The organism is Amphritea sp. HPY (genome assembly GCF_050870985.1).
In the GTDB taxonomy this organism is placed as follows: Bacteria; Pseudomonadota; Gammaproteobacteria; order Pseudomonadales; family Balneatricaceae; genus Amphritea.
Genome location: NZ_CP194015.1, coordinates 171672 through 287014 on the forward strand (window position 1 = coordinate 171672; position 115343 = coordinate 287014).

The window sequence follows — 115343 nt, forward strand, 5'->3', positions numbered from 1 at the left end:
CCAGATCATATAGCTCTGCCGCCAGACTGGAAGCGATAGCCGCGTGTGTTGGATCGGGTGCCTGTGATAGTTCATAGGCTGATCCGGCGGTGTCTAATCCGGCAATCTGTTCCAGCCCCAACTCTTTAATGTGAGTATCACACTGGGCCAGCGCCTGGGGGTGGGATGAGATGGTTTTCAATTGTTCGATGCTGCTGCCTTTGAGGCCCAGCAGGCAATGATTTACCGGCTCGAAATGCTCCCCGATGATATGTAGCTGGGTTTTCGGCATCAGGCGGTAGATCTCTTCAACCCGGCCTGCGGTTGAATTTTCCAGCGGAATCATCGCCAGTCTGGCTTCACCACGTTCGACCATAAACATCGCATCGACAAAAGATTCACAGGCAAATGCCTCCATTTCAGGGTAAACCTGACGGCAGGACAGGTGTGAATAGGCGCCTTCGAGGCCCTGGTATGCGATGATGTTCGGTGATGTGGACATGATCTTTCCGGTTACACAGTGATGATTTTGAGGGCTGATTATGTCACAGTTTTTTGGTGAGTGAGTGAGGCGTATGAATTTTTCCGTTAAGATTGCGACACAATTTCAGTATAGAGCAGAGAAATGACGCCGGAACGCACAGCTAAACTTATCCAGACCCTGAACCAACGCCAGCCAGATCTGGCCCTGATTACCGATCAGGTCCATAAACCCCGCAATATTGCTGCGCTGGTACGAACCTGTGATGCGGTGGGTATTCCCCGTATTCATACGGTGACGCCTAAGGAGGGCTACCAGTTTAACGGCACTACAAGAGGCAGCGATCGCTGGGTAAAGACCCTGAATCATGCCTGTTGTGGCGATGCCGTTGCCAGGGTTAAGTCAGAGGGTATGAAAGTGTATGCCGCGCACTTCTCAGAGCGCGCTATTGATTACCGGGATGTCGACTATACCACCCCTTGTGCGATCCTGATGGGGGCGGAAAAGGATGGCGTGAGTGATGCTGCCGCTGATCTGGCGGATGAGCATATTCTGATTCCGATGATGGGTATGGTGGGTTCGCTGAACGTATCTACCGCCGCCGGTATTATTCTGGTGGAGGCTCAGAACCAACGCTTAAAAGCGGGAATGTATGAGCAGTCGCGGCTCAATTCGCAGGAATATACTGATACTCTGTTTGAGTGGGGCTTTCCTGATCTGGTGAGTTTTTGTCGCAACAAGGGGCTGGAATATCCGTTGTTGAATGATGCACTGGAACTGGTTGATGCGCCGGCCTGGTATCAGGCGGTCAGGGATGGTAGCGCGGCAAAAAGAATCTGGTAGTCTGATCTACAGAGCTGCAACAGACCTGCTACAAAACTACAGCGGAGCTGAATCGTGAAGTCCCAGCGAATATTTCCTGTTATCGTTTTGATCACTGTGATCTCACTGCTGTTAACCCTGCAGGTGGGGAAGTATGCCCGTGACTGGTCCCTGAGCCAGCTGAAAGAACAGGGCGAGGATCGTCTGCTCGACATTATCAGCCAGGTGCGGTCTGAGCTGGCTGAATATAAGTATCTGCCATTCCTTATTTCGCAAAATCGTGATGTCGCTTCTCTGTTACTTGATCCGAGGCCGGATAAGATCGCGGCAGTCAGTCTTTATCTGGAGCAAACTAACCTTGTTGCCGGAACCACTGCGCTGTTTGTACTCGATGCGGCCGGGCAGGCTAAGGCATTCAGTCACTGGCGCGACCAGCAGGACTTCTATCTGGAATCACACATCGGAGCCCCTTATTTTGAACAGGCGCGTCAGGGGCTGCAGGGGCTGTTTGTCGCGCTGCCCGACCGGGATTCAGTCGGTTCATTCTACTTATCCGCGCCGATCTATAATCGAAATCGTCTGTCTGGCGTAGCGACAGTGCGTATCAATCTGGATCTGTTGCAACCGGCTCTGGCGCAAAGTGGTCAATATATTTTCAGCCAGGATAATACCGTGTTACTGGCCAGTGAACCCCGTTGGGCGTTGCAATCCTTCGATCAGGTGGTTATTGGTACTGCACAGCAGGAGTTGAATGATGGCTCGGTGATCAGCTTGAATCAGCTGGATGACGGCATTACAGTGATGATGCAGAGCGTGTCGCTTGATGATCTGGGGTGGCAGGTTACGGTGATTAACGATCTTTCTGAAGTGAATCGGATCGGGCGCAACGCCAGGATCTCGACGCTGGCAGCCTGTATCGCTTTATCACTGTTGTTTCTGTTTCTCAGGGAGCGTCAGTTGAAGAACCAGTCCAGAGAGGAGACCCGTCTGGCGTTGGAACGTAACGAGGCGCAGCAGCGTAATATTATCAACACCGCCCATGTCGGTATGATCACTCTGGATTGTAATGGCGATATTCTGTTTATCAATCCGATGGCGATGCAACAGTTTGGCGTATCGATGCCAAGGGTGCTGGGAATTAATATCTCTGCGCTGATCGCAGCCGAAGTTTATGACGGGATATTGAAGAAGGTAATGGGGCGCTTGGGCAGTAAAGGTTTTGCCCCTGTTACAGCACTGGAAACTGTTGGCGCACGCTCAGATAAAACTGAATTTCCGATGCTTTTCTCGATAAAGCAGATGAGCCGTATGCCTGAACCTGTCTACCTGGTAACGGTGATCGATATCACTCCGCGCAAACGCCTGGAAAAAGCCTTGCAGCTGGCCAATGATCAGCTGGAGAATAAAGTGCAGCAGCGGACTCTGGCGCTGAAAGAGGCTCAGGATGAGCTGGTGCAGGCGGAGAAGATGGCGGCGTTGGGCCGTATGTCTACGGCGGTGGTGCATGAATTAAACCAGCCGTTGACTGCACTGCGAACCTATATATCGATCTGTCGGCAGTTAATTATCCGGCAGGATACCGCACAGCTGGACAGCAACCTGCAGCTGATCAATGATCTCACAGATCGAATGGCGGTGATCACCCAGCAGTTGAAGACCTTTGCTTATAAGAAACCAGCCCATCTGGCGCCGGTAGATCCTCTGCAATCACTGGAGCAGGTTATTGCGTTATTCCGTGGCCGGTTACAGGAATACGATATTCAGCTGCAGTTTGACCGGCCGCAGCAGGGAGCTGCGGTCAGGGCTGACTCGGCAAGGCTGGAACAGATTTTTGTTAACCTGATCAGCAACGCCTGTGATGCGTTGGCGGGGGATGAAAAACCGCATTTGTACATCGCTGCAGAGGTTAGTGGGGAGCAGTTGAAGATAACGCTAAAGGACAATGGTGCCGGTATTACCAAGGAAGATCAGCAGCACCTGTTTGAGCCTTTCTTTACCACTAAGAATATAGGTGAGGGGTTGGGCCTGGGTTTATCGATAGTGCGATCAATTTTGCAGGATCTGAATGGCGATATCAGTGTCGTCAGCCGTCCGGGAGAGACCTGCTTTACTGTTATATTGCCGTTATACACTGAATCTGGAGAGATAACCTGATGAGAGGAACTGTGCTGCTGGTGGACGATGATCCGATGATTCGCCAGTCAACCGAACAGTGGCTGAAGATGGCGAACTTCGAGGTCATTGTCTGCGATCGGGCCGAAGCCGCACTTAGCTATCTGGATGAACAGTTTGCCGGGGTACTGGTCAGTGATGTAAAGATGCCGGGTATGGATGGTCTGGAGCTGATGAGCCGGGCCCGGCAACAGATTGCTGAGTTGCCGGTAATCCTGATTACCGGGCATGGCGATGTGGATATGGCGATCGGTGCGATGCGAGATGGCGCCTACGACTTTATCGAAAAACCCTTTAACCCGGAACGGCTGGTCGAGACTATCAGCCGGGCCTGTGAAAAACGTCAGCTGACGCTGGAAAACTATCGTCTGCAACAGAATCTGGCATCCCGGACCGGCATCGACAGTAAGATCATCGGTATCTCGCCTTCAATACAGAAGCTGCGTCGTGACTTGCTGAAATGTGCGGCCCTCAATACGAATGTCATTATTTATGGTGAGACCGGAACCGGTAAGGAACTGGTTGCGCAGTGCTTACATGAATTTAGTGCCCGGGCCGAGTGCAATTTTGTGCCGATTAACTGTGGCGCTATCCCTGAATCGCTGATTGAAAGCGAGTTGTTCGGGCATGAGGCTGGCGCATTTACCGGTGCGATCAAAAAAAGAATCGGTAAATTTGAATACGCCGATGGCGGTACGCTGCTGTTGGATGAAATTGAAAGTATGCCGGCGCAACTGCAGGTGAAAATTTTACGTAGCCTGCAGGAAGGTGTTATCGAACCTCTTGGATCAAACCGTCAGGTTCCTGTTGATCTGAGAATTGTCGCGGCCTCAAAAGTAGATCTGGCAGTAGAAGATAATTTCCGCCAGGATCTTTATTACCGGCTAAATGTTTCCAGCCTTTATCTGCCGCCGTTACGGGAAAGACAAGAGGATATTCCATTACTGTTTGAACACTATGCCCGCCAGGCGGCCGCTCAGCACGAGAAGTCCTTGCGGCGTATTACCGATCAGGATATTCGTAACCTGCAACAATTCCAGTGGCCCGGTAATGTCAGGGAACTTAAAAATATCGCAGTGCGTTATGCGTTGGACGGTAGCTTGCCGGTTGCCGATATTCTGTTTCCCCAGGCTAATACCTATAACCCGGATCTGTCATCCGATCTGCAATCCGATACCAGCTTATCTCTGTCGGCACAGGTTGCCAATTTCGAGTACAAAGTGATCTGCCAAGCGTTACGCAAGCATCGCGGGAGTATGAAGGCGGTGATGGATATGCTGGATCTGCCACGCCGTACCTTGAATCAGAAGATGGTCAAGTATGATATTAACCGGACTGATTTTATGGATGGAGAGGACACTTAAGAGAAGGGCGAATGGAGGCAGACTGAGATGAGCAAAAAATTGCTGATAGCTTTTATTGTCCTGTTTTCATCGATCCATACCGTTAAAATCCAGGGTATGTATTGGGTTGGTTGGTTGTTTTTTAACCTGCGGTGAGCGTTAAGATCTGAAAAGACACAGGAATGAGCAGTTTTTTGCTTATTGTTTTAGTCGGGAATCGGCTGATTCTTGCTTATGAGTGATGGCTGGCTTCTATTTATTTTTAAATTTTGTATTAATATTCAATGAGTTAAGTGTTTTGTTCAATGTTGGTATTACCTTTGCTTTATAGGATGTAGTTAAAAAAAAAGTAAAAACAAAAAGCATCAGAGAAGGTAACAATATGACTAGCAGTAAGCGTACTCTCACAAAAGGTTCCGTTTTTAAAAGTCTTACAATCAAGAGTCTTGGTATTGCTGTGGCGCTAAGCAGTGCTATTGGTACTGCCGGGTTGGCGCAGGCTGATGAAAAACGCTCCTATATCCTGGCAACGGCATCCACGGGTGGCACTTATTATCCGGTTGGTGTTGCACTGGCTACGCTGACTAAAGTGAAGCTGGAGCCAAAATATAAGATGTCACTGTCAGCGATAAACTCTGCCGGGTCAGGTGAGAACGTCAAAATGTTGGGTGAGAATGAAGCCCAGTTTGCGATTCTACAAGGGCTTTATGGTGCCTGGGCTTGGAACGGGGAGGGAGCTCTGAAGGCTTCCGGTGCGCAGAAGCATCTGCGTTCAGTATCTATGTTGTGGCAAAATGTAGAGCAGTTTGCGGTGAAATCTGAGTATGTCAAAACCGGTACTGTTGCTGACCTGAAAGGGATGGCGGGTGATAAGTTCTCCATCGGTAAGAAAAACTCCGGTACGGAAGGTTCTGGTCGCCAGGTACTGGGCGGTTTAGGTATTGATGCTGATGGCTTTGATCTGGCTTATATGGGATACGGCCCGAGTGCTGATGCCCTGCAAAACGGTACTATTAATGGAATGAACATCCCTTCCGGAGTGCCAACTTCTGCAGTGACCCGTGCCTATGCTGCACTGGGCAGTGATATGACGGTGCTGGATTTTACCGATGAACAGATAGCAAAGGCGAACGGTAAGTATCAGCTGTGGACCCGCTATACTATTCCGGCGAATACTTACCCAGGTCAGACAAAAGAGATCAATACAATGGCGCAGCCAAACTTCCTGGCGGTGCGTGATGATCTGTCAGAAGAAGATGTTTATCTGCTGACCAAAACTATCTATGAAAACCTGTCCTTCCTGAACGGTATCCATAAAGCGACTAAAGCGATGGCTCTGGAAAAGGCGATTGCCGGTCTGCCGGTACCGTTGCATCCTGGAGCAGCTCGCTTCTACAAAGAAGCTGGCCTGAATATTCCTGCGCACCTGATCGCGGCTAAATAATACCCGGCTCCTCCCCCCGAGGAGCCTGCGGGCTCCTCATCTATTGACCTCGATCTTTAATTCGCCACCACTGTTATTACTGGGATGCTGTTATGAGTACTACTTCGGTTAATGCCGATCAGGATACGGCAGAAAAATTAAAAAGCCTGGAGCTGTCTCAGCGCCCGGAAAAATCATTAGCCGGGCGCTTTATCTACTGGCTTGGCGTCGCCTTTGCCCTGGTGCATATCTACTTTAATACTCTGGGTACGCTGCCTGAACTATGGGTATCGGCGATTCACTTTGGTGGTTTCGCGCTGATCTGCTCACTGATGGTGCCTATGTGCCGCTGTCAAACGGCCGCAGGCAGGCAGTTAACCTTGCTACTGGATGTTTTGATCGGCATTGCAGCAGTATTTTGCGCCCTGTATCTGATCGGATTTGAGGACGCGTTGTATGAGCGTGGCGTTAAATTTGTTCAATTGGACTGGGTGTTTGCACTCTGTGCGATCTTTATTGCACTGGAGATGGCACGTCGCACTACTGGCTGGTTCATTCCGGTGATGATCATAACTGCTTTGACCTATGTCTTCTGGTGGGGCCAGTACCTCGATGGCGTGTTTGGTTTTCCGGGGCTGAGTCTTGAGACGGTACTGTTCCGTAGTTATTTTTCGCCTGAGGGAATGTTCGGCTCGATCGCCCGTATCTCCTGGACCTTTGTCTTCATGTTTATCCTGTTCGGTGCCTTCCTGGTGAAATCCGGTGCGGGTGATTTTATTATTGAGCTGTCCCGTTGCGCGGCCGGTCGTTTTGTTGGTGGCCCTGGCTTTGTCGCGGTGCTTGGCTCGGGTTTGATGGGGTCGGTATCGGGTTCATCCGTCGCCAATACCGTGTCTACCGGTGTCATTACTATTCCATTGATGCGCAAGGCGGGGTTCCCGGCTAAATTCGCCGCGGGTGTGGAAGCGGCAGCCTCTACCGGTGGTCAGCTGATGCCTCCGGTGATGGGAGCAGGTGCCTTTATCATGGCCTCTTATACCCAGATACCTTACGTCGATATTATCGCTATTGCTGCGCTACCTGCGTTGCTGTATTTCTTGTCTGTTGGTTTCTTCGTCCGTGTCGAAGCGATGCGTAGTCATGCGCATACGGTGGAACTGGATTCCCGTTCAATCGGTGAAGTATTTAAAGATGGCTGGCATTATCTGTTGCCAATAGTGGTGTTAGTAGCGTTGCTGATTTATGGCTTTACACCGACCTATGCTGCCGGTTTATCGATAATCTCAGTCGTCGTTGCCTCATGGTTGTCGAAACACCCGATGGGGCTGCGTGATATCTTCGATTCTCTGGCACAGGGGTCAAAGAATATGGCAACCACGGCAATGCTACTGGTCGCAGTCGGACTGGTCGTGAATGTGGTGGCGATGACCGGTATTGGTAATACCTTCTCTCTGATGGTGACGGACTGGGCCGGCGGCAGTCTGCTTATAACCTTGCTGCTGATCGCGCTGGCGTCGTTGATTCTGGGTATGGGTTTGCCTGTAACCGCTTCGTATATTGTCCTGGCAACTCTGTCTGCCCCAGCGCTGTATAGCCTTATCGCTGAAATACAGTTGGTAGGTATGATGGTTGCCGGTACCTTGCCTGAGGCGGCGCAAACTATCTTCCTGTTGGTTGATGCAGAAAAAGCTGCTCTGTTAGCTGCACCTATGACTGAAGTTGATGCGCAACAATTGCTGGCATTGGTACCTGGCGACTTTAAACACCAGTTGCTAGAAATGGCGATTAGTTCTGAAGTCTTAGCCATGACGCTGTTGTCTGCGCATATGATTATCTTCTGGTTGTCTCAGGACAGTAATGTCACACCGCCAGTTTGCCTGACGGCATTTGCCGCGGCCGCTATTGCCAAAACGCCGCCGATGGCTACGGGGTTTATGGCCTGGAAGGTCGCAAAAGGCTTGTATATCGTGCCGGTCCTATTCGCGTATACCAACTTTATTGGCGGTACCACCACGGAAGTCCTTTCAGTATTCTTCTTCTCACTGTTTGGTATCTATGGGCTGGTGGGCTTTATGGAAGGCTATCTGGAGAGCAAGCTGAACCTGGTACTCAGGCTGCTTTCTGGCATCGCCGGGATGTTGATGTTGTGGCCGCATAATGAGTTGCTGATCAGTTTTGCCGGATTAGCAGTGTTTGTCGTTATCTTTGCTTATAGCCGGAAGAATCTGAAAGCTGAGTCCGCTGGCGAACTGGTGCATAGCTGATAAATCGAAGCAAAGGTCTTTCGCTCCGATAGCTGGCGCAAAACCATAGCGACACCTATTAAGCCGGAACTGTGATCAGTTCCGGCTTTTTTATACCCATTTAGCGTATTAATCCGGGCATCGCTACTGTGAAAGTCGTCGCTAAAAAAATAAGCTGATGTAAAGGTTTGTATTTCAGCGATAACTCTAGTGGTCTAGTGGATAGCTCTACTGTCTATACAATCACTTTTCACTGTATTATATGGACGGGTGCCCAGTTAAACAGGTACCTTTAATACCGGAGGGGGGACTGGTTAGACTGCCATACAGGCAAAGGATTTAATCAGCTCGCTGAACCTGATGTTTAACCCAAGGTTTCGGCAGGAAATATGAAGGATAAAAGGACGTGGGCAATACCCGCCCGTATCGGAGCAGTTTTCAGTACAGCAGTCGCTACGACTGCAATTTTTGCAAGTACACTTCAGGCCGCAGACACTGCGCTCTGTTATTCTCAATTTGATGATTCCCTTTATAGTCAGGCGGTCGAGTCGTGTCGTGCCGATGCAGAGCTTGGTGACGCTAAAGCCGCTTTTTTGCTGGCGACCATCTATTATCAGGGGCTGGAAGGTGACGTCGATGATCAGCGAGGGCTATTCTGGGATCAGGTTGCCGCAGAAAAAGGTCATCCCCAGGCTGCATATCGACTGGCTCTGGCTTATCGCTTAGGTCAGGGCGTACGACAAGATTCGCAACAGGCATTCCGCTGGTATATGCAGGCCGCCCAGGGCGGTCATTCCGGCGCGCAGCGCAACCTTGGTGCGATGTACGAATCCGGGCAGGCTACGATGAAGGACCTTCAGCGCGCTCATTCCTGGTACAAGAAAGCTGCTTTTGCGGGCGATGCTGAAGCTCAGCTACGGCTTGGCACTATTTGGCTGGAAGGTCGAGGCGTCAGCGCAGACAAGGCTAAAGCACAGCACTGGATTCGCAAATCTGCCCAAAGCGGTAATCATAATGCGCAGCTGGCCCTGGGAGTTATGCTGGCGGATGTTGATCCGCAAGATAGCGCAATCTGGTATCGAAAATCAGCAGATCAGGGCAACTTGCTGGCGATGCAGAACCTGGCGTTGATCTATTTTACCGGTCAGGGTGTTGCTATTGATCTGCAAAAAGCTTTGCTACTGGCGCAGCAGGCGGTTGCTCAGGGTAATCAGCAGGCCAAACCACTGTTACAACAGATTCAACTGCAGCTGGGACAACAGAAAGTTGCTGATTTACGTGCGGAAAAAGCAAAGGTTGCTGCTTTGATCAACTCGCAACAGATTAGTCAGACCAACAGCGTATCCACAGAAATCAGGGCTGCCGCCATTGCTTCAGGACCTGCTTCTCCGTCAATATTAGCATTACCCGCCCCTGCAGCTGGCCCGTCAATTACCGGTCCTGTCATTGCTCAGCCGTTAACTGTCAAAACTTCTAAAGCTGCCGAATCGTTGTCTGGGATACTCCCCGATGGCTGGATTTTGGATCAGCCTGAAAGTCGTTATGTGATTCAGCTGGCTAATGGCGATGAAGAAGTGGGAATTCAGCGTTTTATCAGAAATAAAAACGTTCCGGTCGGGGCACGCTATTACCGTACGCAGAGGGATGCCGGGCTGTTTTATGTTCTGATTTATGGGGAGTACGGTAGTGTAAAAGAAGCAAGGGAAGCGTTGCTTGAGTTGCCGACAGCGGTACGCAAGAATCACTGGATCAGAAATATTAGCACCTTGCAGGAAAACTATCGCAAGCCGAAGACTTAAACTGATCGATATCTATTCATTGGTTTTAGTCGCTTTAATGACGTGAATTCTTGAGAAATCAGGTAGGTTATGGTCTTTTTAGCGGTATTGGGGAACTGGAAACTGTTCCCTTTAACTATTTTAATCACTTAGCTTGCTTGGAGAAGGTTTTACAGATGGTCCGATTTTTCCGGGTTCACACCCTGCTCGTTTTCCTTCAGGCGGTTGTCATCCTGCCGACTGCTATGGCGAGTGAGAGCATTGAGCAGTGCCGGAAATTGTATGCCGGATCAGATACCCAGAGCACATATGCAACTTGTTTTCCTATAGCCGATTCCGGTAATGGTGAAGCGAGCTTTATCCTTTCAAATCTGTATACCCAGGGCCTCGGAACTGCAGCCCCCGATCTGAAACAGGCTATGACCTGGCTTAATCGATCAGCAGATCAGAACTATGGTCCGGCCTGTTATAACCTGGCGGTGCTCTATGAACGGGGTGACGTGGTCGAGCAGAGCTATGTGATCGCTTTTAACTGGTTTAAGAAGGGAGCAGAGCTGGGCCATATTCCCAGTCAGCTGAAAACAGGACTGCAGTCGCTGAAAGGGATCGGCACTCAATCAGACTATAGTCAGGCGCTGTACTGGCTTGATAAGGCGGCCAGTGGCGGCAGTGCAAATGCTCAGGTAACTTTGGCGATTTTATTGAGCGTGTCGGATCATGATAAAGGGATTTATTGGTATAAGCAGGCTGCGCAGCAAGATAACTCTTATGCTCATTATCAGCTCGCGGATATATATACCTACGGCAAATTGAGACAGCCTGTTAATTTGCAGCAAGCGCAGCACCATGCTGCAGCCAGTATCCGACTGGGACGACTCAGTAGCCAGCCGTTACTTGATACGATCAAAGCACGCATAGCGGCTTCCGGAAAACCGTTCACGCGCAACAACAGTGTCACAGAAGAAGCTGCAAGACAGCCAACTACAGAGCAAAACCCTGTGGCTGAAACTTCTGCCGAAAACAGCCCTGATCTGGCAGAGAGCAGCCTTGAGCTGGCAGAGAACAGTCCTGAGCTGGTAACAAGCAGCCCTGAGCAAAATATTCCTGCACCTGTTTCAGAGCTAACTGCTACGTGGGCAAATCCTGCATCTAAGAACGATATCGCACTGGATGCTGAATCCCAGGCTGAGTCTGTTCAGGATGTTGTCGTCCCAGGTGTCATTGCTAAAAATACTGAAGCTGAGCAGAGAGATTCGGCAGAAAATCCGATAAATCAACAGTCTATGTTGAAAGACCGGAACTGGTTAATGGCTCAGCCAAAACAGATGTTTATATTGCAGCTGGTGCAACTGAGCCGGGAAGAGTCGGTGTTGTCTTATCTGAAAAAACATAATCTTGAAGGCCGGGCAAATTATTATCGGGCGCATACCAATGCCGGGGTCGTGTACGTTGTATTGTACGGTGAACATTTTGCCAGCCTGCCGTTAGCTAAGCGGGCAGCAGCAGAACAACTGAGATTACCGGCAGCTATTCAGCGCGGTATCTGGTATCGACAGTACAATGTACTGCAAAAAACTTATAAAGCACCTTAGTTGGAGACAAGGATGTTAACCACAAAAAAATCAGGCGTGATCAGCTGTATCGTTGGAAGTGGGCTTTTTATGCTGAGTTGCAGTGTATTGGCTGCCGGGGCAAAGGATAGCTGTATTGAACAGTTTGCTCAGACGTCATATGACGCCGCTTTTACCAGCTGCTCAGCTATTGCTGCAAAAGACCCGGATGCGGCTTTTATCATGGCGCGTCTCTATTTGATGGGAAGCGCGGGCAAGCCGGATCTTGGCAAATCAGTTGAATGGTTGCAGCGGGCCACTGACCTTGGTCATGCTGAAGCTGCGTATAACCTTGGTATTGCATACCAGTATGGGCAAAGTGTAAATAAGGATCTGACGCGCGCACGCGATGCTTACCAGCGAGCTATCGCAGGAAATAATGCAAAAGCGATGCGTAATCTGGCGTTGATGTATGAAATCGGTAACGGTGTTAAGCAGGATGCCGCAAGCGCATTTCAGCTATATCTGCAGTCGGCGGGTCTGGGGTTAAGTGACAGCCAGCTTAAAACTGCGGTTATGCTATTGCAGGGAACAGGGGTAGTTGCTGATCCGGTACAGGGGCGTTACTGGTTGGAAAAGGCTGCCGAGAGCGGTGATGCTGACGCGCAGCTGCAACTGGCTATGTTACTGGCTGAAATTGATTTTATGGCCAGTTTGGGCTGGTACGAGAAGTCCGCCGAACAGGATAATCCTTACGCCATGCATAACCTTGCTCTGATCTATTTTCAAGGTGAGTATCTGCCTCAGGATACCGAGCTGGCGCTGGCGTATGCCCGAAGCAGTGTCCGGCTTGGTCATCGCCCCAGTGACGATATTGTTCAGGCCATTGTTATGGAACAGAAGGCTGCCGGACAGAGCCTTGCTGCACACACGCCTGCTGCACAGTCTGCTGCTAACAATACGGCTAAGTGGCAGGGGGATGAAACCGTCGCCCGCCTGCCTGATGGCTGGATCATGGAGCAGGCAGCGGAGCGCTATGTTATCCAGCTGAATAATGGACAGCATGAGAATGGCATTCAGAAATATATTCACAAGCATGATCTGTCCGGACCGGTACATTATTATCGAACCCGCAGGATCGCCGGTATCTTCTATGTGCTTGTCTATGGTGAATATGACACGGTAAGAGCGGCAAAGCAGGCGCTGCAAGAATTACCGCCAGCGGTACAGAAAGATCACTGGATTCGCTCGGTGGCTAAACTGCAGGACGTGTACCGCCAACCATAAGTTGCATGTGTAAAGTGGGTAAAGGAATACCCGGTAAAGTTTATAGGACAAAAGGATTTGACCATGATTAAAAAGATACCCCGAAGTAAAGCTGCGATCAGCCTGGTGCTGTTGTTATCCAGTGGCTGGGTTGTGGCGGAGCAGAGCGTTGCTTGTAAAGAACTGTTCAACCAGACTGAATACTCAGCGGCACTGACCCGTTGTCAGAAGTCTGCAGAAGAGGGCGACAGGGAAGCTGCATTCTCTCTGGCCCGGTTTTATGCGATACCTGATTCAGAACGTTATGATCTGCAGCAGACTTTTAACTGGTTGCAGCAGGCCACCGGTCTGGGCCACCCCGAGGCCGCCTACAATCTTGCCGTGGCGTATCAGCATGGCGATGGTACGGCACGACATTTACCGCTGGCGGTGACCGCTTACCGGCAGGCGATTGAATTTAATAACCCTAAAGCGATGCGTAATCTGGCCATGATGTATGAGTCAGGCAGTGGAGTTGAGCGGGATTTTGCCAAGGCTTTTGAGCTGTTTGAGCGATCTGCTCGGCTGGGGCGGAGCGATAGTCAGTTCAAGGTCGCCTCGATGTTGTTGCGGGGCAAGGGGGTCGACAAAGATCCGGTAGCGACCCGCTACTGGTTGGATCAGGCCGCGGGCAATAATGATGCGAATGCTCAGCTGATGCTGGCTATACTGCTGGCGGATTCAGACTTTGACAAAAGTCTGCACTGGTATAAGGAATCGGCGCAACAGGATAATGTTTATGCCCTGCATAACCTGGCGCTGATCTACTTTAGCGGCGAAAAAGTTGAGCGGGACCTGTTACTGGCGCTGGCCTATGCGGATAAAAGCATTGCGCTTGGAAATGATAAAAGTCGTAAGCTTTATATGGCTATCGCCAGTGAGGTCGCTCCGGCGGCAGGCTATGGCGCAACTACAACAACTTCCCCTACGCCTGAAAATAGCAAGCAAAGCCTGGATGCAGCTTACCGTGATCCCGATTGGCTGGCTGGAAAACAGGGTGCTAAGTACGTCGCCCAGCTGATTCTGTTGAGTACCAAAGGTAGCCTTAAACGCTTTGTAGAGCAGCATCAATTAGCAGGCCGGATTAATTATCTGCACCGTAAGGATGGCCCTCTGGATCGTTATGCCGTACTTTATGCGGCGGATTCAAGTGATAAAAATGAGCTAAAGCAAACGCTGCAGCAGTTATTGCCTGAGAATCTGGTCGAAAATGCCTGGATCCGCAGTTACGCTTCCTTGCAACAAGCCTATAAAGCGCGTTAAGCGAAAATCCAGCGACTCTCTGCCAAGATTCTGGTAAAAATGCCTGACCCTGGGGTTCTGTGGCTCTGCGGTTAGCGATCCTTAAAACAAGTTTATTAATGAGCGTAAAGTGAAAATCCTGTTACTCTCCGCGTATGATGCCGCCAGCCATGCCTATTGGCGAAAAGGTCTGGTCGCGCACTTTCCTGATCATGACTGGACCGTGCTGACCCTGCCCGCTCGTTACTTCTCCTGGAGGGTGCGAGGGAATAGTCTGAGCTGGGCTTTTGGCGAAGCAGAAACGCTGCAGCAGGACTATGACCTGGTGATCGCCACCTCTATGACCGATTTGTCAGCATTGCGCGGATTTGTACCATCGCTGGGGCAGATTCCGACCCTGGTATATGTTCATGAAAACCAGTTCGCCTATCCCGAATCAGGTCGTGAATACGGCAGTGTCGAACCGAAGATATTAAATATTTATACCGCGCTGGCAGCTGATCATCTCTGCTTTAACACCGAATATAATCGTCAGAGTTTTCTCGATGGCTGCCGCAAGTTATTAAAAAAGCTACCGGATCAGGTGCCGCCCGGGCTAACAGCGTCGATAGCTGATAAATCATCGGTGGTGCCGGTTCCCCTGCCAGAACACCTGTTTTTATCGGGTGAACTGAAGGCTGGGCCATTGCAGCTGGTCTGGAATCATCGCTGGGAGTTCGATAAGGGACCTGAACTTTTATTGAAAGCAACTGAGCAACTGATCACTGCCGGGATAGACTTTAAACTGCATGTAGTCGGCCAGCAGTTCCGTCAGGTCCCGGCTGCTTTTGCCCAACTGAAAACGGTACTGGGTGATCGGGCCGGGAGCTGGGGATTCATGGAGTCTGTCGCAGACTATCGCAGGCTGCTACAGCAATCTGATGTAGTGATATCCACAGCGCTACACGACTTTCAGGGGATCGCGGTACTCGAGGGCGTTGCCGCCGGATGTATTCCTGTAGTACCTGACCGGCTTGCTTATACCGAGCTGTTTCCAGCAGATTGTCGCTATCGCAGTGGTGATGGTGAGACTGAAAGCCTGGTCGCAATGCTAACCCGATTGGCGCAGATCAAGGCTGCAGGTAGCTTGCCCTGTGCACCATCAGTAAAACAATTGGGTTGGCAGAGTCTGGGTAAGGACTATGCTGAGCTTATCAGGAGGTTAACCGGACAACCAGCAGGCTAGTCCGTTTTCAGGCTGCTTGTGTTAGCCGGCTTCCTGGCGTGAGACAACTTCAATCCTGAAACAGCGAAATTGGAGAGCAGCGCCAAATGCATGTTCAAAGCTAACCCTGATATAAGGCGTCATCGGTTCACCGTTTCGCAGAGTGCCGCGTTCTTCATATTTGAAGCTAAGATCGTACAGCGCATTCTGATGGTTAAAACCCTGCAGGCCGATCCCTTCGCAGTCATGGAACCTGAGAGTAACCAGGTAGGGGTGCTGCAAGGCGCATAACTCTAACTTCAGCTCCAGTACCGGCCCGATCCAGGTATCATCTTCAGGGCGGACGTCGCCCCGCCAGATGTTGAGGTTATGTACTTCAGCATCATGGAAATTGGGCCATTCGCCCAGTTCCAGGATCAACTGACTGTTTGCAATATCGGTCACCGGATTAAAGGGCTGCATAATTAGGCCTGTATGGATTACCTATCTCATCGGTGTTATCCACCAATATAGTTCAGTGGCACCGCAGTGCCATCGACAATCTTGCGCATAATAAACGCCGATTTCACGCCGGTTACGCCACGAATGCGGGTGATCTTCCCCAGCAGAATATCGTGATGCAGTGATCATGCTCCTATCAGCCACCGCAACTTTAGCCCCCGATATAGTTCAGTGGCACCGCAGTGCTATCGACTATTTTACGCATGATAAAGGCGGATTTGACGCCGGTTACGCCACGAATGCGGGTGATCTTCCCCAGCAGAATATCGTGATACCTGTCCATGTCGGGCACCGCGACCTTAAGCTGGTAATCGGCATCATGGCCGGTGATCAGATAGCACTCCATCACCTCCGGAAAGGTGTTGATGGCACTTTCGAACTCTTCAAACCGCTCCGGTATGTGTTTGTCCATGCTGATATGTAAAATGGCGATCAGGTTAAGATCAACCGCCCGTTCATCAATCCGAACCACCCGATCTCGGATAACCCCGGACTCTTCCAGATGTTTTACCCTTCTTGAGCAGGGGGCTGCAGTCAGTCCGACCTTCTCTGCAAGATCCTGATTTGAAAGGCTGCCATCGCCCTGCAATTCGCGCAATATTTTAAGGTCAAATCGGTCCAGAGGCGGGTTTGATTTCATGTTTTGTTATCTCGGCGCAATTTTTTGATACGGTTAATTGTATTTTGTTTGATAATATTGCGCAATTGCTTGTAAATTGTTTGATTGAGATAGGTAATTGCGCAGCAAACTCATTAAAATTTGTTCTATTGATTGCTGCAGCAAGAAATATGTTGCCGAGAGCTTAAAAGCATACCGTTACCAGCGGATGTGGGAGACAACACTACCAGTGTCTATCCGGTTCAGAGCACCAGCTTACCGAGCTGAGGAGTGTGTACCACAAGTATACTGAAAGACAGATTTGGCCCCGCGGTTTGACTCAGTCAGGCAGCGGGGTTTCAGTTTCAACTGAGAATTGTTAAAAGCCAGATTAAATTAAACCCAGAATAATAACTGCCCGTGGCAGCTATCCGATCAGGACAATATTATGTTCGACCATCGTAAATACAGTGCATTCCAACCTATCCGTTTAACCGACCGCAGCTGGCCGGATAAAACGATCACTCAGGCGCCGGACTGGTGCAGTGTTGATCTTCGGGATGGTAACCAGGCACTGGTAAATCCGATGAGTGTTGAACAGAAAACACGCCTGTTTGAGCTACTGGTAAAGTTGGGTTTTAAAGAGATTGAAGTAGGTTTTCCTTCCGCTTCAAAACCGGATTTTGATTTTGTTCGTAAGCTGGTTGAGGAAAACCGTATACCTGACGATGTCAGTATTCAGGTACTGACCCAGGCGCGGGAAGAGTTGATCAAACGCACCTATGAAGCGATGGCTGGTGTAAAGAAGGCCATTATCCATGTTTATAACTCAACCTCTACAGTGCAGCGGGAACAGGTATTTGGCCAGTCCCGTGAAGGTATTAAAGCTATTGCAATACAGGGCGCGCAATGGGTTCAGCAATATGCAGAGCAACACCCGGATACCGAGTGGACCTTCCAGTACTCTCCGGAGAGCTTCACCGGTACTGAACTGGATTATGCTGTTGAGGTGTGTGATGCGGTTATTGCCGAATGGCAGCCGGAAAAAGGCCGTCAGGTAATCATTAACCTGCCATCCACCGTCGAGATGTCGACGCCGAATGTATTTGCCGATCAGGTTGAATATTTTTGCCGTCATCTGGCGCAACGCAAAGATGTCCGTATCAGCCTGCATACCCATAATGACCGGGGCTGCGCAGTTGCCGCAACAGAGTTGGGCGTGATGGCTGGTGCCGATCGTGTTGAAGGAACCCTGATGGGTAATGGCGAGCGTACCGGTAATATGGATGTGATTACCATGGGTATGAACCTGTACTCGCAGGGTGTTGATCCCAAGCTGGATTTTTCCAATATTATGGAAATAATCGAAGTGGTTGAAAGTTGCACTGAAATTCCGGTTTCGGTTCGTCATCCATGGGCGGGAGAGTTGGTGTACACCGCTTTTTCCGGCAGTCATCAGGATGCTATCCGTAAGTCAGTTAACTATCATACCGAGCATAAGAAACCTCACTGGGATGTTGCTTACCTGCCGATCGATCCCCGCGATATAGGTCGTGAGTACGAAGCAGTAGTGCGGATTAACAGTCAGAGTGGTAAGGGCGGTGTTGCGCTGGTACTGGAGCGTGATTACGGTATTGAGTTGCCGAAATGGATGCATTTTCCGCTGAGTAAAGTGGTGCAAGGCGCGGCTGAAAAGAGCGGTGTTGAGGTCTCGCCGGTGAATATTAAAAAGCTATACGATGAGCACTTCGTGCAGGTGGCACAGTCCTGGCAGTTGCAGGATTATGATCTGCACACAGAAGCTCACAAGGTCAGTGCTCAATTCAGTATTGGTAACCATAAGGTGCGGGGGGAAGGTGCCGGTGCCCTGGAAGCATTGTGTGCCGCTTTGACGGCGCAGTATGGCTGTCAGCTCGAAGTGATTCAGTTTGAACAGACGGCGATCAGTGGCGGTACCGATGCCAATGCCCAGGCCTGTATCGCGGTTCAGGTTGATGGTGTCGAGCATTGCGCGGTAGCAATCGCTGAAGACACCTCTGCTGCAGCGTTGCAGGCGATGCTGACCGCGTTCAGCCGCAGCGGTTGTGAAGCCGTGAAAGTCGCCTGACGATTATTGCTTACATAACAAGTACAAAAAACCGGAGCTTAGCTCCGGTTTTTTTATTCTTATTATCAGACTATTCTTTTGAACTTTTCGGCGATTTAGGGCCTCTGCCAACGCGCTTCTTTGGCTTGGCTTTTTTAGCCGCTTCCTTTTTAGCCGCGGCTTTCTTAACCGCCTTCTTGCTGCCTTTGGCTTTTACCTTCGGCTTTTTCGGTTTAGCTTTCTTCTGATCGCTCGGTTCCGGCTTCTGTGCGCCTAGTCCTGGGTAGGTCGCCCGTTCCAGTTTGGTGCCGATGAAGCGTTCGATACGACCAAGGCTTGGCCAGTCCATGCTGTCGACCAGTGACCAGACAGTGCCTTTGGCGCCGTCGCGGCCGGAACGTCCGGCACGGTGAACGTAGCTGTCGGCTTTCATTGGCAGGTGCAGGTTAACCACATGGGTAAGGTCCGGCAGGTCTAGGCCACGGCCAACGACATCGGTGGCGACCAGGATCTTGAAACGACCGCGGCGCATCTCTTTAATACGCTGGTTCCGTTCACTCTGACGCAGGTCTCCGTGCAGACCATAGCACTGCAGGCCTGTACTGCGGATAAGCGACACCCACTGATCCACCTGTTTACGACTGTTAACGAAAATCAGCGCCTGATTGATCTCACGGGACTGCAGCAGTGCCTTGAGCAGAAACTGTTTATGTTGCTCATTATCGACCTGATACACCGATTGCTGAATATTCTCAGGGATATGGCGCGGTTGCTCGACCGCGATGCACTGGGAATCTTCATTCAGCAGGTCGGTAGCAAAGCGCTGGATTTTTTCACCCTCAAGGGTGGCGGAGAACATCAGGGTCTGGCGTTTTTCGGGCAGGACATCGGCAATTTGATTAATATCGTCGATAAAGCCCAGATCCAGCATGCGGTCAGCTTCATCGATAATCAGCATATCGACAACCGACAGGTCCAGCCACTCAAGTGCATTCAGTTCCAGCAGGCGGCCTGGCGTTGCTATCAGAATATCGATCGGTTCTGCCAGCATGCCTTTCTGCATCCCGAATGGCACGCCGCCGAGAATCAGGCAGCTGTTGATCCGGCTCTGCGCCGTTTGCTGCTGTATTACCTGATAAGTCTGCTTAGCCAGTTCGCGGGTCGGGCTGATAATCAGGATCTGCGGCGCACTGCTGCTGTCGACTTCAGAATCCAGTACATGCTGTAGCGCAGGCAGGACAAATGCCAGGGTTTTACCGGTACCGGTAGGGGCCGATGCAAGCAGGTCATAACCGTCCATAATGGTCGGGATTGCCTGCTGCTGAATCGGTCTTGGTGTCAGAAAATCGTTTTCTGCAAGGGCTCCGAGGATCTCTAAATCAAGATCCAGATCGAGAAATGACATTATTACTTTAGTCTCTGAAGAGTATTTGTCCGCAAGCATACTATATTTTGTTCTATGAGGGTTCAGGATCCTGTGAATTAAGTCCAGTGTAAGCTCTCTTAATTGTGCAAAAGCAGGGCTTTTAAGAGAGGTGTAAGAGTTGTTCGAAGGTTGCTTTATTTAGTGGCCGAAAAAGCCTATTATGCCGCGCTTATGCAGGGTATTTTTGTCAGAGTCAGCCCTGCCTGATAATTTGAAAAGTTGTATTGAAAGAGAGCTGTCTTTTGTCTGAGTTTATTGCCGGTCAACGCTGGATCAGTAACACCGAGTCCAGCCTGGGGCTGGGTATTGTGGTAGAGGTGGCAAACCGCCGTGTCGTGATTAGTTATCCTGCCGTAGAGGAGGAGCGTACTTATGCGACTGATAACGCGCCTCTGAGCCGGGTTATCTATCCTGTCGGTGAGAAAGTGAGCTCCGCCCTGGGTATGAAAATTACCATCGAGGAAGCGGAAGAGCTGGATGGTTGCATGGTCTATCACGGTTCCGACCGGGATGGCGATATGTTCAGTTTTGAAGAGATCGATCTGGATAGCTCGGTACATTTCAGTAAACCCCATGACCGCTTGTTTGCCGGTCAGGTGGAGAAGAACTCCCGCTTTAACCTGCGGGTTCAGAGCCTGAAGCATCAGTTCAACCATTTTCAGTCAGAAAGCTATGGCCTGATCGGTGGCCGGGTACAACTGCTGCCGCACCAGCTTTATATCGCCCACCAGGTTTCCCGTCGTTTTGCGCCAAGGGTTTTGCTGGCCGACGAAGTTGGCCTGGGTAAAACTATTGAAGCGGGTCTGATCCTGCATCAGCAACTGGTCAGCGGTAAGGCAAACCGGGTATTGATCGTCGTGCCGGATAGCCTGGTACATCAGTGGCTGATCGAGATGCTGCGACGCTTTAATCTGCGTTTTTCCATTCTGGATGAGTTGCGTTGTCAGGCACTGGAACTATCGAACGATGGTATCAACCCGTTTGAAAGCGCTCAGTTAGTGCTGTGTAATCTGTCGTTCCTGAAATCCAGCCCGGATCGCCTGATCCAGGCTCTGGATGCCGGTTGGGACACGCTGGTAGTGGATGAAGCCCACCACCTGAGCTGGTCTGAAGAACAGTCCAGCCCTGAATATCTCTGTATCGAAGCCCTGGCCCGGGAAGTCAAAGGCCTGTTGCTGCTGACCGCAACACCGGAGCAGCTGGGGGTGAACAGCCATTTTGCCCGTCTGCGCCTGCTTGATCCGGATCGTTACTACGATCTGGAGAAGTTCCGTGAAGAGGAAACCAGTTATCAGCCGGTCAGTAAGCTGGTCGAGCAGCTGTTAGCTGAAGATGCTAAAGAACAGCTGCAGGATGCCCCGGAAGTATTTCAACAGCTAACCACTTACCTTGGTGCTGAAACCGTTGCCCAGCTGCAGGAAGAACTGGCCAATGACACTCTTGAACATGCGCTGGACGATGCGGTAAACAGCTTGCTTGATCATCATGGTACTGGTCGGGTGTTGTTCCGTAACACCCGTGACGGTGTTGCCGGTTTCCCGCAGCGTATCCTGCATAGCTATGCGCTGCCGGAGCCTGATCTGTATCTGGAAAGCGAGAAAGACCTGATGGCGGAGGCTGAGCTGGATCAGCTGCTGCATCCTGAACTGATTCTGGCGGATCGCTGGTTGGAAGCCGACCCCCGGGTTGAGTGGCTGGTGGACTGGCTGAAACAAAATCGTGATCAGAAAGCACTGGTAATCTGTGCCTATGCCGAAACCGCTAAATCCCTGGAAGAACATCTGCGTCTGTATGAAGGTATCCGCTCCTCGGTATTCCATGAGGGGATGTCACTGGTTAATCGTGACCGGGCTGCAGCGTATTTTGCCGATGAAGACGAGAGTGCACAGGTACTTATCTGTTCTGAAATTGGCAGTGAAGGCCGCAACTTCCAGTTCGCCAGCAACCTGGTGCTGTTTGACCTGCCGTTAAATCCAGATCTGCTGGAACAGCGGATCGGTCGCCTGGACCGTATCGGTCAGCGTAACGATGTACAGATCCATGTACCTTACTATGAGTTCGGCGCTCAGGCGCTGTTGCTGGACTGGTATCATGAAGGCCTGAACTGTTTCGAGCGGGCGTGTCCGGCAGGTCAGGTGTTATTCGATCAGTTCCTGGATCGTCTGATCCCGGCGCTGTATAGCGAGCTGGATGAGGCTGAGCAGGAGTTACTGATCAGCGATACACGTGCTGCGACGGATACCTTACTGGCTGATCTGCAGCAGGGGCGTGATCGTCTGCTGGAATTGAATTCCTGTAATACAGTTAAAGCAGCGGATATTGTCGAAAGCGTTGAACAGACCACCGCCAGCAATGAACTGAGCCGGTATATGGAGCGCTTGTTTGACCAGTTCGGTGTTGAACAGCAGCACCACAGCAGTAACTGCATTATTCTGACCCCCGGTGAGCATATGCACTGTGAGAGCTTTCCCGGCCTGCCGGAAGATGGTGTCACGGCGACCTATAACCGGAATATCGCCCTGAGCCGTGAGGATATGCAGTTCCTTAGCTGGGAGCATCCGATCGTCAGTGGTGCGCTGGACATGGTGATCGACAGCGAATTTGGTAATACTGCGCTCTGCTCGATCAAACTGCCGCCTTTGAAACCGGGTACTTTGCTGCTGGAGGCGATCTTTACCGTGCACTGTACTGCACCAAAGCAGATGCAGATACAGCGCTACCTGCCGCAGACCCTGACCCGGGTGGTGGTGGATACTAACAATGCTGATCTCAGTGGCATTCTCACCGAGAAGCATATTAATAACCTGGCGGAACGGGTTGGCAAGCGCCAGGCCGTTGAGATTGTTAAGCATACCCGTGCTGAAGTGACCAAAATGGTCGATTTTGCCGAGACCATAGCCGACAAACAGGCGCCGGACATTATTGATGCGGCCAACGCCAAGGTTGAAGAATTGCTGGGGGCTGAGGAGTCACGGCTGGTTGCGCTGGCGGCGGTCAATCCGAATATCCGTGAAGATGAGATCGCATTCGTTAGCGAAACCAAAGCAGCGGTGCTGGATCATCTGGCCGCGGCGCAACTGAAACTGGATGCGGTACGGGTCATTATTGCGACCTGAGGAGTCTGCGAACAGGTTTCGTGCACCTCTGAAAGCCCACCTTCTTTAAAGAGAGGGGGGCGCGAAAGCAACCTTCTGCCTGGTCTGGCTGTTTGGAAAGGGTTTGCCCTTCCACTGCTTAGCCTTTTGCGCATCAGGTTGCTTTGCGTACCGCAGAGAAAGCACTGGGCTTATTCTCAGGCGACCTGATCTGCTATCATCACCTTTCTTTTATTTACCGGAGCATTCCGTTGGCACAAGCTGAGCAATTTAAAGATCTGGGGTTAGATTCCCGCCTGTTTAAAGCAATTGAACATATGGGCATTGAAACCCCGACTGATATTCAGGCCCAGGCAATACCGGTGGCGCTGAATGGCAAAGATCTGATCGCTTCTTCCAAGACCGGCTCCGGTAAAACCCTGGCTTTTCTGCTGCCTGCTATGCAGCGGCTGATGAAAAGCCGGGCGCTGAGCAAACGTGATCCCCGGGCGGTGATTCTTGCCCCGACACGGGAGCTGGCGAAACAGGTGTATGCCCAGTTGCGAGCCCTGACTGCCGGTACTCAGTTCAAGGCTGTGTTGGTGCTGGGTGGCGAGAATTTTAATGATCAGGCCAAAGATCTGAGTAAAGACCCCCATCTGGTGGTTGCGACACCGGGTCGTCTGGCGAATCATCTGGATGAGCGGACACTGGTATTGAAAGGTCTGGAGCTGCTGATTATGGATGAGGCGGACCGGATGCTGGATCTGGGTTTCGCAAAGCAACTGAATCAGATCAATGAAGCGGCGGATCACCGTCTGCGCCAGACCCTGATGTTCTCGGCTACCCTGGATCATGCCGAAGTCGACGAGATGGCGATGAAGCTGCTGAAAGCGCCGAAACGTATCGCTGTCGGGGCGGCCAACGAAGAACATAAAGATATCAGTCAGCGTTTCTACCTGTGTGATCACCTCGATCATAAACAGGCGTTGCTGGAGCGCTTGCTGGAAACAGAAAGCTACCAACAGGCGATAATTTTTACCGCAACCCGTTCCGATACTGATCGCCTGGCTAAGGTTTTCATCGACAAAGGTTTACAGACCGCCGCGCTGAGCGGTGAGATGAGTCAGGCCGAACGGAACCGGATTATGGATAGCTTCAGTCGGGGGCAACAGCAGGTGCTGATCACCACCGATGTCGCATCGCGAGGACTGGACCTGTTGCAGGTATCACTGGTGGTTAACTTCGATATGCCGAAACAGGCGGAAGAATATGTGCACCGTATCGGTCGCACCGGTCGTGCCGGCGCCAAAGGTGTTGCCGCATCACTGATTGGCCCTAAAGACTGGGATTCTTTTAAGCGGGTTGAACGTTTCCTGCAGCAGCAGATCAGCTTTCTGACCCTGGAAGGCCTGACAGGTAAATTCAAAGGCGTTAAGCCAAAGCCTAAAGCGGTGGCGAAGAAACCGGCTGCTAAGGGGGCTAAAGCTGCTCCGAAGCGGGTGGTTAAGGCACCTCAGGACCGTAAGAACCGCCGCCAGGCCAATCGCCAGATCGTATCTGACGATGGTATGGCACCACTGAAGAAGAAGTAGCGCCCGTTCGATCAGCATTGATCATTTGAACTGCCTGTTATTCAGCCTGCAACTCAGTTTGTACGGGTGAATAACAGACAAACCGGTTTCTGCCGCTTTCCTTCGCTTCATAGACTGCACTGTCGGCCTGATGCAGCAGTTCCTCAGCATTACTGGTGCCCTGTGCGCTGGATGAAATGCCCATGCTGGCGGTAACATAATCTGCCGTTTCTGAGTATTTGTGCTCAATTTTATTTCCGGCCAGTGCTGTCAGGATCTTATCTGAGATATTCTTCGCGCCCTCTAAATCGGTATTGGGCAGTAAAATCACAAATTCTTCGCCCCCGAAGCGGGCCAGCATATCGGCAGGTCGGTGTAACTGATCACTGACGATCCGGCTGAAAGTTTTAAGGCATTCATCGCCTTGCTGGTGACCGTAGTTATCGTTATAAGGCTTGAAATGATCGATATCGAGGAATATAAGCGACAGTTCTGACTGCTCTCGCTGACGAATTCTCCAGGCTCGCTCGAGAGATTCGTCCAGCCCGCGCCGGTTAACCACTTCGGTCAGTGGGTCGATCTGGGTGAGTTTAAGCAGCTGCAGGTTAACTTCGTCCAGGTCAGCTTTCATCTGCGCAATCCGTGACATGGCACGAATCTTAGCGCTGAGCACCGTACTGTTAACCGGTTTGTTAAGGTAGTCATCGCCACCGGCATCGATACCTTCAGCCAGGTGCTGGTCATCATTCTGGCCGGTGAGAAATATAATCGGTACCCATTGCGGATGTTTTTTCCGGATCAGCCGGGTCAGCTCAAAGCCGTCCATCTCCGGCATCTCCACATCCATCAGGATCAGATCGATAGAATCATTGTCCAATATGGCCAGTGCTTCGCTGGCCCCCGACGCGGTGACCGGTGTGTATCCTTCATGCCTGATTATGGCGCTGACCATCTCACGGATCAGCCGGGTATCATCGACGACTAAAATTCGCATATTAAAACCTGATGATTACAGTTGTTTTTTAGCCCCTTTTACGAGGCGTTAATTAATAATAGGGCTGAAGTTGTGTCTGGCAATCAGCAGATTCATCAAAGTGGGAGGTCGTTTGATCCAGGGTTGAAGGCGGCGGACATAGTTTCTTCACAAATTGGCATATCTGACACTGTGAAACAGATTAATTGCACTATGCTTGTTCTGGATAGTGTCTTCTTTCAATCGGGCTGTATTTCAGGAGATCGCTAAGACAAACAATGGATATCTGTAAGGATAAAGGATGTTTGGATTACAGAACGCCTTATTTTTTCGGGTGGCCCGGCTACGGGCTTTATTGCCCTGCTTGCTTATACTGGTTTGTTTTCTTTCAGTAGCGACTGTTGAAGCAGATAGCATTGTAAAGCATCAGTTTCATGAGTCGCTGGACCTTACCGAACAGGAGCAAGCCTGGCTTATTCAGCATCCAGTACTGAAATTAGGTATCGACCGCAACTTCGACCCATATGAATGGATCGATGAGAACGGTCTCTATACTGGTATCGCAGCGGATTATATAGGCCTTCTGGAGCAGCGACTTGGGGTTAGTATTGAACCGGTGAGTACTAAGAGCACATGGTCAGACGTGCTCAAGTCAGCCCGTAACGGTGAATTTGACCTGATGTCCTGTCTGGTTAAAACCGACGAGCGTGAAGCCTTCCTGCTGTTTAGTGAGCCGTATCTGTCCAGTGTGGCTGTGATCATCAGTGAACAGGCTAAAGGCTATATTGGCAACCTGAAGCGACTGGAGGGCAAGACAGTTGTTATCCATAAAGGTCACTATACCAATGAACTGCTGAAGCGGGATTATCCGGCAATCAACATTATAAATACTTCCTCTATTGAAGAAGCTTTATGGATGGTAGCGCAAGGCAATGCGGAGGCCTTTGTCGGCGATGCAACAGCAGCAAGCCATACAATGAAGCAGCAGGGCATCCTCAATCTTAGTTTCTCAGGCCACACCGATTATCAGAGTGATTTCAGAATAGCGGTGAATAAAGAAAACCCGCTGCTGGCTTCAATTATCGACAAAACGCTGGCGAGTATCTCTCAGCAGGAACGGGATCATATTTATGATCATTGGCGGGGATTGGAAATGCCGTCAGGTATTCAACCCGCTGAATTGGTAAAATATGTGTTAGCAGTTGTGTCGCTGATGCTGGTATTTGTCTACTGGAACTATCGGCTGAGGCGATCTGAACAGGCTCATCGGCTCAGTGAAAAAAAGTTTCGTAATTTGGTAGAGACGACCGACGGAATGGTCTGGGAAGCGGATGCTGAAACACTGTGCTTTATCTCTGTGAGTGACAACGCTGAGCGGTTGTTTGGCTATACCCCGCATGAGTGGCAACAACCTGGTTTCTGGTCGCAGCATATCCATCCTGAAGACCGTGAATGGGCTGTCGCTCTTTTCTGTGATGAAAGCCAACAGCTGAGGGATCATGTATTTGAGTACCGCTTTATCAATAAGCAGGGAGCTACAGTATGGCTGCGGGATATGGTAAATGTTGTGTTGCAAGATGGAAAGCCGCGCTGGCTAAGAGGCTTGATCCTCGATATTACCGATCAGAAAATGGCTGAACTGTTAGTCAGGGAGAGTGAGTTTCGCTTTCGTGAACTGATTGAGAGCCTGCCGGCGATTGCGGTGCAGGGCTACGACGAAGAGCGTCGTGTGATCTACTGGAACGATGCCAGTACCGCGCTCTATGGTTACAGTAGTATGGAAGCGATTGGGCGGAAGCTCGAAGACCTGATAATACCCCCTGAATTAAAAGATCAGGTAATTGAAGCTCATCGTAGCTGGCTTGAACAGGGATTAGCTATTCCTGCTTCTGAGCTGGAATTGTTGCATAAAACGGGCTCTCGAATACCGGTCTTCTCCAGCCATGTGATGTTGCAAGCCGGGCAGGGGCAGCGTGAGATGTACTGCATCGATATCAGTCTGGCTGAACAGAAGCGGGCGCATCAGGAACTGGCGCACATGGCGCACTTTGATCCACTGACACAGCTTCCGAACCGGCGTACTTTTTATGATCGGCTGGGGCAGCAGATGAAGAAATCATCCCGCGCACGACAAAAAGTAGCCGTCATGCTGATGGACCTTGATCACTTTAAAGAGGTCAACGACAGCCTTGGCCATGACCATGGCGACCTGCTGCTTAAGCAAGCGGCCAGACGTTTACAAAGTTGTATCAGGGATACGGATACCGTCGCGCGATTGGGTGGTGATGAGTTTACGATTATTCTCGGGGAGCTGGATGATTTTAAGGTGGTAGAGCGGGTCGCCCAGCAGATTCTGACGTTAATGAGCGAGCCTTTTAACCTGAACCAGAATCAAGTCTATGTTTCTGCAAGTATCGGCATTACTTTATATCCGGATGACGCCGGGAGTATCGATTTATTGCTGAAAAACGCCGATCAGGCGATGTACGCGGCTAAATCCAGAGGTAGAAATGGATTTCATTACTTTACCCGTGAGATGGAGGGGCAGGCTCAGCAGCGCAGGTTGCTGGTGAATGATCTGCGTAACGCCTTGTCTCTGCAACAATTTGAACTGTTTTACCAACCGATAATTGATCTTAACAGCGGCCGGTTGCATAAAGCCGAAGCGTTGATTCGCTGGCATCATCCGGTGCAGGGGATGGTTCCGCCGATGGACTTTATTCCGGTAGCAGAAGACACCGGAATGATTGTCGATATCGGTAACTGGGTATTCAGTGAGGCGATACAACAGGTTGCCAATTGGCAGCAGCAGGGCATTGATATTCAGGTCAGTATTAATACTTCCCCCGTTCAGTTCCGCTCTGAGACTTGTGATCAGGGGCTATGGTTTGCCCAGCTGGCGGCACTGAACCTTGAAGGCTCATCGGTGACCATTGAAATTACCGAAGGGCTGTTAATGGAAGCCAGTAAGAAGGTGAGTCATAAACTGCTTGGCTTCAGGGATGCCGGAGTTGAAGTGTCGCTGGATGATTTTGGCACCGGTTATTCTTCACTCTCATACCTGAAACATTTTGATATCGATTACCTGAAAATTGATCAGAGTTTTGTCCGTAATCTGCAGCCTGATTCTGATGACCATGTGTTATGCGAAGCTATTATCGTGATGGCCCACAAGCTGGGTATTAAGGTAATTGCGGAAGGTGTTGAAACAGAGCAGCAAAGAGAATTGTTAGTTGCCGCAGGCTGTGACTATGGCCAGGGTTACCTGTTCGCCAGACCACTACCGGCGCAAGAGTTTGATCTGCTGCTGGAAAAGCGAGAAAGGTTATCGATATAACGCAGGTTACGGCTTAAAAGAATTAGCTTCAGAATCTTCGACAGCTTGCAGCGCAAGTGTCAATTTATCCACTGTCTTCATTAACAGAAAACATCAGCAGGGCAGTCGATCGTTTATTGCCAGAATTGAATAAGCTTATATGTTTATTCGTGCATACCTCTTGAGAGGTATTTTTAGCGCTTAACTATTTGAATAGTAAAAGTTTATTCTTTTTGTTGTCATTTCTGTCATGATTGATGATTATCAAGTAACACGCTATTTTCCCTTGGTACTATCTCGGTGTGGCAAATTGTCGCATGTGTTGAGAATATCAGGAGCCAGATGTGAAACTAATCAGCAGTAATTCCTTTCTTACAGCAGCTACAGCTGCTGCCGCTTTAGTAGGCGCAATTGTTACCGCAACGCTGATCAGTACAACAGTGACTGCTGGTGATATGAAACATCAGCAGCCAGTTATGGCAGGCGCAGAGCACAGTCAGCACAATATGGAAAATCATGCGGGCATGAAGATGATGGCCGAAGAGGTTATCGCTACCGGTATGGTTAAGGGCGTTTTAAGTAACACTGCTCAACTTAAAGTTCAGCATCAACCGATAGCTGAATGGAAAATGGCTGCGATGCAGATGAAATTTAACCTTGCGCCAGGGATCTCTGTCGCTGATTTTCAGGAAGGGCAGCATATCCGTTTCCGCCTGAAGCAAGAGAACATGATGAAGTTTACGATTACTGAGGTGTTGAAGTAATCGGTACCAAAGTTGCCTGTCCTGAATCAGTGCGCTGTATCAGGACAAAAGCAAGAAAACATGATGAAGTTTACGATTACAGAGGTATCGAAGTAGCAGTTGCCAGGGCTGCCTGACCTGTTTCAGTGAAGGCAGAGGACGACACTACCCGATAACCTTTTTTGCAAGTGTGGTAACCAAAATGGAATTGTCTGACAGTTCACATATGATCAGGTCTTTCAAAAAGCATCTGATCTCTCTCTTCTGCCTGATGGCAGTTGTCCTTTTTTCACCTGTCGCTTCAGCGATGGTAACTGTTTCTGACGATCAGAAGCTGGAAACAATAAACGCAGCATTCCCGCAAGCCTCTTCCGTAGGCAAAAAACAACCGGTTGCCGAAGGCAAAATGCTTGCCTGGACCGCCTATAAAGGCGATGAAGTACTCGGTTACGGTTTCGAAACCGATGATGTAACTAAAATTCCAGCCTATTCCGGCAAGCCGGTAAACACGCTTATCGTGATGGATACCGAAGGTAAAATCAGGGCCACCAGGATACTTGAGCATCATGAGCCGATTCTGCTGGTCGGTATACCGGAACAGAAACTGTTTGATTTTGCCGCCGCTTACGAAGGCCTGAATGTTACCGACAAAGTTCGGGTCGGTGCAGGTAATAATGACGATGTAATCAACGTCGATGTAGTTGCCGGTGCGACTGTAACGGTGATGGTGGTCAACGAAGCCATTATGCGCTCGGCGCGCAAGGTTGCACAGGTACTCGGCATTGCTGGTTTGTCAGAACAGGCAGTCGTTCCTCCTGCAACTATTAAGCCCGATGTTTTTGCCAAAGCGGACTGGAATACGCTAACCGGTGACGGCTCTATTCGCCGTCTGATGCTGGTTGAAGGCGATATTGATAAAGCGTTTGAGGGTACTGAGGCCGCAACGAAAGGCAATCGTACTGCAGAACAGCAACAACGCATGTTCATCGATATGTACTATGCGCCGCTGAATGTGCCAAGCATCGGCCGTAATCTATTGGGCGATGATCAGTATCAATGGTTGATGGGTGAGCTGGGAGAAGGTGATCAGGCGCTGGCGGTGATGGGCGAAGGTCAGTATTCGTTCAAGGGTAATGGCTATGTGCGTGGCGGTATCTTTGATCGTACTCAGTTGCAGCAAGCCGGTAAGGCGATCAGCTTCCATGATACCGATTACTACCGTCTTGATGATGTCTACATAGAGGGCTTCCCAGGCTTTCGTGAGATGGCGATCTTTATTGTTCGCAACCAGTATGATTTCGACCTGGGTACCCCCTGGCAGCTGGAACTTCTGGTACGCCGCCAAATAGGCGCGCTGGATAGTATCTTCACAAGTTTCAACGGGGACTACCTGACGCCTGAAAAGTATTTGGATCGTCCAGAACCAATCGTTGAGCCAGAGCCGGAAGCGCTTTGGGTTTCTATCTGGAAAGAGAAAGCTTTTCAAATTGTTGTGCTGACAATTGCACTCGCAGTGCTGTTTATCGTGATCTTCATTCAGGATGTGTTGGTTCGTTACCCGCGTCTGATGCACGGTATTCGTCGTGCCTATCTGGTGTTCACCGTGTTCTTTATCGGCTGGTACACCCTGGGTCAGCTGTCGGTAGTTAACGTATTTACCTTTGTTCATGCCCTGAAAGGGGACTTCCAGTGGGACCTGTTCCTGCTTGATCCGATGCTGTTCATCCTGTGGGGCTTTACTGCGATGACCATGCTGCTCTGGGGCCGAGGTATCTTCTGCGGCTGGTTGTGTCCGTTTGGTGCGGCGCAGGAACTGATTAATGAGCTGGCGCGTAAGCTTAAAATTAGACAATTTGATCTGCCATTTGCGGTGCATGAGCGTCTTTGGGCTCTGAAATATGTGATTCTGCTGGGCCTGTTTGCGGTCTCACTGGAGTCTCTGGCTGAAGCCGAAAAATATGCTGAGATTGAGCCGTTTAAGACCACTTTCCTGCTCAAGTTTCAGCGTGACTGGGGTTATGTGTTCTACGCGGTATTCCTGCTGGTGATCAACATATTCACCCGCAAAGTGTATTGCCGTTACATCTGCCCTCTGGGTGCAGCACTGGCGATTCCAGCCCGCCTGCGTCTCTTTGACTGGCTTAAGCGCCGCAAAGAGTGTGGTCAGCCTTGTAAGATTTGTGCCAATGAATGCGAGATCCAGGCGATCCACCCGGATGGCACTATCAACGCAAACGAATGCCACCAGTGTCTGGATTGTCAGGTGACCTATTACCGTGATGACAAGTGTCCACCACTGGTACAGAAAAAACGTAAGAAAGCTAAGCAAGAAGCTGCTCTGAAAAAAATTCCGGCAGTAGAAATTGACGACCTGACGGTACAGTCGGGCGCCTAATTAAATTATCGCCCGGCATAGGCGTTGGGCGTATTTTGTGGAGATCAAACCATGATAGATCCTAAGGATAAGAACCTTCCTGTGATCGATACTGAAGATTCACAGGCAAGCGAGCACGTGAAGCTCAGCCGTCGTCTGTTCCTGGGCGGCTCTGCTGCTCTGGTCGGTGCTGCTGGTGCTATGGGCGCGACGATGGGTGGCGCTCTGATGCCATCTGTAGCGCATGCATCTTCTGATGCTAAGCACACTGTAGGCCCGGGTGAGCTGGATGAGTACTACGGCTTCTGGAGTGGTGGTCATCAGGGCGAGGTTCGAGTGTTGGGCTTGCCTTCAATGCGTGAGCTGATGCGAATCCCTGTTTTCAACGTCGATAGTGCAACTGGTTGGGGCCTGACTAACGAGTCTAAAGAAGTTCTGGGTGAGAATGCACCTCTGAACGGTGACTGCCACCACCCGCACATGTCGATGACCGACGGTCATTACGACGGTAAGTACATCTTCATCAACGATAAGGCTAACACCCGTGTTGCCCGTATCCGCGGTGATATCATGAAGACTGATAAGATCACTACAGTGCCAAACTGTCAGGCGATTCACGGTCTGCGTGTACAGAAAGTACCTTATACTAAGTATATCTTCGCTAACGCTGAATTCCGTATGCCGCACCCTAATAACGGCCTGAATATGGATGATGTGGAAGGTTACTACACTATGTTTAACGGTCTGGACGCTGAGTCCATGGACGTTGCATGGCAGGTAATCGTAGACGGCAACCTGGATAACACCGATGCCGACTACACCGGTAAGTATGCGTTCTCTACCTGCTATAACTCTGAAGGTGCAATTGACCTGCCGGGTTCTATGCGTAATGAGCGTGACCATCTGGTTATCTTCAACATCGAGCGTATCGAAGCTGCGGTTAAAGCCGGTAAGTTTATTACCCTGCCAGGCTCTGATGTACCTGTAGTCGACGGTCGTAAAGGTTCTGAACTGACCCGTTACGTACCAGTACCTAAGAACCCGCACGGTATCAACACAGCTCCAGGCGGTAAGTACGCAGTAGCAAACGGCAAGCTTTCTCCAACCGTTACTGTATTCCAGCTGGATAAGTTTGATGCGCTGTTCGCTAACGAAATTCAGCCACGTGATACCGTAGTTGCTGAAGTTGAGCTGGGTCTGGGGCCTCTACACACCGCATTCGACGGTCGTGGTAGCGCCTTTACTACTGTGTTCATCGACAGCCAGATAGTTAAGTGGGATGTCGAGAAAGCGATCCGTTTCTACAACGGTGAGAAAGTAGATTACATTCTTCAGAAGCTGGACGTACATTATCAGCCTGGTCACAACCACACTACCATGGGTGAAACCCGTGATGCTGATGGTCAGTACCTGGTATCTCTGCAGAAGTTCTCTAAAGACCGTTTCCTGAAGTGTGGCCCGCTACACGCTGAGAACGATCAGCTGATCGATATCTCTGGCGACGAAATGAAGCTGATCCACGATGGTCCTGCGTTCGCTGAACCGCATGATTGTATGATGGTTCACCGTTCTAAGGTTAAGACTCGCAAGCTGTACGACCGTAAAGACCCGACTTTCGCAACCACTGTGAAGATGGCTGAGAAAGACGGCGTTAACCTGGAAACAGATAGCAAGGTTATCCGTGACGGAAACAAGGTTCGTGTTTACATGACCTCTGTTGCACCTAACTATGGTCTGAACGAGTTTACTGTTAAGCAGGGTGATGAAGTTACCGTTATCGTCACTAACCTGGATGAGATCGAAGACGTGAGCCACGGTTTCTGTATGGTAAACCACGGTGCGCAGATGGAGATCAGCCCACAGCAGACTGCGTCTATCACCTTTAAAGCTGACCAGGTTGGTGTACATTGGTACTACTGTAACTGGTTCTGTCATGCGCTTCATATGGAGATGCGTGGCCGGATGCTGGTTGAGCCTGCTTAAGGTTACATCTGTGACTTTATTTAAAGTCATATCTGTACCTTGATGTAAGTTAGCTCAGCTTATACAGTGAGCTACCTTACTACTCTGACCCGAAGATATTATCATACTGATATTGTTGTACTTCGGGTCAGATGTTTTCACCCAATAGGAATGACTTTATGGGTTTGTTGTATGCTCGGTTGATTGCCCGTAAGAACAGGGCGCTGGGCGGTTTGTTAGGCTGTATGTTAAGTGCAGTTTTTATCTCTTCTGCCCAGGCAGAAACTATCAATGTTTCCCCTTCTGATGATCTACAAGCGGTTTTGGACAATGTCCGGGACGGTGATCAGGTTATTCTTTCGCAAGGGGTCCATTACGGTAATTTTATCCTTTCTAAAACGGTCGAACTGACCGGTGCAGAAGGCGCAGTGCTGGATGGCAACAAGAAAGGCCACACGCTGCAGGTCGATTCGACCGATTCTTATATTCACAACTTACGAATTCAGAACTGGGGTGTTGATCTTACCACCCTGGATTCCGGAGTATTCGTCTCCCGTGGGGCGGCCAATACCCGTATCGAAAACAACTATCTGCAGGGCGGCGGCTTTGGCGTCTGGGTTGATGCAGCCCCAGGCACGCAGATCGTTGCAAACAAGGTAGAAGGCGATCTGAGCATGCGCTCTTCCGATCGCGGCAACGGCATTCATCTGTATAACGTGACCGGAACTTTGGCTAAAGACAATGAAGTCTGGCATACCCGCGACGGTATCTATATCGATACCAGTAACAAGAATGAGCTGATCGGTAATAAGCTGCATGACCTGCGATACGGCGTGCACTATATGTACTCCTATCATAATCTGGTGAAAGATAACGTCACCACCAATACCCGTACCGGGTACGCCCTGATGCAGTCTAAGTATCTGACCGTGATCGGTAACCGTTCAAAGAATGATGCCAACTACGGCATTCTGATGAACTACATCACCAATTCGACCCTGACCGGTAACCGGGTCGAAGGGGTGCAGAACAACCGTAACCCGCATATGCAGCAGCAGACTAACCTGGCGGGGCTGGAAGGAAAGGCGCTGTTTATCTACAACTCGCTGTTCAATGAGATTCGCGACAATCTGTTTGCCGAGAGTGATATGGGTATCCACCTGACCGCGGGTTCCGAAGACAACGTGCTCAGCGGTAACGCCTTTATCAGTAACAAAGAGCAGGTTAAATATGTCGCTACCCGTAAGCAGGACTGGTCCCATAGCGGAGTCGGTAACTTCTGGAGCGACTATCTGGGCTGGGATATGGATGGCGATGGTATCGGTGATGTCGAATATGAACCGAATGACAGTGTCGACCGCCTGTTATGGAAGTTTCCTTCCGCCAAACTACTGCTGAACAGTCCTGCAGTAGAAACCCTGCGCTGGGTACAGCGTCAGTTCCCGGTGTTGAAGTCCCCGGGCGTTGTGGATAGTCATCCTTTGATGGCGGTTCCGGATACGTTTGACGGATCAGGCCTGCAGGTCGATACCGTAAACGCACAGTTGGTAGAGAATTGATATGAGTAGTGCGATGAACATTGTTGAATTGCAACAAGTTGAAAAGAAGTACCAGGGTGTCAGTGCCCTCAATAAACTTAATTTAGAGATACGCCAGGGTGAAGTGCTGGGCCTGTTTGGCCATAACGGTGCCGGTAAAACCACCACCATTAAACTGATTCTGGGGCTGATCGGCGCGACTTCTGGTCAGGTCAAAGTTTTTGGCGAAGATCCGACTCAGTCAGAAGCCAGGAATCTGCGCCGAAAGCTGGGTTTCCTGCAAGAGAATGTTAGTTTTTATGACCAGTTAACCGGTCTTGAAGTACTGCAATACTTTGCCCGCCTCAAGGGTGTATCTAAGAAAAGCTGCTTTAATCTGCTTGAACAGGTAGGCCTTAGTCAGGCGGGTAAGCGCCGGGTTAAGACCTATTCCAAAGGGATGCGTCAGCGCCTTGGTCTGGCTCAGGCACTGTTGGGCGAACCTAAGTTGTTACTGCTTGATGAGCCGACCGTCGGTCTCGATCCTATCGCGACACAGGATTTCTACCGCCGTATCGAAACCCTTAAACAGCAGGGTTGTACTGTAATCCTTTGTTCCCATGTTTTGCCGGGTGTTGAGAAATACATCGACCGGGCGTTGATCCTGGGTCAGGGAAATTTGCTGGCCGAGGGCAGCATAAATGACCTGCGCCACCAGGCTGACCTACCGGCGACCTTCCACCTGCAGGGCAATGATCTGGTACTACCGGAACATCTGGCAGCTAAGGCTAGTCAGGATGAATCGGGCACCCGTCTGGATATCGCTCTGCCGGATAAGATGGCGGCAATGCAGCAGCTGGTCGGAATACCGGGTCTGAGTAACCTGGATGTTCACCTGCCATCGCTGGAAGATCTTTATACCCACTTTATCGAGTCCCATACCGGTTCTGGTGTGAGCGCAGTACAGGAGGCAGCCCAATGAGTGCGATTTTAACGGTTGCTAATAAAGAGTTTCACGACGGCCTGCGTAACCGCTGGGTGCTGTCTATCTGCATTATATTCGCCGTACTGGCGATCGGTCTGGCTTACTTTGGTGCCGCTGCGGCGGGTAAGGTTGGCTTCACCTCGCTGTCCACGACTATTGTCAGCCTGGCCAGCCTGGCGGTGTTTATCATTCCGCTGATTGCACTGATGCTGGCCTATGATGGCGTAGTCGGTGAAGATGAGAATGGCACACTGCTGCTGTTGATGACCTACCCTTTGTCGCGCTGGCAGCTCTTGCTGGGCAAGATGGTCGGGCAGGGCGCGGTGATGGCCTTTTCGACCTTGGTTGGTTTTGGCTCCTCCGCGCTTATGATGGGCATATTCTCAGGTACGACTACCTGGGGTGAGCTGATCGGGCCCTACGCGGCGTTTATCTTCTCAGCGATGCTGCTGGGCTGGATCTTTATTGCGATCGCGTATGTTATCAGTGCGTCAGTATCCGAGAAATCCAAGGCCGCCGGTATAGCTCTTATCACCTGGTTTATCTTTGTTCTGGTGTTCGATCTTGGCCTGTTGGGCATGTTGGTTGGCACCCAGGGTAATGTCGATGAAGCGATGTTCCCCTACCTGTTGCTACTTAACCCGACCGACATTTTCCGCTTAGTAAATATCACCTATTTTGCCGACCAGAACCTGACCGGGTTGATGGCGATTGCTCAGCAGACCCAGTTCTCGACTGCATCGCTGTTTGGCTGTCTGTTGGTGTGGCTGGCACTGCCAGTAACGCTGGCGATGGCGATCTTCAACAAGCGAGGGCTGTAATGAAATTCTTTTTGAATAAGCAGGTGTTGAAGAGGCTGGTATTAAACAAGCTGGCAAAGTTTTCAGCATTGATACTACTCCCTGTCGCTCTGCTTGTGGGGTGTGGCGGTGAAGATAAAGATGCTGCGATGGTACAGCAGGTCGTAGCGCTTCAAAGCAGCGACGAATGCCACCTGTGCGGTATGATAATTACCAATTATCCCGGGCCGAAGGGGCAGCTCTATTCAAGGGGCATTAACGGCAATATGCGGTTCTGCTCAACGCGGGATATGTTTGCTTTTATCGTTGACCCGGAGAATCAGCATAATATTCAGCAGGCATATGTGCATGATATGGCGGTAACCCCCTGGGATCATCCTGATGAGGAAACCTATATTGACGCTAAACTGGCATTCTATGTGATAGGTCACGGTAAGAAAGGGGCTATGGGGCCTACTCTGGCCAGTTTCTCTAAACAGGCTGATGCTGATGCTTTTGCTGCCGCAGAAGGCGGTAAAGTATATACCTTTGAAGAGGTTACCTTAGATCTGCTGGTGAGTATGAATAGCCTGCGTACGCATGCAACCGAGTAATGCTCTGTTCTCTGAGTCACTAAGCCAGCCTCAGTGCTGGCTTTTTTATGTCTGCAGGCTAAGGAAAAAGTAGCCGAAAAAAAGCGAAGCGTGAAAAGCTATTACAACGGCCGTTTGCAATTGGGCAACGCACAGGATGCGGTTACGTTGCCTGAACCCGTATCTGAAGTCAGTTCCTGCAAACTGGCGTTATAGCCTGGCTGATCGGGTGCTAAGGATATAGCACAGTTAATAGCATTAAGAGCAGATGTTCTGCAGCCTGCAGCCATCAGAGCATAGGCCAGGTTATTCCAGCCGGGTGCGGGGTCTGGTGAGGTTTTGATGTAGCGTTGGAAATAGTTCACAGCATCAGCATAACGCTGATGGCTGTAGCTGATGTTGCCAAGCCCCAGCAGCGGCGCAGGGCTATCGGGCCAGCGCTCTGCTGCCTGCTGATAAGCCATGAATGCGCTGTCCAGCTGATCAAGTTGCTCCAGTGTGTTAGCTGCCTGCATATAGCGGGGCAAGGTGGCGGTAGCTGGCAACTTATCAGGCGGCAGAATTACCTGTGCCCAGTTATCAGCGTTGTCCCAGGTTTGTTTGAACAGTGTCAGATCGGTGGGGTAGCGAATATCAGGGCCGGACCGTAACAGTATTTGCTGTTGTTCCAGGTTATAGCCGATGGCAACTGCAAAATGCCACTTTGGCAGTGACCTCAAGCCAAGATTCTGCATCACCAGAACCGGATGACCAGCATCCAGTTCCAAAAATATATCTTCCAGTTTCGGTGTCAGCGCATAAGCGACCAGGCCATATTGTCTTGCTCGGGCCACTAACTCTACTGTCAGGGTACCGCCCTTCGCCGGAATATATAGGTGAGGTTTAAGTTGTTGCGGGCTTGCCTGAACGCCGTTAAAAGCCAGTACAGTGGCCAGTGACGCGGGGCCGCACTGATCGTACTGCTGCGGAAAATGGGCCAGCCCCTGTAGTTCGGCAGATCCGTTTATCGCCGGATTAGCTTTCAGCTGCGCCAGCATCGACTGGTTGATACTGCAACCGGTTACCAGCAGCAAGCCGGCGACCAGGTTGAGCAGCAATAGCTGTTTAGCGATTAATACAGTTAACAAAACTGAACAGATCCGTGGCACAGAGTGCATCAGTGATTATGAATACCACAAAGAATAGCGCGATGAGACCAAAGAAGCCTTCACCGGCGGGTTGTGTTTCAAGTTGAGCGTTTAACTGGCTGATCTCCGCATCGGTCAGGCTGGCTATGCGTTCTTCCAGTACGTCCGGATCGACTCCCATGGTTAACAGTTGCTGTTGCAGCTCTGCGGATTCCAGTGATTGCAGCAATTGCTGTTTCGTGTATTGCTGCTGCTCCATCTGAATGACAGTTTCGGTCGGTACTATGGCTGCATTTACAACGCTGCTCTGAAAACTGAAGCTCAGCACCAGAGCGATAAGTAAGCGGACGATTAATGACCGTCTGAGATATTCATGAGACATCATAATATTTGCCTGTTTCCTTGCGCAGCAAAAGCTTACCGCGCCGCTGATTGACAATGGAGTCTGTGGAATTGGTCCGTAGCCCCCCGAAGGATCAATTAAATTGGTTAGAATCTAAACAGCTGATCGTTCTATTGTAGTTTATAGTTGGCGTGCTGCAGGCTGTTTGTTAAGTAAATTACAGCAGATCTGTTCTCTGGCAGGCTCGATAGTTTATTGAAAAAGCAGGTGTTTTACCGGTTATACTTTCTCCAGCGATCATGTATATTGCTGACATACCAAGGTAGGTTTAAGCATCAAGGAGGATGTATGCATATGCCACGTCAGGCCAAAACCGGTCTCTGCCTTCTATCTGCAGCTGTCATTCTGGCAGGTTGTAGTTCCAATAATGTACAAAACTCATCCGCGTATACCGCCGCCGAACTCGAGCAGCGTAACCAGATTCTTGTGGAGCGGGAAAAAGATCTGGCGCGTCGCGAAGCCGAAGCGAAAGACGCCCGGATGCACTCAGCGCAAGCCGGTGATGAACTGTTGCCACCCAATGCCAAATCCGGTGAATGTTATGCCCGGGTCTGGGTCGAACCAAGCTATAAAGAATACACCGAGTTGGTGCTGGTGAAAGATGCCAGCGAACGGCTTGAGATTATTCCGGCCCGCTATGAAACCGTTGAAGAGACCCTGCAGGTCCAGCCTGCCAGCTTTAAAATGACACCGGTAGCGGCGCAATACGACCGGATCAGCGAACAGAAACTGGTGCGAGAGGCGGAACGGGTATGGCGTATCGACCGCCCGCTGAAGAGTGCTCCGGCCAGTGAGAACCTGTTGGCTGCGGCCTCGGCTCACGGAATCGATCTGGGCCTGGCGGAGCCGGGCATGTGTTTCCATGAGCATTATCTGCCAGCCCGTTTTGAACAGGTTAATGAATCAGTACTAACCAAAGAGGCTTACGATGAAGTTGGCGTAATACCGGCTCAGTATCGTTGGGTCGAGAAGCGGGTACTGGTCAAGCAGGCCAGTACGCGAATCGAAGAGACTGCCGCGCAGTATCAGACCCTGACGGAGCAGGTTATTGATGTACCGGCTCATACTGTATGGAAGAAAGGTACCGGTCCGATTCAGAGAATCGATGCCGCCACCGGTGAAATTATGTGCCTGGTGGACGTGCCGGCAACTTATAAAACCGTCACTAAGCGAGTTCTGGCTTCTCCTGCGACTACCCGTCAGGTTGAGATACCTGCCGAATATGAAACGGTTAAAGTGAAGGAGCTGGTCTCGCAACCCCGTGAAGAACGCAAGGCGGTGGCGGCGGAATATTCTGATGTTGCCCTGACCCGCAAAGCGGCAGAAGCCTCTTTTGTCTGGCATGAAGTGCATAACACGGAGCACCCGAAAGCCACCCGTACCGGGAATAAGATCTGTCTGACCGAACGTCCGACACAGTATGAAACGGTAGAGCGTACCGTAGTCGTCAAACAAGCCGGTTTCGAAAAGACCGAGATCCCGGCACAATTTGAAACGATCGAGGTGCGTAAGCTGGTCGCTTATGCTCAGGAGAAGCGTTTCGATATACCGGCCGAATATGAAACGGTGAAGCTGAGTAGACTGGAGAAAGATGGTTTTATGGAGTGGCGTTCGATTCTCTGTGAGACCAATATGACCGTCGCGACAATCAGAGATATTCAGCGGGCGCTGCTGGCTCAGGGCTATAACCCGGGTTCGATCGATGGCGTAGTCGGTGTAGAAACAATGGCAGCGGTGAATGCTTTCCAGCGCGCCAGCTCTCTGCCGACTGATGATTACATCAATATGCAAACGGTTAATGCCCTGCAGGTAAAACTCTGACCATGACTTAAGAGCGTGACTTAAGAGTCGGGCTATTGAGCAAGACTGTTAAGTAGTGATTAAAGCCAGCATTCGCTGGCTTTTTGATGTTCAGGATGCAGGGAATGTTTTGGCCACAGGGATGTGCTGTTCTTAAAATTAAACCAATGTTTGCGTTTTATTGTCGCAGTGCTATTTATTAATCACTTTTAAAGGAATTATTCATAGGCTCTTTCCCGGGCGATAACAGTATGGAGGCTGATATGAAATATGTTCTGTCGATCGATGGCGGTGGAATCCGTGGCCTTATACCTGCATTGGTGCTGGCGGATTTGGAGAAAAAAACCGGCAAGCGAACGCACCAGTTATTCGACCTTATTTGTGGTACATCCACCGGCGGTATCATAGCGTTAGGTGTAACTGTTGACGATGGTGCCGGGGAGGCGCGGTTCAGTGCTTTACAGATATCCAAAATCTATGAGGATCGGGGGCGGGACATATTCAGTCGCTCGGTATGGAAAGGGGTGTCTACCGCCGGGGGGCTGAGTGATGAAAAGTATTCGGCACAGGGGCTGGAAACTGTGCTGGATGAATATTTGTCGGATCAGCTGATGGGTGCAGGTCTTAAGCCGACGCTGATTCCCAGTTACGATATTCAGGGGCGTACTCCGCTCTTCTTTAAGAGCTGGCATGGCGAACATCAGGGCCTGGAAATGCGTCATGTCGCCCGCGCAACCTCGGCTGCACCGACCTATTTTGAACCGGCTTTGGTAGCGGTCGACGGTGCTATGAGAGCATTAGTCGATGGCGGTGTGTATATCAACAATCCGGCGGTATCCGCCTATGTCGAAGCTAAAAAGCTATTTCCCGGTGAGGAGATAAAATTACTATCGCTAGGCACCGGCGAGCTGGTTCGTCCTATTGCCTATGAAGAAGCCCGTGGCTGGGGCAAACTGGAATGGGCGCAGCCAGTCATGGGCTGTATTTTCGACGGCGTCAGCGATGCGGCAGACTACCAGATGACAGAGTTGCTTGAGGGTAATTACCTGCGCCTGCAGTACGCTCTGGAACATGCGTCTGACGATCTTGATAACGCCACGCAGGGGAATATAGAAAACCTTAAGTCGGTAGCCCGAAAATTGCTACGCACTCATAAGGCTGAAATTGAAGGTTTTTTTGAATAGGGGGGGGTAAAAGAATTCCGCTCCCGGCAAGAAGAGCCGGAAGCAGAATCTCTGAAAAACAGGGTTAACCGGCAATGCCCTGGCTCTTGAGGTATTCCTCATAGCCGCCCTGAAAGTCGGTCAGGCCTTCTGGCTGCAATTCGATCACCCGGGTCGCCAGGGAAGATACAAACTCCCGGTCGTGGCTGACGAAGATCAGTGTGCCTTCGAAGTTTTCCAGCGCCAGGTTCAGCGCCTCGATGGATTCCATATCCATGTGGTTGGTCGGCTCATCCATCAGCAGGATGTTTGGCTGTTGCAGGATCAGTTTACCCAGCAACATACGGCCTTTCTCTCCACCGGACAGTACCTTGACGGATTTTTTGATGTCGTTCTGCGAGAACAGCATGCGGCCGAGGGAACCACGGATAACCTGCTCATCGGCGCCGGACTTAGTCCACTGTGCCATCCAGTCGAACAGGTTCATATCTTCGGAAAACTCGTGGGCGTGATCCTGTGCGTAGTAGCCGATGTTATGGTTTTCAGACCATTTTACTTCACCGCTATTAAGCTCAAGGTCGCCAAACAGGCAGCGCAGTAAGGTTGTTTTACCGATACCGTTAGGCCCGATAATAGCGATACGCTGGCCGACTTCGACCATCAGGTCCAGATCTTTGATCAGTGGCGTACCATCGAAGCCTTTAGTCAGGCCTTCCACTTCCAGCGCCAGGCGGTGCAGTTTCTTTTCCTGATCGAAACGGATATACGGGCTCTGACGGCTCGACGGTTTGATATCGTTCATCTCGATCTTTTCGATCCGGCGGGCACGGGATGTTGCCTGTTTCGCTTTAGATGCGTTAGCAGAGAAACGGCTTACGAAGCTGCGCAGTTCGGCGACCTGAGCTTTCTTCTTGGCATTTTCAGAATGCAGGCGTTCCTGCAGCTGGGTGCTGGCGATCATGTAGTCATCGTAGTTACCCGGATATACCCGCAGCTCACCGTAATCCAGATCCGCCATATGGGTGCAGACACTGTTCAGGAAGTGACGGTCGTGGGAGATGATGATCATAGTGCTGTTACGCTCGTTCAGCACGCTTTCCAGCCAGCGGATAGTGTTGATATCCAGGTTGTTTGTAGGCTCGTCCAGCAGCAGGATATCCGGATCGGCGAACAACGCCTGAGCCAGCAGTACCCGCAGCTTCCAGCCAGGGGCTACTTCACTCATCGGGCCGAAGTGCTGTTCAATCGGAATGTCCAGGCCTAAAAGAAGCTCACCTGCGCGGGATTCCGCAGTGTAGCCATCGAGTTCAGCAAACTGAACTTCCAGATCGGCCACAGCCATGCCTTCCTCTTCGCTCATCTCCGGCAGGCTGTAAATGCGATCACGTTCCTGCTTTACTTCCCAGAGTTCATTGTGGCCCATGATTACCGTATCAATTACGCTATACTCTTCAAAGGCGAACTGATCCTGACGCAGCTTACCGATACGCTCATTAGGAGCTTTACTGAAGGTACCTGAAGAGGCTTCAAGATCACCACCGAGAATTTTCATCAGCGTTGATTTGCCGCAACCGTTGGCCCCGATCAGGCCGTAGCGGTTGCCTTCACCGAATTTGACAGAGATGTTTTCAAACAGAGGCTTAGAGCCAAACTGCATTGTGATATTGGCGGTAGTTAGCAAAGCAGGAATCCAGAATTTAGTATCATAAAAATTAGCCGCGCATTGTCCCATAAATTGTGCATAAAGTATTCGATATTTAGCGCCGGGGCTGTCTTTTTAATAGTGCCGGCAGGTTTTCTTTTTAAGGGTGTTGATAGCTTTTTTTAACAATGCAGTCACTGGGACTGCAAGATTCGTATAAGGATTTTTCTATGGATAAGCAGCAGCTGTTAGTTCAGATATCCACCCGCTTACAGGCTGATCTTGAGGTCAATATGGAAGCGGCCAATGAGGCGCGGGAAGCGGCTATTCATGACGAAAGCGTACCGGAAACGCAATACGATACCATAGGTCTGGAGGCCTCTTATCTGGCCCATGGGCAGTCCAAACGGGTGCAGGAACTGGAGATGGACCTGGCTGACTACCGCAATCTGGTGGTCAGAGACTTCGATGAAGATACTCCCGCTGGATTATCTGCGCTGGTCACACTGAAAGACGACAAAGGTGAAGTAAAGCACCTGTTCATCGGCCCTGCCGGTGGCGGCATACATATTGAATTTAACAGCTATACCGTGACCGTAGTGACCCCCGAGGCGCCGTTAGGGGCTGCAGTGATAGGCAAGCAGGTGGGAGATATGGTAAGTCTGCCACAGGGGGAGTTTGAGATTACCGAATTGAAATAGCTCAGGTATAATCCGGGGCCTTCGGTAATAGTTTATTCAGCAGGATATTTGATGAGCGTTGTAAAAGATAAAGTAGTTCAGTTCCACTATAACCTGACCGACGCGGACAACAGTGTTGAAGAGACCACCCGCGGTGGCGCGCCAATGGCCTACCTGCATGGCCATGACAATATGATCAGCGGCCTGGAAGCGGCGATGGACGGCAAAGAGGTCGGCGACACTTTTTCCGTAACCCTGGAAGCGAAAGACGCCTATGGTGAATTCCTTCCAGACTGCGAACAACGCATCCCGGTTAAGCACCTGCAGGGCGCCAAGAAATGGCGTAAAGGGATGGTCGGCACCGTTCACACCGAACAGGGCCTGCGTCAGGTTACCGTGGTTAAAGTCGGTAAGTTCATGGTTACCGTCGATAACAACCACCCTCTTGCTGGCAAGACCCTGACCTTCGATATCGAAATTATGGGGACCCGTGATGCTACGGCGGAAGAAGTCTCCCACGGTCACGCACACGGTGAAGGTGGGCACCAACACTAAGCGCGGAGCGCTTAGTATCAGACCGGAAAACAAGTTTTCCTCGCTAGAACGCGGCTGCGCCGCTCGCTAGAACGGAAAGCAAGCTTTCCTGCTAGTGGCTGGAAAAAGCCTTCTATCAAAGTTTTGGTGTGGGCATCAAGGGCGTCCATTGTAAGCGTAGGTTGGTCTGAGCGGAGCGATGCCCAACTTTTATTAGGCCGCAGTCATAGAACGGTTTGCATTGATTTTTAGTAGTGAGACAAAATAGGAGGCGTTGCCTCCTTTTTTGTTGGGGTGCTTATTTTACGGTGATAGTGATCTTGTCTGACACTACAGGAGGGTTATGGGGTACGTGGCCCTTATCCCCCAGAATGAGCTGCAGGGTATGGGTTCCCGGTGTCAGCGTCAGGGTTGTTTCTGTCTGCCCGCCGCCGAAATGTGTCACATTTTGGCCCAGCGCCTGATTCATATCGGGTAGCGCTTTGCCATCAACCAGCAGATGATGATGACCAGTATTGGCTTTGTCTGTTCCCGCGGGTGCAACCCCCATCCCCGAGAGACCAAATTTAACGCTGAAACTTGTCGCTACGACGGCACCGTCTGCCGGAGATATAATGTAGGCCTTGGCGCCCTCCGGTGAACTGGTTTGATGATGCTCTGCGATAGCTCCTGTACTGACTATTGCTGCAAGCGCCGCTGTCAGAAGTGCCTTAATCATAGCCATACTCCTTTATTGTCGGATTGTACTTTGAGACAAACATCAGCATAGCCCACCGCTGTTACCGCTGCCTGTAAAATCAGAACGCAGCTTTTAAAAGCAGTGGCTAGAACGGAAAGCAAGCTTTCCTGCTAGTAGCTAGAAAAATCGGGACGGCAGTAGCTCGAATGTAGCAAACAGAGCTGCTTGCTGGTTGCCCGAAAGAGTCTTCTTTCAGCACTTGGGCAAGGGGTTCATCGGAACCCATTGTAAGTGTAGGTTGGTTGGAGCGTAGCGATGCCCAACATCGGGAATAGGGCAGAGTGTTTCATTTATTCGATCATATTTCTTGATAGAAGTATGCAACTAGGTAATTGATCTAAGAAAGGAGTGTCTCATTAAGGGAGTGATGTTGGGTTACGCTACGCTAACCCAACCAACGGTTCTAAAAAGCTTAAAAGCAGTTGTTAGAAAAAACGTGCCCGCGTTGCGGGCAAAAAAACCGCCAGCTGGCGGTTTTTTTGGTTTTGATCTTCGCCTTTTTATAGCCACTGCCATTAAGCAGGAAATAAGGCAGAGAGTTTCATTTATTGGACCCTGTTTCGTGAGAGAGTAATGCGGCTAAGCAATTGATCTGATGTGGATATATCTCATTCAGTTAGTGATGTTGGGTTACGCTGCGCTAACCCAACCTACGGTTCTAAAAAGCTTAAAAGCAGTTGTTAGAAAAAACATGCCCACGTTGCGGGCATAAAAAAAACCGCCAGTTGGCGGTTTTTTTGGTTTTGATCTTCTCTTTTTCTAGCAGCCGAACTTGTTCGGCGATCTAGCCACTAGCGAGTCGCGGAGCGACGTTCTAGCCACTGCTTTTAAGCTGTCCGCGTAGCGGTGATGCTTTCAGTTTCGACTTCTGGCTCAGATACAGGCTCAGCGGCGTTATAGATAGATTCATCCAGTTCACCTTCGGACTTGCCGATCAGGACGGAAACCATCAGGTCGCCGGAGACGTTTACGCTGGTGCGAGCCATATCCAGGATGCGGTCGATACCGGCGATGATTGCCAGGCCTTCCATCGGCAGGCCGACAGTAGTCAGTACCAGTGACAGCATGATCAGGCCTGCACCGGGAACGCCTGCAGTACCGACAGAAGCCAGTGTTGCGGTGGCGATAATGGTCAGGTAGTCGGCGGTGCTCAGATCGATACCGAACGCCTGGGCAACAAACAGGGCAGCAACACCCTGATACAGTGCGGTGCCATCCATGTTTATAGTTGCACCCAGCGGCAGTACGAAGCTGGCGGTACCTTTAGATACACCCAGGTTTTCGCGGGCACAGCGGATGCTGACCGGCAGTGTGCCGGAGCTACTTGTAGACGAGAAAGCCATCATCTGTGCGTTGACGATACCTTTCAGGTATTGCATTGGAGGCAGGCCTGCGATGAAAGAGATCGCACCGGTATAGACAACCAACACGTGCAGCACGCAGCCAAGGTAGACCGCACCGATCACTTTGAACAGCGGCAACAGGACATCCATACCGTACTTACCGGCGACCCAGGCCATCAGCGCGAAGATGCCGTAAGGTGCGAACTTCATCACCAGCTCGGTCAGCTTAAACATCGCTTCAGCCAGGCTGTTGAAGATTTTTACTGCTGGCTCGCCTTTCTCGCCGATCATGTTCAATGCGATACCCAGACCCAGTGCGAAGACGATAATCTGCAGGATTTTACCACCTGCCAGCGCTTCGATAGGGTTTTTAGGGATCAGATTGATAATAGTGCTGACCAGGCTTGGCGCCTCTTTTGCGGCTGCCGCAGCATTCGCATCGGCGACCATGTTCAGGCCGGCACCCGGCTCAAGCAAAGTACCCAGACCTAAACCGATAGTGATAGCAACGGCGGTGGTCATGAGATAGATAATGATGGATTTGAGACCCATGCGACCCATCTTGGCGCTGTCCTGCATGGCGGTTACACCCACCACCAGAGAACAGAATACCAGAGGTACTATCAGCATCTTGATAGCGTTGATAAACAGGGTGCCGATCGGTTTCAGCATCTCGGCATCCGGTCCCATGATGGCGCCGACGATGATGCCGGCAATCATGCCGATCAGGATCTTTTTCCACAGAGCAAGGTTGCTCCAGAGTCCGCCCTGTTGCGCGGATGACGTTGTAATAGACATAAAGTAAGCCTCTCGTGATTTTTTGTTATTTTTAAGCTGTTGTTTTAGGTTTTTTTCAGGTTGTTGCGGTTAAAGCCTTTTTCTAAAAAGTCTGGGCCGTTTAGCGGCCCGGGCGAATCATGTTTTCGGGTTTTAATACTTCTTCAAGTTGCTCGGGTGAGAGCAGCGCTTCTTCGCGCACCAGATCGATCACACTGCGACCGCTGGCCAGCGCTGCCTTTGCAAGACGGGTGGCGTTGTCGTAACCGATATGTGGATTGAGTGCGGTGACTACGCCGATGCTGTTATCTACCTGTGTCCGGCAAACCTCGACATTGGCGGTGATGCCGCTGATACAGCGTTTTTCCAGCATCGGCATCGCCTTGCTGATCAGGCGGATCGACTCCAGTACGTTGTAGGCGATCAGCGGCTCCATCGCGTTGAGCTGCAGCTGACCTGCTTCGGCGGCGAAAGACACCGCAAGGTCGTTGCCCATCACCTGATAGGCCACCTGATTAACAGCCTCGGGGATTACCGGATTGATTTTGCCGGGCATGATCGAACTGCCGGGCTGCTGCGCTGGCAGGTTGATTTCGTTGAGTCCCGCACGTGGTCCCATGCTCAGCAGACGCAAGTCATTGGCAATTTTTGAAAGCTTGATCGCCAGGCGCTTAAGCATGCTGGAGAACAGCACGAATGCGCCCATATCCGAGCTGGCCTCGACCAGGTCAGTAGCCTGAATCAGTGGATAGCCGCTGATCCGTGCGAGCTCAGAAACGGCGCGTTTACCATAGCGTTCATCGGCATTGATGCCGGTGCCGATAGCGGTACCGCCGAGGTTAATTTCGGTGAGTAGTTCGGCCAGGCCAGCGATACGCTCGACATCTTCGCCCAGGGTTGTTGCCCAGCTCTGGAACTCCTGACCGAGGGTCATCGGCACGGCATCCTGCAGCTGAGTACGGCCCATCTTTATCACATCGGCGAATTCCAGCGCTTTATCAGCCAGTGCCAGCTGCAGTGAACGCAGTGCCACTACAAGATCACCGTGACTGAGCAGAATGGCCACGCGTACGGCGGTAGGATAAGCATCGTTGGTGGACTGCGACATGTTGACGTCGTTGTTCGGGTGAAGCTGCTGATAGTCACCCATATTGTGATCCATCAGCTTAAGCCCGATGTTGGCGATCACTTCGTTGGCGTTCATATTGGTCGAGGTGCCGGCTCCGCCCTGAATCATGTCGACTACGAACTGATCGTGATGGGCGCCGTCGATAACTTGCTGGCAGGCTGTATCAATGATCTCTGCGCGGGAATCTTCAAGATAGCCGAGTTGCTTATTGGCGCGGGCAGCGGCTTGTTTCACCATCGCCAGTGCGCGTACTAATTGTGGGAAGTGGCTGAGGGTGACGCCACTGAGGTCGAAATTCTGCTGGGCTCGCCAGGTCTGTATACCATAGTAAGCCGTGGCAGGGATCTGGGCTTCACCGAGCAGGTCTTTCTCGGTGCGGGTCGCGGTTGTGTGTGTCATGGTGGCGCTGTGCTCTTGTTATTATCTGTCACTGTTATCAGAGCAAGGCCGGTGCCAATGTTATGCTTTTGTCTTTAACTCTTTGTTTGTTAATAGAATTTATTGCTTTTTATTTGTAAAGATTTGTTATCTATGGCTATAACTTTGGTTATAGAACAGGGTGCTGTGTTTTCATTAAAATCAGCTGTGTGCCAGTCAGCACAGGCGATCGGGAAGATATAACGGCGGTTATGGCTATAACCAGGGTTATAGGGTTAGGGGGGGAGGCTTAGGCTGTCGTAACAGGGGGTAACAGGTTGGCAATTTCGCGGTTTGTTCTAATTTTTATGTCAGTCGTATGGGTTCTGCTGTTAGAGTGCGGTCAATTCACCTGAGGGATCGTTATGGAACTGGATATTGCGCTTATTTTATTGCTGATGCTGACCGGGCTTGCCGCTGGTTTAGTCGATGCAATTGCCGGTGGAGGCGGCATGATAACGCTGCCGGTGTTACTGGCGACGGGTATGAGTCCGGTAGAAGCGCTGGCGACCAATAAGTTACAGGGCAGTTTCGGTACTTTTGCGGCGTCGGTCTATTTCGTGCGCAAGAAACTGGTCGATCTGACGCAGATGAAACTGATGATCGGCTGTACCTTTGCCGGGGCCGTGGCCGGTACGCTATTGGTGCAGCGTATGGATGCCGGTGTACTGGCGTCGATTATGCCGGTATTGCTGGTTTTGATCGCCCTGTATTTTATGTTTTCAAAACGGATGGGTGATGAGGATCGGGAACGCAAGATCAGTTATCCACTGTTCGCTTTTGTCTTCACCGCGGCGATCGGCTTTTATGATGGCTTTTTCGGGCCGGGTACCGGTACGTTCTTCGCGCTGGCCTTTGTCACACTGCTGGGTTTCAGTATGGCGCGGGCGACGGCGCATACTAAGCTGCTGAATTTCACTTCGAACTTTGCTGCACTTATTTTCTTTGCCATCGGTGGCGACATTATCTGGCTGGCAGGATTCATTATGGCCGCCGGCCAACTGGTCGGTGGTCTTATTGGCGCGCGTATGGTGGTCAGTAAAGGCGTGCGATTGATTCGACCCTTAGTGGTGATCGTAACCTTGGTTATGTCGGGCAAACTATTGTACGACCAGTATCAACAGGGTAATCAACTGGCTGGGCAAGTGCTGGGTTGGCTGGGGCTGTCTTAACTAGATTTGCTTAGTCAGAGTCGCTTAGTTTGAACTATCACAGAAACCGCTAAATCAAATACTAGCTACCGGGCCGGGATTTTTTCAGCCGCTTACTCAGTGCCGGTTGCGATATACCCAGTAATCGTGCCGCCAGTGACTGATTATTATCGGCGCGGCGCAGCGCCTCTTCAACTAACAGACTATCCATCTGGGCCAGGGTCGGCAGCGGCCCTTCCGGATTAAAGCTGGCCAGGCTATCGCTGCCCTGACGGAGGCTTTCCACACCGTCATCCTCGTTTTTCCCTATCGCCTGGCGGAATACCTCCATCGAAAGCAGGTGTGAACGGTGACGGCTGACTGCGTCGAAGACTAATGCGCGCAGCTCGCGGATATTACCGGGAAAGTGATAGTTGTTCAGCAATAGAGGCAGTTCAGGCGGATACGCCGGAACCGGCTTGTCCAGCTCGGTAGCAGCCTGAGCGAGGAAATGATCGAGCAGCAACGGCAGATCTTCTTTACGCTGGCGCAGTGGCGGAATCTGAATCTGGTGGGTGCAGAGGCGGTAATAGAGATCGCGGCGAAAACTCCCTTCGGCCTGACGTTGCTGCAACTCCTGATGGGTCGCGACGATTACCCGGGCACGGATTCGCTTGGGTCGGTCACTGCCCAGGGGATAATATTCTCCTTCCTGCAGCAGGCGTAGAAGTTTCACCTGGGAGGCCATACTCAGGTCGCCAATCTCATCGAGGAACAGGGTACCGTCCGCGGCCTCCTCAATTAGTCCGGGTCGGCTACGCTCTGCACCGGTAAAGGCGCCACGCTGGTGGCCAAACAGGGTGTCGGCAAAAACATTATCATCCAGTCCGGCAACGTTAACGCTGACTAATGGGCCGGAACGGTTGCTCAGTTGGTGCGCAGCCTTAGCCAGCAGCTCTTTGCCGGTACCGCTTTCACCGCAGATCAACAGGGGCTGATTGCTGGGGGCAACCGATTCCAGATACTGGAATACTGACCGCATCTGGTTACTGCGGCTGATTATCGGGTCGAAAACTTCCGGGCTTTCCAGGCTGTTATTGAGAATGCGTTGCCCCAGTGCCTGGTTTTCCCGACGCATCTCCTGCATCCGGATAGCGCGTTTAATCCCCTCTATCAGGCGGCCCTCTTCGGTTGTTTTAACGAAATAATCGAAGGCTCCCTGTTGCAGGCACTGGACTGCGGACTCAACCTGGTTAAGGCCGCTGATTATGATTACCGCGATATCGGGATGCTGCTCGGTAATCATCGCCAACAGCTCCTGACCAGAAATATGCGGCATCGTGAGGTCGAGCAGTACCAGGCCTATCGCCCGGTTTTGCAAAATGCCCATCACTTCGCGGCCGTCGTCGCAGCGGTGGACATTGGTGATGCCGCCACTACGTGCAAGCGTAATGCTGAGGCTGCGCAGGAATGAGGCTTCATCGTCAACCAGCAACACGCCGAACTCTGGATATAAGGACTGGTTAATCATAAATTCTCTCCGCTGACAGGCAGCGTCAGTGTGACTGTAGTGCCCAGGTTTGGCTTTGATTCAAACTGTAACTGGCCACCGTGGGCCTGCACGATACCGCTGGAAACCGACAGCCCAAGCCCGGTACCGCCCTGCTCCCGCCGGGTGGTGAAGAATGGGTCGAGCAGGCGGGTCAGGTTCCGGGCCTCGATACCGCAGCCCTCATCGACGATCTGCAGGCAGATCTGTTGGCTTTCGGCCTGCTGAAAGGTGCGTACCTTAATGGCATTGTTACGATCATTCAATGCCTGGCAGGCATTCAAAATCAGGTTGATAATAACCTGTTCTATGCGCTGGGCGTTACCGTCCACCGAAGGCAATGAACTGCTGTAGCTGACCGAGAAATGGTCGGTACTGCTATTGATCGAGTTTTCCGCCAGACGCACGGCGGTGGCGACAACTTCGTTCAGATCAAAAGGTTCACGGCTGTCATCACTCTCCTGACGGGAAAAATCTTTCAGGTCGTTGACGATACGCTTGATCCGCTGTGCACCGTCATGCATATCGGTGAGCAGGGCAGGAATCTCATCGCGCATCTGTGAGTAGGCTAGCCCGCCCAGTAAAAAGTCGCCTTGCTGCTCATAGCGTTGCTCCAGTATATCTTCGCAGTCCTGCCAGGCTTCACGGATAATTGGCAGGTTCAGCAGTAGCAGCCCGGTAGGGTTGTTGATCTCATGGGCCACACCGGAAACCAGAATACCCAGCGAGGTCATTTTATCTGCCTGAATCAGTTGTTGCTGTTGGATATGCAGCTCTGCAGTACGTTTATCCACCTGGCGGCGCAGCATGCGGTTCCAGATCACCGTACCGCCGAGAATCAGCAATAACAGCGCCGAGAGAATAGCGGCGGTTTTACCATACTGTTTCCAGGGCAGGCCTTGCTCCTGCAGAGGCCCCAGCCATTTGTTGTAGATTTGCTGCTGGCGACCGGTATTGATCAAAATCGCCAGGCCCTCGCTGAACTGTGCCAGCAAAGCATCATTGCCCTTGAGCACCGCGTAACCGTATTGCTGGGCCTGAAATGGCTTACCCACAGGCACGATATTAGAAAGCCCCAGCTCCTGCCCCAGATACAAACCGGGTAGGTTAGCGACAAGCGCATAATCGTGCTTACCCGCGGCCAGCTGACGCAGTGCATCGGCATGGGTTTCAACGGTGATCAGCTTTGCCCCGACATCATTCTGCAGTAAGTAGTCATGCATGATGCCGTTTTTCTGTACCACCACCTCTTTATCCCGCAGTTGTTGTAGTGAGGTTGCACGGGGCTCGCCGCGTCGGGCAAATATCGATTGGTGGACAATAGCGTGGGGGGGGCTGAAATCGAAAGCCTGTCTGCGTTCGGGTGAGTTGACCATGCCTTGCAGTGCATCGAGCTGACCATTTTGTAGTGCCTTACGAACCCCGGCCCAGTCGGAGAATCGAAACTCAACAGTCATCCCCATCACCTCGGCGATAGCCAGTGTCAGCTCGACGTTATAACCGGTAGGCTGACCCTTATCATCAAGAAACTCATAGGGCGGATAGTTATAGTCACCACCGATCAGCACGGCCTGTTCCTGTTCAGGGTTGGCTTCACTGGTAGCCGTACTTAGCAATAACAGGCAGAACGGGAACAGCAGAAAGCGGTTTAGAGTTGAAGACATAATTACCAGGTGGGCAGGCTTTTATCTGATCATAGCCTCGAAAAAGGGCAGTGGCTATAAAGCAGTGGCTAGAACGCGGCTGCGCCGCTTGCTAGAACGTCGAACAAGGTCTTTAGCATCTACAGCTAGTGGCTAGAAAAATCTTAAAAAACGTCGCTTGTCTCTCCAAAGAGCCTGTTAAATCCATTGGGTAGTGTGGGCCACTCCAACACAGTGTAAATAGGGTAGGTTGGTTTGAGTGAAACGAAGCCCAACTTTTATAAATCAGCGGCTAGAAAAATCTTAAGGGCAGTGGCTGGATCGGAAAACAAGTTTTCCTCGCTAGAACGTTGCTGCGCAACTTGCTAGTTGTAAGTACTAAGGAGGTTGTTCACAAATTGAATAAATAGGGCACAGTCTGTCACTGGCGTAACTCAGAATAATCGGTCAATATCAGACAGATACGGATATCAACAGGTGGGATTACCGGCCGGTTGAAAAAGACAAAGCGTGTCAGCGCGTTTGCAGGGGATGAAAAACAATGTGCTTCAGAGAAATTCTTTTTTATTCAGATAGATACTTTCCCCTTGCCGCAAACCCTGTGGCAGCAAAACGCGCACGCACACAATTAAGCTGTTATGTGGTAAAGGGGTCGTAGTGTCAAAAAGTACAGCAACATATTGGAACGTCCTAGCGGAAGAAAATAGCAGCAACTGGGAGCCGATTGAAGGTAGTTCAGGAATGCTGGAGCAGCTAACACTCGCTCTCGATGAAACGACAGGTGATTACACCCGCCTTACTCGCTTTAAAGCCGGTGCTGATACAGAGGCATTTGGTGGTAAATCTCACGACTACCCTGAGGAAATATTTATTATTTCAGGTCGGCTTTATGATGTAGCTTTTCAGCAATGGCTAGAAGCTGGACACTTTGCTAGTCGCCCTCCTGGTGAAGTTCATGGCCCATTCATTTGTGAGGAAGATTGTTTGGTTATGGAGATTTCATTCCCAAGTCAGAGCGTATCAACCACATAAGAAGCCAATTAAAGTGGACAAATAGCAGCTTGGCTTTTGTTCACTGCGTTTACTATTTTAGCCAAGTATTATTTGCCCGTTATTGGGGCGTTGGTATGACTCCCACTGTCAAGTTCGCGCACACTGGTTCCTGCTTGTTTATTAAAGCTTCTGAGTTGACACAGAGTGAGTTAATACATCGAATGAGGCCGGTAATTTCGTCGGTTTTTAATCCTGGTATCCGTGGATTACTCATCTTTCAATGAGCAGCACCCAACCGATCAACAAAGCACTATAATTCCTAGAGCAACCACGAATTCATTCTCAATGTGATAAATCACCATATTGTGCACTATATTTCATCTTTTAAGCTTGATAGAATTGAACAACGAATCATAGCTGAAAGCTATTACCAACCACTATGTGGAGACTCTAGACGATGGAAACACAATTCGACTTTAATCCGGGAGATATCATCGAACAGGCCGGTGAGTGTTATCAGGTATTGGAAAACCTTGGTGACCGAGGATTGGTCCGAAACTTTCCTTCAGAAGAAGATACTGGCTTCGAACTTGAGTGGATGGTTGATGGTGTAAGTTCTCGTTATATGGGGCAAGCAAGCCTACCAGCTCCCAGCCCCTGCTCAACTGGCGGAAGCTGCCCCACCTATGAGATCAAACCCAAGGCTATTGATGATGGAAATATCATCGCCAGACAGTCATAAACCTATTTTGAAATAAGAAATAAGTGCAATATAAGTGGGGCTGATTAGAGGATTATTCAGATGAAACATATGGTCAGTCTGATCTATCCCACTTATCAGGCCAGAGAAAATTAAAGCTTTGTTCTATTTTCAAGTGTTGGGCATCGCTGCGCTCTGACCAACCTACGGTACTTACGAAGGTAAGATATTGGGGTGCTGACTGAAGAACTTTAGAAGGCTTTTTCTAGCAGCCGAACGTGTTCGGCGATCTAGCCACTAGCAGTAGCGCTTGCACTACGTTCTAGCGAGCGGCGGAGCCGCGGTCTGCTCCTGATTAACCCCCTCAATCCCTTCGATAGGGAAAAATAAATAGCCCTGTGCCTGAGTCTGTTCAATACTCAGTAGTAGTCAAAATCAGGAGCATTTATATGAAAACGCAACGTTTGGAGTTTACCGGTCACGATGGTTCTGCGCTGGCTGCCCGATTAGATCTGCCGGCGGGTACACCTGCTGCCTATGCGCTGTTTGCCCACTGTTTTACCTGTTCCAAGGATATACCGGCGGCGCGGCGCATAGCTCAGCGGCTGGCTTCTTTGGGTGTGGCGGTGCTGCGCTTTGATTTTACCGGGTTGGGGCATTCTGGTGGAGAGTTCGCCAATACCGGCTTCAGCTCCAATGTCGAGGATCTGGTGCTGGCAGCTGATTTTTTGCGCCAGAATTATCAGGCACCGCAGTTACTGATCGGCCATTCACTGGGCGGAGCGGCGGTTATTGCTGCAGCAGATCAGATCGCAGAAGTGCGGGCGATTACGACTATCGGTGCACCTGCTGATCCGGCTCATGTGGTGCATCAGTTCGGCGATAAAAAGCGCCAGATATGTGAGGCGGGTGAAGCGGAGGTCTCTCTGGCCGGACGGCCGTTTACGATTAAGAAGCAGTTCATTGAGGATATCTCGGAACACTCGTTGCAGGATAAGTTGAGCAAACTGAAAAAAGCGTTGCTGGTGATGCATGCGCCAATGGATGAGACGGTCGCGGTGGACAATGCGGCGCAGATTTTCCAGCAGGCGATGCACCCCAAGAGCTTTGTCACGCTGGACAGTGCCGATCATCTGTTGAGCAGCCCGGAGGATGCTGAATATGCTGCCGAAGTGATCTCAACCTGGGTGCAGCGTTATATCGATATCGCGGTGCTGCCAAAGAGCGGCGACACACCGGAAGGTATAACCCGGGTGACTGAGGCAGATAGCGATAGCTTTACCCAGGAGGTGAGTATTCAGGGGCACCATCTGGTTGCGGATGAACCGGCCAGTTACGGCGGGCATTATCTTGGGCCTACCCCTTACCAGTTGGTTGCAGCAGGGCTTGGTGCCTGTACTTCGATGACCATCAGAATGTATGCCAGACGTAAGAAAATTCCGCTTGAGCATGTTGAGGTGGATATTACTCACAATAAGATTCACGCCCAGGACTGTGCCAGCTGTGGTGAAAATGGCGGTAAGATCGATCAGTTTGAACGGCATATAACCCTGCAGGGTGAGCTGAGCGGTGAGCAGCAACAACAGTTGCTGGCCATTGCGGATCGTTGTCCGGTGCATCGCACCTTGGAGGGGGATATTCTGATCCATACCCGGTTGCAGGAGGGCTGATAGTCGATATTTCACAGTATTCGCATAACGGAATTATCTTCGCGTTAGGGTAAACTACGGGCTACATTGCAGAAGTAGCTGAACAGGAGCTTTGCTTTGCCAGCCCGTGATACCGAACGATTTTTTACTTTTCTTGATCATCTGCCTATCGCTGCCCTGGTGATTGTTTTCGATGATAGCCAGGTCAGCTCGTTAAGTGATCAGAAGATACGTTTTGTTAACCGTAAATTTATTGACCTTATCGGCTACCGGGTTGACGAGATCCCCGATGCTCAGGCCTGGATGGAACTGGCGTATCCCGATCCGGTTTATCGCAGTGAAATAGTGCAACTGTGGAAGGATGACGCTGCTGAAGCGCTACGCAGAGATGATGTGACCGCGAAAGCGACGGTTAAAGTGCGTTGTAAGGATGGCACTGATCGTCGGTTTGAGGTTTTCAGTGAAGTACGAAGTACCATTCAGGATGGCTACTACATCATCTCTTTTGTCGATATTACTGAGGTTTCAAAAACCATTGAGGATTATAAAAAACTGTCGTCGGTGGATCAGCTGACCGGTGTCTATAACCAGCATTATATTGTCCGGCGTATCGATCAGGAGATCGAACGGGCGATCAGCTCTGGCCGCGGTTTTTCGCTGGCGATGGCTGACCTGGATTTCTTTAAGATGGTCAATGATCGATACGGAACAGCCTGTGGCGATTATGTGCTGATCGAAATTGCCAATATGTTTCGCCAGCAGCTGTCGGGCTCAGACTGTATTGCCCGCTGGAACGGTAGCGATTTTGTTATCTTGATGCATGAGGATAATCCGCAGTTGGCGAAAAATATGATTCACAAAGTCTGGCAGGCGATCAGGGCCAGAAGCTTTACATGGCAGGGCGATTCCTTTGCCCTGACAATTACGCTGGGGATCACCGGTTACCGCCTGGGGGATCAGTGTGAAACGATTATCGAGCGGGTAGTTAGTGCGCTGCAGAGGGGCAAGAATATCGGCGGTGATTTTATTTACAGCGATGAAGAGAACGGCTAATCAGCCACATTGCTGCAGTTCTTTTGCCTTTTGGTAAACTTTATCCATCAATGCTGCCAGCTGTTTTTGTTCCTCTTCTGACAAGGATGAGAGAATAAACTCCTCCCGTGCCAGTACCAGGGGAACGATCTTTTTGTAGGTCGCCAGCCCTTTGTCTGAAAGCCTCAGACTGGTATAGCGCCGGTCATCACGATTTTCCTGCTGGATAATCAGTTGCTCTTTTTTCAAGCGCGAGATTGCGCGACTGACCTGCATCTTTTCCAGGCTGCTATAGGCCGCGATATCTTTCGCGGACATCGAGTCATTGCAGCCCAGTGCGGCAATGATCCGCCACTCCTGGCGAGATAACTTGAAGCGGCCGGTATAGAGCTGTGCGACCGACTGACTGACTGCCATATTCAGGGTCGACAGACGGTAAGGAAAGAACGAAGGCAGATTGAGCCGGATATCCTGTTTTACGCCCGATGGGGTCTGATCATTGTCGCTGATTTTCTTATGAGTGTTGTTCACTGTATTTATCTATTTTCAGCTGTGGAATATGAAATTATCATTTGAGTCTAACCGTTAAAGGACGAAAAAGACAATTTCCAGTTACTACATAATGCTTTATTAAATTATTTAATCTATTTATAACAATAAGTTAGCTCGAAAGCATTGATCTTTGACAATAGTAACGTTTGTTACTAATATGTGGTCATCCGCTGCCGGACCAGATTACATAGAGTTCTGCAGCAATACCTATAATGACAATAAGAAAGATGAGCAAGAGGCTTCGCAAATGATCCAGCTTTCCCAGATTCACCACGTTGCATACCGTTGCAACGATGCCAAAGAAACCGTTGAGTTTTATCAAGAGATGCTGAACATGGATTTCCTGGTGGCGATTGCGGAAGACCGTGTTCCTTCTACTAAGGAGCCGGATCCATATATGCACCTGTTCCTGGATGCAGGCAACGGTAACATTCTGGCGTTCTTTGAGCTGCCAACTAAAGAAAAGATGGACCGTGATCGCAATACACCGGAGTGGGTGCAGCACATCGCGTTCCAGATCGAGGGTGGTGAAGAAGCATTGCTGGCGGCCAAGGCCGAACTGGAAGCTAAAGGCCTGGATGTTGTCGGGCCAACCGAACACGGTATTATCCGTTCCATCTATTTCTTCGATCCAAATGGTCACCGTTTGGAGCTGACTATCGTTAAGGGCACTGCCGAGCAGATGAAGCAGTTGAAAGAGGTTGCCCCTGCGATGCTGGAAGAGTGGTCTGTAACCAAGAAAGCACCAAAACATGCGGCATGGCTGCACGAAGAAGAGTTCAACGGACTGGATTAATTTCGCGGTGCTCTGATCTTGTCGGGATAGAAAAACGGAGGCTGATGCCTCCGTTTTTGCGTTTAAGCTGTTATCTAATCAGGATTCTTTATCCCGTTTTCTGCGTTCCAGCCAATGTGCTTCATGCTGACCAGATATGTGCATTGTTGTGAGAGTGCCACTAAAATCAGGATTCCTTATCCCGTTTTCTGCGCTCCAGCCAATGTACTTCATGCTGGCAGTTAGGGCATTTGTTATGTACCACGGCATCAATTTCCTGGCGCAGCTGTTCCAGATCCTGCTCAATGGTCTGCTCCATCTGGCGGGCCTGATTTGCATTCAGGATATGCGCAGCTTCTTCGTGACTGATTCCTAAGGACTCGCGCATCTGGTTCAGGGCCTTGTGTTCGATATCATCGACTTTGCCATCCTGCAGGGCGTGATTAACCATTCTTTCGTAGATGCGGCGCCTTTCCCGCAATGCTTCACTAAAGCCCGACGCTAATAAACCTGCGGGCAGAGCGACGATACCCAGGCTCATTATGCTGATGATCGATGCCAGTACTTTGCCCATCACAGTTACGGGTATTACATCGCCATAACCGACGGTGGTCATTGTGACGATAGCCCACCACATAGCGGCCGGAATGCTGCTGAATAATTCGGGCTGACTGTCGTGCTCGGCAAAATAGGTCAGGCTGGAAGCGACGATGATCAGCATCAGCAAGACAAAGAGTGCCGCGCCTATCGAGCGTGATTCACGTTGTAATACTTGCAGCAGCAGTGACATAGATGAAGAATAACGGGTCAGTTTGAATACTCGTAATAGTCGCAGTACTCGCATAAAGCGAAGGTCGGCACTGACAAACATACCCAGATAAAATGGCAGGATAACGATCAGATCAATCAGCGCCATCGGGGTCAGCATATAGCGCAGCCGACCCCAGAATGGATGGGCGTATTTATGGCTTTCCGCCGCACTCCACACCCGGGCAATATATTCGACACTGAAAATGATAACTGAGACCAGTTCAAACATATTGAAGAAGCCCTGATAACGATTATCCAGGGCGGGCAGTGTTTCAAGAATAACCGATAGCACATTCAGTGAAATAAGCAGGATTAACAGAATATCGATAATTCGGCCTGTACGATCCTGTTTCTTACCGACATCCAGAATTTCAAAAGTGCGTCTGCGGAGGCTTATCATTGCCAGCTTTTTCCTTGAATATACTTCATTACCTGTATCGGCCAGCGGGCGCTTTATTTAGTACAAAGTGTATAAATTCAGCGCCTCTGGCGGAGTTAATATTACAGTACCATTGAGTTATATGAATAATAATCGAAGTAATTACTTACTATTGATTGTTTTTGATTTTAATTCAATTGGTTGTAGGATTCCCGGGTTGTTGCTTCAGCGACACGTTTGGCACTGTAAATAGTCATAAAACGTTTTGAAAGTGATAATGATAGTAATTACTAACAAGGTGTATGAGATTTATGCAGTCGAGCCGCTGCACGGTTGCGATTGGTACAACTATTTATAACTTTTTATATAACTCTTTATACAAACAGGGAGCCTGCTGTAAGCGCCGTCGCTATGGCAGCATCAGGGAATCAGGGAATCAGGGAATCAGGGAATCAGGGAATCAGGGAATCAGGGCATCTGTATCAGGGTCAGGGTATCACCGCGCTGGATTATCTCTCACTATGGCTGCATCAGGGAATCAGGGCATCTGTTTCAGGGTCAGGGTATCGCCTCGCTGGATCATCTCCAAATGTTGCATAAAGCTCATCCCCAGCAGTGCCGTATCACCGCCCATATGGGGGTTTATACTGGCGGGAATATTTAGCAGGGTGATACCTCCAAGGCTTACTGCATCGAGGGTGGTCTCGTATACCGTGATTACACCATTCGCGGTATAGGCTTGCATAGGTCGCCCCTTGTTTAATCCCAGTTGGCGGGCAATGCTGGCGGGTATACTGATATCCGTGGCGCCGGTGTCCAGTAGAAATGTCACTTTGCTGCCGTTGATCAATCCCGGTGCAACATAGTGGCCCTTACTGTTGCGGTTAAGAACGACTGGATCGGCGGGGGTAAGCTGAAGAGCACTAAGCTTGTGATTAGGATTGTAGCGTTCTGTCAGTTGTTGCTGAAACAGCAGGAAAAACAGTCCCAGAATTATAATCCAGGTCATATGGGTGAAAAGTCTGGCAACAAATCTGCGGTTACTGTCGGGCTGCATGCTGATGACAACGCTAATAGAGTGATTGATCAGGCGAGTCTGTTTGTCGCCTGTAACTGTAGCTAATCTCTGTTCTATCAGAAGACCCTGCGTCTGTCGATTTGTTCAGTCGGTCTCTTTGGTTTAAATCGGATGTCCGTAGTGGAAAAACCAAAAAAACGGAGCAGGGTGCCTACAGAACTCATTCGTAGGCTCCTGTCCGGTATTTCAGGTTGCTTCTTTTAAGGCTGGTCAGTGTCGCGGCTTAAACCGCCCGCAGTACCTGCTGAAATTCTTCGCTAAAGCCCTGGATTAATGTCTCCGCCTCGTCAGGCCAGCTGCCAAGGGTCTGGGCCAGGCTGACTACCGAGCCAATAATAATCAGGCTGGGGGAGGCAAATTCCGCTTGTTTGCAGCGTAGTTCGATGTTGCTCAGGGTGCCGGTCAGCAGGCGCTGATTCACGGTAGTGCCGTTTTGTACCAGAGCGGCCGGCATATCGGGAGGGCAGCCATGTTCAATCAGTTTTGCGCTGATAGTGCCCAGGGAGTTTAAACCCATATAGAACACCAGGGTCTGTCCTGGCTGCGCCAGAATATGCCAGTCATGCTTAAGGTCGCCCTGTTTAAGGTGACCGGTAATGAATTTAACCGACTGGGCGTGATCCCGGTGGGTCAGTGGAATCCCCGTAGCTGCCGAGCAACCTGCTGCAGCCGTTATGCCAGGTATCACCTGAAACCTAATGCCTGCTGCACTGATCTGTTCCGCTTCCTCACCGCCACGTCCGAAGATATAAGGGTCACCCCCTTTAAGGCGGACTACTTTTTTACCGCTGCTGGCCAGATCAATTAATAACTGGTTGATCTGATTCTGCGGCAGGCTGTGGTAGCCGTCTTTCTTGCCGACAAAAATTTTCTCTGCAGCGGGATCTGCCAGGGCAACAATTTCGTCTGACACCAGCCGGTCGTAGACCAGACAATCCGCCTGTTGAATCAGTTTCAGCGCTTTGACGGTAAGCAGATCCGGATCACCGGGGCCTGCGCCCACCAGAAATACGGTTCCAGTCGCGCTAGCAGTATCTTGCGTGTTAAACGGCATACCTTGCCTCCTTACAGCGTGTATGCAGAACATCTGATGTGGATCAGTATCTACCTGAGATCGGCTGTGTAACTTGCCAAAAGTCAAGGAGGGGCAAATTTATAGGGCTAATATGAGCCTTAAATAGTGCTCATATAGTCATTTATTCCGGGCCGAGTGGATTATGCAGAGATTCTCCTGATGACAGTTTTCAGAAACTTTAAGTTTGGATCCTTTAGCTTCAGATCTTTTAAGTTCCAATCCATCAGCTTGGTGGCTGGTTTGTTTATTGCCCTGTCTGTCAGCGCGGAGCCGTCAGTGGAGCGGCAAGGTTATCTGGATAAACTGCTGAAACAAGATTGTGGTTCATGCCACGGCCTGACGCTTAAAGGTGGGTTGGGCTCGGCAATAAGGCCGCAAGATATATCCGAGCGCAGCGATGAAGCGCTTTTCAGCACAATTAAACTGGGCTTGCCGGGTCTTGCCATGCCGCCCTGGGGTGAGCTGTTAAGCGATAGTGATATCCAGTGGCTGGTAGATCGCTTGAGAAAAGGAGAAACAGAGTGAAACGCAGAGCAGTATTAAGCAGTTTTGGTGCCCTGATCGGAGCGTCAGCTATCAGCGCCTGCGCCCAGCTTGAAACTACGGCAAGCGAGCCGTTACCTGCGCCGAAGGAGATCAGGGGGACAGGTGATCTGGCGGTTGCGATCGCCCGGGCTGACGGCAAGGTTGCGATAATTGATACCACTGATCAGAAGATCATCGCCGAGGTACCTGGGATTGGCGACCTGTCGCACGCATCGATTGTCTATTCCCGTGATGCGCGATTTGCCTTTGTGTTTGGCCGCGATGGCGGGCTGACCCGGATCGATATTCTGGCCCAGCGTATTACTCACCGTATTATTCAGGGCGGCAACAGTATCGGTGGCGCTATCAGTCAGGATGGCTCACTGGTGGCGGTTTCCAACTATAAGCCCGGTGGCGTAAAAGTATTTAACAGTAGCGATCTGACCCAGGTTGCGGATATCCCTTGTGATTCGAAAACGGTCGGGTTGGTGGATGCGCCGGGACAAAAGTTTGTCTTTAGCCTGTGGGATAAAGGAGAGATCTGGATCACTGATTTCAGTGCTGGTAATAAAGCGGCGCCAGCGATTACCCGTTTCGAAAATATTGGCCGCAACCCGTATGACGCACTGATTACCCCGGATGGCCGCTATTACATGGCTGGCTTGTTTGGCGAAGACGGTATGGCGCAACTCGATCTCTGGCATCCAGAAAAAGGCGTGACCCGGGTGTTGCCAAACTATGGCCGCGGTGAGAAAAAAATGCCGGTGTATAAGATGCCCCATCTCGAAGGTTGGGCGATGGCCGGTGGTCGGGCATTCGTGCCTGCTGTTGGTCGTCATGAAGTGCTGATTCTGGATACGAATACCTGGCAGGAAGTAGGGCGTATTCCGGTACTTGGCCAACCGGTGTTTGTTATGGCGCGTCCTGATGGCCGTCAGATCTGGGTTAACTTCGCGCACCCGGACAATAGCAATATCCAGGTATTTGATTCCGAGACACTGGAGCAGTTGGTGCACCTGAAACCAGGGCCTGGCGTGCTGCACATGGAGTTTGCTCCCCGCGGTGAAAAGGTCTGGATGTCGGTGCGCGATAGCCATGAGATTCATCTGTACAACACAGATACTTTCCAGCTGCTGACCAAGCTATCACTGCCGAGCCCGAGCGGGATCTTTATGACCGCCCGTGCCCATAAGATCGGTTTATAAGGGGTTGACGATGGAATTAACAGTACAGGACCGTTTGCTGCTTAATCAGTTTCAGCAGCGATTACCGGCCAGTACAACACCTTATGCCGATATGGCTGCAGCCTGCGAAATGACTGAGGCCCAAGTGTTGGAGCGTCTGCAGTACTGGCAGGAACAAGGTGTATTGAGCCGGGTGGGTGGGGTGCTGAACCACCAGAAGGTGGGTTCCAGCACGCTGGCGGCTTTAGCGGTACCGGATGAAATCCGGGATGAGGTAGCCCTGAAAGTGAATCAATACTCACAGGTCAATCACAATTACCAGCGCACCCACCGTTTCAATATCTGGTTTGTGGTAACGGGTCGTGATGAGTCAGAGGTCGAGCAGGTACTTTCCGATATTGAACAGGAAACCGGCTTTACGCCGTTGAATCTGCCAATGGTTCAGCCTTTCCACCTGAATCTGGGGTTCGCGATATGAACGAATTGTTTAATCCGCTTAACCCGTTGAGTCTGCCGATGGTATATCAATCTTTCCATCTGAATCCGGGGTTCGCGATATGAATGAATTGTTTAATCCGCTTAACCCGTTGAGTCTGCCGATGGTATATCAATCTTTCCATCTGAATCCGGGGTTCGCGATATGAACGAATTGTTTAATCCGCTTAACCCGTTGAGTCTGCCGATGGTATATCAATCTTTCCATCTGAATCCGGGGTTCGCGATATGAACGAATTTTTTAATATGTTTAACCCGTTGAGTCTGACGATGGTATATCAATCGTTCCACCTGAATCCGGGGTTTGCGATATGAACGCACATTTTAATCCACTGGATCCGATAGATCTGGCGTTACTGCACCTGATGCAGGAAGGTTTGCCATTAATCCCACGCCCTTACGCTGCGCTTGCTGAAGAGCTGGGTTGTAGTGAAGAGCTACTGGCTGAACGTCTGACCTATTTACAGGAATCTAAGCAGCTACGCCGCAGTGGGTTGATTATCCGCCATCGGCCGCTGGGCTTTAAAGCTAACGCGATGGTGGTATGGAACCTGCCAAATGAGCAACTGCAGGCAATAGCTGAGCAACTGGCGGTGCAGCCTTGTGTCACGCTCTGCTATGAACGTCCACGACGTTTGCCGGACTGGCCTTATAACCTGTTTACAATGATTCATGGTCGTAGCAAAGAGCAGGTGCGGGAGCAACTTGCGCAGATCATTGAGCGTCTGGATCTGCAACATATTGAGCATGACCTGCTGTTCAGTGAGACCTGTTACAAGCAATGCGGTGGTCGGTACTTACAGAAAAAGAATCAGGAAAAGAATCAGGAAAAAGAAGCCGCTAAAGGAGTTGCTGTTAATGGATAGTATTGATCGTGACCTGATCAACCGTTATCAGGGAGGCTTTCCAATTTGTGCACGGCCTTACCTGCAGCTGGCGGAAGAAGTTGGTTGTACAGAACAGGAGGTGATCGACCGTATTTCAGCCATGCTGGATGATGGAACGCTGACCCGTTTTGGTCCGCTATATGATGTCGAAGTGTTTGGCGGTCAGTTTACCCTGGCGGCCGTAGAAGTACCCGAAGCGCGTTTCGATGAGGTCACTCAAATAGTTAACGGCTTTAGTGAAGTCGCCCATAACTATGCCCGTAATCACCAGCTGAACATGTGGTTTGTTATCGCTTGTGAAGTGGCGGATCAGACAGCTGATGTGGTTGCACGGCTGGAGCAGGCGACCGGATTGAAAGTGTATCCTTTCCCGAAAGAAGAGGAGTTTTATATCAATCTGCGGTTTGAGGTATAGATAATGAGTCAGATTGAATTAACTGAACTGCAGCGTCGACTGATTGTAGAAACTCAGAAAGGTTTACCACTGGTGGCAGAGCCTTACGCTGAGATTGCTGAGCGCCTTGAATGTACAGAGCAGCAAGTACTGGATGATATGCACTACCTGCAAGAGCAGGGCGTTGTAAGGCGTATCGGTCTGGTGCCGAACCACTATCGGCTGGGCTATGTGCATAACGCGATGACCGTCTGGGATGTGGATGACGACTATGCCAATGAACTAGGCGAGAAAGTCGGCGCGCTGGAGTTTGTCAGCCACTGTTATCTGCGGCCTCGTCATCTGCCGTTATGGCCCTATCATCTGTTCGCCATGGTGCACGGTAAAACCGAGCATGAAGTTGAGCAACAGATCGCACAAATTACGAACTTGCTAGGTGAGCACTGTCGTCAGGCGGACCGCCTCTACAGCAGTAAAATTCTTAAGAAAACCGGTATGCGGCTGAAATCTAAGTCTTAGATTTTGCCTGAGGAGTCATCATGTTCCGATTGAGTCAATTTGTCAGAGAGTTACTGGAACCGGGTAGTCAGCGTAAGCCGGGTACCCCTCCGGGTCCGGTGGTGATCTGGAACCTAATTCGCCGTTGTAATCTATTGTGTAAACACTGCTATTCAATCTCAGCGGATACCAATTTCAAAGGTGAATTGAATACCGAAGAAGCACTGACGGTATTGAATGATCTGAAACAGTTTAAAGTGCCCGCGCTGATTCTTTCCGGTGGTGAGCCTTTGATGCGCCCTGATATTCATCAGTTGGGCAGGGCAGCCAAGGAGCTGGGTATCTATACTGGCCTGTCGACTAATGGCACGCTGATCAATGAATCGAATATCGATGATATTGCTGCCGCCGGTTACGATTATGTCGGTATCAGCCTGGACGGCCTTCGTGATACTCATGATGCGTTTCGTCGTAAAGAGGGGGCGTTTGATGACTCTTTGCATGCGGTCAAACTCTGTCTTGAAGCTGGCATAAAAGTTGGCCTGCGCTTCACAATTACCGCTGGTAACTCCCATGAACTAACCGACCTGGTTAAGCTGAGCGAAGATCTGGGCGTGGATAAGTTCTATCTGTCGCATCTGAATTATGCGGGTCGGGGTAATAAGAACCGTGGCGAAGATGCCTTCCATCGTACGACCCGTGAAGCGGTGGATATGCTGATCGAGCAAGCGGTTAAAGATTACGAAAACGGCTTTATGCGGGACTTCGTAACCGGCAATAATGACGCCGATGGCGTGTACCTGTATCAGTGGGCGCTAAAGAATTTCCCTGACCGTGCTGAACATCTGCGTGAACACCTTATCGCATGGGGTGGTAACCAGTCGGGCCGTTACATCTCTAATATTGATAACCTGGGCAATGTTCATCCGGATACGTTCTGGTGGGAACATACCCTGGGCAATGTTCGCGAAAAGCCTTTTTCTGAGATCTGGAGTCAGTCCGATGATCAGCTGTTAAATGAATTTCGTATGCAGCCACGCCCACTGAAAGGCCGCTGTGGTGTATGTCAGCAGCGCGATATTTGCGGTGGTAATACCCGTGTCAGAGCGTTCCAGTTGTATAAGGATGCATGGGAAGAAGATCCTGCCTGCTATCTGGCCGATGATGAGATAGGTGTTGATCCCTCCATGTATTCTGAACGTATCAATATGGAGGCGATGGGATGAGATCGCTATTAAAAGCCAGCGGTGTTATTTCAGCTTTGCTTTTATCCGGTGCGGTGTCTGCAGCCGATATATCGGCAGATACTGAAAAACTGTATCAGGAGCAGTGTGCAGCCTGTCACCAGGCGAAACGTGTTGGTGGTATAGGACCTGCGCTGCTACCGCAAAATCTGAAGCGACTACGTCGAACGCAGGCGATCGATGTGATATCCAATGGTCGTGCAGCTTCCCAGATGGAAGGGTTTTCAGACAGATTAACCGAACAACAGATTAGTGACCTGACCGACTTCATCTACTCAAAACCAAAAGTGATGCCAACCTGGCAGGAAGAGGATATCCGCGCCAGTCAGATTGTTAACCATGCACCGGGATCACTGCCGGACGGGATGCAGTTTGAAGCTGATCCGATGAATCTGTTTATAGTGGTAGAGATTGGTGACCACCATGCTACTTTGCTGAATGGCGATACCTTTGAACCAATTCATCGTTTTAAGACCCGTTTCGCCCTGCATGGCGGACCAAAATTTACCCCCGATGGGCGCTATGTGTTTTTTGCTTCCCGTGATGGTTGGGTGAGCAAATTTGATATTTACAACCTGAAAGTAACAGCAGAGATCAGAGTCGGTCTGAACACGCGAAATATAGCGGTATCCAGTGATGGGCGATATGTGCTGGCGGGAAATTACCTGCCCCATAGCCTGGTGCTTTTAGATGCTAAGGATCTGTCGCTGATTAAACGTATTGATGTGGCGGATGATAGTGGCAAAAGCTCCCGCATCAGCGCTGTTTATAATGCCCCGGGACGTAGCAGTTTTGTCGCAGCTTTGAAGGATATACCGGAGATCTGGGAGCTATCCTACGGCGACTCGAAAGCATCCAGTGATCCACAACAGCAGGCAGCTGACTTGCCGGTCCGTCGAATCGTGTTGGATGACTATCTTGATGATTTCCTGTTCAACCAGAGCTATGAGCTGGTGATGGGCACTACACGACCGAAACAGGAAGGCCGTAAGCGCTCGGCAGAAGGGCAGGTCGTTTCTCTGGAGAGTGGTGAGCGGCAGGCAACATTAGATCTGGCCGGAATGCCGCATCTGGGCTCGGGTATTACCTGGGACTATAACGGTCGTCGGGTACTGGCTACGCCAAACCTGAGCACCAGTGAGGTTAGTGTAATTGATATGGAAAGTTGGGAAACTATTAAGAACATCCCGACTGAGGGGCCCGGTTTCTTTATGCGCAGCCATAAAAACAGCCCCTATGCCTGGGTTGATGTTTTCTTTGGTAAGGAAAAGGAAGCGGTACATATTATCGATAAAAAGAGCCTGGAAATCGTAAAAACCATTCGTCCGGCACCGGGCAAAGTGGCTGCTCATGTTGAGTTCACTAAAGACGGTCGCTATGCGTTGCTCAGTATCTGGGATATGGATGGTGCTTTGATTGTTTATGACGCTAAAACGCTCGAAGAAGTAAAGCGATTACCGATGGTGAAACCGTCCGGTAAGTACAATGTCTGGAACAAGACTCACTACGAGGAAGGTACCAGTCATTAGATAGTTTCTACCTCTGCTGTAGATAGTGGAAGACCAGATGGGGAAACCATCTGGTTTTTTTACATTTATGATGCCGCTCTTAAGCATGCCGAAGAAGTGAAGCGATTACCGATGGTGAAACCGTCCGGTAAGTACAATGTCTGGAACAAGACTCACTACGAGGAAGGTACCAGTCATTAAGTAGTATTTAGCTGTATAAATATGAAAAAAGGCCGAACGGGGAATCGCTCGGCCTTCTTTTTGCCTGTTTGAGAATCTGCTGCCTGTGATTCTGGTGAAGTGTTTTAGATAGTCTACCCTTATGGGGAGTTCAAAAATCCTCACCGGGTTTGTAATGCAGGTACTGATTGTTCTTATTTAGATAATCTCATTTAAGTAACCGGGCCAGGCTGAATTCTCCACTAAACCAGCTGTAGAGAGGTGATAGCAATGAGTGTTGAACAAGCCCGACAGCGATTATATGAGGCCGCAAGAGGCTATTTCGGGAGCAAGGAGGCGACAGAGCAGTGGTTCAATACCCCGCATAGGGGCTTAGGTGATAGATGCCCGGAAGATCTGCTGAATACTACGGAAGAGGTTGAACAGATTATCGAGATAATCGCCCAGCTAGAATGCGGCGATAGCGCCTGATTCGATCAGCAATGCTGGCCATGAAGAGTTCACCAAAGGCGGTCACTGAACGTTTCCCGGTAACAGGGATATGGACGGTGCCCAGATAGTCTTTGATGCTAAAACGCTGGACGAGGTAAAAGGATTACAATGGTGAAACCGTCCGGTAAATACAATGTCTGGAACAAGACTCATAATGAGAAAGGCGCCAGACATTAGACCTATTAGCCCTGAATAAAATAAACAAAAAGGCCGACCGGGTGACCGTTCGGCCTTTTTGATAGCTATAGCTTATTGATCGTTAACGATCACAGTGGCGGTCATCTCCGGGTGCGGGCCGCAACGGTAGGGAAAGCTGCCGCTCTCAGCAAAGGTCTTCTCATAGCTGTCCCCAGGAAACAGGTAATCCGTTTCCTCTTCGTCCAGCTGTTCAAACCATACGTTATGGTACTGGCGCTTCTCTTTGTTTACCCAGACTACAGTGTCGCCGACATTGATGGTGATCTCTGCCGGGGAGAACTGAAATTTATAGATCTCAACCTCAACGGTATCGGCGGCTGTGAATCCGGAACAAAGTATAAGGGAAATTGTAGCTAATAATAATCTTTGCTTAGTCATTTTTACAGACCCGATAATATAAGAATGAATATCATTTCTGCATTATAGAGTAACTCAGGTGAACGATTGATTAATAGAAGTTAATCACTCTGATTGGGTAGTGCTCTTAGTTATTTAAACAGAGATTAAATGTGTAATCTGAATACATCTTATGGTTGTGTAGGATGTTTCTATATAACAGTGCTTATAACTATTCTGCTTGACACGGGGCTTTAATAGAAAAGTCTATATGTAGTCGGTACATTATATCTTGTTGATTTGTAAGAATTTATAATCCTTGATTCACTTATTGTGACTTGATTTGTCATTACTGTATCGCTTTTGTGTAGCCTTTTTACCAGATGAAGTATATGCCGTATAAGGGTGTAAACTTAATATGTTAATTATGATCTTAATCAAGAGTGAGTGCCGCTGACAAAACTTATAAAGATTTGTTCATAAAATAATGTTGGTTATTTATACCGCTTGATGATGGTCAAGGAGATCGACCATTAGAGGATCAGACTAACGTCTATTGGTAACCAGCATGTTTTGCGATTACCTGATTTGAAACTTCTAAAGAAAGTTAACATCAGAGGAAAATTCGATGAAAAAATGGAAGTATGGCCTTTCTGCTTTGGGCTTAGCGGTAGGTATGGCAACTTCGGGTATCAGCGCAACAGTCGCGGCGGCTGGTCCTACACTGTCTGAAGCTGATTTTGACAAGGCGACGACGTTATATTTTCAGCGTTGTGCTGGTTGTCACGGTGTTCTGCGTAAAGGCGCTACAGGTAAAAACCTGGAGCCTGCAGAAACAGTGAAGCTGGGTCAGAAGCGTCTGGAACAGATTATCTCCTACGGTACCGAAGGCGGTATGAACAACTTTGACGATATCTTCTCGAAAGATGAGATCTCCCTGTTGTCTACCTTTATCCAGATGGAACCACCTGTGCCACCAGAGATGTCTCTGGATATGATGAAAGAGCACACTAAGCAGTTTGTTGCGTTGAAAGATTACCCAACCAAGCCGATGCATGGCCGCAACTGGGAAAACTTCTTCGTTGTTATCGAGCGTGATGCGGGTACTGCTGCGATTATCGATGGTGATACCAAAGAGATCGTTGCCCACATTGATACCGGTTATGCGGTACACGTAATCAAAGGTACAGAGCACCATAAAACCGATCACCCTAAAGATGCTGTAGGTCGTTTCTGGTACACCATCGGTCGTGATGGCAAGGTCAACAAAATTGACCTGTGGCAGACGCCTGACAAGATGCTGGTTGCCGAAACCAAAATGGCGTATGACGCACGTGATATCGCTGTTTCCGGCGATGGCAAGTACGTCATTGCCGGTGGTTACTGGCCGCCACATTTCGTAATCATGGATGCGGAAACCCTGGAGCCGCTTAAGGTGGTTTCTTCCCGCGGTATCAACGTTGACGGCGAGTATGTCAACGAAGCCCGTGTTGCTGCGATCTACACTACGCCTAACGAGCCAACCTTCATGGTAGCTATTAAGGAACTGGGTCAGATGTGGCAGGTGGATTACACCGACCTTGAAAACCTGCGTATTGAGCAGATTGACTCTGCTAAATTCCTGCACGATGGTTTCTTTGATCCTACCGGACGTTACTTCCAGATCGCTGCGAACGCATCTAACAAGATGGTCGTAGTCGATACTCAAGAGCGTAAGCTGGAGAAGATTATCGATGTTGCTAAGCTGCCACATCCTGGCCCGGGTGCTAACTGGGTTGATAAAGAGTGTGGTCCTGTAGGTGGTACGACTCACCTGGGCGAAGGCGCTGTATCTGTCTGGGGTAACGATCCAATGGGTCATCCTGATCAGGCCTGGAAGCTTTGTTACGAAGTTGAAACCGATGGCGCTGGTGTATTTATCCGTACCCACGAGACCTCTCAGTATGTCTGGGCTGATCAGCTGAAGCACCCTGAGCCAGAGGTTCAGCAGAGTGTTCAGGTATTTGATAAAGATACCCGTGAAATCGTTAAGACGATTCGCGTAACCGAAGAAGAAGGTAAAGCGGCTCTGCATATGGAGTTCAACCAGGATGGTACTGAAGTATGGGTATCTGTCTGGAACCGTGCTGACGCAAGTAACCCGACCGGTGAAATCGTTATCTACGATGCCAAGACTCTGGAAGAGAAGCACCGTATTAAAGGTCTGACTACTCCTACTGGTAAGTTCAACGTGTTCAACCGTATCAATCACAAGACTTAATCAGGTCGATGTGAAAGTTGTACAGCAGGCATAGTTCGCTATGCCTGCTTTTAAGGAGCCTGAAGTAAGGCTCAGGTTGAGTTGCCATCTTGCCTATTCAAAGAACGCTCAACTGGCTTTATTTCAGACCCCTAATCTCCTCGCTCTACACCTATGGTTATTGTTATGGAAAAGAAACCAGGTTTTATGTCCCGTCGGTTGATACTAGGTACAACCATTGCGGGCGCAATCGCATTTTTCATTGTTGGTATTATTTTCTGGGGTGGCTTTAACACCGCCATGGAAGCCACTAACACGACTGAGTTCTGTATCGGTTGTCACGAGATGGAAGATAACGTGTATCAGGAATACACACCGACCATACACTACTCCAACCGCACCGGTGTTCGTGCAGGTTGTCCTGATTGCCACGTACCTCGACCATGGGTACATAAAGTGGTACGTAAGATCCAGGCTTCTAACGAGCTGTTGCATAAAGCGCTGGGTACTATTGATACCCCGGAAAAATTTGAAGAACACCGTCTGAGAATGGCTAAAAATGTCTGGAATCAGATGAAGAAAACGGATTCCCGCGAATGCCGTAACTGCCATAACTTTGAATCGATGAATCCTGAGTTCCAGCGTCCCCGGGCACGTAAACAGCACCTGAGCGGTTTCGAAAACGGTCAGACCTGTATTGACTGCCATAAGGGTATTGCTCATAACAGTGTGCGTCATATGCTGAGTGACGAAGAGCTGGAAGAACTGGAAGCACCGAACCCTAAATATGTTCGTCCTGTGCCACAGATGTATGTTGATGGCCTGGCCAAGGTTGAAGCGAAGGAAGCGGAAGAAGCTGCAGTTGCTCTTCAGGCTAAAGTGGATGCTAAAGCGGCAGAAGAGAAGAAAATTGCAGCTGCGGTTGCTGCGGCTCTGGCCAGCCAGGGTGGTGAAGTATCTTCTTCAGCGAGTGCTGCTACAGAAAGCTCTATTAACGTTGACTGGTCTAAGGCCAGTACCCGTGAGGTGACCTTGTTCTATCCGGGTGAAGCGTCTATCGAGTGGGTTATGAATGGTCGGGACCACGGTGGTGCGCGTCCGTTTATGAAAGGTGGAGAGCGTTGTGTCACCTGCCACGATAAAGAGACTGCTGATATGGGCGCTAAGATTGTCAGCGGTGAGACAGCTGAATCTAATCCTATCCCGGGTAAGCGGGGCAGTATCCCGGTAACCGTACAGACCACTTACGATGCGGACAATCTGTACATGCGCTTCAGCTGGGAAGATGGTGAACATGCGCCGGTGCCATTCGTTGACGGCGGTAAGATGGACCCGCAGAACCCGATGAAGCTGGCGTTGATGGTATCGACTGATGATGTTGAGTTTGCTGACCGTGCCGGTTGTTGGGGATCATGTCACCACGATGCGCGTTCAATGCCTGACACCCCGGCAGCAGACGTCCTGGCGAGCAGTGAGTTTAAAGATCGTCTGATCTTCACCGATGGTGTGACTAAGTACATCAAAGAGTCCCGGACCAAGCTTGAGGTTAAAGGTCGTCGTGGTAAGAAACGTGGCGGCTGGGATAAGCTGAAATCTGAGGAAGAGATCGCCGCAGAGATGGAAGCTGGGCGTTATATGGACCTTGTTCGCTACAAGTCGGGTGAACAGCTGGTAGAAGACGGTGTGCTGATGGACGAGCGCCATATGAGCGGTGGTCAGGGTGCTGAATTTGAAGCAACACTCAACGCCGGCACCTGGACTGTAGTGATGAAGCGAGCGCTGAATTCCGACAAACCGGGTGATATCAGTATGGCAACCGATGCCCTGTATAACATCGGCTTTGCGATCCATGATGATTACTCTGATGCCCGTTTCCACCATGTCTCTCTGGGCTATAAGATCGGTTTTGATAATGCTGAAGCGGAGTTCAATGCAACTAAGCAATAATCACTACTGAAACCTACGACCTAAAAACCCCGCGCAGCGGGGTTTTTTATGTCTGCGAAAAAGTAACTAGCCGGTTCAGAGTTCTTCAACGATTTTGAATGTGCCGATATCCATTTCCGGTTCAGAACTCCTCAACGGTTTTGACCGGGCTGATCTCAAATACTGGTTCAGAACTCCTCAACAATTTTGATCGGGCTGATCTCCAATACTGGTTCAGAACTCCTCAACAATTTTGATCGGACTGATCTCCAATACTGGTTCAGAACTCCTCAACAATTTTGATCGGGCTGATCTCCAATACTGGTTCAGAACTCCTCAACAATTTTGATCGGGCTGATCTCCAGTTGCTGCAGAACGGCCGTAGCGGTATCCAGGCTGTGGTAAATGTTCGGTTTATTATGATCGTCGGTAACCGGAATCTGTTGTCCGTCGCAGGTTTCAACCGCGACCATCCAGCCGTTAGCAAGTTTGCTTGGTTTGAGAATACCTTCCCTGATCGATTGCGTCGCGGCCAGTCCGCGTATCTCTTCGAGTTGCATTTTGTTCTCCTGCCGGTCAGTTCACACTATAAAGTGTAGTCCGCTGACAGCAGGTTTCTGCGAAGGCTTAGAATGGAATGTTAGCTGGGAATACTTGCACAAGGCTGTTAGCGTTTTAGTTGTGACAGCTCCTGCAGCAGCTCGGTCAGTTGCTCAAGCTTTTCCTGCGGGAATTTATCTTTCATCCGCTTATAATGTTGCTCGACTTCGGGGCTAAGCTTTTCAAATAGCTGGCGCGCCTGTGGCGTCATACTGATCAGTACCCGGCGCTGATCCTCTTCAGACTTGCGGCGTTGAATCAGACCCTGCTGTTCCAGGCGTTTAATAATACCGGTCAGGCTTGGGCTAAGAATGCAGCACAGTTCTGCAAGCTGTTTGGATTCGAGCTCCTGGTGCTCATACAATGCACGCAGAACTCGCCACTGCTGTTCGGTCAGCGAATGCTGCTGTAACAGGGGGCGAAAAAAAGCCATTGTCGCTTCGCGAGCCTTGAGTAGCTGAAGGGGTAAGGAATCTTCAAATTTTCGCATTGCTGGCCGTTATCCACATGAATGAAATAAAGTCATAGTAGCTTAAATAAAAAATCAAAACATTGCATCTTGTCAGGGTATATATGGATTTACCCGGGGCTGCAGGCTGAGTAACCTTGATTTATTTCAAATAGTGGCTGCAATATACTGATATTTAAAGCAATCTATTTGCTCGGCCTGTTTTTCAACATTCTGCATTGTCTAGCATAAGGGGAACCCCCGGTGATATCTCACCCTCAGCGCCAACAGATCGCCAATGAAGTTCATGCCCGGCCTTTTCAGCAGCTGGCTTCACCACTGAAAGTGATGCATTTTGCGGTGATGATCAGTGAGCACAAGTCTGGCGCAATTCGCAATTCAATATCCGAACTGTTTCAGGCATGCGGCTGTAATGGAATTGCCCCGGAGCAGAGTTTTAGCTATCAGTCTGCAGGTGAGCTGGCCCTGCGTTGGGAGGCACATACCGAGTTCTATACCCTGACAATATACTATGAAGGTGCACAACAGGACTGGAGCCAGAGTATACCCGGGTTACCCCAAGGCTGGAGCGAAATGGTGCCGGGCGAAATGATTACCGGTGTACAGCTTTTGGTGCGGGCTGCCGAAGGTGAGAGTGATAGCCGGGTACCGCAAGGTATATTCGGTGATAACCAGGTGATTGGTTCCCATGTTATGCGCGGTGCAGCCACTATCTGGACGGACTTCAGGGCTCAGGGGGAGTTTGGTCTGGACCGGATTCTGGTGCAGGATAACCACCTGCACGGCTATCAGTGTGGACGCTTATTACAGCGTTTGTGTGAGATCGATACCTACCGGGCGGTGGCTCTGCTAGGGTTAGAGCCGGCACGTAAAGTGATGCGGCAGATCTCCTCGCTGGACAAAGAGTTGGCGGTGGTAACCAATCAGCTGAGCCAGCTGGAAAAAGGTAAGGAATCTGACACCCTCGATGCCCTGATGAACCTGGCGGCCAGGGGGGAGGAGATATCGGCAGAAACGGCCAATCGTTTCTCAGCCTCTGATGCGTATTATGCAGTCGTCAGAATGCGTATCTCCGAGCTGGAAGAATCACGGGTTGAAGGCCTGCAAACGATGGAGCAGTTTATTGACCGGCGGGTTGATCCGGCGATGCGAACCTGGCGTGCAGCTGCGGCCCGGCTGGAACGATTGTCGCAGAGGATCGCCAGGGCGAGTGACCTGCTGCGCTCCAATATCGACCTGTCGACTGAACAGAAGATTCACGGTCTGCTCAGTTCGATGAATAAACGCACCCGTCGACAGTTAACGTTGCAAGCCAAGCTGGAAACCTTCTCGATCATCGTAGTGACATACTACCTGTTCGATCTGGTGGAGCGGACTATCCGCCATATGACCTCCGGCGAGCCCGAGGAGATAGCAGTCAACTGGCTGTCATACTCATTGCCGGCTATTGTCTTGATCGTCTGGTGGTACGTACGCAAGGTTACTAAAGAATTTAAGACAGATGATTGATAATAATTTCATTCTAGTTGTTTGATTTTTAAACAGTATTCGATGGTTTTGCAGAATAAGTGTGAAACCTTCGTCGATCCGATTTGCATATGCGAAACTTACTGTTATACTGCCGCCTGTCTCGTTCGAGGCGACCTTTAAGGTCACGTTATGGTGGCTCCATTGGTCCTCCCGCAACGATAAACCGTGAACCTGGTCAGGCCCGGAAGGGAGCAGCCACAGCGGTGGATTCGTGTGCCGGGATGTGGCTGGTGGAGTCGCCCCCAATACTTCCAAGTATTTGATTCTGTAGGGATTGTCACTGTCGTACACGCAAGTGGTACAAACAGGTGGTACATTCCAATGTCCAAAGCCCCATCTTACTTACTTCTTTCCAGACACTCTGTTTGGTATTTCCGTATTGTTGTTCCTGATGCTATCCGTACGCTTTTTGCTAAGCGTGAATTGCGCCGTTCGTTACAAACCAAATGCAAGCGTGAAGCCTTGATCCGTAGCCGTGAATTGCTAGGGCAGGTTCAGGCGTTATTCGCAGAAGCTTTCCAAGGTAAACGGTCTTGTCTTGATCGTCTTGGTATCTCAGAAGGGCAATACAATTCAGACTCCAGCTTTTCGCTTGTGCTCTGCGGAATATTTTCTTCTTGAATTGGACATGTAGATACCTCGTTAAAGTAGATTATCTACTCTTAACTAGGTGTCCAGCAACTCGGGGTAAAACCAGTTGATCCAGAGGGGGCGATGGTTTTTCTTAGTGGCTATGTATTTCTATATCTCCTTTCTGGGGAGCATCACGGGCTCTAAGTGAATTATGACGTTCACGTCAATTAGGTCTTTGATCGTATTGCCACCTAAGCTTTATACAACTTTGACTATCAGCAGCTTAGATTGTCTGTTGATACTTTCTATACTGATTAGAACTAATTATCTGAGTAATTCTTTTCAATATGCCAGTAGGAGTCACATATGGGGAAGACATTGGGGCAGCCACTTAGCTATGAAGACGCTGAGCTTCGGCTTTCGGAAGCTAGTGAATATGTGGCAGATGATGAGCTGTATATTATAAATATTCTCTGCTTGCATGATGTGCGGGAAAAGTCTTCAAACTCCAAAGATGAAGATTTAGAAGTGTCTATCAGACAGCTTGAGACAGCCATTGCAATCCACGAGAAAAATATTTTGGCTAGATGACATTTCTATTACAGTAATAGGATTAAGATATGCCTGTCCACTCAATGGAGGCTACTCAATGTTGCCAGCGTATTCATTGAGGTGTCGATATCAAAGGCCAGAGCCACTAGAAGTGGCAGCACGATCCAGGGGATGAACTGGTGCATGGCGTTTCTCCGGGCATAAAAAGCCCTGCATATAGCGAGACTCTTGGTTGGGTTTGGTGTGACTGGGTGTCAGTCGTTTGGATGTGCCATCACATCGTAGATGTTAGGCAGGCTGTCGAGGTAGGCCCATAGTCCACTCCGGGTTGTCTCTCCCATCAGCTCAATGATGTCTTCGTCATCACTGTACACCTCCACTGTGTCGCTTTGAGTATGCATAACGAACAGCTTCGTCGTGGATGGCACAACTAAGATCAGGCAGTCCTGCGCGGCTACCTTAGGTGCAATCTCTGCCCCGTCCCACATAGGCAGCTCTGGTTGCATCATCAGAGACGAAACAGCCTCGTAGCGTGTCGCTTTGTTGCTCCACTCAGCCAGCCGCTGGTCAGTGTATCCGTTGTGTAGTGTATCGTTCATTCCATTCTCCATGCGTCATTTGACTGCAGTGTAGGTTACTCGGTGCGACTCTGTGAAGACTACCTGATAACTAAACTGTCAGACCATTCGTTGTAGTTAAGATATGCTTGTCCACTCAAGTCGCCCCGAGTGATCAGGTATAGCGTTAATGCCCGTATACGAACCTCTTCCTTTACTCAGATTGGGTATTATCATCGATGCATCTGCGGCCAACCGCTATGGCCTCATGTAAAATATTTCATAAAATTTCCTTGTTATTAATCCGCTGTATGGGCTTGTCAATCGGCTAAAGAATACTGTCATTGACATGGGTTCATGATTTAAAAAGGGCCGATAATGAAAAAACTGTTCCCCGCATTCGTCCGCGACTTGGTTATTATGATGAGCGGTATCGTCATCCTTAGCCTTACCCTGTCTGAGTACGATGCGTTTGAGCTGTTGTTCGAATTTACCCGGACGCATGAGGAATGGGAAATGGACGAAATTATTGTCAGCGTCCTGATTTCCCCATTATTCTTGAGCTGGTTTGCCTATCGTCGGTGGCGGGAAACGCTTAGAGCGGTTAAAAAGCGCAAAAATCGCGAGCATGAACTCATTCAGATACAAGACACTCTCTCTCACCGCGCCACGCATGACATTCTCACCGGGCTACCTAACCGCATACTCCTCACTGACCGCTTGCGTCAGGGCATGATGCAGGTCAAGCGAAATAAGCAGCAGCTGGCAGTAATCTATGTCGATCTGGATGATTTTAAGAGTATCAATGACCAATATGGACATGAAGTCGGAGACCAGTTGCTAATTACACTCTCCAGCCTGATGGAGCAGATTTTGCGCGAAGGTGACACCATTGCACGTTTCGGTGGCGACGAATTTATCGGGGTGCTGACGGGCCTTGATAATACGCAATGCTCTATACCCATTCTTAAGCGACTACTTGATGCCATCGCCCAACCAGTACATATCAGCGGCCAGGTGATCCAGGCATCGGCCAGCTTTGGTGTAACCTACTACCCGCAGGAAGAAGTGGTGGATGCCGATCAGCTATTGCGCCAAGTCGATCAGGCTTTGTATCAGGCTAAACTTGAGGGCAAGAATCAATACTGCTTGTTCAACATCGATAAAGATCGTAACGCCAGGGGTGATCACGAAAGGCTGGAGGGCATCCGCGAAGCCCTGATTGCAAAAGAGTTTGTACTCTACTATCAGCCCAAGGTGAACATGCGTACTGGCGAAATTACCGGCGCTGAGGCTTTGATTCGCTGGCAGCACCCGGAAAGAGGCCTCATACCACCAGCTGATTTTCTGCCATTGATTGAGAACCACCCGCTAGCCATTGATATAGGTGAATGGGTTATCACTACAGCGTTGACCCAAATGAAAACCTGGCAGGATGCCGGGCTGGATATTCCGGTAAGCGTAAATGTCAGTGCATTTGAATTGATGCAGGCCGATTTCGTAGAGCGTCTGCAGGCACTATTGAACACTACACCGGATGTTGATCCTGGATGTCTTCTATTGGAAGTGCTGGAGACCAGTGCACTAGAAGATATTGCCTATGTAGAGCAGGTAATTCGTGATTGCCAGGAGATTGGAGTGGAATTTGCGTTGGATGACTTTGGAACCGGTTATTCGTCGCTAACTTACCTCAAGCGGCTATCGGCTGCTCAACTTAAGATTGATCGTAGTTTCGTACGCGACATGCTAGACAGCCCAGATGACTTGGCAATTCTGAAAGGAATTGTGGGTATGGCTACTGCTTTTAATCGTCAGGTAATTGCAGAAGGGGTAGAGACGGTAGAGCACGGTAAACTGTTACTGCTACTTGGCTGTGAATTGGCGCAAGGCTTCGGTATTGGGCGGCCCATGCCTGCCGCTGATATTCAGGCCTGGGTTGACAACTGGCGACCTGATTTAAGCTGGGTTAACCAGCCTGTAGCTGAACACAACGACCTGCCTGCTCTGATGGATGGTATTGAGCATCGCGTCCATTCGCAGCGTTTACATGAAGTTAGCTAGGAAATTTAGCTTCATTGACGAGAAGGGCCCTGGGCCTGAATTCGACCCGATAGATACGACATACGGCCTGTTAGGCATATCTGTTGTGAGTGTATATAAGGGTTAAATTTAACCTCAATAGCAAGTAGTTGCCTGAATGTCGCGTGAGATGGTCCCCTGCAACGATAAACAGAGAACCTGGTCAGGCAAGGAAGGCTAATCCTGCGGCGCTGGCTTCGTGTGCCGGGATGTGGCTGATGGGGTCGTCCACTCACGAATTAACTTTTGTTTTATAAAGTTTTAGTCATTCCTGCACTGCTGTTGCTTACTTACGACACACGTCCCTTTCTTCTGCTTGCATTCAAGGCTCTGGTCATAACGTTTTTTTCTTTCGAATTCGAATCCCATAAGTCAATAAAGTAGCTTTTTTCATGTGCCAAGATCTGAAGATCAGTACAGATCTAAATATCGTCGTGAAACTGGTCGATTCAGATAGCTTTCAATCGATATGGAAGGGCTTCAAGTCAGAGGCTTTGATACTAGTACTGGAATAGGAAAATTTCGATGTCCTCTGTTTTTAATGCACAAGATGAACTGCGTTAAAAATAGTTCAATTGCAACTCTTAAGTTGTCAATATGATTTCTTTTGTTTTACCTGTTGATTTTTATAACTATCTGAAAAATAACGATATTAATTTTAATTGTATAAAATTCGCTCAATCTGAAGGAGTCCCAGATAGTTGGGCTGGTCAGTGCTGTTACTCAGTTTTCTTCCACAGAGTTATCCACTGAAATTGTGGGAAACTGAGTGTCGTTGAAATTAGTTGGATTGGTGCTGTTCATGGAGCTGTTTTTAAGGAGTTGAATCACTCAGTTTTTGACGAGGTGTTTAATGCTGGTGCGCTTGAAAAGAATGCTTGCCCATGCCGAAAATCTGAAAAAAAGTATTTATGTCATATCTGTATAGAAAAGATGGGGGCTCGTATATAACGCGTCCGTCCTTGCGACCCGGAAAAGGGGTGGGGAATTTGCTTGTTTCACCTCTTACTTTGAGCAAGGGATAATTCGATGGGCTTGAAAAAAACGGTACTGAAACTGGTCGTTTTTAAACATGTTTCTGGCTATAGATTTGTATATAAAGGCAGTGTCCAATTGCCGTAATCCCGCGGCCTGCCGGGTCAACAAATCAGAGTAATATGCATGAATAACGATAAACTTGTTTTAGGGGCTGAAGAGTGGTGCAAGTTTCCCGATCTGTCTGTCCCCGCGGTTAAAGCACGTGTTGATTCCGGCGCTAAAACATCCGCACTTCATGCGCTGAATATTAAGACCTTTCAGCGTGATGGCAGTTCCTGGGTGCGCTTTGATGTATGTCCTTTGCAGGAGAACAGAAAGACACTTATACATTGTGAAGCCCCCATTCATGATCGCCGTACCATCAAGAGCTCAAGTGGCTCGGTAGAAAAGCGCTATGTCATTAAAACCAGTATGGCGATCGGAGATCATAGCTGGGATGTCGAACTGACGCTCACAAACCGTGATGCGATGGGTTACCGGATGCTGCTAGGTCGCGAAGCGATGGTTGGCAGGCTGGTTGTTGATCCGGAGAGCGCATTTGCGTTGGGTGATATAAATAACGATGAATTGCGTGAGCTGTATAAACCGAAGAAACATCTGAAGAAGGGGATGAAGATCGGTCTGCTGGCCAGCAACCCGAACTTATACAGTAACCGGCGTATCATGGAAGCTGGTGAAGAGAGAGGCCATGAGATGGTCTTTTTGAATATCAAAAACTGTTACATGAAAATGGATGCTAAAAATCCGGAAGTGCATTTCCGGGGCGGCAATGTGCTGAGCGACCTGGATGCGGTGATACCTCGTATCCGTCCCAGTATGACTTTTTACGGCTGTGCTTTGGCGCGCCAGTTTGAGTCTATGGGGGTATTCTGTCTTAACTCTGCCTCGGCGATACGGCAGTCGCGGGATAAGCTGCATTCATTGCAGTTGTTATTTGAAAGCGACATTGATATCCCGGTAACCGGCTTTGCCAACTCACCACTGGAAACTGATGATCTGATCAATATGGTCGGCGGTGCGCCCTTGATCATCAAGTTGCTTGAGGGAACTCAGGGCAAAGGGGTAGTGCTGGCTGAGACTAAGAAGGCTGCGGAAAGTGTAATCAACGCTTTCAAGAGTTTGCGGGCAGACATCCTGGTACAGGAGTTTATTAAAGAGGCTAACGGTAAGGATATTCGCTGTTTTGTGGTCGATGGTAAGGTTGTGGCATCTATTCAGCGAGAGGCTGAGCCGGGCGAGTTTCGTGCAAATATTCATCAGGGTGGAACCGCCAGCCTGATTATTCCTACTGCAGAAGAAAAGCGGATAGCAATAAAAGCGGCCAAGTGTATGGATTTGAAAGTCGCGGGCGTCGATATCATTAGGTCACTTAAAGGGCCGTTGTTATTAGAAGTGAACTCATCGCCGGGTCTTGAGGGTATTGAAGGAGCGACCGGAAAAGACGTTGCTGGTCTGATGATCGGGGCCATCGAAAAGAAATTGAAATGGCGGCAGGCTGAGTAAAGTTCCTGAGTAAGGCTAAAGAGGCTTGCCTTACTCATTTTTTAGATTTTCTTCGGGAACATATTCAGGGCAGCCGGTTCAATTCGCTCGTGTTTCTTTCCAGTTTGTTATTTGCGATCTTTAGCCACAGCTACAATTGCTAGCTGTAGAGATTTCTGGTTGCCTTTCCGTTTGCCAGCTTGGAAAACGGAGGCTATAAAGCTGCTGAATTGCTTAGTGTGGCCTAAATTTTCTGCTGCGGGTTTTGCAATGAGATATACTCATTTTTTACCCAGCAGCTACCGCTTTCCAGCATCTTAGTGCTGGGGCAGTGTGGTTCCCTCCATTGCTTCATATCGTCCTGATTGACTAATCGATGGTTTTGCACGGTTGCTTTTGCTGCACTCATTGCCTTTTGCATGGCACATCCTCGCCTTGTAGTTTTTATGCGTCTGTTAAACATAGGACAGGTCTTTTTGCTTTGCGTAATCTGAGTATTTCAAAATGGGTATTTATTTGATCTGGCGCAAATTATAAGCGGCCTGCAGAGGTAATGATTTATGTAAACTTTAGCCGGATTCCACTGGCGCTGAGGTGCGGTTACCGTTAGCATTGGTAACTATTAAGTAAAGCCTCTGAATTAAGAAAAAATACCATGAGCTATCAGGTTCTGGCGCGAAAATGGCGCCCCGCACGATTTCAGGAAATGGTTGGCCAGGAGCATGTCCTGAAGGCGTTGGTTAACGCCCTGGACGATGATCGTCTGCACCATGCTTACCTCTTTACCGGAACCCGTGGAGTCGGTAAAACCTCGATAGCCCGTCTGTTTGCTAAGTCCCTGAATTGTGAGACCGGCGTCTCTTCTACTCCCTGTGGTGAGTGTTCCGCATGCCGGGAGATAAGTGAAGGTCGTTTCGTTGATCTGATTGAGGTGGATGCGGCTTCCCGGACCAAGGTTGAAGATACCCGGGAACTGTTGGAAAACGTACAGTATGCACCGACCCACGGTCGCTTTAAGGTTTACCTCATCGATGAGGTGCACATGCTGTCGACGCACTCTTTCAATGCGCTGCTGAAAACCCTCGAAGAGCCACCGCCGCATGTCAAATTCCTGCTGGCGACGACTGATCCACAAAAACTGCCGGTGACAATTCTGTCCCGTTGCCTGCAGTTCAATCTCAAGAATATGATCCCCGAACGGATCGTAGACCATCTTAGCCATGTGCTGGCTGCCGAGAATATAAGCTTCGAAGAGCCTGCGTTGTGGTTGCTGGCGAGATCAGCGGATGGATCGATGCGGGATGCGTTGAGCCTGACCGATCAGGCAATAGCCTTTGGTGCCGGTGAGATTAATGAAGCCGATGTCCGGGCGATGTTGGGTACCATTGACTCACGTCTGGTATACCGATTGGTTGAGTGCCTTTCGCAGCACGATGCCCGCACCTTGCTGAGTGCGGTCGAAGATCTGTCACGCTTTTCGCCGGACTACAATACAGTGTTGGGCGATATGATCAGCCTGCTGCACCGTATTGCGCTGGCTCAGGTGGTCCCCGATGCGATAGATAATGGCATGGGTGATCGCGAACAGGTACTGCAGCTTGCGGGCAGCTTGCGGGCTGAAGATGTACAACTGTTTTATCAGACGGCGTTGGTCGGGCGTAAGGATCTGCCGTTTGTGCCGGATTCTCGCGAAGGTCTGGAAATGGTGTTGTTGCGAATGCTGGCATTCCGTCCGGCTTCGGTAAGTTCTGCGCCATTAACTCCTTTGCCGGAAGCAACAACTGCAACCGTTTCTCATGTTGTAACTCAGGAGCCCGGGGCTAAACCTGATGGGCAGGCTGCGCCTGAATCAAAATCCGGGCCGCAGCTGGAAAGCCAGTTAGCAGGGCAGTCGTTACAGCGGCCTGAAGTCGCGCAAGCAGAAGTACCGCAACCAAAAGTATCGCAAGAAACACAGCTGGAGCCAGAGCCTGAAAGAACACCTGAGGCGTTAGTCGAAGCTGTTGATGAAACTGTAGTCGAGACTGTTATTGGAAATCAGGCAGAACCGGTAGCTGCGGCTATCAGCCCAGCGCTTGATTCGACTGTCAGCCAGGCTGAGGTCGTATCACCGTCGTCGCCAGCCCCGGCGCAGGTTCTATCCGATGATCAATCGCCGCCATGGCAAACCGATACTGCGCCTGTTGCTGGTTCTTCTCAAGTAGTAGAGCCGGTCAGGGCTGTTGAAAATACGGTCTCTGAGAATGGGGTCTCTGATACGTTAGTAACTCAAACTACAGTAACTCAAACTGCGTCACCTCAGACGATAGCATCAGCAAGTCCGCAATCTTCGGTAGCGACTTCTCCGCAGATGATGTCGGAGATGTCTGAGATACAATCGGCGCCGCAGGATTACGATGACTCTTATACTCAGACGGAGTCTTATCCGCAGGAGTATGCCCCGGTAAAAAAGTCTGAAACGACAGACACGCCACCCTGGGAGGTGGCGGATACCGCTGTTGTGCCGGAGTCGCAGACTGTTGTTACTCAATCTGTTGTTCCATCAGTTACTTCTCGGCCGGTAACTGAACAGCCGGTTGAACAGGTCATAGTGGACCTGGGGGCGCAGGCCAAAGTGAGTAATCCTGCTGAAGTACTAAGTACGGACCTGGGGGCTTTAGAAGCCGATCAGTGGGTATTGTTAGTTGATCTGATCGGTATTACCGGTATGACCTACAGTATTGCAGCAAACACATCGCTGGAATCAGTGTCCAATGGCATGCTGCAGTTTCATTATGCGCCGGAGCAGAAAGCACTGATCAGTGAGGTGCACATTGAGCGGATTCGTGATGCCGTAGCGCAATATTTTGATTGTGGGGTTGAGGTGGAGTTTAACCTTGGCTCGTTTAGTCGGGAAACGCCTAGCCAGTACCGTACGCGTAAGCGTGCCGAGCGCCAGGTTGAGGCGATCAGCTCGCTAGAGCAGGATCCCGTAGTACAAACGTTGATCGAGCGCTTTGATGGTCAGCTTGATATCGCATCGGTTGAACCGATCGACTGAAATAATAGTAAAAGAGGTAGGCAATGATGAAAGGTGGTATGGGCAATCTGATGAAACAGGCCCAGAAAATGCAGGAAGATATGCAGAAAGCGCAGGAAGAGATCGCTCGTACGGAAGTGAATGGCGAGTCCGGCGCAGGTCTGGTTAAAATTACTATGAATGGCCGTCACGATGTTAAAAGCGTTGTCATCGATGATAGCCTGATGGAAGAAGATAAAGAGATTCTCGAAGACCTTATTGCCGCGGCGGTAAATGATGCGGTGCGTAAGGTTGAAAGCAGTACTCAGGAGAAAATGGCTAAAGTGACCGGTGGCATGGCTATGCCGCCGGGCTTTAATATGCCGTTCTGAAGCAGGATTAGATAATGTCGTTTAGTCCCCTTATTCAGGAGCTTATCGAATCCTTTCGCTGTCTGCCCGGAGTCGGTCCCAAGACCGCACAACGCATGGCATTTCATCTGCTTGAGCGGGATCGTGAGGGCGCTGTGCGCCTGGCAGGCTCGCTTACGACTGCCAGTGAAAAAGTATCTCATTGTGCCCGCTGCAGAACCTTATCAGAGCATGAGTTGTGTGAGATCTGCAGCGATGAGAGCCGTGATAAGGCCAAACTATGTGTCCTGGAATCACCGGTTGATATGCTGGCGGTAGAGCAAACCGGTGGCTATAACGGTCGCTATTTTGTCCTGATGGGGCACCTTTCGCCGATTGATGGTATCGGCCCGGATGACCTGGGGCTGGACCTTCTGCTGCAGCAGCTGAGTGATGAGCCGGCAGAAGAGTTGATCCTGGCGACGAACCCTACTGTAGAGGGTGAGGCGACCGCACATTATATTGCTGAGCAGGTTAAACCGTTGTCAATTAAGGTTACCCGCATTGCCCATGGCGTACCTGTTGGGGGGGAGCTTGAGTTTGTCGATGGCGGAACCCTGGCCCATGCGCTTGCCGGTAGGCGCGCTCTGAATTGAGGTATAAATGAACGCAGCTCCCTATAGCTGGAACGCGCTCGAGCGGTCAGCTGAACAACCTGTCTGGATTATCGATGATCAGGATCTGGCAAAGTATTGCCAGTACTGGGAAAGCCTGCCCATGGTGGCTCTGGATACGGAGTTTATCCGGGTGGATACCTTTTATCCGATTCCTGGCCTGATTCAGGTGGCTGATGATAAGGCGTGCTATTTTATCGATCCGTTACGGCTGGAAGATTATTCGCCACTTGTTGCGTTGTTTCGCAACGAATCAGTGCTGAAAATTATGCATGCCGGTAATGAGGATCTGGAACTGTTCCTCTATATGCTGGGCGAGCTGCCAAGGCCGATTTTTGATACACAGATTGCGGCCGGTTTTCTGGGTTGGGGTTTCTCCATGGGCTATCAGCGTCTGGTTGAGCATGCGCTCGGTGTTAGTCTGGATAAAGGTGAGACAACCTCAGACTGGCTGCAGCGGCCGTTGACTGTCTCCCAGGAACGCTATGCCGCACTTGATGTGGCATATCTCCCTGCGCTGTGCCAGCAACAGATAGAAGAGCTTGAGCAGCGGGGCATGTATGGTTGGATGCAGGAAGAAACTGAGCAGCTGCTGAAACAGGCTCCTGATGCTGACCCGGATGGTGTAAAATACTATCAGCGTTTCAGTCAGGCCTGGAAATTACCCGTTGAAAAGATTGCCGCGCTTAGAGATCTGACCGCATGGCGGGAGCGGATCTGTCGGCAGAGGGATGTCACACGCAACCGGGTATTGCGTAATCAGACCTTGCTGGATGTGATCAATGCCTGGCCAACGACGGGCCGTGAGCTGTCAAATGTTGAGGGTTTGAAGCCAAGGGTTGCGCGTCAGGATGGCGAGGTTATATTGGGTTTTCTCAAGATAGCTGCGCAGTCAGCACTGGCTAAGCCGCCAGCGCCGATCGTCCGCCCGTTGACCTACAAATGGAATAAACCGCTTAAAGCGCTTAAAGCGATGGCCAGAAAGAAGGCTGAGAAGCTGAATATGGCGCCGGAAATTCTGTTACGGAAAAAAGATCTGGATGCGCTTATAAGGACCGAAGAGGCGGGTGAGTTTTCCCTGCCTCCTTCGTTGTCTGGATGGCGTAAAGAAGTGATCGGTGATGCCTTGCTGGCAGAGTTGAAAGAATTGAAAATTTGAGCCGAGTTGTTATGAAAAGAATTTGTAGTGTATTTAAAAGCTCCAAGAAAGATGAGATGTATCTTTATGTGGATAAGATGGAAGCGATGAAGCGGGTGCCTGAGCCGTTGCTGAAGATGTTTGGCGCGCCTGTCCATGTGTTCGACATGTTGCTTACACCAGAGAAAGAGCTGGCGCGGATTGAGGCAGCGCAGGTGTTGGATGATATTCGCGATAAGGGTTTCTTCCTGCAGATGCCACCGGCAAAAGATGATTACATGCTGGATCTGCATCAGGATCGCCCTGAGACCGGAGTTCGCTAGTGGCGCATGAGGTTTTCTGGCGTTCTAAAACGCTGGAACAGATGTCGGCTCCGGAATGGGAGTCGCTCTGTGATGGTTGCGCGCTGTGTTGTTTGCATAAGATTGAAGATGAAGATACCAATGAGGTGTTTTACACCAGTGTGGTGTGTCATCTGCTGGATTTTGAAACCCTCTACTGTACTAAGTATGAAGAGCGTTGCTCGCTAGTGCCTGAGTGTGTCAAGTTACGGCCTGAAGATGTAAAAGAGTTTCACTGGTTGCCGCCGAGCTGCGCCTACCGGTTGATTCATGAAGGTAAGGATCTGCCTGAATGGCATCCGTTAATCAGTGGGCGTCGCGAGTCGGTCAAGGAGGCGGGCGCTTCAGTATTGGATTGGTACGAAGTGACCGATGATCAGATCGACGATGAAGATTACGTCGACTATGTAATTGAATAAATAAATGAAAAAAAACCGTCTGAAGACGGTTTTTTTGTCTCTGTAGTATCTGCTGTCCGGCTCTTAGCTTTTGTCGTTTTCCTGAGCGAACTCAATAAAGCGTGGCGCAGAAGTCTGGACGAAGACTTTAACCATCTGTAATACCATATCGCGATTAATTCCGGCATTCGCCAGCAGATCTGTTTCCAGCGCTATATCGTTATCGTCGTCCAGATAGGCCCGGGACAATCGGGTGGTACGGTTCCATTCATTCATGTCTTTATAGTTCAGCTCTAATCCGCTAGAGCCGAAATAGACATGCATGTCGCCATCTTCATGAAGATAAATTACGTAGATCTGGCCGTCGGCTTTAAAACGGATTTTACCTTCTTCAATGATCTTAACTGAGCCATAGCCTTCGTCTTTCAGCATCTGTTTGACATCGTTGTCGTTGTAGCTTTCTACCAGTCCTTGAGAGGCGCTTTGCAAGGTGGCAATAGCTTCATTAATCTCTTGTTGAGATGCTGCGTGAAGCGGGCTTGAGGCTATAACAAAGAGAATTGCAGAACTGACTATAACGCTGAATCGGGTCATACTTTATATCCTTATTCGGTAGAGGATCGGCAGGTGTTTTGGTATTGCTGAGGCTAAGAGTTGCTCAGTTAGGAGGGGATTTCAAGTAATTAATTTACTTGTTTGGTGGCATCAGTGCTGATTTTTTTAAGGATAAAAAAAGGAGCGCGATGCGCTCCTTGTTTATTTAGCGGTAAGAATATTACTTCTTAGATGCCATCTGAGCTTTAATCAGATCACCGATAGTGGTGGGGCCAGCAGTTTCTACTGGTTTCTCACTTACAGCCTTCATAGCCGCTTTCTCATCTGCCTGGTCTTTAGCCTTGATAGACAGAGTGATTGAACGGTTACGACGATCCAGATTAACGATCTTCGCTTCAACTTCTTCGCCTGCTTTCAGGACGGTAGAAGCATCTTCGATACGATCGATGCTGATGTCGGACGCTTTCAGGTAACCTTCGATGCCGTCAGCCAGCTCTATGTTAGCGCCTTTAGCGTCTACAGACTTAACGATACCCTTAACGATAGTGTTCTTATCGTTAGCAGCAGCGTACTCAGAGAAAGGATCGCTTTCCAACTGCTTGATGCCCAGAGAGATGCGCTCTTTCTCTGCATCGATAGACAGGATAACCGCTTCAACTTCATCTGCTTTATTGTAAGCGCGCAGAGCGGTTTCGCTGTCAGCTTCCCAGGAGATGTCAGACATGTGAACCAGGCCGTCCAGATCATTTTCCAGACCGACAAAGATGCCGAAATCGGTAATGGTCTTGATAGAACCGGTAACTTTATCGCCAGCAGCATACTGCGCAGCAAATTCAGTCCAAGGGTTGCCAGTGCACTGCTTGATACCCAGGGAGATACGACGACGCTCTTCGTCGACATCCAGAATCATAACTTCAACAGCGTCACCTACCTGTACAACCTTAGATGGGTGGACGTTTTTGTTAGTCCAGGACATTTCAGAAACGTGTACCAGGCCTTCAACGCCGTCTTCGATAGACGCGAAGCAGCCGTAGTCAGTCAGGTTAGTAACGCGTGCTTCAATCTTAGTGCCAGCTGGGTAGCGAGCCTTGATTGATGCCCATGGATCTTCGCTCAGTTGCTTAAGACCCAGAGACAGGCGATTGCTTTCTTTGTCGAACTTGATGATCTTAACGGTGATTTCATCACCTGGAGTCAGCATATCACTAGGGTGGGAAATACGCTTCCACGCCATATCAGTGATGTGCAGCAGACCGTCAACACCGCCCAGATCTACGAATGCACCGTAGTTGGTCAGGTTCTTAACGTAACCTTTAACGTCCTGACCTTCTTCCAGAGTAGTCAGCAGTTCATCACGCTGAGCGCTGTTAGCTTCCTGCAGAACCGCACGGCGGGAAACAACAATGTTGTTACGCTTAGGATCCAGTTTGATCAGTTTGAATTCCAGTTCCTTGCCTTCCAGGTGGTCTACGTCACGTACCGGACGAACGTCAACCAGGGAGCCCGGCAGGAAACCTTGGATGTTATTAACGTTAACGGTGAAACCACCCTTAACCTTGCCGCTGATGAAGCCTGTAACAGTTTCTTCAGCGTCAAATGCACTCTGTAGTACTTCCCAAGCTTCAGAGCGCTTAGCTTTTTCACGAGACAGACGAGTCTCACCGCTACCGTCTTCTACACTTTCCAGGGCAACCTTAACCATGTCACCAACTTGAATTTCAAGTTCGTTTGCATCGTTCAGGAACTGGTTGCGAGCGATAACAGCTTCAGATTTCAGGCCAGCATTGACAGTCACCCAGTCGCTATCGATATCAATTACTTCACCCATAACCAGGGTGCCAGGAGTCATATCGATATGTTGCAGGGATTCTTCAAATAATTCAGCAAAGCTTTCGGTCATGTGTGTTCCTATCGGACAAACCCAGGGAAATTGCGGGTAGGCCGTGGTTAGTCCTGTATTGTCAGCCGTATACAGGGTCAGTTTTATGATCTCCCAGCGGTTATGTCAGGCTGACATAAAAAATAACCGGCGTAAGGAGAAGAGCGCGGCATTATACAGATTTTTGCTTCGTGTAGAAATATATAGCGGCCCTCCTGGCCTGCAACGCCATGCTGGTGTCGTCGCCAGGAGGTGGGGGGTTATCGGATAAGGTAGTCCATACGCTTGGCAAAGAGAGTCTGGCAGGGGTTCACTATAGCCTTGAGGTCGCTCTTTAAACGGTTGCTCATCAGCTCTGTTTTATCAGTCTTGAAATACTCGACCAGCAGCGCTTCTTCACGGCTGTTGTTGGCAGCCACATCGATACCATCACCAATGCAGTATGCATAAGGTGGCAAGTGATCGTTGACGATTACATCTATTTGTTCAGGCTCGAGTACCAGCTTGTGCATTGTCAGGAAGCGACGATACTCTTTAGCTGAGGCTGCTGCCATACCTGTGAGCTGGCGACGGGTGAAGCGCTTTGATTCATCCAGCGTTGCCAGTAGTTGTTTGCTGCGAGTGTGTACGGTCGAAACCTCTTCGTTGAAGGTATGCGGTGCGTAACGCTCGTTAGTGCGTTTGTAGCTTTCAAGTTCGGCAACCTGAGATTTCAGGTCCATGATCTCCTGGCGCATCATTATGGCTTCTTCGAGTAGCTGAACCCGTTCGTCTTTAAGGGTTGCTATGACCCGTTGCGTGGGCGTCAGCTTTTCGCGGCTAATTGAAGGTGCCAGTTTGACGCTGGCCGGATCATTAGGGTCTATGGTGTCGGTGGCAGGCATGACCAGAGCCCCGAAGCCCTCGACTTTTTCAACATTTTCAGCATGCTGTGCTGATAGGCCGGAATAGATAAAATAGCCTGCTACGGCGATTAAAATTACCAGAACAGGGCCGCCGATAAGAAGGCCCAGCTTCAGTTTGCTGATCTGCATAAGATTCCTGTCTTAGTCGATGCTGTGTAAAAAAGGCTAGTTTTTGATGGCGATGTATTTACCGGTCAGCTCGATCAGATCGAGCAGTACCCTGCCTGTTTCGGTCAGAATAGCTTCGGCTTCAGGGTTGATAGTGCGGCCCTGTGAGTCTTTTTCGAGTTCATCTTCCAGGTCAGATAGTGCTTTAATTGGCGGCAGCTGCTTTGCTGCTCTGCGGGTGTTCTCGGTATTCAGTTGCCACTGTTCGGCGGCATCCCGTTCGGTTTGAAGTTTGATCTCATTAAGGCTGATCTGATTATCGCTTTTAATGTTATCAATTCGCTGCCGTTGCGCCTTGATATATAAAAAGTCAGGATCATGCTGGCTGCGTAAGTCATTGCGGGTAGCCAGTTCCGGCAGAAGAGTCTCGAAGCTGAGGTAGCGTTTATGGGGGATCTCGTGGACCTGGTCCCAGGCCAGTGCACCATCCAGCGCGCTCTCACCAATCTCTTCCTTATCGTATAGCGAAGGCAGGGTTACGTCTGGAACGACGCCTTTGTGTTGTGTGCTGTCGCCTGATATGCGATAAAACTTGGCGTGGGTCAGCTTCAGCTGGCCGTGACCTAGTGGTGAGAGAGTTTGCACGGTGCCTTTGCCGAAGGTCTGGCCACCGATGATGATGCCACGTTGGTAATCCTGGATCGCACCGGCAAAGATTTCAGAGGCGGATGCGCTGAGTCGATTCACCAGTACCGCCATCGGACCGTCATAAGCAATTTTGGGATCGGAATCCCCCATTATATTGACCCGGCCTTCAGGATCGCGAATCTGTACGGTGGGACCCCGGCTGATGAATAGCCCGATCAGTTCGTTGGCCTCACGCAGTGAGCCGCCGCCATTATCCCGCAGGTCGATGATCAGACCGTTGATCTCTTGTTCCTGGAGTTCTGTAATCAGTTGTTCTACATCTCTGGTGGTGCTTTTGTAATTGCTGTCGCCACGTTGCAGGGCGGCAAAATCGATATAAAAAGCAGGAATGCTGATGACGCCCAGTTTGAAATTCTCTTCGTTGTGTTGCAGTTCAATTATTTTGCTCTGCGCTGCCTGCTCTTCCAGTTTTACTCTGTTGCGGCGAATCTGGATCGTTTTATGAACGCCATCTTCAGCGTCTGCAGGAATAATTTCGAGTCGCACGATGGTACCTTTAGGTCCCCGAATAAGGGCGACAACTTCGTCAAGGCGCCAGCCAACTACATCCTGAATTTCACCATCTACACCTTGTCCTACGCCAACGATAAGATCGGCGGGTTTTAGTTGACCTGCCTTATCAGCGGGGCCAGCAGGTACCAGACGGACTATTTTAGTGTTCTCGTTTTCGCTTTGTAATACTGCGCCAATGCCCTCAAGGGAAAGGCTCATATTGATATTAAAATTTTCTGAACGGCGCGGTGAAAAATATTGTGTATGTGGGTCGAATTGCTGTGTTATCGCGTTAGCGTAACTCTGAAATACATCTTCGTCATTAGTTTGTCTGGCGCGGGATAGCTGGTTCTGATAGCGCTTGAGTAAAACGTCGGTAGCATCATCGATATCTTTATCGGCCAGTTTGAGGCTTAGTAGGGCGCTCTTCAGTCGTTTGCGCCAGAAATCGTTCATTTGCAGTTCTGTGATAGCCCATGGGATCTCGCTGCGATCGGGTTTTAGTGATTCTTCCAGGTTGAAGTCGATGCGGTAGTTGCTGTCCTGAAGGTTGGCAATCAGGGTTTCCAGGCGCCCGATGGTGCGTTGCTGGTAGATATTAAAAATCTGGTATGCAGCGCTCAGGTCGCCGCTTTTAATATCATCATCCAGCGTATTACGGAACTGTTCGAAAGATTCAATATCAGACGCATAGAAATAAGCCCGGGAAGGATCCAGCGCTTTGATGTACTGATCGAGAATTTTGCCGGACAGTTCATCATTCAGTACGATGTCGTTATAGTGGTCCTGATTCAGCGAACTGACGATCTCCTGAAGAGTCTGGGTGTGAATTTTTTCTGGTTTCAGGGATTGTGTGCTGGCGTTTAACGTCAGACTGAAAAGTAAGCTGCAGATCAGTGTGCTAAGGCAAAACGGTGTATTTACTCTCGGGATGTTCAATCTGACTGTTCCTATATTGCTACATCTATGAGTCTGTGACATTTAAAACGGTAATCGGGTTCCGAAAACTGCAATATTACTGAGTGTAGTCCTGTCGTCAGCTGATGTAAAATCAATGGTTTAGTCGCCTGAATAAAGTTTAATATAGTGTCTGGAATGGTATTTGGAATAGGTAGGGGTAGAGTCTTGAAAGTGTTTTCAGTGGTTGTGTTACTGTCGTTGCTTGCCTCCGTCCTTAGTGGTTGTGGTGAAAGTGAGGAACAGAAGCGTTTTCGTCAGGAGTTGATTGAGAAGGCGTTGAATGATGATGTTAAAAAAGAAGGTGAGGCGTTTTTAACTGAGAATCGTGGCCGCTCTGAAGTAGTGGTTACAGATTCAGGGCTGCAATATGAGGTGCTGCAGCAAGGAGACGGTGAGCGACCCACTATACTTGATTCCGTGCGTGTCGATTATACCGGTTGGCGGATAGGTGGTGAGCAATTTGAGAGCTCTGCAGAGTTTTCCGAAAAGCCTGTTTTTCCGCTTAAGGGAGTGATTAAGGGCTGGCGGCAGGCGTTATTGCAGATGCAGTCCGGCTCACGTTGGAAAGTATATCTGCCCTCTGAGCTTGCCTATGGGGCGACCAGCCCGAATGAGATGATTCCAGCCAATTCGGCTTTAATGTTTGAGATAGAGTTGATAGAGGTTTTGCCTCAGCAGGGGACTGAATAGTATGCATAAGAATGAATTTAATAGTCGGTTGTTTCAGTTTCTTGAGGCCGCTCCTTCGCCGTTTCATGCTGTTTATGAGATGCGAACCCGATTGCAGGAAGCGGGATACGTCGAGCTGGAAGAGTCACAGTCCTGGTCGGTGAAGGAGGGGGGACGTTACTTTATCGTACGTAATGAATCCTCAATTATTGCCTGGCACATGCCTGCTTCCGGTTCACTGGTTGAGTCGGGGATGCGGATGGTAGGGGCGCATACCGACAGTCCCTGCCTGAAGGTTAAGCCGATCCCTGAAACCTTGCGTCAGGGTTGTGTGCGGCTTGGTGTTGAAGTCTATGGTGGGGCGTTGCTTAACCCATGGTTTGATCGGGACCTGTCTTTGGCGGGCCGGGTAAGCTTCCTGGCAACTGACGGTAAAATCAGAAGTGAGCGAATTAATTTTGTAAAGCCGATCGCTGTTATTCCAAGTCTGGCAATTCATCTGGATCGTGAGGCGAATAAGAGCCGTAGTATTAATGCTCAAACTGATCTGCCGCCGATTATTGCTCAGCTTCATGGTGAAGGTAAGTTAGATCTGCGGGAGGTGTTAAAAACTCAGCTCGAAAAGCAGGATGTAGATGGTATTGATCAAATACTGGATTACGAGCTTTGTTTTTATGATGTTCAGTCGCCATCTTATGTAGGTCTTGGCGATGAATTTTTTGCCTCTGCCCGGTTGGATAATCTGCTCAGTTGCTTTATTGGCTTACAGGCATTGATCGATTCCGATACTGAGCAGGGTGCGCTACTGGTTTGTAATGATCATGAAGAAGTTGGCAGCATGAGTGCTGCGGGCGCGCAGGGACCGATGTTGAAGCAGTTGCTTGAACGGTTGTTGCCAGAACCGCAGAATCGTAACCGGATGATTGCAAATTCGATGATGGTCTCAGCTGATAATGCTCATGCAGTGCATCCCAATTTTTCTGATAAGCACGATGGGAATCATGGACCGCGAATGAACCAGGGGGCGGTGATTAAGGTTAATGCTAATCAGCGTTATGCCTCTAATAGTGAAACGACATCTCTGTTCCGTCATCTGGCTGAGCAGGAAGGTGTGCCGCTGCAGACCTTCGTAGTGCGTAGCGATATGGGTTGTGGCAGTACAATAGGTCCGATCACCGCAGCTGAAATTGGCGTTAAGACAATTGATATCGGTGTGCCGCAATTGGCGATGCACTCTATCCGAGAGCTTGCCGGTAGTGATGATGCGGTTAACCTTAGCGGAGTGTTGAGGCGCTTCTATCAGGAAGCCTCTGTCTGATAGCTTAAGCCTGAAAGCTAAGCCGCCTTAGGGCGGCTTTTCTATATCTGCCGATAAGAAAAATCCGGGGTAGCTGCATATAGGGTGAAGCAGACGAAGGTGTACCCCGGTAAATAACGAAATTACTTCGTTACGGTTCAGCGAAGGGGAGGTGCTGAAAAACAGGTGTTGTCAGCACGAAATAACGGCAGACAGAATATAAACATTCAGGTATCTGAATGGATCTTTGAAAACTAACTAAAAGATACTTACTAAGAAAACTCAGAGAAGTGGTCGGGGCAGCAGGATTCGAACCTACGACCCTCTGCTCCCAAAGCAGATGCGCTACCAGGCTGCGCTATGCCCCGACTGGGGGGGTGTATCATATAGTTGATACGGTAAAGCTGGGTGTAACTAAAAGATGGTCGGGGCAGCAGGATTTGAACCTACGACCAATAGATTAACAGTCTATGGGCTACCGCCCTGAGTCCCTCCGGTACTGCTCTTGTTTGTTAGGGTTATGGATTTAAGTGGTACAGGTGAGGTTTGTATCGACCATATACCGAGCCTTTTTGATCGGTGGGAAGTTCGGCAAAGGTCAGTGTCAGTATGTAAGAAAAAAAGCCGGGGCTTCTGTATATAGGATTAAGCAAGCAGTGGCAGTTACCCCGCTCAACCATGAAACAGGGGATAAGTTTCGACTTAGTTATAAACCAGTTCACCTAGTCTAAAGAATAGAGGGTTACTTAGGTAGCATTTTCCAAATTAAGGATTTTAAGCTGGTTTTTTTCTTTTTTCTCAGTATGTTATGCCGCTCAATATTCTTAATGGGATGATAGATGAACCCAGTGTTAATGAGTTCTTCTTTCCAGGTCCTACGCCATACAACGGTAATTAACTCCAGTGGGGTGCTGTACTTTAATTTATAGCTTTTCGCTATCGTTGGGAAAAGAGCTTCCAGGAAAAACAGGGTCTTATTGTCGCTGGCGTATTTTTCAATATGAGTGAGTAGCGATTGAGATAATCTGGTAGCGCATACCATAGACTTAAAATAAGGCGGTTCAAGATTAATGTCAGTCACTTTCCAGTGGGGCCATGATCGACACTCACTTCTTCTGTTGCAGTCAGCTGCAAGAATGTCGCTATCGGGATAGTTTTTATCGATATTCTGTATGGTTTTTTCAGAGTTAAAGAAAACATCATCTTCGATAAACCAAACGTAAGGATATTTTCTTTCGTGTGTGGAAAAGTAGTAAAGAGCCTTTTCCCAGCCTGTTACGTTCTTTTTCATTAAGTAGTTAACATTTATAAAACCACTTTCTTCGCATTCTTCATTGTTAATCTGTATGAATTTGATGTTGGGGTAGGTGTTGCTATAGGTTTCTGAGTAATTCTCGCAGTTATCATCAATCACTACATAGATGTCATACTTTTTGAAGCTGTTCAGGAAATCAAGCCAGATAGTATTAGGCTTGAATGTGATAAGACAAATGCATCTTCTTTTCATGGTAGGTGAGTTCATGTTGTATGAGTTTATACAAAAAGTAAGGGGTTGCCTGTCTGTGTATAAATGTTTGTTTTTCTTGTAAAAAACTGTGTATGGTGGTTAGCCTAACGTCATTTTCTGATGAATGCTAATTAAGTTTATAACTCTTGTCCGGATACCTCTGATCACTATGATGAAAAACACTATAAGGAAAAAAATCCTTGTGACCGGTGGGGCCGGCTTTCTGGGATCTCATTTGTGCGATAGGCTACTGTCTGATGGTCATGATGTTCTATGTGTAGATAACTTATATACCGGAACGAAGGATAATATAAAACATCTCATTGCCAACCCATTCTTTGAGCTGATGCGCCACGATGTAACTATGCCTCTCTATGTTGAGGTAGATGAGATTTACAACCTGGCTTGTCCTGCTTCTCCCATTCACTATCAGCATGATCCGGTGCAGACGACTAAGACCTGTGTTCATGGCTCGATTAACATGCTGGGGTTAGCTAAACGGCTGAACGCGCGCATACTTCAGGCATCCACGAGTGAAGTGTATGGTGATCCCAGAATTCACCCGCAGACAGAGGATTACTGGGGGCATGTGAACCCCATTGGCTCCCGCTCCTGCTATGATGAGGGTAAGCGTTGTGCTGAAACGCTTTTTTTTGATTATTACCGACAGCATAATCTGGACATCAAAGTTGCCCGGATCTTCAATACCTACGGCACTCGTATGCATCCTAATGATGGACGGGTGGTATCAAACTTCATTGTTCAGGCACTCAAAAATCAATCGATTACCGTCTATGGCTCGGGTGAGCAGACAAGGTCGTTCTGTTATGTTGATGATCTGATCGAGGCGCTTGTGAGAATGATGGGCACCGGTAACAGTTTTACTGGGCCGGTTAATCTTGGAAATCCCGTAGAATTTACCATTCTGGAGCTTGCCGAGAAGGTAATAGAGATGACGGGATCAAGCTCCAAAATAAATTTTGAGTCCTTGCCCCAGGATGATCCGATACAGCGCCAGCCTGATATTTCACTAGCACGAGAGAGACTTGGTTGGGAACCATCTATTTCGTTGGAGCAGGGGCTGAAGAAAACTATTACCTACTTTGAACAGTTGCTGTTTTAAGAAGGCAACCAGAATAGCTAAGGCATGTGCGGATAAATATATCATTTTGGCTGGGTGTGACCTATTCAGATAACCTGAAGGAACGCCAAAGGAGCTTGATTGCAAGCTCTCTGACTCAGGCAGTTCTTAACTGACTATTCGTGTAGGCGGGAGAGAAAAATCCGGGGTAGCTGCATATAGGGTAAAGCAGACGAAGGTGTACCCCGGTGAATAACGAAATTACTTCGTTACGGTTCAGCGAAGGGGAGGTGCTGAAAAACAGGTGTTGTCAGCACGAAATAACGGCAGACAGAATATAAACATTCAGGTATCTGAATGGATCTTTGAAAACTAACTAAAAGATACTTACTAAGAAAACTCAGAGAAGTGGTCGGGGCAGCAGGATTCGAACCTACGACCCTCTGCTCCCAAAGCAGATGCGCTACCAGGCTGCGCTATGCCCCGACTGGGGGGTGTATCAATAGTTGATACGGTAAAGCTGGGTGTAACTAAAAGATGGTCGGGGCAGCAGGATTTGAACCTACGACCCTCTGCTCCCAAAGCAGATGCGCTACCAGGCTGCGCTATGCCCCGACTGGGGGTTGTATCAATAGTTGATACGGTAAAACTGGGTGTAACTAAAAGATGGTCGGGGCAGCAGGATTCGAACCTACGACCCTCTGCTCCCAAAGCAGATGCGCTACCAGGCTGCGCTATGCCCCGACGGGCGAACATTATTTATACACTATATGTTCATCAGTGTCTCAGAGTACCACGTGTTGGTAAGTGGTCGGGGCAGCAGGATTCGAACCTACGACCCTCTGCTCCCAAAGCAGATGCGCTACCAGGCTGCGCTATGCCCCGTTCTGAGTGGATGGCTCCTCGAGCTGGACTCGAACCAGCGACCAATAGATTAACAGTCTACTGCTCTACCAACTGAGCTATCGAGGAATTTCATCCGTTTCTCAGTAAAAAGTTGGCTCCTCGAGCTGGACTCGAACCAGCGACCAATAGATTAACAGTCTACTGCTCTACCAACTGAGCTATCGAGGAACTTCATAACTGAGGCGCCGTATATTAATGATCAGTCCGGGGAGCGTCAAGCACTAAATAGAAAACTTTATGCTGATTATTTAAGTGCTTAAATGATGTTGAGTGAAAGCTCCGCAAGCTTTGTTTAAATGGTGAGCGATTGACTGACGATGTAACTATAAATACATAACGGCGTATCGCTTAAACGCGTATTTCGGTATAACAGTGGTTCTGTTTATATATCAGCTTCACCTTAGCTCAATGTCAGAATTTTAAGGATCAGCCCTATGACCATGATTCCCGGTAAAGACGCTCCTCTGGAAGACTCCATTGCTCGGATGACGACGCGTTTGCTGTCGTTGGGGTTTGAGATAGAGGAGGCGCAGTGGCTGAATCCTATACCGAATGTCTGGTCGGTGCATGTCCGGGATAAGAATTGCCCGATGCTGTTTACCAATGGTAAAGGAGCGACCCGTGATGCCGCACTTGCCAGTGCACTGGGTGAATTCTTTAAGCGGTTAAGCTGTAATTACTTTTTCGCCGATTATTTTTTTGGTCAGCAGGTCGCTGATGCTGAATTTGTACATTATCCGGACGAAAAGTGGTTTCCAATCGATGGCGAACAGCTACCTGATGGTTTGCTGGATGAGCCTACCCTGATGCACTACAACATGAGCGGTGAGCTGACTGCTCCAATGCTGGTTGATACTAACTCCGGTAACAGTGAGCGTGGTATCTGTGCTTTACCATTCGAGCGCCAGCGTAACGGCGATAAAGTATGGATGCCGGTCAATATTCTCGGCAACTTGTATGTCAGTAATGGTATGGCTGCCGGTAACAATAAGTATGAAGCCAGAGTTCAGGCTTTGTCCGGGATATTTGAGCGGCATATTAAAAATACTATTATCTCTTCGGGCATCAGCCTGCCAGAGATTCCACAGTCGGTGCTGGATCGTTATTCGACTGCTGTTGAATCTATCGAGGCGTTACGCAGCCATGGTTTTGTGGTGCTGGTGCGTGATGCTTCCCTCGGTGGTAAGTTTCCCCTGGTCAACGTCACGCTGATTAATCCGGCTGATGGCGGTTGCTTCGCTTCCTTCGGTGCACACCCTAAGTTTGAAGTTGCTCTTGAACGAACCATTACTGAATTGTTGCAGGGCCGTGCCCTTAGCAACCTGGTTGAGTTTCCTGTGCCGAGCTTTGATATAACCGAAGTTGCTGACCAGCATAACCTGGAAACTCATTTCATCGATTCCAGTGGCTCAGTCGCCTGGGATATGTTCTCCGAAGAAACCGACTATGAGTTTGCTGAGTGGAATATAGAGGGTGATAGCCATGCTGAGTTTGAGCATCTTTGTTATCTGATCCATAAAGTGGATATGGATATCTATATCACTGACTATGAACACTTAGGTGTTTATGCCTGCCGTATCGTAGTGCCGGGCATGTCCGAAATCTATCCGGTTGATGACCTGGTGTGGAGTAATAACAACGCTGGTGTTGGTTTACGCGAGCAAGTGCTGCGATTGCCTGAGCTTAATTCCGAGCAATCCGAAGAGTTGTTGAATCAAATTGAAGATGAAGGATATGACGATCAGCAACCGGTCGCCGATCTGATCGGAATTGTGCCTGATGAGGGGACCGCCTGGAGCACGCTGCGTATTGGCGAGCTGAAATGTTTGCTAAGCCTGAAACTTAACCAACTGGAACAAGCACTTGGCTGGTGTGACTGGGTGCAACGCTTTGGCCATCTGAATGATGACCGGACGGTGTTGTACCGGTGTCTGTATCAGTGTTTGATGTTTACCCTGGATGAAGAGCGTGATATCGCCCATTACCGTAAGCTGCTGGTGCAGATTTATGGTCATACCCGGGTTGATGAGGTGTTGGATATGATCGCTGGTAACGCCGTATTCAGTGGCCTGGTGGGTAGTGCGCTGGCTCTGGAAGCGTTTGCTAGTCACCAGAATATGATGGCCGCTTATGCCCGTCTGCAGCAGGCTAAAAAAGGCTCCTGATCGTTTTTTAACTGCAGCTATAGTCTGCTGAATTGTAAGGGATTAATTTTTGGTCCTCAGAATGGTTAAAAGCGCTCCTTTGTGAGCGCTTTTTTGCTCTTGGTTGGCGTGATTATTTCCGCTATTATCCCTTTCTTATTCCTATTCTGTATTTGTTAATTACGCTGGTCGTCAGCGTATCTGGAGAACGGATTGTCGATGCTTTTTAATAAGCTCCCGGAAGACCTGTTTGTGCCTTTCTCGGGCCTGAATCGTCATATTTATCAGGCGGTACTACTGGACCTGGCAGAACAGTTTTTCGATGAAGATCTGGTTGATCCTTTTGTGCCTAAGGACCTGGTCCGTTCAGCTATTGAAGATACCGTTATTAAGCTGGGAGTCAGGCGCTGGGAACCTGAAGCGGGTGAAACTGATGAGGAGATAAAGGAACTGCCTCGTTCGACCGCCGAATATACAAATCGAATTTACCGTCGCCTTGTCGCCACCGGCTGGCTTGAGGAAGAACAGCGCATATACCGTACCTTTGTGTTACTGACGCCAGCAATCAGTTATCTACTGCGCACGCTGGTAATGATCAATGATCTGGAGAAACGCAGCTATGGCGGTGCGGTACTCAACGTGCTCAGCTCTCTCGAAGCGGCGATTAAAGATCCGGCTGGACGGGGTATTACACTGCAGGAAGCGGCGCAGACTGCGGCTGATTTCAGCGCCCACCTGACCGATATGATGCTGGGACTGCGGGAGTTGAAAATATCCCTGGCGGCGACCAGTAATCCGCAGGAGATTGTACGTAACTTCTTTGATCGGTTTGTTGCTCATATTCTGGTTTCCGATTACAAAACCCTGAAGACCAAAAACAACCCATTCCGCTTCCGTCGCCAGATACTGACGATGCTGCGTGAACTGCAATTTGATCCGCTGAAGCTGGAAAAACTGGCGAAACACTACCAGGAACAGTTTGAAATCAGTTTTGACGATGCTGACGCCATGGTACACCGGCATATCAACCGTATAGTCCGAATTTTTGAGTCGGTGGATCAGCGCCTGGCAACGATCGATGATTTCCGTTATCGCTTAGAGAAGCGAGTTGCTGATACGGTTCGCTACATGGATAAGACGACGCCGGGTATGAGTGCCCGTCTGTCCCGGCTGATCACCGATGTATCAAAACTGGACGCCCGAAAAATACCCAAGCTGAATACCCTGGAAACAGTTTCCTTTATTGCACCAGGCAGTGTTCGCTCGCCGATACGGCGCCGGGTTGAAACTCAGCCGCGGGTTATTCGTCAGCCGGAGATCGATCCACGGGTGCTGGAGATGCGGCAGCTGTTTAAAGAGTATAAGGCGCGGCGTGAAGTTAAGCCGGAGAATATCGAGCTCTATGTCGAACGGCACCTGCTGGGTAAAGCCTCTATCAAGGCTGCAGATTTCACCATCGACTGTATAGAAGATTACATCTGCTTCAGTTATCTGCGCCACATGCGCTCCCTGGGTAAGAAAGGCCGGGGTACCGCGAACAAATATGAGATCAAATTTGAAGACACATATGTCAATGTCGCCGATATGGTTGAGTGTCGCGACTTCAGTATTCAGAGGAAAGTGTAATGCTAGGTGATCTGCAAAAAATCATCGGTCGGAGTGATCAGTACCAGGAGGAAGATTTCGTTCATGCTTCCAATTTACTGCTGGTGCACCAGTTCCTCTATGCAGAACGTTCCGGCCATCGGGACAGCTATTTTCTGGTGGCATCTCATGTCGACTATTTTACTAATCTGTTCGCGGCCATTGGCTGGTCATTGATCTACCAGCCTGACGAAGCTTATCTGGGAATACTGCCAAAAGGTGAAGAGCGCTTTATGCGTCTGAAGCTGGATGAGTCCCTGTTTATGCTTTGCCTGCGTCAGCAATATGAGCAGAAGCTGGAAGCCTTTGAAGTCGAAGGTGGGCGTGCCTATATAACGTCGGACGAACTACTGACGATTTATGAAAACCTGACCGGTAAAGATATACCCAACGAAACCCGCCTTAAAGAGATCCTGGCGCTATTCAGTCGCCACGGCATTATTGAGCGGGGTAAGCCGCACGAGACTGAGCCGAAAAATATTCCGATGACGATCAATCCTACTATCCGTCAGGTGGTGGTGGAAGACTTTATCGGTCAGCTGGAAGCGCTCTGTGAGGAGCGTGAAGAAGATGATCCTGCAGAAGATCCTGCCAGTCATGCAGGTTCCGAAGAAGAGCTGGAAGCCAAGGCTGTTACAACGTTGCAAGTAATGGAAGAATCCTTTGTTGAAGATCAGGTTGTTGAACAGAAGCAATCGTCGGAAGTTGAAGCAATGCCGATTAATGAAGAGGGCACCCAATGAAACAGCTGAATCGAATCGTACTGGTTAACTGGTATGTTCTGGGTGCTGTTGAGGTACCGATTAAAGGAAATGTCGCGATCGTCGGTCCGAACGGTTCCGGTAAGTCATCGTTGCTGGATGCGATCCAGACGGTGTTGATGGGCGGTAATAAGAAGTACCTGAGCTTCAACGCCAGTGCTGGCGACAAGAGTGAGCGAAGCCTGCGTACCTATTGCCTTGGTTTCATGGATGAGATGGGCAAGAAAGAGAATGCCCGTCAGGATTCCATCAGTTACCTTGCGCTGAGCTTTTTTGACACTGAAACCGGGCAGGAAACCTGTGTCGGTCTGGCTATCAGTGCTTCGTTGTCTTCGCCGGAAGAGGAGGTGCTTGGGCGTTTTATCCTGCCGAACTTCTCAGTATCCCTGCAAGACTTCAGCGATAAGAAAGATGGTGGTCGTTTACCTAAAGCCTGGCCGGAAGTGCGCGAGAATCTGCTGAAGCAATGCCCGGAGATGAAGCTCGAGAAGCGGGCGGGCAAGTTTATCCGCGAGTTGGTTACTGAGCTGAGTTATGACGCCCAGATGCCGAACGATGACGATAAGTTTGTTAAAAACTTCCGTAACGCGTTGAAATTTGTACCGATCAACAGCCCGACCCGTTTTATCAGGGAGTTTGTCCTGGATGAGAACATTGTCCACGTCGGCGCGTTCCGTAAATCCCTCGACGAATACCGGGCGATGGAGCAGAAAACCCGCGAGGTTTCCAATCGTATTGGTGAGCTGGAGCAGGTGCAGGAACAGTGCAAAGGCATTCACCGTAATGTTAAAAACTCGGTCGAGTATGAGTGGGTCGTTCATGAGACCCGGTTTGAACATGCTGACCTGAAGAAAGAGGAGGCGGAAGAGCGGCTGGAGAAAAACCAGACCAAAGAGGGGGAACTGCAGGTTGAGCTGGAAGCTAAAAGCGAAGAGCTCAATCAGATTATGCAGAACCTGGCGGATACCCGTGCTGAGCTGAATAATACTGACAGTGCGCACAAAGTGAAGGCGCTTGAAAACTCAATCGATGCCAAGCAGCACGAGCTGAATGTAGTAAAAGAAAAGATTCAGAGCGTGTATACCATGCTCCGCTCCACCGTCAGTTTTGCTAACTATCAGCAGTACCTGCCGGACAGCTTTATTCCTGTGGTCAAAGAATCGGTTGAGTTGTGGCGTTCCGGCGAAGATATGATGGCTGAAGCCTGGCCAATGGCGCCGGTGGATGTGGATAATAATCTTGATAAGCTGAAAAACAGTGTCGATGAAGTACGGCGTGAGATCGCCCGTCGTTTCGAGGCATCGGTTATTCGAATGAACGAATTGCGCACTGAGATACAGAGTCAGAAAAGCGCCGTCGAACAGTTGAAACAGGGGCGCGCTCCGCTGCGGCGTAATACCCGTGAGTTACGCCAGCTCTTGAGTGATTACGGTATCGAATCGACGCCTATCTGTGAGCTGGTTGATATTAATGACGAGAAGTGGCGGATTGCGATTGAGAGTTTCCTGGGCGCACGCCGTGAAGCGCTGATAGTTGATCCGGACCGGGTCAAGGAAGCGATCACATTGTACCGTCGCAAAGGTCGTCATCTGAAAGGCTGCCGTATAGTCAACACCACCAAAAGTCATGAGTGGGTAAACCGCGCTAAGCCGGGTTCTTTGGCGCAGTTTGTTGACTGTCAGGGCGAAGATGCGCTGGGTTATATGAATCGCGCCCTGGGTGGCGTGATGGCGGTTGAAACCGAAAACGAACTGATTCGACAAGAGCGAGCGCTTACTTACGATTGTATGCTGCAGACCGAAGGTACTACTACATCGATTCGGGAAGAGACTCCGATGATGGGTAGCGGAGGTGGTCGGCGAGAGCATCAGTTGCAGCAGCAGGATCGCCATGTTGATCAGATGATGTCTGAATTTACCGCTGTGGGTAAAGAGCATGACGCGCTGGATAATCTGCGCGAAACGCTGGTGCGGATGACCGCGAGCCTGACCGGCGTAACCGAGCGAACTTTTGATCTGGTTAACCAGCGGGAGATGTTACTGACCGAGGTCGCAGGCTATCGTCAGGGAATTACTGATCTGCGCAACCAGGATGATTCCGGTGTTCAGCAGCGGATCGCCGATCTGGTCGAAGCGCAGAAGCAAACCCAGGAAAATCAGAAACGGGTAATGGATAAACTGCAGTCCACCCGGACCAGTCTGATCAAGGATAACGCTTCGCTGGAAGTGTTGGACCAGGAGCTGGAAGAGCACGCCGGGGCGCGTACTAAGTGTCAATCAGGCACCGGCTTTGACGCCCAGTCAGCCCAGGAAAAACGCGATTATATGGATGAGTCCTGTTCCGGTGATCTGGATCGGATTATCTTCGAGTCAGCCAAGAAGGCTCAGTCAGAGCTGGGTCTGATTGAGCGTAAGAAAAATGTGGTGCGTGATGGTGTTGCGCAATACAAAGCGCGTTATCACGGTTCTGGTCTTAGCCATCAGGAGCTGGATAAAGTCAGTCAGGATTCCACCCATGAACAGCTTGAGCGTTTTGTAAACGATACCATTCAATCGCTGCGAGATAGCGAGCTGGCTGAATATACTGAAAAGGCTGAGCGTGCTCGTCTGGAGGCGGAAACTTCTTTCCGTTCAGATTTTGTGGCGCACCTGAAAGATCAGATCGATAAGATTAAAGAGTTGATCCGGGAGCTCAATGCTCACCTTAAAAACCGTCCTTTCCACCGTGAGATGTACAGCTTTGAAATGATGCCTAACCCGGAGCTTAAGGACATCCTTGAGCTGGTAGAGGCCTATACCCGGATGGATCAGGCCAATGTGGGTTCGCTGTTTGATCTGCAGGGCGATGCTGACAGACCGCATCAGGATGCGCTGGCTAAGATTCATGAGGTGTTGAAGGACGAAGGTGAAAGTAGCCTGCTGCAGGATTACCGTAACTTCTATAACTTCGAACTGGTAGTTAAAGATATTAACGGTAATCGTAAGACGACTTTGACGCAGCGTATCAAGACCGGTTCCGGTGGTGAGCACCAAGTGCCGTTCTACGTGGCTATAGCGGCTGCAATGGGCGCGACATACCGGTTACGGGATAGTGCTGACGGGGTTACACTGGGTGGTATGAGCCTGTCAGTGTTCGATGAGGCATTCAACAAGCTGGATGCAGAGAATACAGTGACTTCACTTGGCTTTATGAGTGACCTGGGACTGCAGACTATGATCGCGGCGCCGGATGACAAATACTCGTTGATGGCAACTACGATGGATACCATTATCAACGTTTGCCGTGATGGTCGGGTGGTGGATATCGATGTCGAATTCCCAACCGCTAACGGAAAAGCGCTGCTAAATTCGGACAATCCTTACCTGCGGTCAAAAGAAGATACGGTTGAGGAGTTGGTTGAAGGCGAGGGTGAGTTAGACTTGGAGCCCGCTTGATAGCCATGCCTTTTCTTAACTAAAAAGGCATAATTCAAACGACTTAATCTAAAGCGCCCTGGGTTTGCACTCAGGGCGTTTTTTTGTCAGTTCTGTATTTGGCGTAGGCCGTTTTTAACGTAGGCACAGTTTCTAAAACCTGTGCTGTTTCTAACGTCGGCTCAGTGACCAGCGCGGCACGCGTTGCGTTAGCCGCGGCTTTATAGGTTGGTATTGCGCCTTCAGACTATAGAGGGGCGTATTGTCGCGGGATATGATGAGGCGCTGGCTATCATTAGGGTGCCGGTTAATCTGCCATTTTTCAGGCTTATCGATCATGGCGATCAGTATGCTTTCCGTTGTGGGTGTTGGAATGTCCTTAAATTCCACCATAAATTCACTGTTATCCGGCAGCGCCCTCTGCTCTGTGCGCAGATCGCTAAATTGTTTGTTGGCCAGTATTCTGCAACATAAGTGGAGGTCCCAGAATTCCGGCTCAGCAAGTACTGGCATCAACTGGCCGATATGCGACGGTGAAATGACCGAGCGCTCTTTAGAGAAAAACTTTCTTACCGTCAGGTCGGTGTGTGCTTTGAGCAGTGAGTTATCACGGACGTTACCGTTAAAATCGACCTGATTCAGGCCGTCGGCCATGCGCTGCAGGTTGAAGTCGCAGGCTTTGATGAAGTTCCAGGCAGGCTGCATCGAGGTCTTTGATCCGATACTGTATTTAACTGCCTGCTTACCGTTGCGGGTGCGTTTTTCCAATAAGGTTATAAGCAGGTAGCTGGTTTGAAAATCTACTAATGCTTCCGGCTGCGCGGTGTAGCAATATGAGACCTCACGCTGGCAGAAGGCAAGCCAGGCTGCGCGGTCGTTAAGGTGGGGCAGGCAGCGGATATTCATTGTGTTCCTTGGTTAGTAACTTCCTTCAGGGGCGATATATAATAGCTGTCTTTATATCGAATCCTAGTTTATCTGAACTTAAGAGTAGGCTCCATGAAACTTATCAATCGCTCCGCCCTTGCGGTGCTTCCGCTGCAACCTTTTGTTGATTGGGCTAACCAGCAGCAGGATGACCTCAATCAGGCTATGAGTCTGGCGGAGCATCGTGCCGAGGGCAGTGTCTATCTGACTAAAGAGTTTCACAGTGAAACGGATATTGCTGAGCAGATAGAACAACATTATCTTCATATCTTTGACAATGAGCTGGCGGCCTGGGATGAGTTTGGTGATAACTGGCCAGCCACACGGACAAAGGAGCTATTCCTGGAATGGTTCGAAGTACAGCCGCAGGTGATGGCTATCGACCTGTTACAGGCCCCGTTACTACTGGCTCCATTGGACTAAGGGTGCGGTGAATAAGTACCCTTGGGGGGTTGCTTTTAGCCCCTTCGGCCGTTAACAATGGGTGCTTTATTTTGAAATCTGGTAGCCCGATGTCTGCGCACAGTCCTGAACAGATAGACAGCAGTCCTGAACCGCTTGATGGCAGTACTGAACAGTTAGCGATGCATCCCCTGCGCGAGTCTCTGTATGAAGAGATGCACTCTCGGCCGTTTCAGGTGATTCCAAGCCCTGCACGGATATCTCACCTGTCGGTGTTATGTAATGAGCAGCAAAAGCTAGATCAATTCCGTCATCTGCAGCGTTTATGTGATCACTTTGGTACCCCGGTACCGCAGGAGGATGTGCCTTGTTACCAGGGGCAGTTTGGTGATCTTCAGGTGCGGCGGGAAAAGCATTTGGAGTTCGTCTCATTTACCTTTATCTGGCTAAACGGTGGCAGTCGTGATCCGTTTGCTGAGACCGGAGTGACTCATCTGCCAGCTGGCTGGCTTGATGGTATTCCAGGTCAGGTAGTCGCGGCATTTCATGTTTCAGTGGAAGATGCGCGAGACAAGACAGAGCCTTCTATCCCGGAAGTTAAGAGTTTCTTTGAAACCATGCGACTGGTCGGCAGCCAGCCGTCCCAGGGCTGTGCCCAGGTGTGGACCAGCTTTAATATGCACAGCGATGATTTTGGTCGTTTCCTGATCTATAACCGGGAGATGAGTGATAGTCAGTTGGGGCGTCTGGTGCAGCGGTTGCTTGAGATCGAATCTTACCGTCTGATGACATTACTTGGCTTGCCGCTGGCGCGTTCAATCAGTCCACGCCTGCAGCAGATGGACCTGCAACTTGCCGAACTCACGGAGGTCTTATCCGGCGATATTGCCGAGTGTGATGAACGTCAGCTGCTGGCACGGCTAACTAAACTTGCATCCCAGGTTGAAGCTTATCGGGCGCAGTCCACATTCCGGTTTAATGCCACGAATGCTTATCAGGATCTTGTGCTAAGCCGACTTAATGATCTGCGTGAAGATGAAGTGTCCGGCCACCTGACACTGCAAGAGTTTATTACCCGGCGATTAGTGCCAGCGGTACGTACTTGTCAGGCTGTAGCTGATCGTCTTGAGGATCTCTCACGACGGATCGATCGGGTCAGTGATATGCTGCGAACACAGGTTGAGCTATCGATTCAGGGGCAGAACCAGGAGCTGCTCAGTTCAATGGATCAGCGCTCGAAGATTCAGTTGATGATGCAGCATACGGTAGAGGGCCTATCGGTTGCAGCTATCAGCTACTATACCATAGGTCTGATGAAAATTTTCCTTGGTGTACTGTACGATCAGGGGCTGGAGATCGATAAGAGTCTGGCGCTGGGTATTTCTATGCCGGTTATTATTCTGGGGGTTGCGCTGATCACCCGCCGGATCCATTCTAAATTCAGTAAACTGGCCGACGAGTCGGCGAAACAGGAATAACTCAGGATTTTATGCAGATGAGCATTGCAGCAGCGATAGAAGAAAAAGTGCGTCAGGCGCTGACGGTACAATATTTAGTGATTGAAAACGAAAGCCATATGCATAGCGGTCCGGCAGGCGATAGCCATTTTAAGCTGGCTGTTGTCGCGGGCGAGTTCTCGGGCAAGCGTGCTGTAGCCCGGCATCAACTGGTCTATGCTGCGGTGGCAGATCTGATGAATAATCCGGTCCATGCGCTGGCTCTGCATCTGTATACAGCCGACGAGTGGCAGCAGAAAAATGGTGATATTCCTCTGTCGCCGAACTGCAAAGGGGGCTCCAAGCAGAGCTGAAGTCAGTTCCCAGTGGCTGGCCGGTTTATATCGGCCAGTCCGGGCGCGCTGGATATACTTCTGTAGCCCGCTATTTTTGATCCCCAGCTTGGGGATAAACTGTCCATCTCCCTATTAAATTTGTGTCAATATTGACCTTTAGTCGTTATTGCAGTCGATGTATTGATATGAGGCGGGGGTGGTTCCCAGTTGATATCAAAGATAGGGGATAACAATGAGAAAAAACCTGCCAGTCAATAATCGGGAATCTACCTTCGATGAAGGCACGCCCCTGGTTTCAACTACTGACCTGAAAGGTCAGATTACCTTCGTTAATGATGCTTTTGTCGAAGTGTCAGGTTTCTCCCGGGATGAATTGATCGGACAACCCCATAATCTGGTGCGCCATCCGGATGTGCCGACCGCAGTGTTTGATGATATGTGGCAAAAGCTGAAAACCAACAGTCCCTGGATTGGGATTGTCAAAAACCGCTGCAAAGAAGGCGGTTTTTATTGGGTTAATGCCTATGTAACTCCTATTCTTGATGCCGATGAAGTGATTGGCTATCAGTCAGTGCGCTCTAAACCGACAGCTACGCAAGTGCAGCGGGCAGCCAATACCTATAGCAGGTTGAATAAAAAGCGCAGGCGTTTTTCTTTCTGGGATATCAGTTTGTCAGTCAGGGCTGCTTTTGTTGCTGCCTGTGCTCCTTTGCTGATGTTGCTGGCGGGAGTTTTGAGTAATTGGGATCCCGTATTACTAATGGTAATTGGCGTGGTTAGTTCCCTGGTGTGTGGTGGTTTGAGTTTTGCCGCTTTGCAGCCACTGCGGCGACTGGCAAAGCGATCTCTGCGGGAGATCAACAGTCCGGTATTAGAAGAGATGTATATAGGCTCCAATACTGAGATCAGTAAGATCGTATTAGCACTGCAATTGCATAATGCCCGAATTCGATCCGCCGGTGAGCGGGTTAGCTATTCAGCGAAAGGTGTTGAGCAGCACAGCTTGTCAGTGTTAGATATCGCTGAGAATGTCACTGAAGCGATGAATCGTCAGGTCTCAGAAGTCGAGCGTGTGTCAGTACATATCAGCGAGCTGTCGCTGGCAATTGAAGAGGTAGCGAAGAATGCCACCTTGTCTTCCGATGAAACCGGGCTAACCAGTGCCAGTGTTGAACAGGGTAAAGGTGTGGTCGACCAGACGGTTAGTTCTATCCTGGAACTGGCCAGCCGGGTGGAGCAGGCCGTGGTGCAGGTGGAACTTCTGCGTTGCGCCACGCAGGATATTGCCGAGGCCACCAGTGTGATCACCGATATTGCCGATCAGACAAATCTTCTGGCGCTGAATGCTGCTATTGAGGCGGCTCGTGCTGGTGATCAGGGCAGAGGATTTGCCGTGGTTGCCGATGAGGTTAGGTCGTTAGCTCAGCGAACGCAGGAAACGACAAGAAGTATTGATGCGGCGATTGATCGCTTATCGAATGAATCGCAGCAGTTAGTCGATTCGATGACGGTCGGGCAGGAGCAGGCTAAATCCTGCGTAGAATTTGCTGGCGGTGCCGGTGACGCCCTGGAGTCCATTTTACAATCGGTGCATAAAATCGCCGATATGAGCGCGGTCATTGCTTCGGCTTCAACCCAGCAAAGTGCCGCAGCTAGCGAGTTATCGGACAATCTGGATGCGATCAAGTCAGCCTCTCATGAGGCTCATGATGCCGCCAGTCGCTCTTATTCTGCCAGCCAGGACCTGGCACAAACTGCCCGGGAAGTGGTGCAGAGTGTAACCGTTTAGCATGCTATAGAGAGTATGTCCCGAGACTATGCTCGGATTACCTGTTGTTTGAAAATCAGCTCTTAACACTGTTTAACGAAGCTGGAATCGTATTAGTAAAGAACCCGCAGCAGCGGGTTTTTTTGATTCAGCTGTAAGCATTATTAATGCTTTGTGTCGATTACCCTGTCGCGTGATAGTCTGCGGTCATGTTTTTGTAGCTATTATTAACAGGGTTTACTGTTCTGGATTGGCATATGGAAAAACTGCATTACAACTGGCGGTATATTGTCGCGGTCGCCCTTGAGTCCAGGCCTGAGTTGGTTAAGGCAAATCTTATAGCGTTGCTGGCTACAATTGTCAGTGTGCCGGTGCCATTGCTGATGCCTTTGCTGGTAGATGAGGTTCTACTGGAGCAGCCCGGCATTATTGTTGCCTTGTGCAATCAGCTATTTCCACAGGGCTGGCATGGCGCGGTGCTTTATGTTGCTGTTGTGCTGATCATAACTGTGCTGTTACGCAGTGTGGCATTGTTGCTGAATGTCTGGCAAACCCGTAAATTTTCAAAGATTTCCAAAGAGGTTATCTACCGTATTCGTGAAGCGCTGTTGTTGCGGCTACAGCGTATCTCTATGGCTGAATATGAAACTATGGGCAGTGGTGCGGTCAGCTCACATTTCATCACCGATCTGGATACAGTTGATCGCTTTGTCGGATCCTCAGTCAGTCGGATGCTGGTCGCATCGCTGACCATTCTCGGTACTGCTTTGGTCTTGTTATGGATGCATTGGCAGCTGGCATTGTTCATTCTGTTACTGAATCCACTGGTGATCTATCTGACGATGGTGATCGGTAAGCAGGTCAAGCAGCTGAAAAAAGAAGAGAACACTGCTTATGAGATATTTCAGGGGGCGCTGACTGAGGTGTTGGAGGCGATCTATCAGATTCGTGCGGCCAATCGGGAGCAGCACTACCTGATGCGCTTGATTGGCAGCGCCCGTGATGTGCGGGATCGGTCTACCGCTTTTGAGTGGCGTAGCGATGCGGCAAGCCGATTCAGCTTTATGGTGTTTCTGGTGGGCTTTGACCTGTTCCGGGCGTTGTCGATGCTGATGGTGGTATTTTCTGATCTGAGTATCGGTCAGATGATGGCGGTATTTGGCTATCTCTGGTTCATGATGGGGCCGGTGCAGGAGGTGCTGGGGATTCAATTCGCTTTCTATGGTGCTAAGGCGGCACTGACCCGGATTAACCGGTTAGCTGAACTGGAAGAAGAGCCTTACTACCCGCGTCTGGAGAATCCTTTTGCAGAGCAAGAGCAGATCGAAATTGAGTTACGTAATATTCATTTTAGTTATACCTCCGGGCAGGAAGTTTT

The 115343-nt window shown here is 49.8% G+C and carries 93 protein-coding genes, 7 tRNA genes, 1 other RNA gene and 1 pseudogene (2 of these 102 cut by a window edge); 67 read left to right on the forward strand and 35 right to left on the reverse strand.

Annotated features, from left to right (window positions below):
• Nucleotides 1-481: the 5' portion of a prephenate dehydratase gene (locus ACQUQM_RS00805; protein WP_432472581.1), read on the reverse strand. The gene continues 386 nt to the left of window position 1, outside the view; only the first 481 of its 867 coding nucleotides appear in the window; it begins with the start codon at nt 479-481; its stop codon lies beyond the left edge, outside the window.
• Between the two features lie 123 nt (nt 482-604).
• Between ACQUQM_RS00805 and trmH the strand changes: the two genes are divergently transcribed.
• The 10 genes from trmH to ACQUQM_RS00855 all read left to right on the forward strand — a co-directional run bounded on the left by trmH (nt 605) and on the right by ACQUQM_RS00855 (nt 15563).
• Nucleotides 605-1303 (forward strand): tRNA (guanosine(18)-2'-O)-methyltransferase TrmH, encoded by a 699-nt coding sequence (gene trmH, locus ACQUQM_RS00810; RefSeq protein WP_432472582.1) that lies wholly within the window; start codon nt 605-607, stop codon nt 1301-1303.
• A 54-nt stretch (nt 1304-1357) separates the two neighbouring features.
• A complete protein-coding gene (locus ACQUQM_RS00815; protein ID WP_432472584.1) occupies nt 1358-3436 on the forward strand; it encodes a sensor histidine kinase in 2079 nt (692 codons plus the stop codon).
• Nucleotides 3436-4818 (forward strand): sigma-54-dependent transcriptional regulator, encoded by a 1383-nt coding sequence (locus tag ACQUQM_RS00820; protein WP_432472585.1) that lies wholly within the window; start codon nt 3436-3438, stop codon nt 4816-4818. The genes ACQUQM_RS00815 and ACQUQM_RS00820 overlap by 1 nt, the downstream gene beginning before the upstream one ends.
• 361 nt (nt 4819-5179) lie before the next feature.
• Entirely contained in the window at nt 5180-6241 is a 1062-nt protein-coding gene (locus ACQUQM_RS00825) for a TAXI family TRAP transporter solute-binding subunit (RefSeq protein ID WP_432472586.1), read from the forward strand.
• A gap of 92 nt (nt 6242-6333) precedes the next feature.
• A complete protein-coding gene (locus ACQUQM_RS00830; RefSeq protein WP_432472588.1) occupies nt 6334-8484 on the forward strand; it encodes a TRAP transporter permease in 2151 nt (716 codons plus the stop codon).
• A 368-nt stretch (nt 8485-8852) separates the two neighbouring features.
• Entirely contained in the window at nt 8853-10262 is a 1410-nt protein-coding gene (locus ACQUQM_RS00835) for a hypothetical protein (RefSeq protein WP_432472590.1), read from the forward strand.
• Between the two features lie 155 nt (nt 10263-10417).
• Nucleotides 10418-11833, forward strand: a complete 1416-nt coding sequence (locus ACQUQM_RS00840; protein ID WP_432472591.1) for an SPOR domain-containing protein — start codon at nt 10418-10420, stop codon at nt 11831-11833.
• A gap of 12 nt (nt 11834-11845) precedes the next feature.
• Nucleotides 11846-13078 (forward strand): SPOR domain-containing protein, encoded by a 1233-nt coding sequence (locus ACQUQM_RS00845; RefSeq protein WP_432472593.1) that lies wholly within the window; start codon nt 11846-11848, stop codon nt 13076-13078.
• 63 nt (nt 13079-13141) lie between these two features.
• Complete coding sequence (locus ACQUQM_RS00850) at nt 13142-14359, forward strand: hypothetical protein (protein WP_432472594.1); 1218 nt, start codon at nt 13142-13144, stop codon at nt 14357-14359.
• Nucleotides 14360-14468: 109 nt separating this feature from the next.
• The gene (locus ACQUQM_RS00855; RefSeq protein WP_432472596.1) at nt 14469-15563 is read left to right on the forward strand and encodes a tRNA-queuosine alpha-mannosyltransferase domain-containing protein; all 1095 of its coding nucleotides are present in this window, start codon (nt 14469-14471) and stop codon (nt 15561-15563) included.
• A 21-nt stretch (nt 15564-15584) separates the two neighbouring features.
• On the opposite strand, the gene ACQUQM_RS00860 is transcribed toward ACQUQM_RS00855, so the two are convergent.
• Together ACQUQM_RS00860 and ACQUQM_RS00865 are read right to left on the reverse strand one after the other, a co-directional pair.
• Complete coding sequence (locus ACQUQM_RS00860; protein WP_432472598.1) at nt 15585-16004, reverse strand: hypothetical protein; 420 nt, start codon at nt 16002-16004, stop codon at nt 15585-15587.
• 190 nt (nt 16005-16194) lie between these two features.
• A complete protein-coding gene (locus tag ACQUQM_RS00865) occupies nt 16195-16683 on the reverse strand; it encodes an Lrp/AsnC family transcriptional regulator (protein ID WP_432472600.1) in 489 nt (162 codons plus the stop codon).
• A 406-nt stretch (nt 16684-17089) separates the two neighbouring features.
• Between ACQUQM_RS00865 and leuA the strand changes: the two genes are divergently transcribed.
• Complete coding sequence (leuA, locus tag ACQUQM_RS00870; protein ID WP_432472601.1) at nt 17090-18748, forward strand: 2-isopropylmalate synthase; 1659 nt, start codon at nt 17090-17092, stop codon at nt 18746-18748.
• A gap of 70 nt (nt 18749-18818) precedes the next feature.
• On the opposite strand, the gene ACQUQM_RS00875 is transcribed toward leuA, so the two are convergent.
• Complete coding sequence (locus ACQUQM_RS00875) at nt 18819-20132, reverse strand: DEAD/DEAH box helicase (protein WP_432472603.1); 1314 nt, start codon at nt 20130-20132, stop codon at nt 18819-18821.
• 263 nt (nt 20133-20395) lie between these two features.
• Here ACQUQM_RS00875 and rapA point away from each other — a divergent pair, with 263 nt between their 5' ends.
• Both rapA and ACQUQM_RS00885 read left to right on the forward strand, forming a co-directional pair.
• Nucleotides 20396-23269, forward strand: coding sequence for an RNA polymerase-associated protein RapA (rapA, locus tag ACQUQM_RS00880; protein ID WP_432472604.1), 2874 nt, complete (start codon nt 20396-20398; stop codon nt 23267-23269).
• Between the two features lie 143 nt (nt 23270-23412).
• Nucleotides 23413-24822 carry a DEAD/DEAH box helicase gene (locus tag ACQUQM_RS00885; protein ID WP_432472606.1) on the forward strand — a complete coding sequence of 470 codons (1410 nt, stop codon included), beginning with the start codon at nt 23413-23415 and terminating at the stop codon, nt 24820-24822.
• 37 nt (nt 24823-24859) lie between these two features.
• Here the strand turns inward: ACQUQM_RS00885 and ACQUQM_RS00890 are convergent, their stop codons facing one another.
• The gene (locus ACQUQM_RS00890) at nt 24860-25795 is read right to left on the reverse strand and encodes a GGDEF domain-containing response regulator (RefSeq protein WP_432472607.1); all 936 of its coding nucleotides are present in this window, start codon (nt 25793-25795) and stop codon (nt 24860-24862) included.
• A gap of 280 nt (nt 25796-26075) precedes the next feature.
• Here ACQUQM_RS00890 and ACQUQM_RS00895 point away from each other — a divergent pair, with 280 nt between their 5' ends.
• The 8 genes from ACQUQM_RS00895 (at nt 26076) to ACQUQM_RS00930 (ending at nt 38064) form a co-directional block, all read left to right on the forward strand.
• Nucleotides 26076-29111 (forward strand): EAL domain-containing protein, encoded by a 3036-nt coding sequence (locus ACQUQM_RS00895; RefSeq protein ID WP_432472609.1) that lies wholly within the window; start codon nt 26076-26078, stop codon nt 29109-29111.
• A gap of 323 nt (nt 29112-29434) precedes the next feature.
• Nucleotides 29435-29854 (forward strand): copper-binding protein, encoded by a 420-nt coding sequence (locus ACQUQM_RS00900; protein ID WP_432472611.1) that lies wholly within the window; start codon nt 29435-29437, stop codon nt 29852-29854.
• Nucleotides 29855-30035: 181 nt separating this feature from the next.
• The gene (gene nosR, locus ACQUQM_RS00905) at nt 30036-32228 is read left to right on the forward strand and encodes a transcriptional regulator NosR (RefSeq protein WP_432472612.1); all 2193 of its coding nucleotides are present in this window, start codon (nt 30036-30038) and stop codon (nt 32226-32228) included.
• Nucleotides 32229-32279: 51 nt separating this feature from the next.
• Nucleotides 32280-34190 (forward strand): TAT-dependent nitrous-oxide reductase, encoded by a 1911-nt coding sequence (gene nosZ / locus ACQUQM_RS00910; protein WP_432472613.1) that lies wholly within the window; start codon nt 32280-32282, stop codon nt 34188-34190.
• 158 nt (nt 34191-34348) lie between these two features.
• Nucleotides 34349-35728, forward strand: a complete 1380-nt coding sequence (locus ACQUQM_RS00915) for a nitrous oxide reductase family maturation protein NosD (RefSeq protein ID WP_432472614.1) — start codon at nt 34349-34351, stop codon at nt 35726-35728.
• A 1-nt stretch (nt 35729) separates the two neighbouring features.
• Nucleotides 35730-36668: an ABC transporter ATP-binding protein gene (locus tag ACQUQM_RS00920; RefSeq protein WP_432472615.1), complete on the forward strand. Its 939-nt coding sequence runs from the start codon at nt 35730-35732 to the stop codon at nt 36666-36668.
• On the forward strand, nt 36665-37492 hold the full coding sequence (locus ACQUQM_RS00925) for an ABC transporter permease (RefSeq protein WP_432472616.1): 828 nt from the start codon (nt 36665-36667) through the stop codon (nt 37490-37492). The genes ACQUQM_RS00920 and ACQUQM_RS00925 overlap by 4 nt, the downstream gene beginning before the upstream one ends.
• Nucleotides 37492-38064, forward strand: coding sequence for a nitrous oxide reductase accessory protein NosL (locus ACQUQM_RS00930; protein WP_432472617.1), 573 nt, complete (start codon nt 37492-37494; stop codon nt 38062-38064). The genes ACQUQM_RS00925 and ACQUQM_RS00930 overlap by 1 nt, the downstream gene beginning before the upstream one ends.
• Before the next feature lie 101 nt (nt 38065-38165).
• Here the strand turns inward: ACQUQM_RS00930 and ACQUQM_RS00935 are convergent, their stop codons facing one another.
• Nucleotides 38166-39170 carry a PA2778 family cysteine peptidase gene (locus ACQUQM_RS00935; protein WP_432472618.1) on the reverse strand — a complete coding sequence of 335 codons (1005 nt, stop codon included), beginning with the start codon at nt 39168-39170 and terminating at the stop codon, nt 38166-38168.
• Nucleotides 39148-39555: a PA2779 family protein gene (locus tag ACQUQM_RS00940; protein ID WP_432472619.1), complete on the reverse strand. Its 408-nt coding sequence runs from the start codon at nt 39553-39555 to the stop codon at nt 39148-39150. The genes ACQUQM_RS00935 and ACQUQM_RS00940 overlap by 23 nt, the downstream gene beginning before the upstream one ends.
• Nucleotides 39556-39861: 306 nt before the next feature.
• Here ACQUQM_RS00940 and ACQUQM_RS00945 point away from each other — a divergent pair, with 306 nt between their 5' ends.
• The gene (locus ACQUQM_RS00945) at nt 39862-41394 is read left to right on the forward strand and encodes a peptidoglycan-binding domain-containing protein (RefSeq protein ID WP_432472620.1); all 1533 of its coding nucleotides are present in this window, start codon (nt 39862-39864) and stop codon (nt 41392-41394) included.
• Nucleotides 41395-41636: 242 nt separating this feature from the next.
• Nucleotides 41637-42557 (forward strand): patatin-like phospholipase family protein, encoded by a 921-nt coding sequence (locus ACQUQM_RS00950; RefSeq protein WP_432472621.1) that lies wholly within the window; start codon nt 41637-41639, stop codon nt 42555-42557.
• Nucleotides 42558-42621: 64 nt separating this feature from the next.
• Here ACQUQM_RS00950 and ACQUQM_RS00955 read toward each other — a convergent pair whose 3' ends face one another.
• Nucleotides 42622-44217, reverse strand: a complete 1596-nt coding sequence (locus ACQUQM_RS00955; protein ID WP_432472622.1) for an ABC-F family ATPase — start codon at nt 44215-44217, stop codon at nt 42622-42624.
• Between the two features lie 191 nt (nt 44218-44408).
• On the opposite strand from ACQUQM_RS00955, the gene ACQUQM_RS00960 reads away from it, so the two are divergent.
• Together ACQUQM_RS00960 and ACQUQM_RS00965 are read left to right on the forward strand one after the other, a co-directional pair.
• Nucleotides 44409-44879, forward strand: a complete 471-nt coding sequence (locus ACQUQM_RS00960; RefSeq protein ID WP_432472623.1) for a transcription elongation factor GreAB — start codon at nt 44409-44411, stop codon at nt 44877-44879.
• A 51-nt stretch (nt 44880-44930) separates the two neighbouring features.
• The gene (locus ACQUQM_RS00965; protein ID WP_432472624.1) at nt 44931-45413 is read left to right on the forward strand and encodes an FKBP-type peptidyl-prolyl cis-trans isomerase; all 483 of its coding nucleotides are present in this window, start codon (nt 44931-44933) and stop codon (nt 45411-45413) included.
• Nucleotides 45414-45690: 277 nt separating this feature from the next.
• Here the strand turns inward: ACQUQM_RS00965 and ACQUQM_RS00970 are convergent, their stop codons facing one another.
• The 3 genes from ACQUQM_RS00970 to ACQUQM_RS00980 all read right to left on the reverse strand — a co-directional run bounded on the left by ACQUQM_RS00970 (nt 45691) and on the right by ACQUQM_RS00980 (nt 49779).
• Nucleotides 45691-46110 (reverse strand): DUF4399 domain-containing protein, encoded by a 420-nt coding sequence (locus ACQUQM_RS00970; RefSeq protein WP_432472625.1) that lies wholly within the window; start codon nt 46108-46110, stop codon nt 45691-45693.
• Between the two features lie 848 nt (nt 46111-46958).
• The gene (locus ACQUQM_RS00975) at nt 46959-48272 is read right to left on the reverse strand and encodes a dicarboxylate/amino acid:cation symporter (protein WP_432472626.1); all 1314 of its coding nucleotides are present in this window, start codon (nt 48270-48272) and stop codon (nt 46959-46961) included.
• A 100-nt stretch (nt 48273-48372) separates the two neighbouring features.
• Entirely contained in the window at nt 48373-49779 is a 1407-nt protein-coding gene (locus ACQUQM_RS00980; protein WP_432472627.1) for an aspartate ammonia-lyase, read from the reverse strand.
• Between the two features lie 383 nt (nt 49780-50162).
• On the opposite strand from ACQUQM_RS00980, the gene ACQUQM_RS00985 reads away from it, so the two are divergent.
• The gene (locus ACQUQM_RS00985) at nt 50163-50969 is read left to right on the forward strand and encodes a TSUP family transporter (RefSeq protein ID WP_432472628.1); all 807 of its coding nucleotides are present in this window, start codon (nt 50163-50165) and stop codon (nt 50967-50969) included.
• 61 nt (nt 50970-51030) lie between these two features.
• Here the strand turns inward: ACQUQM_RS00985 and ACQUQM_RS00990 are convergent, their stop codons facing one another.
• A complete protein-coding gene (locus tag ACQUQM_RS00990) occupies nt 51031-52455 on the reverse strand; it encodes a sigma-54-dependent transcriptional regulator (RefSeq protein ID WP_432474881.1) in 1425 nt (474 codons plus the stop codon).
• Nucleotides 52455-54140, reverse strand: a complete 1686-nt coding sequence (locus ACQUQM_RS00995) for a transporter substrate-binding domain-containing protein (RefSeq protein WP_432472629.1) — start codon at nt 54138-54140, stop codon at nt 52455-52457. Before ACQUQM_RS00995 ends, ACQUQM_RS00990 begins: the two co-directional genes overlap by 1 nt.
• Before the next feature lie 636 nt (nt 54141-54776).
• Here ACQUQM_RS00995 and ACQUQM_RS01000 point away from each other — a divergent pair.
• From ACQUQM_RS01000 to ACQUQM_RS01015, 4 genes are all read left to right on the forward strand, one after another.
• The gene (locus tag ACQUQM_RS01000) at nt 54777-55151 is read left to right on the forward strand and encodes a cupin domain-containing protein (RefSeq protein ID WP_432472630.1); all 375 of its coding nucleotides are present in this window, start codon (nt 54777-54779) and stop codon (nt 55149-55151) included.
• Nucleotides 55152-55569: 418 nt separating this feature from the next.
• A complete protein-coding gene (locus tag ACQUQM_RS01005) occupies nt 55570-55854 on the forward strand; it encodes a hypothetical protein (RefSeq protein WP_432472631.1) in 285 nt (94 codons plus the stop codon).
• Between the two features lie 407 nt (nt 55855-56261).
• A complete protein-coding gene (locus tag ACQUQM_RS01010; RefSeq protein ID WP_432472632.1) occupies nt 56262-57482 on the forward strand; it encodes a bifunctional alpha/beta hydrolase/OsmC family protein in 1221 nt (406 codons plus the stop codon).
• 96 nt (nt 57483-57578) lie between these two features.
• Nucleotides 57579-58514, forward strand: coding sequence for a diguanylate cyclase domain-containing protein (locus ACQUQM_RS01015; RefSeq protein WP_432472633.1), 936 nt, complete (start codon nt 57579-57581; stop codon nt 58512-58514).
• Here the strand turns inward: ACQUQM_RS01015 and ACQUQM_RS01020 are convergent, their stop codons facing one another.
• The gene (locus ACQUQM_RS01020) at nt 58515-59024 is read right to left on the reverse strand and encodes a MarR family winged helix-turn-helix transcriptional regulator (RefSeq protein ID WP_432472634.1); all 510 of its coding nucleotides are present in this window, start codon (nt 59022-59024) and stop codon (nt 58515-58517) included.
• A 268-nt stretch (nt 59025-59292) separates the two neighbouring features.
• On the opposite strand from ACQUQM_RS01020, the gene ACQUQM_RS01025 reads away from it, so the two are divergent.
• Nucleotides 59293-59841 (forward strand): VOC family protein, encoded by a 549-nt coding sequence (locus ACQUQM_RS01025; RefSeq protein ID WP_432472635.1) that lies wholly within the window; start codon nt 59293-59295, stop codon nt 59839-59841.
• Nucleotides 59842-60007: 166 nt separating this feature from the next.
• Here the strand turns inward: ACQUQM_RS01025 and ACQUQM_RS01030 are convergent, their stop codons facing one another.
• From ACQUQM_RS01030 to cobA, 3 genes are all read right to left on the reverse strand, one after another.
• Entirely contained in the window at nt 60008-61030 is a 1023-nt protein-coding gene (locus ACQUQM_RS01030; RefSeq protein WP_432472636.1) for an ion transporter, read from the reverse strand.
• A 517-nt stretch (nt 61031-61547) separates the two neighbouring features.
• Nucleotides 61548-62018 carry a retropepsin-like aspartic protease family protein gene (locus tag ACQUQM_RS01035; protein ID WP_432472637.1) on the reverse strand — a complete coding sequence of 157 codons (471 nt, stop codon included), beginning with the start codon at nt 62016-62018 and terminating at the stop codon, nt 61548-61550.
• Between the two features lie 292 nt (nt 62019-62310).
• On the reverse strand, nt 62311-63141 hold the full coding sequence (gene cobA / locus ACQUQM_RS01040) for a uroporphyrinogen-III C-methyltransferase (protein ID WP_432472638.1): 831 nt from the start codon (nt 63139-63141) through the stop codon (nt 62311-62313).
• Nucleotides 63142-63402: 261 nt separating this feature from the next.
• Here cobA and ACQUQM_RS01045 point away from each other — a divergent pair, with 261 nt between their 5' ends.
• The 9 genes from ACQUQM_RS01045 to ACQUQM_RS01085 all read left to right on the forward strand — a co-directional run bounded on the left by ACQUQM_RS01045 (nt 63403) and on the right by ACQUQM_RS01085 (nt 70548).
• Nucleotides 63403-63687, forward strand: a complete 285-nt coding sequence (locus tag ACQUQM_RS01045; protein WP_432472639.1) for a c-type cytochrome — start codon at nt 63403-63405, stop codon at nt 63685-63687.
• Nucleotides 63684-64892 carry a cytochrome D1 domain-containing protein gene (locus ACQUQM_RS01050; protein WP_432472640.1) on the forward strand — a complete coding sequence of 403 codons (1209 nt, stop codon included), beginning with the start codon at nt 63684-63686 and terminating at the stop codon, nt 64890-64892. The genes ACQUQM_RS01045 and ACQUQM_RS01050 overlap by 4 nt, the downstream gene beginning before the upstream one ends.
• 10 nt (nt 64893-64902) lie before the next feature.
• Nucleotides 64903-65349 carry an Lrp/AsnC family transcriptional regulator gene (locus ACQUQM_RS01055; RefSeq protein ID WP_432472641.1) on the forward strand — a complete coding sequence of 149 codons (447 nt, stop codon included), beginning with the start codon at nt 64903-64905 and terminating at the stop codon, nt 65347-65349.
• Between the two features lie 328 nt (nt 65350-65677).
• On the forward strand, nt 65678-66232 hold the full coding sequence (gene ahbB, locus ACQUQM_RS01060; protein WP_432472642.1) for a siroheme decarboxylase subunit beta: 555 nt from the start codon (nt 65678-65680) through the stop codon (nt 66230-66232).
• Nucleotides 66225-66668 (forward strand): Lrp/AsnC family transcriptional regulator, encoded by a 444-nt coding sequence (locus ACQUQM_RS01065; RefSeq protein WP_432472643.1) that lies wholly within the window; start codon nt 66225-66227, stop codon nt 66666-66668. The genes ahbB (ACQUQM_RS01060) and ACQUQM_RS01065 overlap by 8 nt, the downstream gene beginning before the upstream one ends.
• A 3-nt stretch (nt 66669-66671) precedes the next feature.
• The gene (ahbB, locus tag ACQUQM_RS01070) at nt 66672-67166 is read left to right on the forward strand and encodes a siroheme decarboxylase subunit beta (protein WP_432472644.1); all 495 of its coding nucleotides are present in this window, start codon (nt 66672-66674) and stop codon (nt 67164-67166) included.
• Between the two features lie 20 nt (nt 67167-67186).
• Nucleotides 67187-68371, forward strand: a complete 1185-nt coding sequence (nirJ, locus tag ACQUQM_RS01075; protein ID WP_432472645.1) for a heme d1 biosynthesis radical SAM protein NirJ — start codon at nt 67187-67189, stop codon at nt 68369-68371.
• Complete coding sequence (locus tag ACQUQM_RS01080; RefSeq protein WP_432472646.1) at nt 68368-69918, forward strand: cytochrome D1 domain-containing protein; 1551 nt, start codon at nt 68368-68370, stop codon at nt 69916-69918. Before nirJ ends, ACQUQM_RS01080 begins: the two co-directional genes overlap by 4 nt.
• Before the next feature lie 429 nt (nt 69919-70347).
• Nucleotides 70348-70548, forward strand: a complete 201-nt coding sequence (locus ACQUQM_RS01085) for an antitoxin Xre/MbcA/ParS toxin-binding domain-containing protein (protein ID WP_432472647.1) — start codon at nt 70348-70350, stop codon at nt 70546-70548.
• A gap of 270 nt (nt 70549-70818) precedes the next feature.
• Here ACQUQM_RS01085 and ACQUQM_RS01090 read toward each other — a convergent pair whose 3' ends face one another.
• Nucleotides 70819-71145, reverse strand: a complete 327-nt coding sequence (locus tag ACQUQM_RS01090) for a cupredoxin domain-containing protein (protein WP_432472648.1) — start codon at nt 71143-71145, stop codon at nt 70819-70821.
• A gap of 586 nt (nt 71146-71731) precedes the next feature.
• Between ACQUQM_RS01090 and ACQUQM_RS01095 the strand changes: the two genes are divergently transcribed.
• Together ACQUQM_RS01095 and ACQUQM_RS01100 are read left to right on the forward strand one after the other, a co-directional pair.
• Nucleotides 71732-73363: a cytochrome D1 domain-containing protein gene (locus ACQUQM_RS01095; RefSeq protein WP_432472649.1), complete on the forward strand. Its 1632-nt coding sequence runs from the start codon at nt 71732-71734 to the stop codon at nt 73361-73363.
• Between the two features lie 165 nt (nt 73364-73528).
• On the forward strand, nt 73529-75289 hold the full coding sequence (locus ACQUQM_RS01100) for a NapC/NirT family cytochrome c (RefSeq protein WP_432472650.1): 1761 nt from the start codon (nt 73529-73531) through the stop codon (nt 75287-75289).
• 305 nt (nt 75290-75594) lie between these two features.
• Here ACQUQM_RS01100 and ACQUQM_RS01105 read toward each other — a convergent pair whose 3' ends face one another.
• Nucleotides 75595-75828 carry a hypothetical protein gene (locus ACQUQM_RS01105; protein WP_432472651.1) on the reverse strand — a complete coding sequence of 78 codons (234 nt, stop codon included), beginning with the start codon at nt 75826-75828 and terminating at the stop codon, nt 75595-75597.
• A 107-nt stretch (nt 75829-75935) separates the two neighbouring features.
• On the reverse strand, nt 75936-76358 hold the full coding sequence (gene hpaR, locus ACQUQM_RS01110) for a homoprotocatechuate degradation operon regulator HpaR (RefSeq protein ID WP_432472652.1): 423 nt from the start codon (nt 76356-76358) through the stop codon (nt 75936-75938).
• A gap of 222 nt (nt 76359-76580) precedes the next feature.
• On the opposite strand from hpaR, the gene ACQUQM_RS01115 reads away from it, so the two are divergent.
• The 4 genes from ACQUQM_RS01115 to ACQUQM_RS01130 all read left to right on the forward strand — a co-directional run bounded on the left by ACQUQM_RS01115 (nt 76581) and on the right by ACQUQM_RS01130 (nt 79031).
• Nucleotides 76581-77846 (forward strand): DUF3422 family protein, encoded by a 1266-nt coding sequence (locus ACQUQM_RS01115; protein ID WP_432472653.1) that lies wholly within the window; start codon nt 76581-76583, stop codon nt 77844-77846.
• Between the two features lie 160 nt (nt 77847-78006).
• Nucleotides 78007-78103: signal recognition particle sRNA small type (ffs, locus tag ACQUQM_RS01120), an RNA gene on the forward strand.
• 85 nt (nt 78104-78188) lie between these two features.
• Entirely contained in the window at nt 78189-78488 is a 300-nt protein-coding gene (locus ACQUQM_RS01125; protein ID WP_432472654.1) for a DUF6538 domain-containing protein, read from the forward strand.
• A gap of 318 nt (nt 78489-78806) precedes the next feature.
• Entirely contained in the window at nt 78807-79031 is a 225-nt protein-coding gene (locus tag ACQUQM_RS01130) for a hypothetical protein (protein ID WP_432472655.1), read from the forward strand.
• 215 nt (nt 79032-79246) lie between these two features.
• Here the strand turns inward: ACQUQM_RS01130 and ACQUQM_RS01135 are convergent, their stop codons facing one another.
• Entirely contained in the window at nt 79247-79591 is a 345-nt protein-coding gene (locus tag ACQUQM_RS01135; protein WP_432472656.1) for a hypothetical protein, read from the reverse strand.
• Between the two features lie 336 nt (nt 79592-79927).
• Between ACQUQM_RS01135 and ACQUQM_RS01140 the strand changes: the two genes are divergently transcribed.
• The 3 genes and pseudogenes from ACQUQM_RS01140 (at nt 79928) to rimK (ending at nt 84169) form a co-directional block, all read left to right on the forward strand.
• Entirely contained in the window at nt 79928-81610 is a 1683-nt protein-coding gene (locus ACQUQM_RS01140) for a putative bifunctional diguanylate cyclase/phosphodiesterase (RefSeq protein WP_432472657.1), read from the forward strand.
• Between the two features lie 1179 nt (nt 81611-82789).
• Nucleotides 82790-83194, forward strand: a pseudogene (locus ACQUQM_RS01145) (ATP-dependent zinc protease family protein); the annotation flags it as partial.
• Between the two features lie 81 nt (nt 83195-83275).
• Nucleotides 83276-84169, forward strand: a complete 894-nt coding sequence (gene rimK, locus ACQUQM_RS01150) for a 30S ribosomal protein S6--L-glutamate ligase (protein WP_432474781.1) — start codon at nt 83276-83278, stop codon at nt 84167-84169.
• A 223-nt stretch (nt 84170-84392) separates the two neighbouring features.
• Here the strand turns inward: rimK and ACQUQM_RS01155 are convergent, their stop codons facing one another.
• Nucleotides 84393-84569 (reverse strand): hypothetical protein, encoded by a 177-nt coding sequence (locus ACQUQM_RS01155; protein WP_432472658.1) that lies wholly within the window; start codon nt 84567-84569, stop codon nt 84393-84395.
• 234 nt (nt 84570-84803) lie between these two features.
• Here ACQUQM_RS01155 and dnaX point away from each other — a divergent pair, with 234 nt between their 5' ends.
• The 6 genes from dnaX to ACQUQM_RS01185 are packed head-to-tail and all read left to right on the forward strand — an operon-like array spanning nt 84804 to nt 90068.
• Nucleotides 84804-87188 carry a DNA polymerase III subunit gamma/tau gene (dnaX, locus tag ACQUQM_RS01160; protein ID WP_432472659.1) on the forward strand — a complete coding sequence of 795 codons (2385 nt, stop codon included), beginning with the start codon at nt 84804-84806 and terminating at the stop codon, nt 87186-87188.
• Nucleotides 87189-87211: 23 nt separating this feature from the next.
• Entirely contained in the window at nt 87212-87538 is a 327-nt protein-coding gene (locus ACQUQM_RS01165) for a YbaB/EbfC family nucleoid-associated protein (protein WP_432472660.1), read from the forward strand.
• A gap of 14 nt (nt 87539-87552) precedes the next feature.
• On the forward strand, nt 87553-88152 hold the full coding sequence (gene recR, locus ACQUQM_RS01170; protein WP_432472661.1) for a recombination mediator RecR: 600 nt from the start codon (nt 87553-87555) through the stop codon (nt 88150-88152).
• A 7-nt stretch (nt 88153-88159) separates the two neighbouring features.
• Nucleotides 88160-89329 (forward strand): ribonuclease D, encoded by a 1170-nt coding sequence (gene rnd, locus ACQUQM_RS01175; RefSeq protein WP_432472662.1) that lies wholly within the window; start codon nt 88160-88162, stop codon nt 89327-89329.
• Between the two features lie 11 nt (nt 89330-89340).
• Nucleotides 89341-89631 (forward strand): YcgL domain-containing protein, encoded by a 291-nt coding sequence (locus ACQUQM_RS01180; RefSeq protein ID WP_432472663.1) that lies wholly within the window; start codon nt 89341-89343, stop codon nt 89629-89631.
• Nucleotides 89631-90068 (forward strand): YcgN family cysteine cluster protein, encoded by a 438-nt coding sequence (locus ACQUQM_RS01185; RefSeq protein ID WP_432472664.1) that lies wholly within the window; start codon nt 89631-89633, stop codon nt 90066-90068. Before ACQUQM_RS01180 ends, ACQUQM_RS01185 begins: the two co-directional genes overlap by 1 nt.
• A gap of 63 nt (nt 90069-90131) precedes the next feature.
• Here the strand turns inward: ACQUQM_RS01185 and ACQUQM_RS01190 are convergent, their stop codons facing one another.
• The 4 genes from ACQUQM_RS01190 to ACQUQM_RS01205 all read right to left on the reverse strand — a co-directional run bounded on the left by ACQUQM_RS01190 (nt 90132) and on the right by ACQUQM_RS01205 (nt 95633).
• Entirely contained in the window at nt 90132-90641 is a 510-nt protein-coding gene (locus tag ACQUQM_RS01190) for a YbjN domain-containing protein (protein WP_432472665.1), read from the reverse strand.
• Nucleotides 90642-90822: 181 nt separating this feature from the next.
• Nucleotides 90823-92502 carry a 30S ribosomal protein S1 gene (rpsA, locus tag ACQUQM_RS01195; RefSeq protein ID WP_432472666.1) on the reverse strand — a complete coding sequence of 560 codons (1680 nt, stop codon included), beginning with the start codon at nt 92500-92502 and terminating at the stop codon, nt 90823-90825.
• Between the two features lie 239 nt (nt 92503-92741).
• Nucleotides 92742-93515, reverse strand: coding sequence for a hypothetical protein (locus ACQUQM_RS01200; RefSeq protein WP_432472667.1), 774 nt, complete (start codon nt 93513-93515; stop codon nt 92742-92744).
• Nucleotides 93516-93551: 36 nt separating this feature from the next.
• On the reverse strand, nt 93552-95633 hold the full coding sequence (locus tag ACQUQM_RS01205; RefSeq protein WP_432472668.1) for a carboxy terminal-processing peptidase: 2082 nt from the start codon (nt 95631-95633) through the stop codon (nt 93552-93554).
• A gap of 192 nt (nt 95634-95825) precedes the next feature.
• Here ACQUQM_RS01205 and ACQUQM_RS01210 point away from each other — a divergent pair, with 192 nt between their 5' ends.
• Together ACQUQM_RS01210 and ACQUQM_RS01215 are read left to right on the forward strand one after the other, a co-directional pair.
• Nucleotides 95826-96344 carry an FKBP-type peptidyl-prolyl cis-trans isomerase gene (locus ACQUQM_RS01210; protein WP_432474782.1) on the forward strand — a complete coding sequence of 173 codons (519 nt, stop codon included), beginning with the start codon at nt 95826-95828 and terminating at the stop codon, nt 96342-96344.
• 1 nt (nt 96345) lies between these two features.
• Entirely contained in the window at nt 96346-97641 is a 1296-nt protein-coding gene (locus ACQUQM_RS01215) for a M18 family aminopeptidase (RefSeq protein WP_432472669.1), read from the forward strand.
• A gap of 270 nt (nt 97642-97911) precedes the next feature.
• Here the strand turns inward: ACQUQM_RS01215 and ACQUQM_RS01220 are convergent.
• Both ACQUQM_RS01220 and ACQUQM_RS01225 read right to left on the reverse strand, forming a co-directional pair.
• A tRNA-Pro gene (locus ACQUQM_RS01220) sits at nt 97912-97988 on the reverse strand.
• A gap of 374 nt (nt 97989-98362) precedes the next feature.
• Nucleotides 98363-99034, reverse strand: coding sequence for a hypothetical protein (locus tag ACQUQM_RS01225; protein WP_432472670.1), 672 nt, complete (start codon nt 99032-99034; stop codon nt 98363-98365).
• A 262-nt stretch (nt 99035-99296) separates the two neighbouring features.
• On the opposite strand from ACQUQM_RS01225, the gene ACQUQM_RS01230 reads away from it, so the two are divergent.
• A complete protein-coding gene (locus tag ACQUQM_RS01230; protein ID WP_432472671.1) occupies nt 99297-100250 on the forward strand; it encodes a UDP-glucuronic acid decarboxylase family protein in 954 nt (317 codons plus the stop codon).
• A gap of 367 nt (nt 100251-100617) precedes the next feature.
• On the opposite strand, the gene ACQUQM_RS01235 is transcribed toward ACQUQM_RS01230, so the two are convergent.
• From ACQUQM_RS01235 to ACQUQM_RS01260, 6 genes are all read right to left on the reverse strand, one after another.
• Nucleotides 100618-100694 (reverse strand) — tRNA-Pro (locus tag ACQUQM_RS01235).
• A 52-nt stretch (nt 100695-100746) separates the two neighbouring features.
• A tRNA-Pro gene (locus tag ACQUQM_RS01240) sits at nt 100747-100823 on the reverse strand.
• 52 nt (nt 100824-100875) lie between these two features.
• Nucleotides 100876-100952: transfer RNA gene (locus ACQUQM_RS01245), tRNA-Pro, on the reverse strand.
• A 64-nt stretch (nt 100953-101016) separates the two neighbouring features.
• Nucleotides 101017-101093, reverse strand: a tRNA-Pro gene (locus ACQUQM_RS01250).
• An 11-nt stretch (nt 101094-101104) separates the two neighbouring features.
• Nucleotides 101105-101180: transfer RNA gene (locus ACQUQM_RS01255), tRNA-Asn, on the reverse strand.
• A gap of 26 nt (nt 101181-101206) precedes the next feature.
• Nucleotides 101207-101282 (reverse strand) — tRNA-Asn (locus ACQUQM_RS01260).
• 266 nt (nt 101283-101548) lie between these two features.
• On the opposite strand from ACQUQM_RS01260, the gene ycaO reads away from it, so the two are divergent.
• The 4 genes from ycaO (at nt 101549) to ACQUQM_RS01280 (ending at nt 109097) form a co-directional block, all read left to right on the forward strand.
• Nucleotides 101549-103279: a 30S ribosomal protein S12 methylthiotransferase accessory factor YcaO gene (ycaO, locus tag ACQUQM_RS01265; protein ID WP_432472672.1), complete on the forward strand. Its 1731-nt coding sequence runs from the start codon at nt 101549-101551 to the stop codon at nt 103277-103279.
• A gap of 198 nt (nt 103280-103477) precedes the next feature.
• A complete protein-coding gene (locus tag ACQUQM_RS01270) occupies nt 103478-104884 on the forward strand; it encodes a Wadjet anti-phage system protein JetA family protein (RefSeq protein WP_432472673.1) in 1407 nt (468 codons plus the stop codon).
• Nucleotides 104884-105645 carry a DUF4194 domain-containing protein gene (locus tag ACQUQM_RS01275; protein WP_432472674.1) on the forward strand — a complete coding sequence of 254 codons (762 nt, stop codon included), beginning with the start codon at nt 104884-104886 and terminating at the stop codon, nt 105643-105645. The genes ACQUQM_RS01270 and ACQUQM_RS01275 overlap by 1 nt, the downstream gene beginning before the upstream one ends.
• Nucleotides 105642-109097, forward strand: coding sequence for an SbcC/MukB-like Walker B domain-containing protein (locus ACQUQM_RS01280; RefSeq protein ID WP_432472675.1), 3456 nt, complete (start codon nt 105642-105644; stop codon nt 109095-109097). The genes ACQUQM_RS01275 and ACQUQM_RS01280 overlap by 4 nt, the downstream gene beginning before the upstream one ends.
• 150 nt (nt 109098-109247) lie before the next feature.
• On the opposite strand, the gene ACQUQM_RS01285 is transcribed toward ACQUQM_RS01280, so the two are convergent.
• Entirely contained in the window at nt 109248-109982 is a 735-nt protein-coding gene (locus ACQUQM_RS01285; protein WP_432472676.1) for a hypothetical protein, read from the reverse strand.
• Nucleotides 109983-110075: 93 nt separating this feature from the next.
• On the opposite strand from ACQUQM_RS01285, the gene ACQUQM_RS01290 reads away from it, so the two are divergent.
• The 5 genes from ACQUQM_RS01290 to ACQUQM_RS01310 all read left to right on the forward strand — a co-directional run.
• The gene (locus ACQUQM_RS01290) at nt 110076-110426 is read left to right on the forward strand and encodes a hypothetical protein (protein WP_432472677.1); all 351 of its coding nucleotides are present in this window, start codon (nt 110076-110078) and stop codon (nt 110424-110426) included.
• 89 nt (nt 110427-110515) lie between these two features.
• Nucleotides 110516-111883: a DUF3422 family protein gene (locus ACQUQM_RS01295; RefSeq protein ID WP_432472678.1), complete on the forward strand. Its 1368-nt coding sequence runs from the start codon at nt 110516-110518 to the stop codon at nt 111881-111883.
• Nucleotides 111884-111900: 17 nt separating this feature from the next.
• Nucleotides 111901-112215 carry a BolA family protein gene (locus tag ACQUQM_RS01300; RefSeq protein ID WP_432472679.1) on the forward strand — a complete coding sequence of 105 codons (315 nt, stop codon included), beginning with the start codon at nt 111901-111903 and terminating at the stop codon, nt 112213-112215.
• Nucleotides 112216-112429: 214 nt separating this feature from the next.
• Complete coding sequence (locus ACQUQM_RS01305; protein ID WP_432472680.1) at nt 112430-113986, forward strand: methyl-accepting chemotaxis protein; 1557 nt, start codon at nt 112430-112432, stop codon at nt 113984-113986.
• Nucleotides 113987-114222: 236 nt separating this feature from the next.
• Nucleotides 114223-115343: the 5' portion of an ABC transporter ATP-binding protein gene (locus tag ACQUQM_RS01310; RefSeq protein WP_432472681.1), read on the forward strand. Its footprint extends 664 nt past the window's final position; 1121 of the gene's 1785 nt are visible here — the first part of the coding sequence; the start codon lies at nt 114223-114225; its stop codon lies off the right edge, out of view.

Excerpts from the sequence above, each read along its gene's own strand:
- trmH (WP_432472582.1), top strand. The coding sequence starts at position 605 with ATGACGCCGGAACGCACAGCTAAACTTATCCAGACCCTGAACCAACGC.
- ACQUQM_RS00820 (WP_432472585.1), top strand. The coding sequence starts at position 3,436 with ATGAGAGGAACTGTGCTGCTGGTGGACGATGATCCGATGATTCGCCAG.
- ACQUQM_RS00825 (WP_432472586.1), top strand. The coding sequence starts at position 5,180 with ATGACTAGCAGTAAGCGTACTCTCACAAAAGGTTCCGTTTTTAAAAGT.
- ACQUQM_RS00830 (WP_432472588.1), top strand. The coding sequence starts at position 6,334 with ATGAGTACTACTTCGGTTAATGCCGATCAGGATACGGCAGAAAAATTA.
- ACQUQM_RS00835 (WP_432472590.1), top strand. The coding sequence starts at position 8,853 with ATGAAGGATAAAAGGACGTGGGCAATACCCGCCCGTATCGGAGCAGTT.
- ACQUQM_RS00840 (WP_432472591.1), top strand. The coding sequence starts at position 10,418 with ATGGTCCGATTTTTCCGGGTTCACACCCTGCTCGTTTTCCTTCAGGCG.
- ACQUQM_RS00845 (WP_432472593.1), top strand. The coding sequence starts at position 11,846 with ATGTTAACCACAAAAAAATCAGGCGTGATCAGCTGTATCGTTGGAAGT.
- ACQUQM_RS00850 (WP_432472594.1), top strand. The coding sequence starts at position 13,142 with ATGATTAAAAAGATACCCCGAAGTAAAGCTGCGATCAGCCTGGTGCTG.
- ACQUQM_RS00860 (WP_432472598.1), bottom strand. The coding sequence starts at position 16,004 with ATGCAGCCCTTTAATCCGGTGACCGATATTGCAAACAGTCAGTTGATC.
- ACQUQM_RS00865 (WP_432472600.1), bottom strand. The coding sequence starts at position 16,683 with ATGAAATCAAACCCGCCTCTGGACCGATTTGACCTTAAAATATTGCGC.
- leuA (WP_432472601.1), top strand. The coding sequence starts at position 17,090 with ATGTTCGACCATCGTAAATACAGTGCATTCCAACCTATCCGTTTAACC.
- ACQUQM_RS00875 (WP_432472603.1), bottom strand. The coding sequence starts at position 20,132 with ATGTCATTTCTCGATCTGGATCTTGATTTAGAGATCCTCGGAGCCCTT.
- ACQUQM_RS00890 (WP_432472607.1), bottom strand. The coding sequence starts at position 25,795 with ATGCGAATTTTAGTCGTCGATGATACCCGGCTGATCCGTGAGATGGTC.
- ACQUQM_RS00895 (WP_432472609.1), top strand. The coding sequence starts at position 26,076 with ATGTTTGGATTACAGAACGCCTTATTTTTTCGGGTGGCCCGGCTACGG.
- nosR (WP_432472612.1), top strand. The coding sequence starts at position 30,036 with ATGGAATTGTCTGACAGTTCACATATGATCAGGTCTTTCAAAAAGCAT.
- nosZ (WP_432472613.1), top strand. The coding sequence starts at position 32,280 with ATGATAGATCCTAAGGATAAGAACCTTCCTGTGATCGATACTGAAGAT.
- ACQUQM_RS00915 (WP_432472614.1), top strand. The coding sequence starts at position 34,349 with ATGGGTTTGTTGTATGCTCGGTTGATTGCCCGTAAGAACAGGGCGCTG.
- ACQUQM_RS00920 (WP_432472615.1), top strand. The coding sequence starts at position 35,730 with ATGAGTAGTGCGATGAACATTGTTGAATTGCAACAAGTTGAAAAGAAG.
- ACQUQM_RS00925 (WP_432472616.1), top strand. The coding sequence starts at position 36,665 with ATGAGTGCGATTTTAACGGTTGCTAATAAAGAGTTTCACGACGGCCTG.
- ACQUQM_RS00930 (WP_432472617.1), top strand. The coding sequence starts at position 37,492 with ATGAAATTCTTTTTGAATAAGCAGGTGTTGAAGAGGCTGGTATTAAAC.
- ACQUQM_RS00940 (WP_432472619.1), bottom strand. The coding sequence starts at position 39,555 with ATGATGTCTCATGAATATCTCAGACGGTCATTAATCGTCCGCTTACTT.
- ACQUQM_RS00945 (WP_432472620.1), top strand. The coding sequence starts at position 39,862 with ATGCATATGCCACGTCAGGCCAAAACCGGTCTCTGCCTTCTATCTGCA.
- ACQUQM_RS00950 (WP_432472621.1), top strand. The coding sequence starts at position 41,637 with ATGAAATATGTTCTGTCGATCGATGGCGGTGGAATCCGTGGCCTTATA.
- ACQUQM_RS00960 (WP_432472623.1), top strand. The coding sequence starts at position 44,409 with ATGGATAAGCAGCAGCTGTTAGTTCAGATATCCACCCGCTTACAGGCT.
- ACQUQM_RS00965 (WP_432472624.1), top strand. The coding sequence starts at position 44,931 with ATGAGCGTTGTAAAAGATAAAGTAGTTCAGTTCCACTATAACCTGACC.
- ACQUQM_RS00970 (WP_432472625.1), bottom strand. The coding sequence starts at position 46,110 with ATGATTAAGGCACTTCTGACAGCGGCGCTTGCAGCAATAGTCAGTACA.
- ACQUQM_RS00975 (WP_432472626.1), bottom strand. The coding sequence starts at position 48,272 with ATGTCTATTACAACGTCATCCGCGCAACAGGGCGGACTCTGGAGCAAC.
- ACQUQM_RS00980 (WP_432472627.1), bottom strand. The coding sequence starts at position 49,779 with ATGACACACACAACCGCGACCCGCACCGAGAAAGACCTGCTCGGTGAA.
- ACQUQM_RS00985 (WP_432472628.1), top strand. The coding sequence starts at position 50,163 with ATGGAACTGGATATTGCGCTTATTTTATTGCTGATGCTGACCGGGCTT.
- ACQUQM_RS00995 (WP_432472629.1), bottom strand. The coding sequence starts at position 54,140 with ATGTCTTCAACTCTAAACCGCTTTCTGCTGTTCCCGTTCTGCCTGTTA.
- ACQUQM_RS01005 (WP_432472631.1), top strand. The coding sequence starts at position 55,570 with ATGGAAACACAATTCGACTTTAATCCGGGAGATATCATCGAACAGGCC.
- ACQUQM_RS01010 (WP_432472632.1), top strand. The coding sequence starts at position 56,262 with ATGAAAACGCAACGTTTGGAGTTTACCGGTCACGATGGTTCTGCGCTG.
- ACQUQM_RS01025 (WP_432472635.1), top strand. The coding sequence starts at position 59,293 with ATGATCCAGCTTTCCCAGATTCACCACGTTGCATACCGTTGCAACGAT.
- ACQUQM_RS01030 (WP_432472636.1), bottom strand. The coding sequence starts at position 61,030 with ATGATAAGCCTCCGCAGACGCACTTTTGAAATTCTGGATGTCGGTAAG.
- ACQUQM_RS01035 (WP_432472637.1), bottom strand. The coding sequence starts at position 62,018 with ATGACCTGGATTATAATTCTGGGACTGTTTTTCCTGCTGTTTCAGCAA.
- cobA (WP_432472638.1), bottom strand. The coding sequence starts at position 63,141 with ATGCCGTTTAACACGCAAGATACTGCTAGCGCGACTGGAACCGTATTT.
- ACQUQM_RS01055 (WP_432472641.1), top strand. The coding sequence starts at position 64,903 with ATGGAATTAACAGTACAGGACCGTTTGCTGCTTAATCAGTTTCAGCAG.
- ahbB (WP_432472642.1), top strand. The coding sequence starts at position 65,678 with ATGAACGCACATTTTAATCCACTGGATCCGATAGATCTGGCGTTACTG.
- ACQUQM_RS01065 (WP_432472643.1), top strand. The coding sequence starts at position 66,225 with ATGGATAGTATTGATCGTGACCTGATCAACCGTTATCAGGGAGGCTTT.
- ahbB (WP_432472644.1), top strand. The coding sequence starts at position 66,672 with ATGAGTCAGATTGAATTAACTGAACTGCAGCGTCGACTGATTGTAGAA.
- nirJ (WP_432472645.1), top strand. The coding sequence starts at position 67,187 with ATGTTCCGATTGAGTCAATTTGTCAGAGAGTTACTGGAACCGGGTAGT.
- ACQUQM_RS01080 (WP_432472646.1), top strand. The coding sequence starts at position 68,368 with ATGAGATCGCTATTAAAAGCCAGCGGTGTTATTTCAGCTTTGCTTTTA.
- ACQUQM_RS01085 (WP_432472647.1), top strand. The coding sequence starts at position 70,348 with ATGAGTGTTGAACAAGCCCGACAGCGATTATATGAGGCCGCAAGAGGC.
- ACQUQM_RS01090 (WP_432472648.1), bottom strand. The coding sequence starts at position 71,145 with ATGACTAAGCAAAGATTATTATTAGCTACAATTTCCCTTATACTTTGT.
- ACQUQM_RS01095 (WP_432472649.1), top strand. The coding sequence starts at position 71,732 with ATGAAAAAATGGAAGTATGGCCTTTCTGCTTTGGGCTTAGCGGTAGGT.
- ACQUQM_RS01100 (WP_432472650.1), top strand. The coding sequence starts at position 73,529 with ATGGAAAAGAAACCAGGTTTTATGTCCCGTCGGTTGATACTAGGTACA.
- ACQUQM_RS01105 (WP_432472651.1), bottom strand. The coding sequence starts at position 75,828 with ATGCAACTCGAAGAGATACGCGGACTGGCCGCGACGCAATCGATCAGG.
- hpaR (WP_432472652.1), bottom strand. The coding sequence starts at position 76,358 with ATGCGAAAATTTGAAGATTCCTTACCCCTTCAGCTACTCAAGGCTCGC.
- ACQUQM_RS01125 (WP_432472654.1), top strand. The coding sequence starts at position 78,189 with ATGTCCAAAGCCCCATCTTACTTACTTCTTTCCAGACACTCTGTTTGG.
- ACQUQM_RS01130 (WP_432472655.1), top strand. The coding sequence starts at position 78,807 with ATGGGGAAGACATTGGGGCAGCCACTTAGCTATGAAGACGCTGAGCTT.
- ACQUQM_RS01135 (WP_432472656.1), bottom strand. The coding sequence starts at position 79,591 with ATGAACGATACACTACACAACGGATACACTGACCAGCGGCTGGCTGAG.
- ACQUQM_RS01140 (WP_432472657.1), top strand. The coding sequence starts at position 79,928 with ATGAAAAAACTGTTCCCCGCATTCGTCCGCGACTTGGTTATTATGATG.
- rimK (WP_432474781.1), top strand. The coding sequence starts at position 83,276 with ATGAAGATCGGTCTGCTGGCCAGCAACCCGAACTTATACAGTAACCGG.
- ACQUQM_RS01155 (WP_432472658.1), bottom strand. The coding sequence starts at position 84,569 with ATGCAAAAGGCAATGAGTGCAGCAAAAGCAACCGTGCAAAACCATCGA.
- dnaX (WP_432472659.1), top strand. The coding sequence starts at position 84,804 with ATGAGCTATCAGGTTCTGGCGCGAAAATGGCGCCCCGCACGATTTCAG.
- ACQUQM_RS01165 (WP_432472660.1), top strand. The coding sequence starts at position 87,212 with ATGATGAAAGGTGGTATGGGCAATCTGATGAAACAGGCCCAGAAAATG.
- recR (WP_432472661.1), top strand. The coding sequence starts at position 87,553 with ATGTCGTTTAGTCCCCTTATTCAGGAGCTTATCGAATCCTTTCGCTGT.
- rnd (WP_432472662.1), top strand. The coding sequence starts at position 88,160 with ATGAACGCAGCTCCCTATAGCTGGAACGCGCTCGAGCGGTCAGCTGAA.
- ACQUQM_RS01180 (WP_432472663.1), top strand. The coding sequence starts at position 89,341 with ATGAAAAGAATTTGTAGTGTATTTAAAAGCTCCAAGAAAGATGAGATG.
- ACQUQM_RS01190 (WP_432472665.1), bottom strand. The coding sequence starts at position 90,641 with ATGACCCGATTCAGCGTTATAGTCAGTTCTGCAATTCTCTTTGTTATA.
- rpsA (WP_432472666.1), bottom strand. The coding sequence starts at position 92,502 with ATGACCGAAAGCTTTGCTGAATTATTTGAAGAATCCCTGCAACATATC.
- ACQUQM_RS01200 (WP_432472667.1), bottom strand. The coding sequence starts at position 93,515 with ATGCAGATCAGCAAACTGAAGCTGGGCCTTCTTATCGGCGGCCCTGTT.
- ACQUQM_RS01215 (WP_432472669.1), top strand. The coding sequence starts at position 96,346 with ATGCATAAGAATGAATTTAATAGTCGGTTGTTTCAGTTTCTTGAGGCC.
- ACQUQM_RS01230 (WP_432472671.1), top strand. The coding sequence starts at position 99,297 with ATGATGAAAAACACTATAAGGAAAAAAATCCTTGTGACCGGTGGGGCC.
- ycaO (WP_432472672.1), top strand. The coding sequence starts at position 101,549 with ATGACCATGATTCCCGGTAAAGACGCTCCTCTGGAAGACTCCATTGCT.
- ACQUQM_RS01270 (WP_432472673.1), top strand. The coding sequence starts at position 103,478 with ATGCTTTTTAATAAGCTCCCGGAAGACCTGTTTGTGCCTTTCTCGGGC.
- ACQUQM_RS01275 (WP_432472674.1), top strand. The coding sequence starts at position 104,884 with ATGCTAGGTGATCTGCAAAAAATCATCGGTCGGAGTGATCAGTACCAG.
- ACQUQM_RS01280 (WP_432472675.1), top strand. The coding sequence starts at position 105,642 with ATGAAACAGCTGAATCGAATCGTACTGGTTAACTGGTATGTTCTGGGT.
- ACQUQM_RS01285 (WP_432472676.1), bottom strand. The coding sequence starts at position 109,982 with ATGAATATCCGCTGCCTGCCCCACCTTAACGACCGCGCAGCCTGGCTT.
- ACQUQM_RS01290 (WP_432472677.1), top strand. The coding sequence starts at position 110,076 with ATGAAACTTATCAATCGCTCCGCCCTTGCGGTGCTTCCGCTGCAACCT.
- ACQUQM_RS01295 (WP_432472678.1), top strand. The coding sequence starts at position 110,516 with ATGTCTGCGCACAGTCCTGAACAGATAGACAGCAGTCCTGAACCGCTT.
- ACQUQM_RS01300 (WP_432472679.1), top strand. The coding sequence starts at position 111,901 with ATGAGCATTGCAGCAGCGATAGAAGAAAAAGTGCGTCAGGCGCTGACG.
- ACQUQM_RS01305 (WP_432472680.1), top strand. The coding sequence starts at position 112,430 with ATGAGAAAAAACCTGCCAGTCAATAATCGGGAATCTACCTTCGATGAA.